111 protein-coding genes (1 of these 111 cut by a window edge) are annotated in these 112519 nt (G+C 72.4%); 54 read left to right on the forward strand and 57 right to left on the reverse strand.

From position 1 onward, the window contains the following. Positions 1-1531 (reverse strand): chaperonin GroEL (gene groL / locus C4U03_RS29040; protein WP_103942439.1); only part of this gene is annotated, 1531 nt, incomplete at its 3' end. A gap of 198 nt (positions 1532-1729) precedes the next feature. Between groL and C4U03_RS29045 the strand changes: the two genes are divergently transcribed. Beyond that, positions 1730-2365: a TetR/AcrR family transcriptional regulator gene (locus tag C4U03_RS29045; RefSeq protein ID WP_103942181.1), complete on the forward strand. Its 636-nt coding sequence runs from the start codon at positions 1730-1732 to the stop codon at positions 2363-2365. 301 nt (positions 2366-2666) lie between these two features. After that, positions 2667-4013 carry a MocR-like pyridoxine biosynthesis transcription factor PdxR gene (gene pdxR, locus C4U03_RS29050; protein ID WP_235018230.1) on the forward strand — a complete coding sequence of 449 codons (1347 nt, stop codon included), beginning with the start codon at positions 2667-2669 and terminating at the stop codon, positions 4011-4013. 292 nt (positions 4014-4305) lie between these two features. On the opposite strand, the gene C4U03_RS29055 is transcribed toward pdxR, so the two are convergent. After that, the gene (locus C4U03_RS29055) at positions 4306-4809 is read right to left on the reverse strand and encodes a cupin domain-containing protein (RefSeq protein WP_103942184.1); all 504 of its coding nucleotides are present in this window, start codon (positions 4807-4809) and stop codon (positions 4306-4308) included. A 363-nt stretch (positions 4810-5172) separates the two neighbouring features. Between C4U03_RS29055 and C4U03_RS29060 the strand changes: the two genes are divergently transcribed. Continuing rightward, the gene (locus C4U03_RS29060) at positions 5173-6063 is read left to right on the forward strand and encodes an alpha/beta fold hydrolase (protein ID WP_103942186.1); all 891 of its coding nucleotides are present in this window, start codon (positions 5173-5175) and stop codon (positions 6061-6063) included. Positions 6064-6307: 244 nt separating this feature from the next. On the opposite strand, the gene C4U03_RS29070 is transcribed toward C4U03_RS29060, so the two are convergent. The 4 genes from C4U03_RS29070 to C4U03_RS29085 all read right to left on the reverse strand — a co-directional run bounded on the left by C4U03_RS29070 (position 6308) and on the right by C4U03_RS29085 (position 10976). Continuing rightward, on the reverse strand, positions 6308-7261 hold the full coding sequence (locus C4U03_RS29070; protein ID WP_103942188.1) for a sigma-70 family RNA polymerase sigma factor: 954 nt from the start codon (positions 7259-7261) through the stop codon (positions 6308-6310). Positions 7262-7278: 17 nt separating this feature from the next. Continuing rightward, complete coding sequence (locus C4U03_RS29075; RefSeq protein WP_103942190.1) at positions 7279-8481, reverse strand: NAD(P)/FAD-dependent oxidoreductase; 1203 nt, start codon at positions 8479-8481, stop codon at positions 7279-7281. A 533-nt stretch (positions 8482-9014) separates the two neighbouring features. Beyond that, positions 9015-10184: a hypothetical protein gene (locus tag C4U03_RS29080; RefSeq protein WP_103942192.1), complete on the reverse strand. Its 1170-nt coding sequence runs from the start codon at positions 10182-10184 to the stop codon at positions 9015-9017. Positions 10185-10280: 96 nt separating this feature from the next. Then, a complete protein-coding gene (locus tag C4U03_RS29085; RefSeq protein ID WP_103942194.1) occupies positions 10281-10976 on the reverse strand; it encodes a TetR/AcrR family transcriptional regulator in 696 nt (231 codons plus the stop codon). Positions 10977-11085: 109 nt separating this feature from the next. Here C4U03_RS29085 and C4U03_RS29090 point away from each other — a divergent pair, with 109 nt between their 5' ends. Further along, on the forward strand, positions 11086-11820 hold the full coding sequence (locus C4U03_RS29090; protein WP_103942196.1) for an SDR family oxidoreductase: 735 nt from the start codon (positions 11086-11088) through the stop codon (positions 11818-11820). Positions 11821-12105: 285 nt separating this feature from the next. Here the strand turns inward: C4U03_RS29090 and C4U03_RS29100 are convergent, their stop codons facing one another. Both C4U03_RS29100 and C4U03_RS29105 read right to left on the reverse strand, forming a co-directional pair. Beyond that, the gene (locus C4U03_RS29100) at positions 12106-12891 is read right to left on the reverse strand and encodes a DUF1963 domain-containing protein (protein WP_200827549.1); all 786 of its coding nucleotides are present in this window, start codon (positions 12889-12891) and stop codon (positions 12106-12108) included. A gap of 243 nt (positions 12892-13134) precedes the next feature. Further along, positions 13135-14337 (reverse strand): hypothetical protein, encoded by a 1203-nt coding sequence (locus tag C4U03_RS29105; RefSeq protein WP_103942198.1) that lies wholly within the window; start codon positions 14335-14337, stop codon positions 13135-13137. A gap of 82 nt (positions 14338-14419) precedes the next feature. Between C4U03_RS29105 and C4U03_RS29110 the strand changes: the two genes are divergently transcribed. Beyond that, positions 14420-15118, forward strand: a complete 699-nt coding sequence (locus tag C4U03_RS29110) for a TetR/AcrR family transcriptional regulator (protein WP_103942200.1) — start codon at positions 14420-14422, stop codon at positions 15116-15118. Positions 15119-15287: 169 nt separating this feature from the next. Then, positions 15288-16022: an SDR family oxidoreductase gene (locus C4U03_RS29115; protein WP_103942202.1), complete on the forward strand. Its 735-nt coding sequence runs from the start codon at positions 15288-15290 to the stop codon at positions 16020-16022. Between the two features lie 68 nt (positions 16023-16090). Here C4U03_RS29115 and C4U03_RS29120 read toward each other — a convergent pair whose 3' ends face one another. After that, the gene (locus C4U03_RS29120; protein ID WP_103942204.1) at positions 16091-17236 is read right to left on the reverse strand and encodes an NDMA-dependent alcohol dehydrogenase; all 1146 of its coding nucleotides are present in this window, start codon (positions 17234-17236) and stop codon (positions 16091-16093) included. 689 nt (positions 17237-17925) lie between these two features. Here C4U03_RS29120 and C4U03_RS29125 point away from each other — a divergent pair. Continuing rightward, entirely contained in the window at positions 17926-18381 is a 456-nt protein-coding gene (locus C4U03_RS29125; RefSeq protein WP_146087566.1) for a DUF6189 family protein, read from the forward strand. A 286-nt stretch (positions 18382-18667) separates the two neighbouring features. Further along, positions 18668-19825, forward strand: coding sequence for a polysaccharide pyruvyl transferase family protein (locus C4U03_RS29130; protein ID WP_235018231.1), 1158 nt, complete (start codon positions 18668-18670; stop codon positions 19823-19825). 124 nt (positions 19826-19949) lie between these two features. Here the strand turns inward: C4U03_RS29130 and C4U03_RS29135 are convergent, their stop codons facing one another. After that, the gene (locus C4U03_RS29135) at positions 19950-20828 is read right to left on the reverse strand and encodes an alpha/beta fold hydrolase (RefSeq protein ID WP_103942209.1); all 879 of its coding nucleotides are present in this window, start codon (positions 20826-20828) and stop codon (positions 19950-19952) included. Between the two features lie 132 nt (positions 20829-20960). On the opposite strand from C4U03_RS29135, the gene C4U03_RS29140 reads away from it, so the two are divergent. Further along, a complete protein-coding gene (locus C4U03_RS29140) occupies positions 20961-22934 on the forward strand; it encodes an AfsR/SARP family transcriptional regulator (RefSeq protein ID WP_103942211.1) in 1974 nt (657 codons plus the stop codon). Between the two features lie 124 nt (positions 22935-23058). Here C4U03_RS29140 and C4U03_RS29145 read toward each other — a convergent pair whose 3' ends face one another. From C4U03_RS29145 to C4U03_RS29170, 6 genes are all read right to left on the reverse strand, one after another. Further along, a complete protein-coding gene (locus tag C4U03_RS29145; protein ID WP_103942213.1) occupies positions 23059-23850 on the reverse strand; it encodes an ABC transporter permease in 792 nt (263 codons plus the stop codon). After that, positions 23847-24803, reverse strand: coding sequence for an ATP-binding cassette domain-containing protein (locus C4U03_RS29150; RefSeq protein WP_103942215.1), 957 nt, complete (start codon positions 24801-24803; stop codon positions 23847-23849). Before C4U03_RS29150 ends, C4U03_RS29145 begins: the two co-directional genes overlap by 4 nt. Positions 24804-24842: 39 nt before the next feature. After that, positions 24843-25694, reverse strand: coding sequence for a DUF4097 family beta strand repeat-containing protein (locus tag C4U03_RS29155; RefSeq protein ID WP_103942217.1), 852 nt, complete (start codon positions 25692-25694; stop codon positions 24843-24845). Positions 25695-25769: 75 nt separating this feature from the next. After that, positions 25770-26315 carry a hypothetical protein gene (locus C4U03_RS29160; RefSeq protein WP_103942219.1) on the reverse strand — a complete coding sequence of 182 codons (546 nt, stop codon included), beginning with the start codon at positions 26313-26315 and terminating at the stop codon, positions 25770-25772. Positions 26316-26511: 196 nt separating this feature from the next. Beyond that, entirely contained in the window at positions 26512-26931 is a 420-nt protein-coding gene (locus C4U03_RS29165) for an arsenate reductase ArsC (protein WP_103942221.1), read from the reverse strand. Next, the gene (locus C4U03_RS29170) at positions 26928-27320 is read right to left on the reverse strand and encodes an ArsR/SmtB family transcription factor (RefSeq protein WP_103942223.1); all 393 of its coding nucleotides are present in this window, start codon (positions 27318-27320) and stop codon (positions 26928-26930) included. Before C4U03_RS29170 ends, C4U03_RS29165 begins: the two co-directional genes overlap by 4 nt. A gap of 83 nt (positions 27321-27403) precedes the next feature. On the opposite strand from C4U03_RS29170, the gene C4U03_RS29175 reads away from it, so the two are divergent. After that, positions 27404-27895: an ArsI/CadI family heavy metal resistance metalloenzyme gene (locus tag C4U03_RS29175; RefSeq protein WP_103942225.1), complete on the forward strand. Its 492-nt coding sequence runs from the start codon at positions 27404-27406 to the stop codon at positions 27893-27895. 197 nt (positions 27896-28092) lie between these two features. Further along, positions 28093-29250, forward strand: coding sequence for an alpha-hydroxy-acid oxidizing protein (locus C4U03_RS29180; protein ID WP_103942226.1), 1158 nt, complete (start codon positions 28093-28095; stop codon positions 29248-29250). Between the two features lie 84 nt (positions 29251-29334). Here the strand turns inward: C4U03_RS29180 and C4U03_RS29185 are convergent, their stop codons facing one another. Then, entirely contained in the window at positions 29335-30882 is a 1548-nt protein-coding gene (locus tag C4U03_RS29185; protein ID WP_103942228.1) for an AMP-binding protein, read from the reverse strand. Positions 30883-31022: 140 nt separating this feature from the next. Here C4U03_RS29185 and C4U03_RS29190 point away from each other — a divergent pair, with 140 nt between their 5' ends. Continuing rightward, positions 31023-32132: a ferritin-like domain-containing protein gene (locus C4U03_RS29190; RefSeq protein WP_103942229.1), complete on the forward strand. Its 1110-nt coding sequence runs from the start codon at positions 31023-31025 to the stop codon at positions 32130-32132. Positions 32133-32300: 168 nt separating this feature from the next. Here the strand turns inward: C4U03_RS29190 and C4U03_RS29195 are convergent, their stop codons facing one another. Beyond that, positions 32301-33314, reverse strand: a complete 1014-nt coding sequence (locus C4U03_RS29195) for a BtrH N-terminal domain-containing protein (protein WP_103942231.1) — start codon at positions 33312-33314, stop codon at positions 32301-32303. 197 nt (positions 33315-33511) lie between these two features. Next, entirely contained in the window at positions 33512-33703 is a 192-nt protein-coding gene (locus C4U03_RS29200) for a hypothetical protein (RefSeq protein ID WP_456119808.1), read from the reverse strand. Between the two features lie 92 nt (positions 33704-33795). Between C4U03_RS29200 and C4U03_RS29205 the strand changes: the two genes are divergently transcribed. Further along, on the forward strand, positions 33796-34872 hold the full coding sequence (locus C4U03_RS29205; protein ID WP_103942235.1) for a tyrosine-type recombinase/integrase: 1077 nt from the start codon (positions 33796-33798) through the stop codon (positions 34870-34872). Positions 34873-35118: 246 nt separating this feature from the next. Beyond that, positions 35119-35403 carry a hypothetical protein gene (locus C4U03_RS29210; RefSeq protein ID WP_103942237.1) on the forward strand — a complete coding sequence of 95 codons (285 nt, stop codon included), beginning with the start codon at positions 35119-35121 and terminating at the stop codon, positions 35401-35403. Between the two features lie 375 nt (positions 35404-35778). Here the strand turns inward: C4U03_RS29210 and C4U03_RS29215 are convergent, their stop codons facing one another. Together C4U03_RS29215 and C4U03_RS29220 are read right to left on the reverse strand one after the other, a co-directional pair. Further along, positions 35779-36672, reverse strand: a complete 894-nt coding sequence (locus C4U03_RS29215; protein ID WP_103942239.1) for an SDR family oxidoreductase — start codon at positions 36670-36672, stop codon at positions 35779-35781. Beyond that, positions 36669-37616: an EamA family transporter gene (locus C4U03_RS29220; protein WP_103942241.1), complete on the reverse strand. Its 948-nt coding sequence runs from the start codon at positions 37614-37616 to the stop codon at positions 36669-36671. The genes C4U03_RS29215 and C4U03_RS29220 overlap by 4 nt, the downstream gene beginning before the upstream one ends. A 95-nt stretch (positions 37617-37711) precedes the next feature. Here C4U03_RS29220 and C4U03_RS29225 point away from each other — a divergent pair, with 95 nt between their 5' ends. Beyond that, on the forward strand, positions 37712-38257 hold the full coding sequence (locus C4U03_RS29225) for a MarR family winged helix-turn-helix transcriptional regulator (RefSeq protein ID WP_103942444.1): 546 nt from the start codon (positions 37712-37714) through the stop codon (positions 38255-38257). A gap of 181 nt (positions 38258-38438) precedes the next feature. Here C4U03_RS29225 and C4U03_RS29230 read toward each other — a convergent pair whose 3' ends face one another. Then, positions 38439-39626 (reverse strand): MFS transporter, encoded by a 1188-nt coding sequence (locus C4U03_RS29230; RefSeq protein ID WP_103942243.1) that lies wholly within the window; start codon positions 39624-39626, stop codon positions 38439-38441. Between the two features lie 54 nt (positions 39627-39680). Here C4U03_RS29230 and C4U03_RS29235 point away from each other — a divergent pair, with 54 nt between their 5' ends. The 4 genes from C4U03_RS29235 (at position 39681) to C4U03_RS29255 (ending at position 44458) form a co-directional block, all read left to right on the forward strand. Beyond that, positions 39681-40427: an AraC family transcriptional regulator gene (locus C4U03_RS29235; RefSeq protein WP_103942446.1), complete on the forward strand. Its 747-nt coding sequence runs from the start codon at positions 39681-39683 to the stop codon at positions 40425-40427. Positions 40428-40955: 528 nt separating this feature from the next. Further along, positions 40956-42167, forward strand: coding sequence for a hypothetical protein (locus C4U03_RS29245; protein WP_103942246.1), 1212 nt, complete (start codon positions 40956-40958; stop codon positions 42165-42167). 84 nt (positions 42168-42251) lie between these two features. Beyond that, complete coding sequence (locus C4U03_RS29250) at positions 42252-43025, forward strand: response regulator transcription factor (RefSeq protein WP_103942248.1); 774 nt, start codon at positions 42252-42254, stop codon at positions 43023-43025. After that, complete coding sequence (locus C4U03_RS29255) at positions 43022-44458, forward strand: HAMP domain-containing sensor histidine kinase (protein ID WP_103942250.1); 1437 nt, start codon at positions 43022-43024, stop codon at positions 44456-44458. Before C4U03_RS29250 ends, C4U03_RS29255 begins: the two co-directional genes overlap by 4 nt. A 159-nt stretch (positions 44459-44617) precedes the next feature. Here C4U03_RS29255 and C4U03_RS29260 read toward each other — a convergent pair whose 3' ends face one another. Beyond that, positions 44618-45412, reverse strand: a complete 795-nt coding sequence (locus C4U03_RS29260) for an SDR family NAD(P)-dependent oxidoreductase (RefSeq protein ID WP_103942252.1) — start codon at positions 45410-45412, stop codon at positions 44618-44620. Positions 45413-45442: 30 nt separating this feature from the next. Here C4U03_RS29260 and C4U03_RS29265 point away from each other — a divergent pair, with 30 nt between their 5' ends. After that, entirely contained in the window at positions 45443-46066 is a 624-nt protein-coding gene (locus C4U03_RS29265) for a TIGR03086 family metal-binding protein (protein WP_146087567.1), read from the forward strand. Here C4U03_RS29265 and C4U03_RS29270 read toward each other — a convergent pair. Together C4U03_RS29270 and C4U03_RS29275 are read right to left on the reverse strand one after the other, a co-directional pair. Next, a complete protein-coding gene (locus C4U03_RS29270; RefSeq protein WP_103942254.1) occupies positions 46057-46338 on the reverse strand; it encodes a hypothetical protein in 282 nt (93 codons plus the stop codon). The genes C4U03_RS29265 and C4U03_RS29270 overlap by 10 nt on opposite strands. Next, the gene (locus tag C4U03_RS29275) at positions 46335-48221 is read right to left on the reverse strand and encodes a hypothetical protein (RefSeq protein WP_200827551.1); all 1887 of its coding nucleotides are present in this window, start codon (positions 48219-48221) and stop codon (positions 46335-46337) included. Before C4U03_RS29275 ends, C4U03_RS29270 begins: the two co-directional genes overlap by 4 nt. Before the next feature lie 156 nt (positions 48222-48377). Here C4U03_RS29275 and C4U03_RS29280 point away from each other — a divergent pair, with 156 nt between their 5' ends. The 4 genes from C4U03_RS29280 to C4U03_RS29295 all read left to right on the forward strand — a co-directional run bounded on the left by C4U03_RS29280 (position 48378) and on the right by C4U03_RS29295 (position 51408). After that, complete coding sequence (locus C4U03_RS29280; protein ID WP_103942256.1) at positions 48378-48812, forward strand: hypothetical protein; 435 nt, start codon at positions 48378-48380, stop codon at positions 48810-48812. Positions 48813-48819: 7 nt separating this feature from the next. Next, positions 48820-50334, forward strand: a complete 1515-nt coding sequence (locus C4U03_RS41340) for a hypothetical protein (RefSeq protein ID WP_200827552.1) — start codon at positions 48820-48822, stop codon at positions 50332-50334. A 70-nt stretch (positions 50335-50404) separates the two neighbouring features. Further along, entirely contained in the window at positions 50405-50809 is a 405-nt protein-coding gene (locus tag C4U03_RS29290; RefSeq protein WP_103942257.1) for a hypothetical protein, read from the forward strand. Positions 50810-50943: 134 nt separating this feature from the next. Next, the gene (locus tag C4U03_RS29295; protein WP_103942259.1) at positions 50944-51408 is read left to right on the forward strand and encodes an SRPBCC family protein; all 465 of its coding nucleotides are present in this window, start codon (positions 50944-50946) and stop codon (positions 51406-51408) included. A 6-nt stretch (positions 51409-51414) separates the two neighbouring features. On the opposite strand, the gene C4U03_RS29300 is transcribed toward C4U03_RS29295, so the two are convergent. Then, positions 51415-52398, reverse strand: coding sequence for a LysR family transcriptional regulator (locus C4U03_RS29300; protein ID WP_103942261.1), 984 nt, complete (start codon positions 52396-52398; stop codon positions 51415-51417). A gap of 84 nt (positions 52399-52482) precedes the next feature. Between C4U03_RS29300 and C4U03_RS29305 the strand changes: the two genes are divergently transcribed. The 5 genes from C4U03_RS29305 (at position 52483) to C4U03_RS29320 (ending at position 56578) form a co-directional block, all read left to right on the forward strand. After that, entirely contained in the window at positions 52483-53553 is a 1071-nt protein-coding gene (locus C4U03_RS29305; protein WP_103942263.1) for an aminotransferase class V-fold PLP-dependent enzyme, read from the forward strand. A gap of 47 nt (positions 53554-53600) precedes the next feature. Next, a complete protein-coding gene (locus C4U03_RS29310; protein ID WP_103942452.1) occupies positions 53601-54383 on the forward strand; it encodes an HAD-IIA family hydrolase in 783 nt (260 codons plus the stop codon). A 326-nt stretch (positions 54384-54709) separates the two neighbouring features. Further along, complete coding sequence (locus C4U03_RS42135; RefSeq protein ID WP_235018232.1) at positions 54710-54907, forward strand: cupin domain-containing protein; 198 nt, start codon at positions 54710-54712, stop codon at positions 54905-54907. 3 nt (positions 54908-54910) lie between these two features. Then, positions 54911-55498 carry a helix-turn-helix transcriptional regulator gene (locus C4U03_RS29315; RefSeq protein ID WP_235018233.1) on the forward strand — a complete coding sequence of 196 codons (588 nt, stop codon included), beginning with the start codon at positions 54911-54913 and terminating at the stop codon, positions 55496-55498. 102 nt (positions 55499-55600) lie between these two features. Then, entirely contained in the window at positions 55601-56578 is a 978-nt protein-coding gene (locus tag C4U03_RS29320; RefSeq protein ID WP_103942265.1) for a sterol desaturase family protein, read from the forward strand. A 53-nt stretch (positions 56579-56631) separates the two neighbouring features. Here C4U03_RS29320 and C4U03_RS29325 read toward each other — a convergent pair whose 3' ends face one another. Then, on the reverse strand, positions 56632-57321 hold the full coding sequence (locus C4U03_RS29325) for an enoyl-CoA hydratase-related protein (RefSeq protein WP_103942267.1): 690 nt from the start codon (positions 57319-57321) through the stop codon (positions 56632-56634). A 53-nt stretch (positions 57322-57374) separates the two neighbouring features. Here C4U03_RS29325 and C4U03_RS29330 point away from each other — a divergent pair, with 53 nt between their 5' ends. Both C4U03_RS29330 and C4U03_RS29335 read left to right on the forward strand, forming a co-directional pair. Next, a complete protein-coding gene (locus tag C4U03_RS29330; RefSeq protein ID WP_103942269.1) occupies positions 57375-57959 on the forward strand; it encodes a TetR/AcrR family transcriptional regulator in 585 nt (194 codons plus the stop codon). Between the two features lie 1049 nt (positions 57960-59008). Next, positions 59009-60064 carry a tyrosine-type recombinase/integrase gene (locus C4U03_RS29335; protein WP_103942271.1) on the forward strand — a complete coding sequence of 352 codons (1056 nt, stop codon included), beginning with the start codon at positions 59009-59011 and terminating at the stop codon, positions 60062-60064. A gap of 244 nt (positions 60065-60308) precedes the next feature. Here C4U03_RS29335 and C4U03_RS29340 read toward each other — a convergent pair whose 3' ends face one another. Continuing rightward, complete coding sequence (locus C4U03_RS29340) at positions 60309-60878, reverse strand: erythromycin esterase family protein (protein WP_407701462.1); 570 nt, start codon at positions 60876-60878, stop codon at positions 60309-60311. A 24-nt stretch (positions 60879-60902) separates the two neighbouring features. On the opposite strand from C4U03_RS29340, the gene C4U03_RS40700 reads away from it, so the two are divergent. Then, entirely contained in the window at positions 60903-61064 is a 162-nt protein-coding gene (locus C4U03_RS40700) for a MerR family transcriptional regulator (RefSeq protein ID WP_160147133.1), read from the forward strand. 239 nt (positions 61065-61303) lie between these two features. Here C4U03_RS40700 and C4U03_RS29345 read toward each other — a convergent pair whose 3' ends face one another. Together C4U03_RS29345 and rsgA are read right to left on the reverse strand one after the other, a co-directional pair. After that, positions 61304-61816 carry a GNAT family N-acetyltransferase gene (locus C4U03_RS29345; RefSeq protein ID WP_103942273.1) on the reverse strand — a complete coding sequence of 171 codons (513 nt, stop codon included), beginning with the start codon at positions 61814-61816 and terminating at the stop codon, positions 61304-61306. 89 nt (positions 61817-61905) lie between these two features. Next, entirely contained in the window at positions 61906-62979 is a 1074-nt protein-coding gene (gene rsgA / locus C4U03_RS29350; RefSeq protein WP_103942275.1) for a ribosome small subunit-dependent GTPase A, read from the reverse strand. Positions 62980-63354: 375 nt separating this feature from the next. On the opposite strand from rsgA, the gene C4U03_RS29355 reads away from it, so the two are divergent. Continuing rightward, the gene (locus tag C4U03_RS29355) at positions 63355-64431 is read left to right on the forward strand and encodes a tyrosine-type recombinase/integrase (protein ID WP_103942277.1); all 1077 of its coding nucleotides are present in this window, start codon (positions 63355-63357) and stop codon (positions 64429-64431) included. Between the two features lie 75 nt (positions 64432-64506). Here the strand turns inward: C4U03_RS29355 and C4U03_RS29360 are convergent, their stop codons facing one another. Next, positions 64507-64908: a DUF1707 SHOCT-like domain-containing protein gene (locus C4U03_RS29360; RefSeq protein ID WP_103942279.1), complete on the reverse strand. Its 402-nt coding sequence runs from the start codon at positions 64906-64908 to the stop codon at positions 64507-64509. A 372-nt stretch (positions 64909-65280) separates the two neighbouring features. Between C4U03_RS29360 and C4U03_RS29365 the strand changes: the two genes are divergently transcribed. Together C4U03_RS29365 and C4U03_RS29370 are read left to right on the forward strand one after the other, a co-directional pair. Next, positions 65281-66051, forward strand: a complete 771-nt coding sequence (locus C4U03_RS29365) for a DedA family protein (RefSeq protein WP_103942454.1) — start codon at positions 65281-65283, stop codon at positions 66049-66051. A gap of 118 nt (positions 66052-66169) precedes the next feature. Then, positions 66170-66856 (forward strand): phosphatase PAP2 family protein, encoded by a 687-nt coding sequence (locus C4U03_RS29370; protein WP_103942281.1) that lies wholly within the window; start codon positions 66170-66172, stop codon positions 66854-66856. A 158-nt stretch (positions 66857-67014) separates the two neighbouring features. Here C4U03_RS29370 and C4U03_RS29375 read toward each other — a convergent pair whose 3' ends face one another. The 4 genes from C4U03_RS29375 to C4U03_RS40705 all read right to left on the reverse strand — a co-directional run bounded on the left by C4U03_RS29375 (position 67015) and on the right by C4U03_RS40705 (position 70976). Then, positions 67015-67686: a response regulator gene (locus C4U03_RS29375; protein ID WP_103942283.1), complete on the reverse strand. Its 672-nt coding sequence runs from the start codon at positions 67684-67686 to the stop codon at positions 67015-67017. Positions 67687-67714: 28 nt separating this feature from the next. After that, positions 67715-69421: a sensor histidine kinase gene (locus C4U03_RS42640; protein ID WP_146087568.1), complete on the reverse strand. Its 1707-nt coding sequence runs from the start codon at positions 69419-69421 to the stop codon at positions 67715-67717. 127 nt (positions 69422-69548) lie between these two features. Further along, on the reverse strand, positions 69549-70190 hold the full coding sequence (locus C4U03_RS29385) for a LysE family translocator (RefSeq protein WP_103942287.1): 642 nt from the start codon (positions 70188-70190) through the stop codon (positions 69549-69551). 66 nt (positions 70191-70256) lie between these two features. Further along, positions 70257-70976 (reverse strand): hypothetical protein, encoded by a 720-nt coding sequence (locus C4U03_RS40705; protein ID WP_160147134.1) that lies wholly within the window; start codon positions 70974-70976, stop codon positions 70257-70259. A gap of 177 nt (positions 70977-71153) precedes the next feature. Here C4U03_RS40705 and C4U03_RS29400 point away from each other — a divergent pair, with 177 nt between their 5' ends. The 7 genes from C4U03_RS29400 (at position 71154) to C4U03_RS29435 (ending at position 77631) form a co-directional block, all read left to right on the forward strand. Further along, positions 71154-72164, forward strand: coding sequence for an AAA family ATPase (locus tag C4U03_RS29400; protein ID WP_103942291.1), 1011 nt, complete (start codon positions 71154-71156; stop codon positions 72162-72164). A gap of 18 nt (positions 72165-72182) precedes the next feature. Then, positions 72183-73193, forward strand: coding sequence for a DUF58 domain-containing protein (locus tag C4U03_RS29405; RefSeq protein WP_103942293.1), 1011 nt, complete (start codon positions 72183-72185; stop codon positions 73191-73193). Then, the gene (locus tag C4U03_RS29410) at positions 73190-74137 is read left to right on the forward strand and encodes a VWA domain-containing protein (protein ID WP_103942295.1); all 948 of its coding nucleotides are present in this window, start codon (positions 73190-73192) and stop codon (positions 74135-74137) included. The genes C4U03_RS29405 and C4U03_RS29410 overlap by 4 nt, the downstream gene beginning before the upstream one ends. 74 nt (positions 74138-74211) lie before the next feature. After that, complete coding sequence (locus C4U03_RS29415; protein ID WP_103942297.1) at positions 74212-74877, forward strand: class I SAM-dependent methyltransferase; 666 nt, start codon at positions 74212-74214, stop codon at positions 74875-74877. Further along, complete coding sequence (locus tag C4U03_RS29420) at positions 74874-75467, forward strand: TrmH family RNA methyltransferase (RefSeq protein ID WP_103942299.1); 594 nt, start codon at positions 74874-74876, stop codon at positions 75465-75467. Before C4U03_RS29415 ends, C4U03_RS29420 begins: the two co-directional genes overlap by 4 nt. Positions 75468-75888: 421 nt before the next feature. After that, positions 75889-76857, forward strand: a complete 969-nt coding sequence (locus C4U03_RS29430) for an alpha/beta hydrolase (protein ID WP_103942301.1) — start codon at positions 75889-75891, stop codon at positions 76855-76857. A gap of 297 nt (positions 76858-77154) precedes the next feature. Continuing rightward, positions 77155-77631, forward strand: coding sequence for a hemerythrin domain-containing protein (locus C4U03_RS29435; protein ID WP_103942302.1), 477 nt, complete (start codon positions 77155-77157; stop codon positions 77629-77631). A gap of 123 nt (positions 77632-77754) precedes the next feature. On the opposite strand, the gene C4U03_RS29440 is transcribed toward C4U03_RS29435, so the two are convergent. Beyond that, positions 77755-78576 carry a class I SAM-dependent methyltransferase gene (locus C4U03_RS29440; protein WP_103942303.1) on the reverse strand — a complete coding sequence of 274 codons (822 nt, stop codon included), beginning with the start codon at positions 78574-78576 and terminating at the stop codon, positions 77755-77757. A 74-nt stretch (positions 78577-78650) separates the two neighbouring features. Here C4U03_RS29440 and C4U03_RS29445 point away from each other — a divergent pair, with 74 nt between their 5' ends. Beyond that, on the forward strand, positions 78651-79250 hold the full coding sequence (locus tag C4U03_RS29445; RefSeq protein ID WP_103942305.1) for a TetR/AcrR family transcriptional regulator: 600 nt from the start codon (positions 78651-78653) through the stop codon (positions 79248-79250). Positions 79251-79399: 149 nt separating this feature from the next. Then, positions 79400-80203 carry a glycerophosphodiester phosphodiesterase family protein gene (locus tag C4U03_RS29450; protein ID WP_103942307.1) on the forward strand — a complete coding sequence of 268 codons (804 nt, stop codon included), beginning with the start codon at positions 79400-79402 and terminating at the stop codon, positions 80201-80203. A gap of 6 nt (positions 80204-80209) precedes the next feature. Here the strand turns inward: C4U03_RS29450 and C4U03_RS29455 are convergent, their stop codons facing one another. Then, on the reverse strand, positions 80210-81244 hold the full coding sequence (locus C4U03_RS29455) for an SDR family oxidoreductase (RefSeq protein WP_103942309.1): 1035 nt from the start codon (positions 81242-81244) through the stop codon (positions 80210-80212). Between the two features lie 3 nt (positions 81245-81247). Next, entirely contained in the window at positions 81248-83074 is a 1827-nt protein-coding gene (locus tag C4U03_RS29460; RefSeq protein ID WP_103942311.1) for a glycoside hydrolase family 15 protein, read from the reverse strand. Positions 83075-83397: 323 nt separating this feature from the next. On the opposite strand from C4U03_RS29460, the gene C4U03_RS29465 reads away from it, so the two are divergent. Both C4U03_RS29465 and C4U03_RS29470 read left to right on the forward strand, forming a co-directional pair. Next, positions 83398-86430 carry an FAD-binding and (Fe-S)-binding domain-containing protein gene (locus C4U03_RS29465; protein ID WP_103942313.1) on the forward strand — a complete coding sequence of 1011 codons (3033 nt, stop codon included), beginning with the start codon at positions 83398-83400 and terminating at the stop codon, positions 86428-86430. A gap of 26 nt (positions 86431-86456) precedes the next feature. After that, positions 86457-87569, forward strand: coding sequence for an enolase C-terminal domain-like protein (locus C4U03_RS29470; RefSeq protein WP_103942315.1), 1113 nt, complete (start codon positions 86457-86459; stop codon positions 87567-87569). A gap of 95 nt (positions 87570-87664) precedes the next feature. Here the strand turns inward: C4U03_RS29470 and C4U03_RS29475 are convergent, their stop codons facing one another. After that, positions 87665-88486, reverse strand: a complete 822-nt coding sequence (locus tag C4U03_RS29475) for a hotdog domain-containing protein (RefSeq protein ID WP_160147135.1) — start codon at positions 88484-88486, stop codon at positions 87665-87667. A gap of 147 nt (positions 88487-88633) precedes the next feature. Between C4U03_RS29475 and C4U03_RS29480 the strand changes: the two genes are divergently transcribed. Next, a complete protein-coding gene (locus tag C4U03_RS29480) occupies positions 88634-89554 on the forward strand; it encodes an NADP-dependent oxidoreductase (protein ID WP_103942319.1) in 921 nt (306 codons plus the stop codon). A gap of 264 nt (positions 89555-89818) precedes the next feature. On the opposite strand, the gene C4U03_RS29485 is transcribed toward C4U03_RS29480, so the two are convergent. Then, positions 89819-91072 (reverse strand): FAD-dependent oxidoreductase, encoded by a 1254-nt coding sequence (locus C4U03_RS29485; protein ID WP_103942320.1) that lies wholly within the window; start codon positions 91070-91072, stop codon positions 89819-89821. A 322-nt stretch (positions 91073-91394) separates the two neighbouring features. After that, positions 91395-91661: a type II toxin-antitoxin system Phd/YefM family antitoxin gene (locus C4U03_RS29490; protein WP_235018234.1), complete on the reverse strand. Its 267-nt coding sequence runs from the start codon at positions 91659-91661 to the stop codon at positions 91395-91397. Positions 91662-91763: 102 nt separating this feature from the next. Between C4U03_RS29490 and C4U03_RS29495 the strand changes: the two genes are divergently transcribed. The 6 genes from C4U03_RS29495 to C4U03_RS29530 all read left to right on the forward strand — a co-directional run bounded on the left by C4U03_RS29495 (position 91764) and on the right by C4U03_RS29530 (position 96102). Next, entirely contained in the window at positions 91764-92405 is a 642-nt protein-coding gene (locus C4U03_RS29495) for a ClpP family protease (RefSeq protein WP_103942324.1), read from the forward strand. After that, positions 92402-93028: an ATP-dependent Clp protease proteolytic subunit gene (locus C4U03_RS29500; protein ID WP_103942326.1), complete on the forward strand. Its 627-nt coding sequence runs from the start codon at positions 92402-92404 to the stop codon at positions 93026-93028. Before C4U03_RS29495 ends, C4U03_RS29500 begins: the two co-directional genes overlap by 4 nt. Before the next feature lie 142 nt (positions 93029-93170). Then, positions 93171-93515, forward strand: coding sequence for an RNA polymerase-binding protein RbpA (locus C4U03_RS29505; protein WP_103942456.1), 345 nt, complete (start codon positions 93171-93173; stop codon positions 93513-93515). A gap of 378 nt (positions 93516-93893) precedes the next feature. Further along, complete coding sequence (locus C4U03_RS29515) at positions 93894-95129, forward strand: epoxide hydrolase family protein (RefSeq protein ID WP_103942328.1); 1236 nt, start codon at positions 93894-93896, stop codon at positions 95127-95129. Positions 95130-95302: 173 nt separating this feature from the next. Beyond that, a complete protein-coding gene (locus C4U03_RS29525; protein ID WP_103942332.1) occupies positions 95303-95653 on the forward strand; it encodes a hypothetical protein in 351 nt (116 codons plus the stop codon). Continuing rightward, positions 95650-96102, forward strand: a complete 453-nt coding sequence (locus tag C4U03_RS29530; protein ID WP_103942334.1) for a MerR family transcriptional regulator — start codon at positions 95650-95652, stop codon at positions 96100-96102. Before C4U03_RS29525 ends, C4U03_RS29530 begins: the two co-directional genes overlap by 4 nt. A 57-nt stretch (positions 96103-96159) precedes the next feature. On the opposite strand, the gene C4U03_RS29535 is transcribed toward C4U03_RS29530, so the two are convergent. After that, positions 96160-97374 (reverse strand): MFS transporter, encoded by a 1215-nt coding sequence (locus tag C4U03_RS29535; RefSeq protein ID WP_103942336.1) that lies wholly within the window; start codon positions 97372-97374, stop codon positions 96160-96162. 58 nt (positions 97375-97432) lie between these two features. Between C4U03_RS29535 and C4U03_RS42645 the strand changes: the two genes are divergently transcribed. Further along, a complete protein-coding gene (locus C4U03_RS42645; RefSeq protein ID WP_103942338.1) occupies positions 97433-98404 on the forward strand; it encodes an ArsR/SmtB family transcription factor in 972 nt (323 codons plus the stop codon). A 6-nt stretch (positions 98405-98410) separates the two neighbouring features. Here the strand turns inward: C4U03_RS42645 and C4U03_RS29545 are convergent, their stop codons facing one another. The 15 genes from C4U03_RS29545 to C4U03_RS29615 form a co-directional block, all read right to left on the reverse strand. Next, positions 98411-98962 (reverse strand): FxsA family protein, encoded by a 552-nt coding sequence (locus C4U03_RS29545; RefSeq protein WP_235018235.1) that lies wholly within the window; start codon positions 98960-98962, stop codon positions 98411-98413. An 81-nt stretch (positions 98963-99043) separates the two neighbouring features. Further along, complete coding sequence (locus C4U03_RS29550) at positions 99044-99790, reverse strand: polyprenol monophosphomannose synthase (protein ID WP_103942342.1); 747 nt, start codon at positions 99788-99790, stop codon at positions 99044-99046. 4 nt (positions 99791-99794) lie between these two features. Further along, positions 99795-101447 carry an apolipoprotein N-acyltransferase gene (lnt, locus tag C4U03_RS29555; RefSeq protein ID WP_103942343.1) on the reverse strand — a complete coding sequence of 551 codons (1653 nt, stop codon included), beginning with the start codon at positions 101445-101447 and terminating at the stop codon, positions 99795-99797. A gap of 64 nt (positions 101448-101511) precedes the next feature. After that, the gene (gene kal / locus C4U03_RS29560; RefSeq protein WP_103942345.1) at positions 101512-101925 is read right to left on the reverse strand and encodes a 3-aminobutyryl-CoA ammonia lyase; all 414 of its coding nucleotides are present in this window, start codon (positions 101923-101925) and stop codon (positions 101512-101514) included. Next, on the reverse strand, positions 101922-102710 hold the full coding sequence (gene kamE, locus C4U03_RS29565) for a lysine 5,6-aminomutase subunit beta (protein WP_103942348.1): 789 nt from the start codon (positions 102708-102710) through the stop codon (positions 101922-101924). Before kamE ends, kal begins: the two co-directional genes overlap by 4 nt. Beyond that, complete coding sequence (gene kamD / locus C4U03_RS29570) at positions 102707-104290, reverse strand: lysine 5,6-aminomutase subunit alpha (RefSeq protein ID WP_103942351.1); 1584 nt, start codon at positions 104288-104290, stop codon at positions 102707-102709. The genes kamE and kamD overlap by 4 nt, the downstream gene beginning before the upstream one ends. 263 nt (positions 104291-104553) lie before the next feature. Beyond that, positions 104554-105255 (reverse strand): TetR/AcrR family transcriptional regulator, encoded by a 702-nt coding sequence (locus C4U03_RS29575; protein ID WP_103942353.1) that lies wholly within the window; start codon positions 105253-105255, stop codon positions 104554-104556. 792 nt (positions 105256-106047) lie between these two features. Then, positions 106048-107544: a class I adenylate-forming enzyme family protein gene (locus C4U03_RS29580; protein WP_103942355.1), complete on the reverse strand. Its 1497-nt coding sequence runs from the start codon at positions 107542-107544 to the stop codon at positions 106048-106050. After that, positions 107544-108500, reverse strand: coding sequence for an alpha/beta hydrolase (locus tag C4U03_RS29585; protein ID WP_200827555.1), 957 nt, complete (start codon positions 108498-108500; stop codon positions 107544-107546). Before C4U03_RS29585 ends, C4U03_RS29580 begins: the two co-directional genes overlap by 1 nt. Further along, positions 108497-109666, reverse strand: a complete 1170-nt coding sequence (locus tag C4U03_RS29590; RefSeq protein WP_327373918.1) for an acyl-CoA dehydrogenase family protein — start codon at positions 109664-109666, stop codon at positions 108497-108499. The genes C4U03_RS29585 and C4U03_RS29590 overlap by 4 nt, the downstream gene beginning before the upstream one ends. Next, positions 109663-110388 carry an enoyl-CoA hydratase-related protein gene (locus C4U03_RS29595; protein ID WP_103942356.1) on the reverse strand — a complete coding sequence of 242 codons (726 nt, stop codon included), beginning with the start codon at positions 110386-110388 and terminating at the stop codon, positions 109663-109665. The genes C4U03_RS29590 and C4U03_RS29595 overlap by 4 nt, the downstream gene beginning before the upstream one ends. Beyond that, entirely contained in the window at positions 110385-111680 is a 1296-nt protein-coding gene (locus C4U03_RS29600; protein WP_103942358.1) for an amidohydrolase family protein, read from the reverse strand. Before C4U03_RS29600 ends, C4U03_RS29595 begins: the two co-directional genes overlap by 4 nt. Before the next feature lie 11 nt (positions 111681-111691). After that, positions 111692-112009, reverse strand: a complete 318-nt coding sequence (locus C4U03_RS29605) for a hypothetical protein (protein ID WP_103942359.1) — start codon at positions 112007-112009, stop codon at positions 111692-111694. Beyond that, positions 111975-112358, reverse strand: a complete 384-nt coding sequence (locus tag C4U03_RS29610) for a hypothetical protein (protein ID WP_103942362.1) — start codon at positions 112356-112358, stop codon at positions 111975-111977. Before C4U03_RS29610 ends, C4U03_RS29605 begins: the two co-directional genes overlap by 35 nt. Beyond that, a protein-coding gene (locus C4U03_RS29615; RefSeq protein WP_103942364.1) for an ABC transporter ATP-binding protein crosses the window boundary here: on the reverse strand, positions 112355-112519 show its 3' end. Its footprint extends 543 nt past the window's final position; the window shows 165 of its 708 coding nt (coding positions 544-708); the start codon falls outside the window, past its right edge; it ends in the stop codon at positions 112355-112357. The genes C4U03_RS29610 and C4U03_RS29615 overlap by 4 nt, the downstream gene beginning before the upstream one ends.

Raw genomic sequence — 112519 nt, forward strand, 5'->3', positions numbered from 1 at the left:
CCGCGATCGAGGAAGCGTTCTGCAGCGCCGAACGGGTCACCTTGGCCGGGTCCAGGATGCCGGTCTCGAACATGTTGACGTACTCGCCGGTGGCCGCGTTCAGCCCCTCGCCGGCGGGAAGGTTACGCACCTTCTCCACCACCACGCCGCCCTCCAGACCGGCGTTGACGGCGATCTGCTTGATCGGCTCCTCCAGCGCCCGCCGCACGATCCCGGCACCGGTGGCCTCGTCCCCGCTCAGCTCCAGCTTGTCGAAGGCCTTGGCCCCGGCCTGCAGCAGCGCCACGCCGCCACCGGGCACGATGCCCTCCTCCACCGCGGCCTTGGCGTTGCGGACGGCGTCCTCGATGCGGTGCTTGCGCTCCTTGAGCTCCACCTCGGTGGCCGCACCGGCCTTGATCACCGCGACCCCACCGGCCAGCTTGGCCAGCCGCTCCTGCAGCTTCTCCCGGTCGTAGTCCGAATCGGTGGCATCGATCTCGGTGCGGATCTGGTTCACCCGCCCGGCGATCTCACCCGCGTCACCGGCACCATCGACGATGGTGGTCTCGTCCTTGGTGACGACGATCTTGCGGGCCTGGCCCAGCATGTCCAGGGTGGTGTTCTCCAGCTTCAGGCCGACCTCCTCGGAGATCACCTGACCACCGGTCAGCGTCGCGATGTCGCCCAGCATCGCCTTACGACGGTCACCGAAGCCGGGGGCCTTGACCGCCACGGAGCGGAAGATCCCGCGGATCTTGTTGACCACCAGGGTGGCCAGCGCCTCGCCCTCGACGTCCTCGGCGATGATCAGCAGCGGCTTGCCGGCCTGCATGACGGCCTCGAGGACCGGCAGCATGTCCTTGTTGGAGGAGACCTTGCCCTGCACGATCAGGATGTAGGGGTCCTCCAGCACCGCCTCCAGCCGCTCGGCGTCGGTGACGAAGTACGGCGACAGATAGCCCTTGTCGAAGCGCATGCCCTCGGTGAGCTCCAGCTCCAGCCCGAAGGTGTTGCTCTCCTCGACCGTGATGACGCCTTCCTTGCCGACCTTGTCCATCGCCTCGGCGATCATCTCACCGATCCGCACATCCCCGGCCGAGATCGAAGCAGTCGAGGCGATCTGCTCCTTGGTCTCCACATCCTTGGCCAGCTTGGACAGCTCCTCGCTGACCCGCTCCACCGCCGCCTCGATACCCCGCTTCAGCGACATCGGGTTCGCCCCGGCGGCCACGTTGCGCAGACCCTCACGCACCAGCGCCTGCGCCAGCACGGTCGCCGTGGTCGTGCCGTCACCGGCCACGTCGTCGGTCTTCTTGGCGACCTCCTTGACCAGCTCGGCCCCGATCTTCTCCCACGGGTCCTCCAGCTCGATCTCCTTAGCGATGGACACACCATCGTTGGTGATCGTGGGAGCCCCCCACTTCTTCTCCAGCACGACATTGCGGCCCTTGGGACCAAGGGTCACCTTGACCGCATCGGCAAGCTGGTTCATCCCGCGCTCCAGACCCCGGCGGGCCTCCTCGTCGAACGCGATCATCCTTGCGGCCATCGTTCCTCCTGCCTGTCCGGCGGTGTGCCGGGACGACGCCCGCGACGGACGGCCTGCCGGCAGGCCTCGCCGTCCCGGCGCACCTCGCGTGTTGGCACTCGCCAGGTGTGAGTGCCAGGTACCGACCCGCACTCTACCCACAATTTGCGCACCACGCATCAAATGCGTGACACGCATCCACGGGATAGGATGCGGAACATGAACGACGGTGAAGCCCCGGACCTGCGGACCCGCCACAAGCAGGCCACCCGGGAGGCGATCGGCGCCGCCGCACTGCGCCTGGCGATCGAGCAGGGTCCCAACGGACTGGCTCTCGTACGGGTGAACGACATCGCCGCGGCCGCCGGAGTGTCGCCCCGCACCTACAACAACTACTTCTCCAGCAGGGAAGAGGCGATCTGCGCCTTCCAGGCCGACCGGGCCCGGCGCCTGGGGGCGGCGCTGCGGTCCAGACCGGCTGAGGAGCCGTTGGATCAGGCCATCACCGCGGCGGTGGTCGGGCACTTCACCACCCCGGAGCCCGACCGAGCCGGCCTACGCATGATCATGTCCACCCCGGAGCTGGAGGGGGAGGCCCTGAAGGCGTTCACCATGGCGGAGGGACCGCTGGCCGAGGCGATCGCCGAACGCACCGGCACCGACCCCGCCCGCGACCTGTTCCCCCAGGTCACCGCCGCCGCCGTCGCCGGCGCCGTCCGGGTGGCGGGCCGGTGCTGGCTCAGCCCCGGCAACACCGACCCGTTCGCGGCCGTGCTCCGCCGCGCGCTCGCCCACGTCCTTCCCGCCACACGTTCCGACGGGCCTCACGAACCGCCGCGAGAGACGCAGGGGTGATGTGGCAGCGGCCCGGAAAGTCACGCCAAGGAGCGCGGGCTAGGTGGGCTTGGCGTGGCGACGTCGAAGCCGATGAGGGTTTTGAACGATGAGGGTTTTGAATACGCGCGGCGCGGAGGCGGCGACATCGATGCGACTGGGGCGGGAGCCTGCTGGGGCGTTGTTCACGGGGCTAGCCTAGGCAGCTCATAGACCGACCAAAGGGGGCCATTAGGTGCCGGATTCTCGGGTCAATTCCGCCCAGGGGGTAGGATTTGACCTGCATCTTGAGCTGTCGCCTACGGGGCCTCGCCGCGCGGCGGTGGCGGCGGCCCTGCGTGCGGCGGTGCGCAGTGGGCGGCTCGCGCCCGGGACCCGGCTGCCGCCGTACCGCTCGCTTGCGGTGGATCTGGGAGTCGCCCGCAACACGGTCGCGGACGCGTACGCCGAACTGGTCGCCGAAGGCTGGCTGACCGCCCGGCAGGGCTCCGGCACCCGGGTCGCCGAGCGTGTCGCGGCCAAGCCGCAGCGTGTGCCCAAGAAGATCCCGGGTCGCGGGGCCACCACTCACAACCTCCGGCAGGGGCAGCCCGACGCGACGTCCTTTCCCCGTGCCGCGTGGGCCGCGGCCGTTCGTCGCGCCGTGACCGCCGCACCGTACGACGCCTTCGCCCCCGGAGACCCCCAGGGGCGCCCCGAACTACGCCGTACGCTTGTTGAATACCTCGCTCGGGCGCGCGGTGTGTCCGCTTCACCAGACCAGATCGTCGTCTGCGCCGGGTTCGCGCATGCGCTGCGGCTCCTGTTCGGCGGCGGCGTGCTATCCGGGCCGCTGGCCGTCGAGCCGTACAGCCTGCCCTTCCACCGCGGCATCCTGGCCGACGCCGGAGTGCGCACGATCCCGCTGGGCCTGGACGCCCAAGGCGCGCGCACCGACCAACTGGCGTCGCACCCTGGCACCTCGTCGCGGCGCGGCGCACACGCCGTTCTGCTCACTCCGGCCCACCAGTTCCCGACCGGCGGCCCGCTACACCCGGCGCGCCGGGCCGTGGCCGTCGACTGGGCGCGCAGCCGGGGTGGGGTGGTGCTGGAGGACGACTACGACGGCGAGTTCCGCTACGACCGTGAACCCGTGGGCGCCGTCCAGGGGCTCGATCCCGACCACGTCGTCTACATCGGCTCGCTCAGCAAGAGCCTGTCCCCGGCGATCCGGCTCGGCTGGATGGTGCTGCCGCCGCACATGGCCGACGCCGTGCTCGCGGCCAAAGGGCTGCGCGAAGCGTGGACGGGCGTCACCGACCAACTCGCGCTCGCGGAGTTCATCGAGTCCGGGCACTATGACAAGCACATCCGCCGCATGCGGCAGCGCTATCGCGCCCGCCGCAACCAGCTCGTCGCGACGCTGGCCGAGCACGCCCCACACATCCCGGTGACCGGCATCGCGGCCGGACTGCACGCGGTCCTGCGCCTGCCACTGGGCACCGAGGCGTCCACCGTCGAGGCGGCCACGTGGATGGGCGTGGCGCTCGACGGCCTCGCGACGTTCCGCCACCCCGACAGCCCCGACCCCCACCGGGACGGTCTGGTCGTCGGATACGCCGCACCTCCCGAACACCGCTACCGATCGGCGCTCGACGCACTGTGCCGGGCTCTGCCACCCCCTCCCTGACGCCCGAGCCGAGCAGCACGCCCGGCGACCTGCTTGGTGCGCTGCCTGCGCAGGCCGAGGGCGGCGCCGAACATCAGGGTGTACCCGGCGCCCTGGCCGACCCCGAGCACGCCGATCCCGGGGACCAGCGCGACGTACGAGCGGCATCAGCGGGTCGGCGCTGCGCCGTTCGACCACGACGAACGCCGCGAGCAGGACGGCGCCCGCGGCGGCGGAGAAGCCGAGGCCGGAGCCGATCTCGGACAGGGTGACGTACACGATGTTGTACAGGACACGCGACCCGGCTGCGGGTTCAGCGCTCGGCGAGCGCCTTCGACCACACGGGGCTGTCGAAGTAGTGGTTGTCGTACTGCTGCGAGCTGTCGCGGATGTCCTGCACGGTGGCTTCGCCTCGGTGGACGCGCTCCAGCAGTCGGTAGTAGTCGAAGCGGTGCAGGCCGGGAGTGAAGACCACCAGCATCTCCGCCTCGCTGCCGGGGGCGGGCGCGAAAGCGTGCGGCACGGTCGGCGGGACGGTCAGGAAGTCGCCCTTGCCCAGGGTCAGGATCTCGTCGTTCACGAGGATGCGCATCGCGCCGTCCAGGACGAGGAACATCTCGGTGGCCTTGGTGTGGAAGTGCGCGGGAGCGCCCGGCGAGCCTTTGCGGAACGTGGCCTTGTTGGCGGTGAGCGCGCCGCCGGTCGCGCCCGCGTCGGCGAGCAACGTGATCAGGCTCGTCGCGCCGTCCTGGAGAGTCTCGGCGTTCTCGGCGCGGACGAGAACGGGGGCGGTCGGCTGGTTCGTGACGGCGGTCATGGATTCTCCCGAATGTACGGCCCGGCTTCTCACCAGGCACTTCCTGCTGACACCCATGAACCTATGGCCAAAAAAGACCCATCAGATAGTTCATTCAACGGCGATATCCATGGGTCAATTTCTCGCTGGACCGGCGGTGTCGCCGAGCGGGGCGTGACGGCCGCCGGGATCACCCTGACCCGGCGTGGAGGGCCCGGAGGTCCTCGGCGCAACGACCACCACAGGCTGACGGCTCACCGCCGGCGCCAGGCGGTGACCGCGGCCTCGGCGCCGACCAGGTCGGCGAACGCGTCCGCCGCAGTGTCGTCATCCGCTGCGTTAACACGTTGCCTCGCCTGGGCGCCGACGGGCAGGGTGTCGACGATGTTGGGAAGCCAGATCGAGTTGCCCGTTGGCGATGGTGTGTTGTCGGGGTTGGACTTCGGCGGCGAAGGGACAACGGGCGTGTTGCTGGTCCACGGCAGCGGCCATAACGCCGCAGTATGGACTGATGTGGCGTCCCGCCTGGTGGATCGCTGTCACCTGGTGGCGGTGGACCTGCGGGGGCACGGGCACAGTGCGCCTGTGTCGAGCACACCTGAGCAGTATTGGCGCGACCTCGCCGACGTCGTGGCGGCCTTGGAGTGGGACCGTCCCGTGCTGGTGGGTCATTCCACCGGTGGGTACGCCGTGACCGCGGCGACCGCCGCCGGCCTCGTGGACGCGGCGGCGTTGTGTGTGGTCGATGGCATGGTGCTCGATGACCGGGACACGGCGGCACTCGCCCAGGCCCCATGGCAGGGCCCGGAGGCGGCCGAACGGCTACGGGAGATGTTCCGCTACGGCTGGCGGGCCGGCGAACAGCAGATGCACGCGTACGTCGAGCAGTGCGTGCGTGAGGCCGGAACCGACTGGCTCAACGCCGGAGCACGCCCGGAGTTGGTGCGCGAGGTCATCCGGCGCACCTTCCTGCGCCGCGCGGATGGGCTCTGGGAACGCCGCCCGACCATCGAGGAGATCGCCACCGTCAGCGCTCCCGACCCGCACGCGGTGATCTATCCGAGCGTGGACGTGTACGCACATGTCAGGTGCCCGATCACGTTCCTGTTGCCCGACCGCGGCTTCTACGCCCAGCGCCGCGACGAGGTGCAGGCCGTGGTCGATGCGGCTCCGGGCCGAGAACTGATCGAGATCGCGGCCAACCACAACGTGCCGATGACACAACCCGCCGACCTGGCCACGGTCATCGGCGAACTGGTACGCCGTCACCCCTGATCGCCGGGGTGATCACCGAATACGACCTGCCCACCCCCTCATCGGAACCCCACGGCATCGCCGCGGGTCCGGACGGTGCCGTGTGGACCGCCCTGGAGGCGGGAGCAGCCGCCCGATTGGCCCTGTGATCCTGTTCGCCGTCCGCACTCGGCTCCGGACTCCTGTCCGTGACCCACGGTGCAAAGTAGCGAGATGATCACGTACTCACCGCTGTGCCAACCGGCCCGTCGTGGTCGGCGTCGGGTCACCACTGGGGGATGAGCGGCGTGTCCGGTTCGTACCGCCGCCAGGCTTCGGCGAGGCGGGCGAGACGGGTGGGGGCGGCGATGCCGCGCACGGTTGCGATCTTGCCGTTGGCGATGTCGAACGTCACGGCGCCAAGGACCTGGTCGCCGAGCACGAAGAGGATGGCGGGAGCGCCGTTGACGAGCGCGTAGTGGATGGCGGGCGTGCCGCCGGCAAACCGCCGTTTCGCGGGGGTGGGTTTGAAACCGGCCCGTACGACGGTGGCGATGCGCTGCGGAGTGTCGTACCGCAGCAGCGTCCCGGCCAGGCCGGCGCCGTCGGAGATCGCGGTCGCATCGTCGGTGAGCAGCGCCACCAGCCGTTCGGTGCGGCCCGAGAAGGCGGCGGCGAAGAATTCCTCGACGATCCTGCGGGCGGATGCCGGGTCGACTTCGCCGCCGCGGCGCCGCGCGGCGGTGATGCGGCGCCGGGCCCGGTGGAGGTGCTGCTGGCTTGCGGACTCGGTGATGTCGAGGATCTCGGCGATCTCGGCGTGGCTGTAGGAGAACGCTTCGCGCAGGAGGTAGACGGCCCGTTCGAGGGGCGACAGGCGCTCCATGAGAGTCAGCACGGCCAGGGAGACCGATTCGCGCTGCTCGAAAGTGTCGGCCGGGCCGAGCATCGGGTCGCCGTCGAGGAGCGGTTCGGGCAGCCAGGCGCCGACGGCGCGTTCGCGGCGGGCCTGTGCCGAGCGGAGCCGGTCGAGGCACAGGTTGGTGACGACCTTGGTCAGCCATGCTTCCGGCACCTTGATCCGCTGCCGGTCGGCGGCCTGCCAGTGCAGGAACGCATCCTGCACGGCGTCTTCGGCGTCGGCGGCGGAGCCCAGCAGCCGGTACGCCAGGGAGGCCAGCCGGTTCCGGCTGGCCTCGAACCGATCGGTGTCGAAGCGATCAGTGGCGGTGCTGTTCACGCGGCCACCCTAGGCGGCTAAGCGGCCGCCTTCACGGCGGACGCGTCCGGCACGGCGGCCAGGCGGCACTTGCGCTTGGGCAGGCCGAAGGTCGGGTGCGAGATGCTCCACAGCGACATCCTGAGGATGCCCGCCTTGACCCGCGCGGCCTTCCGGCCGCCCACGTACTTCGGCTTTGCCTGCGCTTCGCCGTCGACCAGCTGCAGGATCCCGTCCCGCCGCCCGAGGCTGATGTGGTTGCCCGGGTAGGCCAGCTTGGTGTTCGCAATCTTGCGGCCGGTCAGGCGTCCCACGATCGCGTCCGTGGCCTGCAGACCGGTGAAGCCGGCCGAAGCGCAGGACATCGGCAGCGGCAGGCCGTTGTCGCCGATGGCGTAGGCGCTGTCGCCGGCGGCGTAGACGTTCGGGTGCGAGACCGACCGCATGGTGCGATCGACGACGACCTGACCGTTCTCGGTGACCTCCAGCCCGCCGGCGGCGGCAATGGGGCTGACCGTGAACCCGGCCGTCCACACGGTTGCGTCGGATGCCAGGGCGGTGCCGTCGGCGCACAGCACCCGCGTCGCTTCGACGGCTTCGACGCTGGTGTGCTCCAGGACGGTGATGCCCAGCCGGTCGCAGGCCCGGCGCAGGTGGTTGCGGGCTCCGGCGGAGAGCCGGGCGCCCAGCTCGCCGCGGGCGACCAGCGTCACCGACAGTCCGGGCCGGGATTCGGCGATCTCGGTGGCGGTCTCGATGCCGGTCAACCCGTCGCCGACGACCAGCACACTCCCGCCTTCGCCCCGCCCGCCCAGGCTGTCCAGGCGCTCGCGCAGGCGCAGCGCCGAGGGCCGGGCGGCGATGTCGAAGGCGTGCTCGGCCACGCCGGGGACGCCGCGGTCGTCGCCGTGGCTGCCGAGCGCGTAGAGAAGTGTGTCGTAGCCGAGCTCGCCGCCGCCGCCGTCGGCGTCGGCCACGGCGACGACCTGGCGCTCGGGGTCGACGGCGGTGACACGGGCCAGGCGCAGCCGTATCCCCGTGCCCGCGAAGACGTCAGCGAGCTTGGGAGCCTCGATCTCCCGGCCGGCCGCGAGCTGGTGCAGCCGCAGCCGCTCGACGAAGTCCGGCTCAGCGTTGACCACGGTGATCTCGGTGTCCGCCGGGGACAGCCGGCGGGCCAGGTTCCCGGCCACGTAGGCCCCGGCATAGCCGGCGCCGAGGACGACGATGCGGTGCTTCATGTGTCGCTCCTGTCGGTTCGCTTACTCTCGATGAGTTGAGCGGGACGGCGCCCCGATTGCTGACAGGAACCGCATGTGACATGGGTCATAGAGTGGCAGGAGCGCCGCCCGACGAGGGGGACGGCCGGAATGCGGCAGAAAGACACCGCGGGTGTGTGACCGATGCAGGTATCGGGTGTTCGTCTAACGAACGTTAGACGAACGCACGTCGGGCGGACGTGAAGGCCGTCGGTTGTCCGCCGCGTCCGGTTCCGGCGTTCATTTTACCGTTCATCTTTCGGTGTCTTCCGATAGCGTTCGTCTTCCACGCGAACGTCGTTTGATGAACGGAAGGCGGTCCTCGTGGCGCTCATCGGCCTGGTCCGGGTCAGTACCGACAAGTAGAAGACTCAACGGCAGCACGACGCCCTCGATCCGATCTGGCCCGGGACTCCCGAAGCTCCGGCCAGGGGCAAGGTGTAGTCAGCCCAGGTTGGTGAGGGCGGTAACCCGACCGGTGCTCGGTCCGCTGTCGCCACTGGCCGCTCCGTTGCTCAAGCCTCGGGTCCCGATGGAGGCAGCCACCGCAAGATACTCGTCTGTTCCTCGATGTTCTGATGGACGATGCCGTTGTCGATGAAGATCCGCTCGTGACGCTCGGCCCCGGGCAGGTCCAGGAAATCCAGCCATTGGCCAGTCTGAATATCTAGGAAGACCAGCCCGACGATTTGCCGGTCCCAGCCGCCCGCTATTCGTCGCTCCTTTTCGGCTGCCATGGCCAGCAGTCGACCTCGGGTGAACATGGGACCGTTCAAGCCGACGGTCAGGTCATCGGTGCCCAGAGCGCGCAATCTGGTGGCGGACAACGGCCGAGGTTCGCCGTTGTCGGCTCGAAGGAGCCGGTAGCCGCTGGCGAGGCATTGTGCCCCTGCCGCGTGATCACGCCAGCGGATGGCTGACAGGAACTCGTCGGAGTCGAGCACCACCAACTCACCGGACGTCGACAACGCGAGCCCCATCACTCGTTCACCGGGGATGTCGTCCGCGAGCGACGTCTGGCCGGGCACGGCCCCATAGAGCCGCAACCGGCCCTCCACCACCTCGGCGACGGCCAAGACCATGGTGTCGTCGCCGCAGCACGCTGCGAAGGCGACCGCGGTCGATGGCGCTGCCGCGCAGCAGGCCTCCGCCCCCTCTCCCCAGTCCCCGATCAACATCTCACCTGTGGCGCTTTGCAGGGCCGAGACACCATCGACATGCGCGAGCGTCGCCGCATCCAGCAGGTTCAACCGGGCAGGCCCTTCAAGTACGGCTTCCCCGAAGAGCAGATACGAGCCGTCGGCGGTGAACTGGAGCCAGCCAGGCTGCCTCCAGGCAAGGTCCAAGAGCCTTCGCCGGCCTTCTCGCTCCGTGTCGTCCCGGCCAGCCCAGCCATCCGGCAGTCGTTGCACTGTGCCATCGGATTGCCACAACTCGACCGTCAAGTCCTCACCGAGCACGGCGACGCTCTCCCCGCCGGGCCGCACGGCAAGCTGGTGGAACGGCCTGGTCGGCCTACAGGACATCACCGAACCCAACGCGGCATCAGCATCATGGACCGTCACGACTCCGCCCCGCGTGACCGCCATATACCGCCCGCCCGGGTCAACCCCGGCAACCCGCCCCACCACGTGGCCAACTTCGACGATGCGGCCGACACCGGCAGCCATGAGCGAATCCTGCATCGGTTCGTTCTCCCTTCCATGGGATCAGGGGGCCGGGTCCATACGGCCTGGAACTCCTCAAGCAACGGCGAGCGGATCCGCATGGTGCTTTGCCGGTCAGGGGTGTGTGATGCGCTCGAGCCATCGTTGGAGGAGAGCGATTTCGACCGGTTCGAGGGCCTCGGTACCGCCGAGTTGGAGTTGCGCGTGCAGGCGTAGCGCGGCGGTCCGCAGAGGGTCGGTGTTGTGCTGGGTGGGCGTGGTGGTCAGTACGTGCGAGAACACGGCGTCCCGCATGCGGTGGGACAGCGCGGGGTCTTCGAACAGGGCCGGCCTGGCGATGTGGTCCAGGGCGGTCCCGACGTTCGCCGACAGGATCAGCTGAGCGGCGGTTTGCGGCTCCAGCTTCAGCGCGCCTGCCGCCGCGCACCGTGTGAGCGTGGCCACCAGCAGGTCCATCACGCGCTCTCGCGCCGTCGAGTGCGACCACGGCCGCGGAGTGAACATCAGCTGGTAGAGGGCCGGGTTCGCCTGGGCGAACGCCATGTGGCCGTCCCAGCCAGCGTGCAGGTCGGCGACCGGGTCGCCGGTCTGCTCCTGGGCGGCCTTGAGCGCGGTGTAGCGCTCGTACCCGTGGTCGGCGACGGCGTCGAGCAGCCCGCGCTTGTCACCGAACAACCGGTAGAGCACGGGCTGGCTCACACCGACCGCCTCGCAGACCGCGCGCGTCGCGATCTCGTGGTCCGAAGACGACGCCAGCTGCCGCTCCGCCGCCTCGATCATCGCCGCGCGAAGCGGGTCCGTCTCTGCCATGCGATCAATGATACCGCCAGTTGTTATCGACGATACGGACCTGTGCTACCGTCGAAGGCGTAACGCCGATACGGCGAATGGTTATCGACGCTAAGTTCGGGGAGTCCTTATGAGTGATCAGCGTGTGGCCGTCGTCAGCGGCGGCTCTCGCGGGATAGGCAAGGCGATCGCGGTGGCGCTGGCGGCACGCGGCTTCGCGGTCGCGGTGGGGTTCCAGGGGGCGGCCTCCGCCGCGGCGCAGGTGGTGGAGGAGATCACGGCGTCCGGAGGCCGGGCGATCCCGGTCCAGGCCGATGTGGCCGATGAGGGCGCCGTCGCGGAGATGTTCGACGCCGCCGAGAAGTCCTTCGGCGGGGTCGATGTGGTCGTCAACTCGGCGGGACGGCTGGCGCTGTCCCCGATCGCCGACCTCGATCTGGACGAGCTGGACGCCCTGCACCGCACCAACATCCGCGGCGCGTTCGTGATGGCCCGGGAGGCCGCCCGCCGCGTGCGCGACGGGGGCGCGCTGGTCAACCTGTCCACCTCTGTGGTCGGCCTGCAGTTCCCCACCTACGGGGCGTACGCCGCGAGCAAGGGCGCCGTCGAGGCGATGACGCTGGTGCTCGCCCGCGAGCTGCGCGGACGCGACATCACGGTCAACGCCGTCGCGCCCGGCCCGACCGCCACCGAACTGTTCCTGGAGGGCAAGGACGAGGCGGCGATCCAGCGGCTGGCCAAGCAGCCGCCGCTGGAGCGGCTCGGCACCCCCGAGGACATCGCCGAGGTCGTCTCCTTCCTGGCGAGCCCGGCCGGGCATTGGGTCAACGGGCAGGTCGTACGCGCCAACGGCGGCATCATCTGATGGTCGCCGCGCGACAGGTCATCCTCATCACCGGGGCCTCCAGCAGGTTCGGCCGGCTGACGGCCGTGGCCCTGGCACGGGACGGGCACGCCGTCGCCGCCGGCATGAGGCGGACCGCGGACCGCAACGCGCCCGACCCCGGTGACAGAGCAGGCCGCCACCACGGTGATCATGGACCTGCGACGCCTCCGAACCCCCTCCCGCTCGCGCGCCGGAACGGCCTCGGCAGGCGCATAAGCCCGCCAGCAGCTCGCCCGCGCTCGTAGGGGCCGGATGCCTCGGCCGTCAGAAGGCGTCGACGTACACGTACACCCGGTCAAAGCGGAGAGCGGCCAGGTCGGCGCGGCGAATCACCCAGTGGAACAGGCCCGCCTCCAGCTCCTCGCAGTCGTCTTCACCACGCCAGGTGGCCAGCAGCGTCCACTCGTCGCCGTCCGCAACGGGCAGCGGCACTTCGTCCCGGACCACCTCGACCGGGTCCCAGTTGAACAGGACCGGCTCGCCGCCAAGCTGGAAGCGCCAGTGAGGGCGCCAGCCGACCACCTGCGACCAGGCGGACTCCAGCTCGGCCGCCCGCTGCGACTCCTCGTCGTCGTCCTCCTCGCGCCACGGCCACGACCACTGGTAGAAGCAGAAGTCCAACCGCGCCCGGCGGTAGGTGCCCGGACCGTCGTCCGGGTCGACCGGACGCTCTGCCAACGGCGTCCCGGCCGGCATATACCGCACGGCGTCGGCGACCACCGCCCCGCTGCCCGGATCAGGGTCGGCGAAGAACAGCAGCCGGCCCTCGGTGGGCAGCGGCAGATCCGTCGCCCCGGGCGGCAGGGCCGCGCAGTCGACGGCCGCGACGAACGCCGCCGCCGGCGCGGGGGCGCCCTCCGGCAGAGGTGGGTTCCCGCCGGTCAGCGCCATGACCGGGCCGGGGCCGTCCGGTGCGAGGTAGACGGCCGGGCGAGCGGTGCGTATGTACGCCTCCACCTCGGCGGCCGGAATCCCCCGTGCGGCGGCCTCCGCGCGGAAGCGGGCGGCCCTCGCCGCCGGGGTCTCGTCAATGGTTTCCGTGTCGGTCACGGGAGGAGACTATGGCCGTCACCCGGTTCGTAGAGGACCTGATGGCCTCCTCGACACCCGGTGGCAGGTGCCGCGCCGGTGACGCGGCGGGGCCCGGATAGCGTGGTATCCAGGCCCCGCCATCTCGCGCGTGGTGCGCGGGTGCGCCACCGTGCTACTGCCCGTCGTCAACGACGGGCCCCGCCGTCCTCGACTGCCGGCCCGACAGCAGCGCCGCCTCGTCTTGTGCCGTGGGGGGCCGGGTCATGACTTCAAGTCCGAGGGCAGGAGTTGTTCGGTGAGCAGGCGCCGTACCCGGGTGGTGCGGTCGGGGGAGTCGAGCCAGGTGTTCAGCAGCCGCCACCCGTGGTAGTAGCCGAGCGTGTACAGCTCCATGCCAGGCGCCCGCAGTGAGCCTAGGGCCGCTGCGGCCTCGGCGTCGGACATCAGGGCCCAGCGGGACAGGTAGCCGGTGACCTCGTGGTCAGGGCGGCCCTCGGCGGCCAGGAAGCCGGCGTTGGCCCAGGCACCGAACAGCGCGTTGCGGGCCCGGTGGATGGCGGCGAAGTCGCTGCTGTCGGGGGTCATGCCGTGTTCGGCCAGGACGTTGTCGGTCAGCCATGCCTGCGCCTCGTCGCCGGGAAAGGCGATGTCCTGGGCGTGCAGGCCGAGTCCCTCGCTGATGACGAACGACGGCCCGAGCATGAACCGGACCTGCTGGTCGAGCCGGCCCTGCTCCTCCACCAGCACCAGCTCCTTGAGCATGGACTCGGCGATGTGCCCGGGGTGGCCCTCGTGCGTGACCACGTACAGCAGATCGGCCAGGTTGAACGGCAGGTCGCCGTTGATGAAGATTGTTGAGCGCCGTTCGCCCGCGTAGTGCCCGGCCGCCAGGAAGTGCGCGCCGTGCCGCAGCCGGCAGTCCACCACCTCGTCGTCGGGCAGCGGCACCAGGGCGGCGGTACGCCGGCGTGCCTCGGCAACGGCCCGGTCCACCAGGGCCGGCAGCAGGTCCAGCCGTTCCAGCGGCAGCGTGTGGGCCGCCTGCCAGGCCTGCAGCCGCTCGGTCAAAGCGCCGGTCCCGCGGGGCAGCGCCCGGTCCAGGCGGGCGTGCGCCTCCTCGAAGACTTCCTGCGGTAGCCAGTGCGCCTGGATGCCCAGGCACTGATGGGCGTACTCCGGTAGCGGCAGCCGTTCTCCGGCAAGGCGCCGGGCGACCGTGCGCAGAGCCCGGACCTGGGCCCTCAGATAGCGGGCGCGTTCGGGTTCGAAGGGCGGCTCGTCCAGCAGGGCTTCGGCGTCGTCGGCCAGCCGTCCGGGCGCAGCCGGCTCCTCCGCCTTGACTTGCGCGCTCCACTCCTGCGGTCCTCGGTAGATGAGCACCGTTGCGCCTTCGTCCCCGACCAACCGCCGGTTGACGCGCAGCGCCAGCAGCGCATACCCGCGTAGCCACTCCTGGGGCGTCATACGGATCTCTCCTTTCCTCGGAGTGTCCCCAGGGGCGAAGCTAGCCGTACGACAAGCCGTACATCGTACGGAAGGAGGAGGGATGTCCCAGCCGCGACCGCCCGCCGTCTGGTTCACCGAGGAGCGGCCCCGCAAGCCCCGGCTGTCCCGCGAACGGATCGCGCGGGCCGCCGTCGAACTGCTGGACGCCGAAGGGGTGACGGGCTTTTCCATGCGCCGCCTGGCGGCCCGCCTGGGCGCGGGTGTCATGTCGGCCTACGAGTACGTCCGTAGCAAGGAGGAGGTGCTCGACCTGGCCATGGACCAGGTCTTCGCGGAGATCGAACTCGACGACTCCGGCACCGAGCCCTGGCGTGAAACCCTGACCCGGCAGCTGCACCAGAGCCGGCAGATGATGAAACGTCACCCCTGGGCGCCGTCCCTGATGGCGACCCGCCCGCTGTTGGGCCCCAACTTCCTCGCTCGCTCCGAGCTGTTCTATGCCGCACTGGCGCGGGCCGGCCTGCAAGGCCCCCAACTCCTGGCCGCCGTCGGCACCCTGACCTACTACGTCCAGGGGTACACCGCGGCTGAAAACGTCTGGAGCGGTTGGATGCGCGACTCCGCCGAGGAGGCCGAGCTGCGCCGCCAGGTCCAGGACTACCTCCGTGACCAGGCGGCGCTCTACCCCGCTCTGACCCGACACGCCCAGCTCAGCGACGACGACTTCGACGGGCAGTTCCAGCGGGGCCTGGACCTCGTCCTCGACGGAATCCAAGCCCAACTCCACCAACGACCATGAACGCGGCGCCGACGGAACGGATCCGGGAAAGGTTTCCACCTTGTCCGGTACTCCGGACATGTCTCCATCGGCCGTCGGGGTAAGGCTGGAGGCGACCGTGACGGGCCCTGAGGGAAAGACCCGCCGGCCGGGCCTTGCCTCAGGATGACCATGGATCGTGAGGGTGCCCATGCATGCCGACCTGCGGGGGAAGACGGCTTTGGTGACGGGCGCGGCACGTGGCCTGGGCGCGGCGGTGACCCGGCGGCTCGGCGCGGCCGGCGCCGCGGTGTGGGCCGCCGACATACGCGAGGACCGGCTGCGTGACTTATGCCGGGAACTGCGGGACGACGGCGTGCAGGCCCGGCCGCTCGTCCTCGACATCCGCGACGCCGGCCAGGTCGCCGAGGCGATCACGGGTGTGTACAACGGCGCCGGCTCCGTCGATGTGCTGGTCAACAACGCCGCCGTGGACGTGACCAAGCCGATCGAGCACCTGACCGCCCAGGAGGCCGGATGGGTGATCGGCACCAACCTCCTCGGCCCCGTCCATCTGTGCCTGGAGACGTACCGCCGCATGATCAAGCAGGGCGGCGGCCACATCGTCAACATCCTGTCCACGGCGGCCAACCGGACATGGACGGAGGCGGGCCCCTACGCGGCGAGCAAGACCGGCCTGCGCGCCTTCACCCACACCCTGTTTCAGGAGGCGCAGCGCGACTGCCCGGGCATCGGCGTCACCGGCATCATCGCCGGCGGCATGGAGACCCCGTTCATCACCGAGCGGTTCCCCGACGCCGACACCTCCCGGCTGCAGGATCCCGCGATCGTCGCCGACACGGTCCTGTACGTGCTGTCGGTCCCCGCCGGAAGCGTCATCCCCGAGCTCGTCGTCATTCCCCGCAACGAGAGCTCCTGGCCGTAGCCCGAGGACGAGCCGTGGCGGCCGGGGCGGGGCGTCGCCCGTCCCGGTCCGCCGGGCCGGTCCCTAGCTCAGTAGATGATCATGCCGCGGATGTTCTTGCCGTCGCGCATGTCCCGGTAGCCCTGGTTGACCTCGTCGAGGGTGTAGGTGTTGGTGACGAGCTCGTCGAGCTTGAGCCTGCCGTCCTGGTAGAGCCGCAGGAGGCGGGGGATGTCGCGGCGGGGGTTGGCGTTGCCGAAGATGCAGCCCACCAGTTCCTTGCGCATCATCGCCATCTCGAACAGGTTGAGCTTGACGTCCTCCTGGGTCATGGGTGCGACGGCGGTGACGACGCCGCGGCCGCCCTTGGCGATCAGCGACATCATCGGGGCGATGAGGTCGCCGGTGGCCACGCCGGTGGTGAGGATGGCCTTTTCGGCATTGGCACCCCAGGTCAGCTCGCCGACCTTGGCCTGCGCCTCCTCGATCGAGGCGGCGGTGTGGGTGGCGCCGAAGACACCGGCCCGCTCCCGCTTCCAGTCGACCGGGTCGACGGCGACGACGTGCCGGGCACCGGCCATGGCCGCGCCCTGCACGGCGTTCATGCCGATGCCGCCCAGGCCGATCACCACGACGGTCTCGCCCGGCTGGACGGCGGCGGCGTTCACGGCGGCGCCCCACCCGGTGGTGACGCCGCAGCCGACGAGGGCGGCCTTGTCCAGGGGGATCCAGTCGTCGATCTTCACACAGGACGCCTCGTTGACGACGGTGTACGGCGCGAACGTGCCCGTGCAGCAGATGGTCCCCAGGTCCTTGCCGCTCTTGGAGTGGTGCCGCGAGGTGAAGTCGCTGATCTGGCGCCCGGCCAGCAGGAAGGCGCCGAGGTCGCACAGGTGCTGCTGGCCCATGGCACACGACGGGCAGCGGCCGCAGGCCGGCACGAACGACAGGACGACGTGGTCGCCCTCCTGCAGCGTCGTGACGCCGGGGCCGACCTGGACGACCTCGCCCGCGCCCTCGTGCCCGCCGATGAGCGGGAACTGCTCCAGGTTCATCAGCTCCGCGATCTCCTTGGGGATGACCATGTCGCCGGTGACCAGGTGCTCGTCGGAGTGGCACAGGCCCGACGCGGTGAGCTTGATCTTGACCTCACCCGCCTTCGGGTCGTCCAGCTCGATGTCCTCGACGCTCCAGTCGGTGTGGGGCTCCCACAGGATTGCCGCTCGAGTCTGCACTGCTGTCTCCTCGTTCTCGGACCGAAGGGATGGTAGGAACGTTCGGCTCTCGTACTTCAGAACCTGGTGGGGGCGGCCCGGGCTCCGCCTCCTCGCCGTGGCGAGCGGGGTGGGCGGCTCGGCGGCCACCGGTGCGGACGAGCGCGGTCGGTCCGGGCATGTCAGGGTGTACGGGCGGCCGGCGTCACCCAGGCCACGCTCGTGCGGGCATCGCCCATGCCGTTCCTCCTGCCGGACAGGCTCGAACTCCTCTTGCGGGCATTAAACTAGAACCCAATTCGGATATCTACGGGTTGACGAACGTGAACCGGCAGGTCCGCCCGGCGGCGCGGCGCCGCGGGCCCCGATGCCATGTGTCTTCACTCAGGCCGGGCCGGTGCGGGGCGCTGCGAGCTCGCCGAGCACCGAGACGTAGGGGCACGGTTCCCCGGCGTGGAGCTTTGCTGATACCCCTGGCCGGCGTCCGGTGGATCTCGTCGCCTTCGGACCGGTGATGGGGTACGGCCGTCGCCGGGTGACGCCGACCTCGCGTGGGCATCGGTAACCCAACGGGCCCGGTTTCGCAGGCGGCCGGATCGGGCCCTTGCGGTCGATCCGCGCACGGATCGCCCGCGTCCTGCTCCGTGCGTCCTCGCCGGAGCCGGGCGTGGACGGCTCCGGCGCCGAGGGGCATCTCGGAGGGTACGAGGATGGCTGTGTGGAAGGACGCACGATGGCTGGCCCGCCTGGCCGGTGAGCAGCTGAAGGGTCGGCGGCGTTACGACATCGCCGGCACGCCGACGCAGGCCGAGAACCAGGAGCTGGCCGAGGTGATGCGGCGGCTGCCGGAACGCTACGCCGACCGGCTCACCCCGCGCACTCTGCAGGGGATCAGCGGCGCGGCCGCGGCCGGGCAGTGGGAGCAGGCCGTCGACCGGCTGCTGGCCGCCCTGCGCGCGCGTTCGGCGCCGGTCACCGCCGGTGAACGCGACGAACTGCACATGGTGCTGGCGGCGCTGCGGATGCCCGCCGACCGCGTCGACGCCCTCGTCCCTCCCACCGACGCGACGTCCCGGGACGGGCGGCGGAACGAGGATCTCGATCTCACCGCCTCCTGGCGCGCGGACGGCGCCGCCTGGAGGGTGTGGCGGGCACGTGGCCGGTGACCGCGCGCATGCCGACGGGCCGCATCGCCGGCACAAGGCCAGCAAGGCCGGCATGGTCGGCTTCGCCCGCGAGGGGGAGCGCCGGGTCGGCGCTGCCCGCCGCACGGCCGTGCGCCCGGGACACCACCCGCACCAAGCTCATCATCCCTGCCAGGTGCGAGGGCTTGGGGTGTGTTTCGCCAGGTAGGTGACGTTACGGTCCTGGTGGGGCGGGTAGGGCGAGGATCCGTGAAGTGGGACGGGGCCGAGTCGGCGGAGTCATCAGGTGTCGGATATATCGCGGCCGTTGCGCGTCGGGGTGGCCGGCTCTTACGGCGGCCTGAACCTGGGCGATGAGGCCATTCTGATGTGCGTGCTGGCCTGCCTGCGGCAGCTGCGCCCCTCGATCGAGTTCACCGTGTTCAGCCGTAACGCCGAGCACACCCGGCGCATGCACGGCCTCGCCCGGGTGGTCGGCTGGGAGGGGGCCGACCGCCGGCAGGTCCAGCCGTCCCTGCAAGATCTGGATCTGCTGGTGCTGGGCGGGGGAGGGCTGCTCCACGACGGCGCGGCCCGCGGCTTCCTCAGACTGGTGCGGCTGGCGCAGAAAAGCGGGATACCGACGTTCGGGTACGCGCTGGGCGCCGGCCCCCTCACCGAGGCGGAGGACCGGCGTCTGGTCCGCGAGGCGGTGCACGCCCTGAATGACCTGACCGTACGGGACCAGGAGTCCAAGCTGGTCTTGGAGGAGGTCGAGGTCGACCGGGAAATCGACGTGGCGGCCGACCCGGCGCTGCTGCTGACTCCGGAGCCGTTCACCCGCGAGATGCTCGAACGCGAGGGCATCCCCCGGGACGGCCACCTGGTCGCGATGTCGGTGCGCGAACCCGGCCGGGCGGCGCAGAACCTGGACGAGCACAGCTACCACGAACTGCTGGGCGAGGTCGCCGACTTCCTGGTGCACCGCCTGGACGCCAACGTGGTGTTCGTTCCGATGGAACGCGACGACATCTCGCACGCCCACGCGGTGCTGTCGCACATGGTCGCCGCCGACCGCGGCCATGTGCTCAAACGCTTCTACGAGCCCGGGCAGATCGCCGGGCTGATGCGCCATTTCGACCTGGCCGTCGGTATGCGGCTGCATTTCGTGATGCTGGCGGCCTGCGCGGGGGTGCCGGTCATGCCGCTGCCGTACGCCGGGAAGGTGTTCGACTTCGCGCGGATCGTGGGCGCGCCCACCCTGACGGGCGTGGCACGCCGGGAGGCAGGCCCGCTGATCGCCGAGATCGACCGGCTCTGGGACGAACGCGAGCACTGTGCCCGGCTGCTGCGGGACCGGATCGCGCAGCTCAAGCGGCAGGCGGCGGTGAGCTGCCGCAGATGTGGCGAGCTGATCGAGCAGATCGAGGAGTCCAGGGCCGCCCTGCCCGTCAGGGGCGTTCCCGGGACGTCCCTGCCCTCGTGAAGAGGTGATCCACGTCGACGGGGATATCGGCTTCCGCCGGCTGTCCGGCCCGGGCGGGGCCGGACGGCCGGCTTGGAGCCGGTCACCCCTGTCGTGGGCCATTGCTCCCGGCCGCTGCGGGCGTTCAGCGGGTGAGCAGGTCCCGCAGGGCCTTGGCGATGTCGGCGGGGGCCTCTTCGGCCATGAAGTGGCCGCAGGTGACGGTGGCGTGCCGCAGGTCGGACGCCCAGGCGCGCCACAGCGCGGCCGCATCGTAGCCGAGGGCGGCGCCCCAGTCTTGCTGGAGCACGGTGACCGGCATCCGTAGCCGGTTGCCGGCGTCCCGGTCGGCCCGGTCGTGGTCGACGTCGATGCCGGCGGAGGCGCGGTAGTCGGCGACGATCGAGGGCACCGCGGCTCGGCAGGCGTCCAGGTAGGCGGCGCGGACGTCGGCGGGGATCGCCTGCGGGTCGCCGGTCCAGCCGTCGAGGAAGTGACCGAAGAAGGCGTCCGCGCTGGCGGCGATCATCTGCTCCGGCAGGCCGGGCGGCTGGGCCATCAGGTACAGGTGGAAGCCGACGGCGGCGGTGACGCCGTGCATCACCTCCCACATGTCCAGGGTCGGCAGGACGTCCAGGCAAGCCAGATGGGTGATCGCCGCCGGGTGGTCGAGCCCGGCGCGGAAGGCGACCAGGGCGCCGCGGTCGTGCCCGGCCAGCGCGAAGCGCTCGTGCCCCAGGGCGCGGGCCAGGGTGACGACGTCGGCGGCCATGGTGCGCTTGGCGTAGACGGCCGGGCCGGTCTCGGCGGGTTTGTCGCTGGCGCCGTAGCCGCGCAGGTCGGGGCAGATCACGGTGTGATCAGCCGCGAGGTCGGCGGCGACGTGCCGCCACATCAGGTGGGTTTGCGGGAAGCCGTGCAGCAGCACGATCGCAGGGCCCGACCCGGCGACGGCGACGTTCAGGGACACGCCGTCGGCGACGGGAACGCGCCGGTAGTCGAAGCCGGTGATGGCAGGCGCCATGATTCCGCCTTTCCGTTTTCCGTGAATGAGGATCCGTGGACGAGGAGATGCTCTGAGCCTGCCGGGCGTGGATGAGCATCCGATGAGCGCCTATAGCGTGGCCAGGGCGACGCACGGAAAGGACGGTCAGGGGTGCGGGTCGTGTTCGGAGTGCTGGGGCCGGTGGTGGCCTGGGACGGCGCCGGGGACATGATCGCCCTGAAGGGTCCGCGGCACCGCGCGGTGCTGGCCCGGCTGATCGTCGCCCGCCGACGCGTCGTTCCAGTCGCCCGCCTGGTCGAGGACCTATGGCCGGACCCGCCCCCCGACGCGGTGGGCGCGGTGCGCACTTTCGTGGCCGCGCTGCGCCGCGCCCTGGAGCCGCAGCGCCCGCCCCGCGCTCCGGCTCGGCTGCTGGTCACCGAGGGGCCGGGGTACGCGCTGCGCGCCGAACGCGACGCGGTGGACGCCTGGCGTTTCGAGCGGGCGGTGGCCGCCGCCGCGACGCTGCCGCCTGCCGAGGCGCTGGCCCGGCTGGAGGAGGCGCTGGGGTGGTGGCGCGGACCCGCCTACGCCGAATTCGCCGACGAGGACTGGGCTCGCGCGGAGCGCTCCCGCCTGACGGAGCTGCGGCTGCACGCCGTCGAGCGCCGGGCCGAGGTCCGGCTGGCTGTGGGCCTGGCGGCCGAGGCGGTGCCGGATCTGGACGCCCATGTGGCCGAGCATCCCTGGCGCGAGGACGCCTGGCGTCTGCTGGCCCTGGCGCTGTACCGCACCGGCCGCCAGGGTGACGCACTGGCGGTCCTGCGCCGGGCGCGTACGCTCCTGGCCGAGCAGCTGGGAGTGGATCCGGGGCCGCGGCTGCGCCGCCTGCAGGCCGACATCCTCGACCATGCCCGCCATCTCGATCCGGCCTGCGGACCGGCGGGCGCGGACCGGGTGTGGGCGCAGGCGGCCGCCGCCTACGACCGCACCGTGGCCTCCGGCGCCCGGGCGCGGCTGGAGTCGACGGTGGGCCTGCTGCGCAATCTCGCGGTGACCGGAGGCGGCGGGCTGGAGGCGGCCCGCCGGCACCGGGTGGCGGCCGTCACGGCGGCCGAGGAGCTGGGCGATGCGGAGCTGACCGCCCGGGTGATCGGCGCCTACGACGTCCCGGCGATCTGGACCCGGGTCGATGACCGGCGGCAGGCCGCGCAGGTGCTCGCAGCCGCCGAACGCACCCTGGCCGCGCTGCCGCCTGGCGGGCACGAGGCGGCACGGGCGCGGCTGCTGGCCACGATCGCCCTGGAGTCGCGCGGCACCCGTTCGGCGCGCGGGCCGCAGGCCGCCCGGCAGGCCGAGCGGCTCGCCCGCGGCCTGGACGATCCCGCGCTGCTGGCGTTCGCCCTCAACGGGGTGTTCATGCAGACCTTCCAGCGGGCGGGTCTGGCCCCGTGCCGGGACGAGATCGGCGCCGAGTTGGTCGCCCTGTCCACCCGGCACGGCCTGATCACTTATGAGGTGCTTGGGCACCTGGTCCGTCTCCAGGCGCGCAGCGCGCTGGCGGACTTTCCGGGGGCCGACCGGCACGCGGCGGCCGCCGACCGCCTGGCCGAGCGCAACGAGCTGCCGCTGGTAGAGGTGTTCACCCGGTGGTACCGGGCGCTACGGCTGGCGGCGGCCGGGCAGGCGGCGGTGGCCGAGGTGGAGGCGGCCTACCGGGACGCCGCCGCGCGGTTGGAGGGCGCCGGCATGCCCGGCCTGGAGCACGGCCTGCTGCCGCTCGCACTGCTGTGCCTGCGCGTGCAGCGGGCGCAGCCCGTCCAAGTCGACGGGGGCACCGACTGGGGTCCCTTCGAGCCCTGGGCCCGTCCCGTGGTACTGCTGGCCCGGGGCCGTCGCGGCGAGGCGGCGGCGGCGCTGCGGGAGGTCCCCGATCCGCCCCGCGACCTGCTGTTGGAGGCCCTGTGGTGCCTCACCGCCCAAGCGGCCATCGCCCTTGGCGACCGGGAGACGATGGAGCGCGCCCGCACTGAGCTCACCCCTGCGGCGGCGGAGCTGGCCGGGGCGGGCAGCGGCCTGCTCACCGTGGGCCCGGTCTCCAGGCATCTGGACGACCTCGACACCGCCCTCCAGCGTTCGCGATGAGAGAGTCCAGGCGGCCGTGTCCGGGGACGCCGGGAGGCGGACGCCGTGGTGCCATAGGCCGACGTCCGCCAAGGGCTTTCCGTCCGGGTCGCCGCCGGGAGTCGAGGGCGGCCCGGCCGGCGGCTTAGCGTACGAGGTCGCGGTCGAACAGCCGCTTGGCCCACAGGTAACCGGCCAGCGCGATGCCCATGCACCAGGCGATCGCGACGACGGCGCTGTCACCGATCGGGGTGCCGAGCAGCAGTCCCCGCAGCGTCTCGATGACAGGGGTGAAGGGCTGGTACTCGGCGAACCAGCGCAGTGCCTCCGGCATCGACGCGGTGGGGACGAACCCGCTGCCCAGGAACGGCAGCAACAGCAGCGGCATGGGGGTGTTGCTGGCGGTCTCGACGCTCTTGGCCACCAGGCCGAGCGCGACCGACAGCCAGGTGATCGCAAGGACGAACAGGGCGAGCAGGCCGATGGCCGCCAGCCACTCGACGGGTCCGGCGGTGGGCCGGAACCCGAGGGACACGGCGACGCCGACGACGACCGCCATGCTGAGCAGCGTCTGGATCATGCCGCCGGCGACGTGTCCGGTCAGCACCGAGGCCCGGGAGATCGCCATGGTGCGGAACCGGGCGACGATTCCCTCGGTCATGTCCATGGCCACCGACACCGCCGTTGCGGTGGCGGCGCCGGCCACGGTCATCAGGATGATCCCGGGGGTGACGTAGTCGAGGTACTCGGCGCGGCCGCCCGCGGCGCCGCCGAGCCCGGCGCCCAGGGTGCCGCCGAAGACGTAGACGAACAGCAGCAGGAAGACCACCGGCATACCGGCGATCATGAAGGTCATGGACGGGTAGCGCAGCATGTGCCGCAGGTTGCGGCGCAGCATCGTCGCCGAGTCGCGCGCGGCCAGGGTGAGGGCGGTCATCGGACGCTCTCCTTGTCGTCGGGGCGGCCGGTGAGGGCGAGGAAGACGTCGTCGAGGTCGGGGGTGTGGACCGACAGCTCGTCGATCTCGATCGACCGGTCGTCCAGCCGGGTGAGCAGGCCGCGCAGCGACCGGACGCTGCCGTCGCTGGGGACCTGCAGGGTGAGGGCGTCCTCGTCGAGGTAGCCCTCGCCGAGGGCGCGTAGGGCCGATTCGAGTCCGCCTGCGTCGGCGAACCGCAGCCGGATGTGACCGCCGGGGACGAGGCGTTTGAGCTCGTCGGCGGTGCCCTCGGCGATCAGCCTGCCGTGGTCCAGCAGCGCGATCCGGTCGGCGAGCTCGTCGGCCTCCTCTAGGTACTGCGTGGTGAGGAAGACGGTGACCCCGCCGGCGACGAGGTCGCGCACGATCCGCCACACGGTGCGGCGGCTGCGCGGGTCGAGCCCGGTGGTGGGCTCGTCGAGGAAGATGATGCGCGGGTCGCCGACCAGGGTCATCGCCAGGTCGAGCCGGCGCCGCATGCCGCCGGAGTAGGTGGCGGCCGGTTTGCTGGCCGCCTCGGTCAGGTCGAACCGTTCGAGCAGTTCGGCGGTGCGCCGCCGGCCCTGGGCCCGGCCGAGGTGGTGCAGGTCCGCCATCAGGATCAGGTTCTCCTCGCCGGTGAGGAACCTGTCCACCGCCGAGTACTGGCCGGTGACGCCGATCGCCGCCCGCACCGCGTCGGGGTCGCGGGCCGGGTCGTGGCCGGCGACCCGCACTCGCCCGCCGTCGGCGCGGATCAGCGTGGACAGGATCTGCACCATGGTGGTCTTGCCGGCGCCGTTGGGACCGAGCAGCGAGAAGACCGTTCCCTCGGCGACCCGCAGGTCGACGCCGTCGAGCACGACCTTGTCGCCGTAGGACTTGCGCAGCCCGGTCACCGAGATCGCCGGCCCGGACGGGGGGTTGGGCATGTCGTCTCCTCATGTCCTCATGCCGTAAGGCGGAATCACTCACAGGGGCCGGGAGCGGTGGATCACGATGTCGCCGTAGCCGGTGCGGGCGTGCACCTTGACGGTCTCCTCGGCCTGTTCGGGGCCGTCGGCGGCGTCCAGGCCGCTGCGCACGCCGCCGTGGCGGGAGCCGACGTCCAGCCAGGCGGCCGTGCCCTCCCTGACCCCCAGCTCCACCTGTCCGAAGTTGGTCTCCAGCACGACCGAGCCGCGCACCACCTCGCCGATCCGGACGCTGCCGTAGGCGGTCTTGGCGACGACGGTGGCCAGCGCGCGGTCGACGGTGATGTCGCCGTTGGCCGTGTTCAGCCGTACGTCGCCGGTCACCTCGCCGATGGTGATGTCGCCGTTGGAGGTCTTGGCCACCGCGATGCCGTCGACCTCGCCGATCCGGATCTTGCCGGAGGTGGTGGTCACGTTCAGGTGCCCGGCCGAGCGGCCGACCCAGACGTCGCCGGCGCCGGCGCGCAGCTTCAGCCTGCCAGTCTGGTCGAGGCGGACGGAGCCGGCGGCGGTGTGGAAGGTCGATTCGCCGAGGCGGCCCTCGCCGCGGACGTCCGCCGCGGCCCTGGCATCGACGCGCGAGTCGCTGGGCAGCTCGATCGTCACGTCGATCGAGGGGGCGCGGCCCAGCAGGGAGCGGAACTTGTGCTTGGGCGCCCGCACCGACAGTCGGCCGTCGGCGTACTCGACCAGGGTCTGCTCGGCGGCCTGGACGTCGGCGTCCTCGGAGGCGTCGCTGGGACGCACCTCGACGACGGTGTCGGCGCGGTCGCCGGCGCGGATCCAGACGCGACCGGCCAAGATGTCGATGATGGCGGTGATCGGTTCGGGGGTGTCGAACGTTGGCATGGCGATGCCCTCCTGACGGCTCCGGCGGCCATCCCGGCCCGGAGCAGGTGGCGAACGGGGCTGCGGCGGGCTCGGTCAGCGCACCCAGCCGGTGTAGCGCCGTCCGAACTGCCGCCCCTCGCCCTGGGCGGGACGGCGGTCCCGGTCGTCGGGTTCGAGGGCGGCGGACACGGCGCGGACGAGCCAGGCGTTGACCGACAGCCCCATCCGGGCGGCGGCCTCGTCGATGCGCGGCTTGAGCTGCTCGGGCAGGCGCAGCGTGACCCGCGCGGTGCCCCCGCCCTCGTCGGCCTCCGGCAGGGGAGCGGGAGGCGGGGCGCCCGGCCCGCCCTTGGCCGCTCCCGGGCCGCCGCCGGACGCCTCCTCGGCTGGCTCGGCCGGCGGCGGTGTCACGACGAAGTCGGGGTCGCGGCCGCGCAGACGCACCTCGACCGAGCCCGGCGCGAGGTCGCTGGTGATCTCGTCGGCGGCGGCCGACAGCGCCTCCAGTAGGGCGAGCCGGACGGCCGACTCCAGCGGTCCGGTGAGCCGCTCGGCGAGCGCGCGGGCGTCCTCGCCGCCGGCCTCGGCGGCGACCGCCAGCTCACGGCGAAGGTGGTCGACGTACGGCGTGAGATCCATGACATCACTATGACGTCATCATGGCGTCATAGTCAATGCCAAATGAGGCAACCTGACGTCACGCGCGCTGCTTCCCGAGTCCCGAACCTGGCGATCGAGGGAGAGCGGCCGGCGGATGCGTGTTCGTCGAGGCGGAAGGCCGGCCGGGTGCCGGTGTCGAGGTTCGGCTTGGGTGTGGTGCGGCCCGTGCCGGGTGTCAGGACGGGGCGCCGAGGAGTTCGACGAGCAGGGCGCGGACGCGGGCGTCGATCTGGTCGCGGATGGGGCGGACCCGCTCGACCGGCAGGCCGGCGGGGTCGGGCAGCCGCCAGTCCTCGTAGCGTTTGCCGGGGAAGACCTGGCACACGTCGCCGCAGCCCATGGTGATGACCACATCGGCGGCCTCGACGGCTGCGCCGGTCAGCGGCTTGGGGAACTCCCGGGTCAGGTCCAGCCCGAGTTCGTCCATGACGGCCACGACGGCGGGGTTGATCGAGTCGGCGGGGGCCGACCCGGCGGAGCGAACGCGGACGCGCCCGGCGGCGTGATGGTCCAGCAGGGCGGCGGCCATCTGGGAGCGTCCGGCGTTGTGGACGCACACGAACAGCACCTCGGGGATGCCGCCGGTGCCGGTCATGCCGAGGCCGGCACGGCGGTGCGGGGGCCGAGGATCGCCGACAGCCGTTCCAGCATGCCCGGGTTGAGCCGGTAGTAGACCCAGGTGCCGCGCCGCTGGGAGTCGATCAACCCGGCTCGCTTGAGCACCTTCAGGTGGTGGGAGATGGTCGGGGCGGTCAGCTCGAACGCCGCCGTCAGGTCGCACACGCACGCCTCGCCGCCCTCATGGCAGGCGATCAGCGACAGCAGCCGCAGCCGGACCGGATCGGCGATCGCCTTGAACAGCGACGCCAGCTCGGCGGCCTCGGACTCGGTCAGCGGCGCGCACACCAGCGGCGCGCAGCACGCCTGCTCTCCCTCGGCGGAGACCGGAGCGGAGGGCAGGACCGGCGACTCTTGCTTCGACATGCCTCTAATTTGACATCTATCTATACAGAGGCGCAAACTCGGGCCACACTCTGATTCGACAGCTATCTAATCAGGAGGTCGCGATGTCCCGCGTCCAGCTCGCCCTGCGCGTGTCCGACCTGGAAGGCTCGATCGCCTTCTACACTCGGCTGTTCGGCACCGAGCCGGCCAAGGTCCGCCCCGGCTACGCCAACTTCGCCATCACCGAGCCTGCGCTCAAGCTCGTCCTCATCGAGGGCGAGGGTGACGAGCCCACCCGCCTGGACCACCTCGGCGTCGAGGTCGACGACACCGCCCAGGTCACCGCCGCCACCCAGCGGCTCAAGGACGCCGGACTGGCCACCTTCACCGAGAACGACACCTCCTGCTGCTACGCCCTGCAGGACAAGGTCTGGGTCCACGGCCCCGGCGCCGAACCCTGGGAGGTCTACACGGTCAAGGGCGACGCCGACCTCCTCAACAAGGCCGAAGACTCTCCCTGCCGCTGCGGCGTCCCCGCCGAGAGCGCCGACCAGATGCCCGGCGGCGGAACGGGCGAGGAGACGAAGACCACGGCCGGATCGGCCTGTTGCTGACGCCCACCGCCGCCGGGGCGCCTCATCCCACCGGCGTGGCCCACACCGCCGGCAACATCCGACAAGCGCACATGACCTCGCACCTTCAGCCCCAGTGATGTGCTCGGTCGCGTCGGGGCCGCGGGCCGCCGGTCGCGTGGCCCACGGCCTGCCGTGCGATCAGGTTGACGCGCCCTTCGCGGGGTAGCGCGCAAGCCATGGCAACATTTGCCGAATACCAGAACGAGCTGTATGCCCAGGGACTGACCGGACATCAGCCGCAGTACCCCGTCAGGTTCGCGGACCTGGAGGAGAAGGCATCGGCCGCGATGACGCCGAAGGTGTGGGAGTACGTGGCCGGTGGCGCCGGCGACGAGCACACCCAGCGGGCCAACTGCGAGGTGTTCAAGCGCTGGGGCTTGTATCCGCGCATGCTGGTCGCCCCTACCGAACGTGACATGTCGATCGAGTTGTTCGGGGTGAAGCTGCCCTCGCCGGTGTTCATGGCGCCGATCGGGGTGATCGGGGTGTGCGCCCAGGACGGTCACGGCGATCTCGCCTGTGCGCGGGCCTCCGTTCGCACAGGTGTCCCGTTCTTCGAGGGGACGCTGTCGGCGGATCCGCTGGAGGACGTGGCCGCGGTGCTCGGCGACACGCCCGGCTACTTCCAGCTCTACACACCACCGGATCGAGACATGGCCGCGAGCCTGGTGCACCGCGCGGAGGCAGCGGGTTTCCAGGGCATCGCCGTCACCCTCGACACCTGGGTCACCGGCTGGCGGCCTCGGGACCTGCGCGGCTCGAACTACCCCCAGGTGCCCAGCGGCTGCCTGAGCAACTACACCAGCGACCCGGTGTTCCGCAGGAAACTGCAGCCCGGCGAGGACGCCACCGAGGTGGCGGTGCGCACGTTGCCGATCTTCGGTGGACCGTTCAGGTGGGACGACCTGGACTGGCTTCGGCCGCAGACCGAGCTGCCGCTGATGCTCAAGGGCATCTGCCACCCCGACGACGTCCGCCGCGCCAAGGACCACGGCGCGGACGCCATCTACTGCTCCAACCACGGCGGGCGGCAGGCCAACGGAGGACTGACCGCCCTGGAGTGCCTGCCCGACGTGCTCGACGCCGCCGACGGGCTGCCGGTCCTGTTCGACTCGGGGGTGCGCAGCGGCGCCGACATCATCAAGGCGCTGGCGCTGGGCGCCACCGCGGTGGGGATCGGCCGCCCGTACGCCTACGCGCTGGCGGTCGGCGGCGTCGACGGCGTTGTCCACGTGCTGCGCTCGCTGCTGGCCGAAGCGGACCTGATCATGGCGGTCGACGGCTATCCCACCCGCAAGGACCTCACGCCCGAGGCGCTGCGCTTTGTGGGTTGACCGGGTGGGACGACCGGCCCCATGCCCGGCGTCCACGACCCCGGCCGGCGGGCCGGCCATGGCGTCCGGTCGTACGGCCTCAGGTCAGATGGCCCGCTCGTGATCCTTCCAGTAGGGGTCGCGCAGAAGCCGCTTGTAGAGCTTGCCGGTGGGGGTGCGCGGCAGTTCGTCCAGGAAGTCGATCGAGCGGGGTGCCTTGTAGCCGGCCAGCGATGCGCGGCAGTGCGCGATCAGCTCCTCGGCCAGCCGGGGGGAGGGGGTGCTGCCGCTGGTCAGTTCCACGGCCGCCTTGACCGACTCGCCGTACTCCTCGTCCGGCACGCCGAACACCGCCACGTCGGCGACCGCCGGGTGGGTGATCAGCACGCCCTCGATCTCGGCCGGGTAGATGTTGACCCCGCCGCTGATGATCATGTCGATGGCGCGGTCGGCCAGGAACAGGTAGCCGTCGGAGTCGAAGTAGCCGATGTCGCCGGTGGTGAACAGGCCGTCCGGGCGGTGCACGGAGGCGGTCTTGGCCTCGTCGCCCCAGTACTCGACGTCGTCGCCGCTGGTGTAGCGGAACCACAGCCGCCCGTGCTCGCCGGGGGCGGCCGGGGTGCCGTCCTCGCGCAGCACGTGCACCTGTGTGGTCGGCAGCGGGCGGCCGACGCTGCCGGGCCGCTGCAGCCACTCCCGCGCGGTGATGATCGTGTTCACCGACGCCTCGGTGGAGCCGTAGTACTCGTGGACCACCGGGCCGAACCAGTCGATCATCCGCCGTTTGACCTCGGGTGGGCAGGGGGCGGCGCCATGCCAGACCGCGGCCAGGCTGGAGCCGTCGAAGGCGGCGCGCACCCGCTCGGGCAGACGCAGCAGCCGGACGAACTGGGTGGGTACCAAGTGCACGTTGGTGATGGCGTGCTCGTCGATGAGCCGCAGGGTCTCGGCCGCGTCGAACGAGCGGCGCATCACCACCGAGCGGCCGGCGTTCAGCAGCGCGTGGGAGAACAGCCACTGCGCCGAGTGGTAGACCGGGCCGACCAGCAGCGACCGCCCGGCCGGCGGGATGAGCAGTACCTGCGCGAACAGATCCCCGACCATCCTGGCGATCTCCAGGGGCGCGCCCGCGGTCATCAGCTTGCGGGTGACGCCCTTGGGCCGGCCGGTGGTGCCGGAGGTGTAGATCATGGGGACGCCCATGCACTGGTCGCCGGGCTCTGCGTCGGGCCCGCCGGCCAGGAACTCCTCGTAGGGGGTGAAGCCGGGGATGTCACCGCCGACGGCGAAGGCCCGTACCGGTGCGCGCCCGGCGGCCTCGGCGGCGACCGCGGCGAAGTCGGCCTCGGAGAACAGGGCGGACACGCCCGCGTCCGCCAGCACGTAGGCCAGTTCTTCGGCCGTCCAGTGCCAGTTGACCAGGACGTACCGCAGCCCGATGTGCCCGGCGGCGGCCATCAGCTCGAAGTACTCGCGGCGGTTGCCGGAGTGGATGGCGATGGCGTCGCCCGTGGTCAGGCCGAGCCCGCGCAGCGCGCCGGCCAGCCGGTCCACACGGGCGTTCAGCTCACTCCAGGTGGTGACGCCGCGCTCGTCGGTCAGGGCGGCCTGGTCGGGGCGGGCCTCGGCGTGCCCGCGCAGCAGTTCGGCCATCGCGGCCCTCCCGTGGTCTGGGGCGCGAGCCCCGGCCGGCCGGGCCGGCCGTTGACAGGTTCGTCGAAACCGTGTCACGGTACGCGTACGCCACGCAAGACGTACGGTGTACGTTTCAAGGAGCTGCGAGGGAGCGGCCGGTGTCCACTCACGAGCTGTACACGGCCCCCGTGGGCGAGCAGACCTGGGACGTCCCCATGACCGGTGACGCCCGCTTCGCCTGGGAGTACGACGACGGCCGGGACCGGTTGCTGGCCCTGTACCAAAAGGGCAAGGACAAGCAGTGGGACTCGGTCAAGCGCATCGACTGGGACCTGGAGGTCGACCCGCACGACGTGTTCGGGGTGCCCGACCAGTCGCTGGCCATCTACGGCACCCGCTACTGGGACATGATGAGCGAGCGCGAGCGCGCCGAGCTGCGCCGCCACCAGGCGTCCTGGCAGTTCTCCCAGTTCATGCACGGCGAGCAGGGCGCGATGATCACCGGCGCCCGGATCGTGGAGACCGTCCCGGACCTGGACGCCAAGTTCTACTCGGCCACCCAGACCATGGACGAGGCCCGGCATGTGGAGATCTTCTCCCGCTTCCTGCAGGAGAAGGTCGGCCTGGTCTACCCGATCAACCCCAACCTGCAGAACCTGCTGAACGAGACGCTGGGTGACTCCCGCTGGGACATGCCCTACCTGGGCATGCAGGTCCTCATCGAGGGGCTCGCGCTGGCGGCGTTCGGCGTGATCCGCGACATCACCACCAAGCCGCTGCCCAAGCAGATCCTGTCCTACGTCATGCAGGACGAGGCCCGGCACGTGGCCTTCGGCCGGATGGCGCTGCGCGACCACTACAAGCAGCTGTCGGCGGCCGAGCTGCGCGAGCGCGAGGAGTTTGTGATCGAGGGCTGCTACCTGATGCGCGACCGGATCCGGGGCCGGGAGGTGTGGACCAACTTCGGCATCGACCCGCGCGAGGTCGACCAGTTGGTCAACGAGTCCTCCTACGTGCGGATGTTCCAGAGCCTGCTGTTCAGCCGGATCGTGCCGTGCGTGAAGGACATCGGCCTGTGGAGCGAGCGCATCCAGCGTGCCTACGACGACATGGGCGTGCTGGAGATGTCCAAGTCCGACCTGGAGGCGCTGATGCGCAACGACGAGGACCTGGCCGACCGGCTGGACGCCGAGCGCTTCGCCACCGAGGAAGCCGAACGCAAGGCCGAGGTGCACGCCGTCATCGACGAGGCCCGCACGCAGCCGTGACACCCGGATCCGGCGATGGCACCCGAGGACGCCCGCCGGGGTGATGAGGCCAGGCCCGCACGGCGCCGGCGGACGGGCGCCGCGATGACGCCCGTCCAGTGAGGGGGCCGGGGGTGATGACCGGTGCCTTTTTGTGGCCGAGGGCCAAACGAAGGTTTTTGAGGCCTGTCAGAGCTGGAGCGCGTTCGGGGCTTCGCTCTCCAGTCGGATCAGCGCCTGCATGGCCTCGCGCTCTATGCGGGAAAGGTCGCAGAGGATGGCGCCTGCCTGTACGAGGCACTGCGCATCGCCTGACTCACCGGCTTTCGTGATCAGAGCTGCGGTTTCCGTCCACAGGGTGGCGGCCTCGGCGTACAGCCCATGGCCCGTGCGCAGGTGGCTGCTGTCGAGCAGTTGGGCGCATTCGGCGAGGAAGTCGCGGTAGAGGTTGCGGAACAGGGCGCCGCCGGTGCCGGCCTTCTCCATCAAGAGGGCAGCCTGCGGTAGGTCCCGCTGCGGGTCGTCGGTCCGTTGGAGCCATGTGCGTACCAGCCTGCCGGCCTTCTCGATGCCCCGGTGGCCGAGGTTGGCGATGGGCGGGTTGAGGAAGACGTCGGCGCAGGCGGTAATGGCGGGGACGATCCGGCCCTGTGGGGAGGGCGGGTTCCCCGGAACGGTGAGGGTGAAGGACCGGTGCCTGGCGGTCATCGGGCCGCGTGCGGCTCTGGCCTGCGCGAGGCTGGTCAGGCTGGTGGACACCGTTCCGCCTTGCTGGTCGGTGTCCACCAGGTAGGCGTCGTGGTCGTCGTAGCCGTACATGGCGACGACATGACCGCCGAAGTGCACCTTCGAGGTGAAGTAGTCCAGGTAGTAGCTGTCGAGTTGCAGCCCGACGGGGTGGCCGGCGTCGATGGCGGCCGTCACGTTCTCCCATGCCCTGCGGGGGGAGGTGGTCTCTTGGACCAGGAGCTCCAGTCCGAGTCCGGCGGCCAGGTTTCTGGTGAGCTCGAAAGGCTTGACCCGTCCCCCCAGGAAGGGGAAGCCCATGTTCTTGCTGTCCCAGTAGATGAAGGACAGGCCGGAGCCGAGGCCGAAGAGCATGGGCTCGGACAGATCGAGTCCCTGGTGCCGCAGCAGCACCCCCAAAGCCGTCGTCTCGCAGTGCTGCGTACCGCGGGCATCGATGTCTATCACCGTGGTCATGCCATGGCCCGCGCTCGTGGACGGCGGCGAAAAGAGCGCTGTAGACCACGGGCGGCCGGGGGCAGGGCCCGATGGTGAGAAGTCCGTTCTTGCACGCCATCATGGTGGACTCTCCCGCAGTGGGAGAGTCCACCGCTGTGCCCAACCAGCCCGACTGACCACCCGCCCCGAACGGTCAGCGCGTGTGCAGTCGACCATCACCGCCCCGTGGTTCTTGATGCCGCCCGGAGGCGGTCGGCCATGGCGCCGATCCGTTCGACCAACTCCGGCGGGTCATGCACCTCGAACCCGATGTCCATCAGGGCGACCCACACGACAATCTCGTCGAGGTTGTTCGCACCGCACAAAAGGACGCAGGTCTCCGCGTCGACGGGCTCCACCGTGTCCAGCGGTGTCCTGGCCCGGCTGCCGCACCGCCCGGTCGGCGGCCGGGCGGTGCGGCGTCGCGGTGCGCGTGGTGGTGCGCCGGTAGATTGCCGTCATGTCCGAGATCGCCCCGGTCGTCGCCCCGCCGCCGGTGGTCGCCCCGCCCCTGACCATCCCCGCCGTCCCCACCGCGGTCTCGGCGCAGGCGTCGGCCGGTCCGTTCGCCGTCTACATCGGCTCGCTGGGCAGCGCGGGCTCGCGGCGGGCGATGGCAGCGTGCCTGCACCGTATCGCGGCGATGCTGCTGACGGCCCACGGGCGGACACCGGGCCCGGCCCCGGCCGAGACGTTCCCGTGGCCGGCGCTGCGGGCCGAGCACACCGAGGCGATCCGCGCGCTGATCGGGCAGCAGACCGTGCCCGGGCCCGATGGCGCGCCGCAGCCGTGGTCACCGGCCTACCGCAACAAGCACCTGTCGGCGTTGCGGGGGGTGCTGGAGACGGCCTGGCGGCTGGGGCTGATGACCACCGACGAGCACCGACGCGCCGCCGCGGTGCGCAACTTCCGGGGGACGCGGCTGCCGACGGGCCGTAGCGTGCACGCCGAGGAGTTCGCCGCACTGCTGGCGGTGTGCGCCGCCGACCGGTCGGCGGCCGGGCGGCGGGACGCCGCGCTGCTGGCGGTGCTCTACACCACCGGCGCGCGTCGTTCGGAGGTGACGGGGATGCGGCGTGAGCACTACGACCCGGGTGAGCGGTCGCTGCGCATCACCGGCAAGGGCGACAAGGAACGCCTGGAGTATGTCCACGAGGGCGCCGCGCGGCTGCTGGGCGCCTGGCTCGCGCTCGACGAACGGCCGGTGGGGCCGCTGTTCAAGCCGGTGCACCGCTCCGGCAGCATCCAGCACCGGCCGCTGACCGACGCCGCGGTCCGCAACGCGGTGGTCAAGCGGCGCCGCCAGGCCGGGCTGCCCCCGATGACGCCGCACGACTTCCGCCGCACGTTCATCGGGAACCTGTTGGACGCCGGGGTCGACCTGGCCACCGCGCAGCAACTGGTGGGGCACGCCTCCCCGGCCACTACCGCCCGCTATGACCGCCGGCCCGAACGGCGGCGCCGCAGCGCGGTCGACAGGCTGCCCTTTCCTGGGGCGTCCGCCGATCCGGGTCGGCCGGGACAGTTCACCATGTGAACACTGGCGCCTGGAACGCCGGTTTCGCCCGGCGGACAATGGGGCTGCTGGAAAGAGGTCTGGTTTTCCTCATGCGGCCCGGTGGCCCCGCCGTGTCCCCTGCGGACACGGCGGGGCGTTCGATTTCCGGTGGGTGACCGGTACGGGTCTGGTGGCCGTTTGGTGTTCCCATGAGGGTTGCGGGTGATTAGCGATGGCTTGTCAGGGCAGGTCAGCCGCGTAATCCACACACTCGGGGGGAACACGATGATCAAGCTGCTGCGGAAGATGGGCCTCAGCTCCAACATGATGTACGCCGCCGGGGTGGCGTCGATCGGGATCTCCTTCACCAGCTGGCTGACGTCGCTGAAGGTGGAGCACGCCGGCCTGGACCGGGCCGACCGGTGGGGCATCTTCGTCGGCGAGTGGGCCCCCACGTTCTTCGCGTTGGGGGCGGCCCTGCGTCTGGAGGAGCAGTGGGGCGAGGGCGGCAAGGAGGAGGAAGCCCGCAGAATGGGGCAGCCGGCCCGGGAGACGATACCGGTCTCCTGACGGCCGGCCGCCTGCCTGCGCGCCCTTTGCGCAGGCGCCCGCCGCCGCTCCGGTGGCGGGCCGCGGGCGTGTCCCCGCCCGCGCCGCACGCCGGTGGGCGGGCAGGGGAACCAACGGTGGTGCATCGCGGGTGCATCGTGGGTGCATTACGCCGCAGGACGCCAGGGGGAGGGCCGGGCCTGTGCCGCGCCGGTGACGGTGATGCCGTCGGCGGCTGGGCACGGGACCGCCGCCGCCCGGTCCGCGGTGGCGGTGGTCGCGCCGGTGGAGCCTTCGTGGCCGGGCTGCCTGCCCGTACCGGCTCGGCCACGCCCGCTCCAGGACGGGCGCCACCGTACGCGCGGGTCGCCGCCCAGCGGGCGTGTCGAGCCGGGGTCAGCGGAAGTCGGCGGCGTGGTCGCGGGCGAAGTCGGCGGCGTGGTCGCGGGCGAAGTCGGCGATGTCGCGCGGCGGGCGGCCCAGAAGGTCGGCGGCTGTGTCGGTGGTGAAGTCTCCCCAGCCGGAGGCGTACGCCTGTGCGTATTCCTGGAGCATGTCGATGATCCATGGCGGGACGCCGTGGCTGAGCAGTGTCTTGCGTTGGGCGTCGTCGCTGGCCGGTAGGTAGGTGACGGGCCTGCCGAGGGTGAGGCTCAGCTGGTCGGCGGCCTCGTGGAACGTCAGTGAGCGCGGGCCGGTGAGGGTGTAGGTCTGGCCGTGGTGGCGGTCGGGGTCGTCGAGGAGTATGCGGGCGGCGCATTCGGCGATGTCGCGTGCGTCGATCATGGCGATCCGCGCCGAGGCCATGTTCAGGGAGAACGTGCCGGTGGCGGAGATGTCGCCGGCCTCGTTGAGCAGGTTCTGCATGAACCAGTGGGGGCGCAGGATCGTCCAGCGCATGCCGCACCGTTCGGTCTCCCGGTCCGACAGTGCGTGCAGTCTGCCGCTGCGGGTGGGCGCGTGGTGTGCGGCGCCGACGGCGGACAGGCGCACGATGCGTTCGGCGCCGGCCTGGCGTGCGGCCCACACGGCGTTCATGTTGTTCTCCGGGGCGCGTGGGCCGTTGGGGGTGAGCAGCCACACGTCCTGCACGTCCTCGAAGGCGGGTGGCAGCGACCGGGCGTCGTCGAGGTCGCCGGCGAAGACCTCGGCGCCCCGTGCGCGCAGGTCGTCGGCCTGGGAGGTGTCGCGGACCAGAGCGCGAAGGTTCACCTCGGCTCCTGCCAGCGCGTTCATCAGTGCGGTGGAGACGGTTCCGGTGGCTCCGGTGATCAGCACGGTGCGTGTCACGTTCCTTCTCCCTTGGCGGTGGCGGGGATGCGGACCAGGTCGCGCAGGACGTCGGGGGTCAGTTGTGCGGCGGCGATGGCGGTCAGTGCGAGGGCGAACCCGGCGCCCTGCCACGGCGTCAGGGATTCACCCAGGAACAGCCAGCCCAGGATCGTGGCGGCCGAGGGTGAGAGCAGGGAGAGGAACGACACGGCGACCGCGGACATCTTGCCGATGCCGCGGAACCAGATCGGGTAGGAGAGCAGGGCGCCCACGATCGACAGCCACGCGTAGCCGCCGACCGCACGAAGGTCCAGTCCGGGCGGGAGTCCTTCGAGCGCGAGCGCGAGCGGGGCGAGCACGAGACCCCCGGCGGTCAGTTGCCAGCCGGCGATGGCCGTCGCGCCGACGCCCTCGGGGCGTCCCCAGCGTTTGGTCAGGACGATCCCGCTGGCCATCACGCCGGCGCCCGCGATGCCGGCCGCGATGCCCAGCAGGTCGAAGGTGAGTCGGCCGCGCAGGACGATCAGCCCGACGCCCACTACGCCGGCCAGGCCCCAGCCGAGCCGCCAGCGGGTGGGCTTCTCGCCCAGCAGCAGGAACGCCAGGCCGGTGACGAGCAGGGGTTGGACGGCGAAGAGGGTCGCTGCGATGCCGCCGGGCAGCCGGTAGGCGGCGACGAACAGCAGTGCGAAGAACGCGCCGATGTTGAGGGTGCCCAGCAGCAGCGAGCGCCACAGCCATGTGCCGTGCGGCAGCTTGCGCGTGATGGCGATCAGGACCAGCCCTGCCGGCAGCGCGCGGATCACCCCGGACGTCAACGGGTGGCCGGGCGGGAGGAACTCGGTGGTGACCAGGTACGTGGTGCCCCAGCAGACCGGCACGGCCGCGGTCAGCGCGGTCACTCCCAGGGCGCCGCCGGCGGGCGCGGGGGTGGTGAGCGCGGTGCGTGACGCAGTGTTCACGAACTAACCTCTTAACGTTGAAGTTTTTGACGTTGAAGACGGTAGGTCGGGTGGTAGCTTGATGTCAAACAGTTCAACGTTAAGGAGTTTTTGTGGTGCGTGATGCCGTCGACCTCATCGTGGAGCAGTGGGCTCGCGCCCGCCCGGACCTGGACGCGTCCCCCATGAGGGTGCTCGGCCGCCTCTCCCGGGTGACCCGGATCGCCGAACGTGAGCTCAAGGCGCTCTTCCAGGAGTTCGGGCTGGAGAGGGGCGAGTTCGACGTCCTGGCCACCCTCCGGCGCGCCGGCTCGCCCGAGGGCATGACCGCGGGCATGCTGGCCCGCTCCTCGATGGTGACCTCGGGCGCCGTCACCAACCGGCTCGACCGGCTCGTCGCCAAGGGCTACGTCACGCGCGACGTCGACCCCGCCAACCGGCGTACCGTCATCGTCGCCCTCACGCCCGCCGGCCGCGAGCTCATCGACCGCGCCGTCGCCGCCCACCTCGACAACGAACGACGCATCCTCGCCGCGCTCGACCGGCACCAGCAGGACGACCTCGTCGCGATCCTGCGCGCCCTGCTGCTCAGCCTCGGCGACAAGGCGAACGACGAGGCGAGCGGTGAGGTGGGCGACGGGGCGGCCCGCGAGGAGGATTGATACAGGAATGAGCGGTAGCGGGCTTGGTGCCGGCATCGGTTCGATGACGGTCGGCGTCGAGAGGTCTAGGCGGTCTCGTCGGCGTCGGCGAGGGCGCCATCGCCTCGCAGTTCGGGCAGTCGTGGCGCTCGAGCGCGGCGGCGGCCGTTGGGTGGAGTGCGTGGGCCGGATCGATGGGTGGTCAGGCGGGTGAGCGGGCGGGTTCGGTGTCGTCGGTGGGCTGGGGGGCGGCGCGGGGTGGGGTGGGTTCGGGCAGGGTGCGGAAGAACAGCCAGCTGAGGGCGGGCATGAGGATGAGTGCTGTGAGGGCGGTGCGCAGGGTGGTGTGATCGGCGAGGACGCCGATGAGGGGGCTGGCCAGACCGCCGATGCTGACGGTGAGGCCGAGGGTGACGCCGCTGGCGGTGCCGATGCGGGAGGGCAGGTAGTCCTGGCTGAGGGTGACCTGCAGGGAGAAGGGGATGTACAGGCCGGCTGAGGTCGCCGCGATGAACAGGTAGAGGGCGGGGCCGGGGACGAAGACGACGCCGGCGAGGGCGGCGACGGCGGCGAGGTAGGACCAGCGGGAGACGATGACGCGGCCCCACCGGCCTGCGAGGGTGCCGCCGAGGATGGAGCCGAACGCGCCGCCCAGGTAGAGGACGAACAGGGCGGCGGTGCCGGCGGCGCTGCTACCGATGGTCTGCTGGGCGTGTAGGGCGATGAAGGTGCTCAAGCCGACGAAGGCGATGGAGCGGAACACCACGGCCAGCGACAGCTTCACAAAGGAGCCGACGTCGTCCTTGCCGACCGGCATCGCCGCGGCCGCTGCGGTGGCGTTCTTGTGGGCGAGGGCGCGCAGGACGGGAAGGCACAGGACGGCGCCGACGAGGGCGGGCAGCACCAGCAGCGGTGTGCGGTGCAGTCCTCCGGCGGCCATGGCGGCGGCGACCATGAGGGGTGCGAGGGCGAAGCCGAGGTTGCCGCCGGTGGAGAACCAGGCCATGGCGTTGTGGCTGCCTTCGGAGGCCAGCCGGGCGACGCGCGCGGATTCGGGATGGTAGGCGGCCACGCCGATCCCCGACAGCGCCACGAACGCCAGGGTCAGGCCGTAGGAGCCGCTGAGCCCGCTGAAGGCGATGCCCACGCCGCCCAGCAGGGTGCTGACCGGCAGCAGCCACGGCATCGCCCATCGGTCGGTCAGCGCTCCGAACATCGGCTGTACGAACGACGACAACAGCGAGGCGGCCAGCACCATGCCCGAAACGGTGGCGTAGTCGTAGGCGCGCTCGGCGACGAAGAACGGGACGAGGGCGGCGACGGCGCCCTGGTAGACGTCGACGCAGGCGTGCCCGATGGACAGCACGGTGATGGAGGTGTTCCTTCGCACCCGTTCATGGTCGCCAACCTGTGCGTTGTCGCGCTTCCGATAAACTTCCAGATGATGACGGAAATCCGCCACGACCCGGTAGCGCCGACCCGCACCCAGCACCTGCCGTCCGGCGCGATGATCGACGCCCACCGGCACGACGACCACCAGATCATCTACGCCGGCCGCGGCGTCCTGGCAATCACGACCAGCGCGGGCTCGTGGGTCACCCCCGGCACCAACGCGATCTGGGTGCCCGCCGGGACCGTCCACGCCCACCAGGCCCACGGCGACCTCGACCTGCACCTGGTCGGCCTGCCCACCACCGACAACCCCCTCGGCCTCGACGCCCCGACCGTGCTGGGGGTCAGCCCGCTGCTACGCGAGCTGATCATCGCCTACACCCGCAACCCGGACGAAGACGGCGGCGCGGAGCGGGCGCGGATGCGGGCGGTGCTCCTGGACCAGCTGCGTGCCTCTCCCCGGCAGCCCGTGCACCTGCCGACCCCTACCGCGCCGCTGCTGCGCGCGGTGTGCGGGATCCTGCAGGAGAACCCGGCCGATGGCCGCACCCTCGTCGAGCTCGGCCGCCAGGTCGGTGCGAGCGGCCGCACCCTGTCCCGCCTGTTCCGGAACGACCTGGGCATGACGTTCCCTCAATGGCGCACCCAGCTCCGCCTCCAGCACGCCCTGGTCCTGCTCGCCGACAAGCAGCCGGTGACCGCGGTCGCGCACCGGTGCGGCTGGGCCTCGGCCAGCGCCTTCATCGACGCCTTCCGCCGCACCTTCGGCCACACCCCCGGCACCCACCCCGGCCGCTGATCTCAGCCTGGCCATCAAGGAAAGCGGCCTGGCCCCGACAAGCTCCGAATCGGCTCACCGCGCCGGCCTCGTGGAAGGGCCGCAGCCCGGCCGCCGGCAAGCCGCTGCTGGTGATCTTCGGCGAGGAGAACCGGAGATGGCGGTCCTCGTCCGCCGCCGAACACCACGCCGTTCCGGGCGCGAAAGTCGAGCTGCTGCCCGATGTCGGGCACTCGCCCATGCTCGAGGGTCCGCCGCGGACCGCCGCGCTCCTGCCGGCCTTCACCGCGGCCCACGCCGCGCAGGCGGACCGGACGAGACGATGATCCGTATGCGGGGGATCGATGCAGGAAGTGAACGGTAGGGGCTGCTGCCTGCGGTAATGCGGGGCATTACCCGGGACGAGGCAAGCGCCCGGTCCTGTCGGTCCGCAGGCCGGGCGGTGCGATGCCGCATCGCGCCGGTGGCCGGGCGGGCCGCTTGCGGCCGGTTCGATGCGGGCCGGGCGGGGTTATCGTGAAGGCCAGGGCACGGCAAAAGGGCGGGGTAGTGGACGAACGGGTGGTCAAGGCGGAACCGGCTGGCGGCCGGCGGGCGGAGCCGGCGAGTCCCGACGCCTTCGGTGAGATCGCCGGTGAGATGGCCGGTGAGGTCGCCCGGCGTGTGGGCGCGGCGGCCGATCCGGTGCGGCAGGCGGCGCAGCAGGCGGCCTCCGAAGCGGCCACGCAGATCGTGGAACGACTGGCCGGCACGCCCGCGATGCGGGCGGTGGAGCAGGCGGCGCGGGAGGCGGCGGTCAAGGCAGCCACCCGGGCCGCCCGCAAGGCGGCCGACGACGTCCGCGCGGCGGCCGCCGGCCATCCCGTCGCCGGCACCGCGCTGGAGGCGACCTCGGCGGCGGTGACGCTGGCCGGACGGACCGCCGCCCATCCGCTGGCCGCCACGGCGCTGCGGCTGGCGGCGCGGCATCCGCTGTCGCAGGCGGCCGCGGAGGCGGCGCGGGACCTGGCGTCCCGTACGGCCGCCTCCCCGGCGGTGCAGGCGGCCGTACGGCAGGTGACGGACACGGTGCTGGAGCCGGTGCTGGACACGGTCACCGACGTCGCCGTCGACCTCGCCGTCGACGTGGCGCTGGAGGCGGGCCGGGACGTGGTGATGGACGTGCTGGCCGCCACCGCCCGGCGGGCGGCGCGGGACCTGGCCGGCGACCTGGCGGGCCTGGCGCGCGACCGCACCCGCGAGGCGGTGCGGGCCACCGGCGCCGCGCCGCTGGCGGCGGCGGTGGCCGACCTGGCCGCCGGCCTGGCCGTGGACGTGGCCGCCGACCTGACCGGCCGCAGCGGCCCGGAGACGGTCGAGGCGGCCCGTGAGGCCGCCACCGCCGCGGTCGCCTCCACCCGCCACGCCGCGGTGGCGGCGGTCGCCGCCCTGGCCGAGAACCCGATGGCCCGCTCAGCCCAGCAGCTGCTGGTGCACACCGCCGGGCGGGCGATGGCCTCGGCGGTGGAGGCGGTGCTGTGGGAGCTGATCCGCGAGCCGCTCAAGGCGGCGTTGAAGGTCGTGCTGCGCGAGGTGATCTGGGACGCGGCCCGGCAGGTGGTCGCCGACGCCGTGCGGACGGCGCTGACGGCGGGGCGTGAGCCCGGGCCGGGCGGGCCCGCCGGGCCGGTGGTCATCACGATGGTGCCCGAACCCGACCGCGAATCCGGCGGACAGCCCGGCGGCGGGCCGGGCGGGGAATCCGGTGCGGGCGCCCGATGAAAGCCGCATGAGAGGTTGATGAGAATCCGGGGATCCGGCCCCCGCCGGGGATCGGCCATCCTCGGCGCTGGCTAGCGTGGGTGCATGGAGTCCGACAGGGCCGCGGATCGGCCGGCGCGGGTGCTGGTCGTCGACGACGAACCGGCCGTGCGGGAGGCGCTGGTCGGCAGCCTGGAGTTCGAGGGGTACCGGGTCACCGAGGCCGCCGACGGACTGGCCGCGCTGGAGCGGCTGGGGAGCGACCCGCCGGACCTGGTGGTGCTGGACGTGCTGATGCCGCGGATGGACGGGCTGACGGCCTGCCGCCGGCTGCGCGCGCAGGGGTCGATGGTGCCGGTGCTGATGCTGACCGCCCGCGACATGGTGGGCGACCGGGTGAGCGGGCTGGACGCCGGCGCCGACGACTATCTGGTCAAGCCGTTCGAGCTGGACGAGCTGCTGGCACGGGTGCGGGCACTGCTGCGGCGCGGCACGATGACCGCCCAGCTGACCGCCCGGGCCAACCAGACCGCCCAGGCCGCCCAGGCCGTCGAGCTCGCCGCGCCGGGTGAGGTGCTGGCGTTTGAGGACCTGCGGATGAACACCGTGACCCGCGAGGTCGCCCGGGCCGGGACGCCGCTGGAGCTGACCCGCACCGAGTACATGCTGCTGGAGATGTTCCTGCTGCATCCGCGGCAGGTGCTGGCCCGCGAGCAGATCCTGGAGACGGTGTGGGGGTTCGACTTCGAGCCGGCCTCCAACTCCCTGGACGTGTACGTGATGTACCTGCGCCGCAAGACCGAGGCCGGCGGCCGGCCGCGGCTGATCCACACCGTGCGGGGGGTGGGTTACGTGCTGCGGGCGGCGGCCCGGCCATGAGGGGCCGCGGGACGGCCCGCAGGCTGACGCTGCGGTCCCGGCTGGCGTTGCTGACAGCGCTGGCGGTGGCGCTGGCGGTGGCCGGCTGTGCGGTGGCCACCTGGTTCCTGACCCGCGCCGAGCTGTACCGCAGGCTGGACCAGTCGCTGGGCACCGCGCCGCCCAGGGGCGTGGGGTTCCGGCCTCCCCCGGCGCAGCCGGTGCCGCGGCGCGGCTCCCCGATCGAGGAGGCGCTGGCCGACTGCCAGAGCGGGCCGCGGGGGACGGGGGAGACGACGCCGTTCCGGATCACCCTGCAGGCGGTGCTGGCCGACGGCAGGCGCTGCACGGTGCCCGATTCGGCCGTTCTGGTGGTCGAGCCCGTGGACGTGGACGTGGCGGCCGGCCGGGCGGGTGAGGTGTTCCACGACGGCCGGACCGCCGACGGCACGCCGATGCGGATCCACACCCGGGCCGATCCGAGCCGTCCGGGGGTGGCGATCTCGGTGGCCTCGCCGCTGGCGGAGACGGAGAAGAGCCTGAGCAATCTGGCGCTGCTGCTGGCGGCGGTGGCGGCGGTGGGGGTGCTGGGGGCGGCCAGTGCGGGGCTGCTGGTGGCGCGGGCGGGGCTGCGCCCGGTGGACCGGCTGACGCGGGCGGTGGAGCACGTGGCCCGTACCCAGGACCTGGACGTGCGGATCCCGGTCGAGGGGGCCGACGAGATCGCCCGGCTCAGCCGTTCGTTCAACATGATGAACGCCGCGCTGGCCGGGTCCCGCGATCGCCAGCAGCAGCTGATCGCCGACGCCGGGCACGAGCTGCGCACGCCGCTGACGAGCCTGCGCACCAACATCGACCTGCTGATGCGTTCGGAGGAGACCGGCCGGCGGCTGCCCCCCGACACCCGGCGGCGGCTGCTGGCGTCGGTGCGGGCGCAGATGCGGGAGCTGACCGACCTGGTGGGGGACCTGCTGGAGCTGTCGCGCCCGGCCCGGCCGGAGCCCTCCGGTGAGACGGTGGCGCTGCACGAGGTCCTCGCCCGCGCGCTGCGGCGGGCCCGGCTGCGCGGGCCGGGGCTGCAGCTGGTGGAGTCGGTGGAGCCGTGGTTCGTGCACGGCGACGCCGGGTCGCTGGAGCGGGCGGTGGTGAACCTGCTGGACAACGCGGTGAAGTTCTCTCCTGCGGGCGGCACGGTGCGGGTGCGGCTGGGCGGCGGGGAGCTGACGGTGCACGATGAGGGGCCGGGTATCGCCCCGCAGGATCTGCCGCACGTGTTCGACCGGTTCTGGCGCTCGCCGTCGGCGCGCAGCCTGCCCGGGTCGGGGCTGGGCCTGTCGATCGTGGCGCGGGTCGTGGCCGAAAGCGGCGGCCGGGTGCGGCTGGAGCCGGCTCCCGGGGGCGGCACGGTGGCCCGGATGTTCCTGCCGGGCGCCCCGGTGCCGCCGGCACGGTGACGGCCCGGCCGCCCGGGGACGGTGACTTTCTCATCCGGCGTTCACGTCCGGCTCAGCGGCCTCCTGGGCTGGTCTTCGAACGTGACCGGCATGAGTCATCTTGCCTTTGGTCCGGTTCCTGATCCGGTTTCGCGCAAACAACCGGCCTGGCGACTTCCCTCAGTGGGCGGCGAAGCCGCCGTCGACGAACAGGGCGTGCCCGGTGACGGCGGCGGCGGCCGGTGAGGCCAGGAACACCGCCGCGCCGGCGAAGTCCTCGGGCAGCCCGTTGCGGCCGGTCAGGGTGCGGGCGGCCATCGCGGCGACGCGGGCGGGGTCGGCGGCGGCCTCGGCGGTCAGCGGGGTGAGGACGAAGCCGGGGACCAGGGTGTTGCAGCACACCCCGTGCGGCGACCATGCCTCGGCCTGGGAGCGGGTCAGGGCGGCCAGGCCGCCTTTGGAGGCGCCGTAGGCGCCGCTGTTGCCGAAGGCACGGAAGGCCTGCTGGGAGGCGACGTTGATGATGCGGCCCCAGCCGCGTTCGGCCATGCCGGGGCCGAACCTTTGCCCGAGCAGGAAGGGGGCGCGCAGGTTGAGGTCCATGGTGGCCTCCCACTGGGCGTCGTCGAGGTCGGGCAGCGGCGGGCGCAGGTTGATCCCGGCGCAGTTGACCAGGATGTCGGGTTCCCCGAACGGCGCGGCGGCCTGTTCGGCGGCCGCGCGTACCCGCGCGGCGGTGGACAGGTCGGCGGCGACGTGCTCGGCCTGACAGCCGTGGCCGCGCAGCGCGGCGACGGCGTCGGCGAGCCGCTGCGGGTCGCGGGCGATGATCACGACGCGGGCGCCGGCGCGGGCCAGGGCCTCGGCGACGGCCCGCCCGATGCCGGAGCTGCCGCCGGTCACCACGGCGACGCGGCCGTCGAGGGAGAACAGTTCGGCGAGGTAGGACGGTACCGATCCGGGTAGCGGGGTCATGTCCGAGAGCTTAGGCGGGACGGGACTTCCATGATCGGTGAAATGGGGGCCATGGCCCGCGCGGTGCGCAGGGACACGGTGCTGCACTCCTTCGAGCGGGTGCAGGGTGAGGTGGAGGCGCGGCTGGCGGCGGTGCCTCCACCGATGATGGGGCGGCCGACGCATCTGCCGGGCTGGGACGTGCGGCGGCTGGCGGCCCATCTGGTCTGGGTGGATCTGCGGTACGCGGCGATGGCCGACCACCGTGACCCGCCGCCGCGGGAGACCGAATCCGCCGGTGATGGCATCGGTGGGGACGCGGCGGCGTTGCGGCGGGCGGGGGAGCGGGCGCGGCTGGCGTTCGCCCGGCCGGGGATGCTGGAGGAGTGGTTCGCGGCGCCGTGGTGCGGGGAGCAGGGGGGATGTGAGCCGGGGTACGTGCTGGTGCAGCACGTGGTGATCGAGTTGCTGACGCACGGGTGGGATCTGGCGCGGGCGACCGGGCAGCCCACCGATCTGGCGCCGGAGCAGGCCAGGCAGGCGCTGGAGGTCGTGCACGCCTGGTACGGGGATCCGGTGGCGCGCGGCGGCGCGGGGTTCGCGCCGCCGCGGCCGGTGCCGGAGGGGGCCGGTCAGGCCGACCGGCTGGCGGCCTATCTGGGCCGTCAGATCTGACCGTCTGCGCCGTCCGTCCCCCGGTCCCCGCTCCGAAGGCCGCCGTCGTGGTCGTCGCCATGTTCGTCGTCGTGGTCGCCGTGGTCGCCGTGGTCGTCGTGGCGGCGGTCGCGCCAGATGACCACGGCGATGACGGCCACGACGACGAAGGTCGGCACGAAGAAGGGGACGGCGCTGATCAGCGGATGGGCGGCCAGCACACCGCCGTTCATGTCACCGGTCACGTCACCAGTCACCATGTCGATCACCTCGCCGGCCCTGCCGCTGCTCACGTGGCCGCCTGCTGTTGGCGCCGGGCGCTGGGCCGCGGCGTCGCGGCGGGTGCGGAGGCGGGGGAGGTGGGGCTGCGGCGGGACACGCGGGACACGCCCCAGCCCAGGGAGATCATCAGGGCGAGGGTGCAGGCCAGTACGACCGAGGAGGCGGCCAGCCACACCCAGCCGGGTACGTCGTCGTTGAGTTCGCGCTGCAGGATGCCGCGTTCGGACTGCAGGGGCCGGGTGAGGTGTTCGGGGGCGGGGACGGCGTGGGCGCCGATGGCGGGGTCGGCGGGCAGGTAGAGGGGGACGGCGGCCAGCGCGCGGCCGTCGTGCAGGCGGATCATGGTCTTCCACTGGCCGTGCAGGGGCATGGGCGCGGTGGTGCGGTAGGTGCCCGGTCCGGTGCGTTCGAGCCGGTGGACGTGCAGGTCGCCGCCCTGCCAGCCGGTGATGGTCAGCCAGGCTGGTTCGTCGGCGGCGTCGGCGGGGGTCATGGTGATGCGGGCGTGGGCGGTGCGGCCGGGCCCGGTGGTGGCGTCGGTCAGGGCGACGGTGGCCTGGACGCCCGTGGGCACGGTGATGATCAGGCCGTTGGCGACGGCGGCGGCGACCGCGACCAGGGCGGCGGCGAACAGGGTGCGGGCGACGGCGGGGCGGGGCAGGCGACCTTGTAGGCCCTGGGCCAGCAGGGCTCCGGCCAGTCCGCCGGCGACACCGCCGGTGACGGCCATGAGGGTGCCCTCGACCGCGATGTCGCCGGTCCACGGGACGCGGTAGGCGAACTGCGTCCAGGCGTATTCGGCGGCGAACCCGGCGGTGCCGATCAGCAGCCCGCCGACGGCGCCCAGCAGTAGGGGGCGGCGGGCCAGGGCGAGCGCGGCCAGTTCCACGCAGATCGCCTCGGCCAGGTAGAGGGGGACGGCGGCCCACAGTTCACCGATGACGGGCCCGACCAGCACGGCCACGCCCCCGCGAACGATCATGTAGAACAGCACCGCGCCGACCGCGGCCAGCCGGCCCGCCCACAGCCGGACGGCGACCAGCGCGCACCCGGCGGCCAGGGCGATGAGCAGCGGCTGGTGCACCAGGCGGAACTGGGAGACGCCGAAGTCGTACTCGGCCTGGAAGACCGACAGGCCGATGAGCAGCCCGCCGCCGGTCATGACGCGCCGCACGTACCGCACGGCCGGTGTTGCCTGCGGGCCGCCGCCGGCGTCGGCGGCCAGCCGTCCCTCGCGTTCGAGGACCATCATGGCTACCAGTGATAGGCCGGCGCCGCCGATGAGCATCAGGTGGGTGGGCCCCCACAGGGTGACGTCCTGGCCGAAGATGCGGTGCCATACGTCGTCGAGGGGGAAGCCCAGCAGCGCGTAGAAGCCGGCCCCGGCCAGCAGCACGCCGCCGGTGGGGGCGTACCAGTGGCGGGTGATGCGGATCGCCGCGGGGCCGGGCCGTTCTCCCTTGGGCAGCACCATCGCCAGCACCCCGGCGGTGAAGATGCCGAACAGGCCGATGAGGATGGGGTAGTGGGCGAGGTTGGCCAGCGGCCCCTCGTCACGGCCCTGGGTGATGTGCAGGGAGATGTCCCAGTACATGCCCAGCAGGGCGGTCAGCAGCGACCAGAACGCCACCAGCGTCGGCAGCGCCGCCCAGCCGGGCATGCCCCGGGCAGGGCCGCGTTCGGCGGCCCGGGCCAGGGACGCCAGCGCGCCGATGCGCCCGGTGCGGTGCCCGAAGCCCAGCACCAGCAGCGCCGCGGTCAGGGCGGCGGCGCCGCCGGTGGCGATGGCGATCTGGTCGAGCGCGGCCCCGCCCGCGGGCTTTTCGGGCTGGGCGAGTTGGGCGAGCAGGTGCTGCGCCTGGTGCGCCCGGGGTGCGGTCCATGCGTCCCACACGGCGTGTCTCCCTTGTGCCAACCTGTGGCCGACCTGGTGCCGGCCCGCTGCCGGCCTCGTGCCGGCCGGGTGTGTACCCCGCAACGGAGTATGTCATTCTTCAATGTGTCATCGTCCAGTGTCACGTTGTGTGGTGTCAGGCACGAAGGGAACCGGATGCGCGCACACTCCACCGCCCTGCCCGCGGCCGTCTTGACGGTGCTGGCGGCCCTGACCTCCGGATGCGGCGAGCCGGCGACCGACGGGCCCACCGCCTCCACCGCCCCCACGAGCCCGGCGAACCCGGCCGGCTCGGCGGGTCCGGCAGGCTCGGTGACGGCCGCCGGACAGGTCGTCCCGGTCACCGTGACCGTCACCAAGGGCCGGGCCACCGGCACCGGCGGTCGGGTGAAGGTGCCGCGCGGCGCCCGCGTGCGCATCACCGTCACCAGCGACGCCGCCGACGAGTTCCACCTGCACGGCTATGACCGGTCGCTGCGGCTGGAGCCGGGCAGGCCCGGCGTCGTGGAGCTGACCGCCGACGTGCCAGGGGTGTTCGAGGTCGAGCTGCACGAGGCCGGCACCCGCCTGTTCGAGCTGCAGGTCGGCTGAGGCGCGCATGGACACGCTGCTGGCGCACGGCCTGGGCGGCCGCTCGGATCTGCCGCTGAACGGGACCGCCGCGATCGTGGGCGGCGGCGTGGCGGTGCTGGCCTCGTTCCTGGCGCTGACGGTGGCCTGGCGGCGGCCGCGGCTGCGTCCCGACGGCGGCCGCCTCCTGCCCGCCGCCCTGGCCGGGGCCCTGGGTTCGCCGGCGCTGACGGTGGCGGGACGCGCGGCGGCGCTGGCGGCGGCGGCCGGCGTGGTCGCCGTGGCGCTGGCCGGGCCGCCCGGTGAGGACGAGAACCTGGCGCCGTGGGCGCTGTACGTGACGTTCTGGGTGGGCCTGGTGCCGGTCAGCGTGCTGGCCGGGCCGGTGTGGCGGCGCGTCAACCCGCTGCGCACCCTGCACGCCGCGCTGTGCCGCCTGCTGCGCACCGACCCGGCGGGCCGCCGCCCGCCCGTGCGGGCCGGGTACTGGCCGGCCGCCGCCTGGCTGACCGGGTTCGTATGGCTGGAATTGGTGGCGCCCCACCGCGCCAACCCCCGCCTGGTCGGCGCCCTGATCTGCGGTTATGCCGCCATCAACGTGGCGGCGGCCCTGCGGTACGGAAGCGGGTGGTTCGCGCGCGGCGACGGTTTCGAGGTGTACTCCACGCTGCTGGCCCGCCTGTGCCCGCTCGGCCGCCGCCCGGACGGGCGGCTGGTGGTGCGCACTCCGCTGGCGGGCCTGGCGGGCGTACGGCCCGAGCCGGGGCTGACCGCGGTCGCCTGCGTGCTCATCGGGTCGACCGCCTTCGACGGGATCACCCGCACCACCTACTGGCGCGACACGGTGGACCCCTCCAGCGTGGTGGCCGGGACAGTAGGGCTGGCCACCGCGATCGCCGTCGTGGCCGTCGTGTACCTGGCCGCGATGTGGGCCTGCGCCGCCCTGACCGCGTCGCCCGCCGTCGCGTCCGCCGTACCGGCCGGACGGGAGGGCGCCGTACCGGCCGATACGCCGGCCGCCGCAGCGGCCCTTGCGCCGGTCGGCCCGGCAGGGGAGACCGGCGCCTCGTCCGGCACACCGGCCAGGCGGGCCGCCGGCAGGCCGGACGCCGGCGCACCAGAGAGTGCCTCAGCGGGCGTGCCGGAGAGCGTGTCGAGTAGGCGCCGGGCCGCGGCGCTGGCGGGCCGGTTTGCGCCGACGCTGCTGCCGATCGCGCTCGGCTACACCGTCGCGCACTACTTCTCGTTCCTGCTGCTGGAGGGCCAGATGACGGTGATCTTGGCCAGTGACCCGTTCGGCGCCGGGTGGGACCTGCTGGGCACGGCCGGACACCGCATCGACTACGACCTGGCCGGCCCGGCGCTGGTCGCCCAGGTCCAGGTGAACGCGATCGTGCTCGGGCACATCGCCGCGACCATCGCCTCCCACGACCTGGCGCTGCGCGTGTGCCCGCCGGGCCGCGCGGTGCGCGGGCAACTGCCGGTGGCGGTGGTCATGGTGGCGCTGACCTGCGCCGGCCTGTTCGCCCTGCTGAGCGGCTGAGACCGCATCCGGCACCCCCCACCGTCAAGAAGACTTGACGTCAAGGTGCCCTGACGTCAGAGTGGGCTGCATGCACACACCCGACACGCTCGAGAAGCTGCACACCCTGCGCACCGCCGTCGCCCGCCACGACGAGCTGGCCACCCGCCACGCCCTGGCCTGCGACGAGCCGGACGCCCCGGCGGCGCTGACCCGCCAGCAGGCCCTGGAACTGCTGGCGCTGGGGGAGGTCATCGCCCGCAAGGCCGCCTACGGCAGGCAACTGGTGGTGCGCTCGGCCCGCGCCGCCGGGGCCTCCTGGTCACAGATCGGCGCCGCACTGGGCTCCAGCAAGCAGGCGGCCTGGGAGGCCCACCACCGCTGGATCGACGAGCAGGCCCGCCGCGACCTGGGCGACGCCCACCTGGGCCTGACCCCCGAGGAGGAGGCCGCCGCCCGCGCCCTGGCCGGCCCGCCCGACCCCGCCGGGGACTGAACGGCGCAGGGCCCGGCGCATCCGCGCACGCACCCGAACGCCCGGGCGCGGCACCCGGCACACTGCGCGCCGGGTGTTTAGCCGCGCTTTGCCCGGGGAGGGTCGTCGGCCCCGATGGAAAGGAGAGAAATCCCATGAGCACCATCGAGCAGTCGATCGACGTCGAGGTCCCCGTCCGCACCGCCTACGACCAGTGGACGCAGTTCGAGGAGTTCCCCCGCTTCATGGAGGGCGTGGAACGCATCGACCAGGTCAGCGACACCCGCACCCACTGGCATACCAAGATCGGCGGCGTCACCCGCGAGTTCGACGCCGAGATCACCGAGCAGCGCCCGGACGAGCGGGTCGCCTGGACGTCCCTGGAACAGCCCCGTCAGGCCGGTGTGGTGACCTTCCACCGGCTGGCCCCCGGCCGTACCCGGGTCATGCTCCAGATGGAGTTCGCCCCCGAGGGCATGGCCGAGAAGGCCGCCGACGCCCTCAACATCGTCGAGCGCCGCGTCAAGGGCGACCTGCGCAACTTCAAGAAGTTCATCGAGGCGCGCGGCACTGAGACCGGCGCCTGGCGCGGTGAGGTCGGCCAGAACCCGACCATCTGACCCCGTTCACGCGCCGGCCGCCGCCGCGGGACCCACGTCCAGGGCCCGCGGGGCGGCCGGGCCCGTTCCCCCCGCCACCTGCTGCGCCACATCCGGCAGGGCCGCCGCGGCCGCCACCAGCTCATCCAGCAGCGCGGCCACCGCCGGCGGACGCGGCCCGTCCGGCACCAGCGCGGTGATGTGCCGCCGCCCCAGCTCCGCCGCCGCCAGCACCGCCACCCCCGGCTCACGGTGCAGCGTGAACGCCAGCGCCGGCAGCGCCGTCACCGCCAGCCCCCGCCCCACCAGCCGCTGCACCGCGATGTGGTCGTCGGTGGCGAACGCGATCTTCGGTTCGAACCCCGCCGCCCGGCACGCGCGCACCAGATGCCCTCGGCACCGCTGGCACCCCGACGCCCACGTCTGCCCGGCCAGGTCCGCCAGCCGTACCCCGGCGGCACCGCTGGGGCGGTGACCGGCGGGCACGGCCAGCCGCACCGGGTCGGTCAGCAACGGCACCCGGCGCAGCCCGGCCGCACCGCCCTCACCCTCGCCCTCGGTGTAGGAGAACACCACCGCCAGATCCACCTCACCGGCCCGCAGCGCCGCCAGCGCACCGGGCGGCTCCTCCTCCCGCAGCGACACCGTCACCTGCGGGGCGCGGGCCCGCAACGCCACCAGCGCGTCCGGCAGCAGCCCCGCAGCCGCCGTCGGGAACACCGCCACCCGCACCCGGCCCGCCCGCAGCCCCGCAATCGCCGCGATCTGCTCCTCGGCGTCGGCCAGCCGCGCCAGTACCGCCTCCACGTGCTCGACCAGGACCCGGCCCGCCTCGGTCAGCCGCACCCCCCGCCCGTGCCGGACCACCAGCGGCGTGCCGACCTCGCCCTCCAGCCGCGCGATGTGATGCGACACCGCCGGCTGCGTGTACGACAACGCCTGCGCCGCGGCGGTCATCGACCCCAGCCGCGCCACCTCCCGCAGAATCCGGGCCCGATGCAGATCCAACACCCCGTCAAGATATCAACGCCGCTGATGCCACACCCAGAAAATAAGACTTTGCCTAATACCTGCAGGCGGGACCATGATCGGACCATGCCCGCAATCTCCCTGGCCGCCGCGCAGGCCGAGTTCACCGCCGACGTCGCCTACCTCAACACCGCCACCTACGGACTGCCCCCACGCCGCGCCCACGCCGCGGTGCTGGCCGCCGAACACGACCGCGCCGCCGGCCGCATGACGGCCGCCGCCGCCGACCAGGACGTGGCCCGCTCCCGCGCCGCCTTCGCCCGCCTCCTCGACCTGACCCCCGACCGGATCGCGGTCGGCGCCCAGGCCTCCTACTTCGTCGGCCTGGCCGCCGCCTCCCTGCCCGACGGCGCCACCGTCCTGGTCGCCGACGGCGACTTCACCTCGGTGCTGTTCCCCTTCCTGGCCCGCCCCGCCCTGACCGTCCGCTCCGTCCCCCTGCAGCACATCGCCGACGCCGTCGACCCCACCGTGGACCTGGTCGCGGTCTCGGCCGTGCAGTCCGGCGACGGCCGCATCGCCCCCATGGACGACCTCATCACCGCCGCCCACGCCTGCGGCGCCCGCGTCCTGCTGGACATCACCCAGGCCGCCGGTTGGCTCCCACTGCCCGCCGACCGCGCCGACCTGCTGGTCTGCTCCGGCTACAAATGGCTGCTGGGCCCGCGCGGCACCTGCTTCCTGGCCGGCACCCCCGAGGCCCTGGCCACCCTGCCTCCCGTCGGCGCCGGCTGGTACGCCGGCGCCGACGTGTGGAACTCCCTGTACGGCACCCCCCTGCGCCTGGCCGACGACGCCCGCCGCCTGGACCTGTCCCCGGCCTGGCAGTGCTGGACCGGGCAGGCCCCCGCCCTGGAACTGCTCGCCGACGTCGGCGTCGAGGCCATCCACCACCACAACCTGGCCATGGCCAACCGGTTCCGCGCCGGCCTCGGCCTGCCCCCCGGCACCTCGGCCATCGTGTCCCTGCCGGTGCCCGACGGCACCGCCGAAGCCCTCGCCGAACGCGGCGTCGTCGCCGCCGTGCGCGCCGGCCGGCTGCGCTGCTCCTTCCACCTGTCGACCACCCCCGAGGACGTCGACCGCGCCCTGGACGTCCTCACCGGGCACCTGTCCAGGTCACCGGCCGCCCTGTGACCGGCCGACACGACCACCAAGAGATCATCACCTGCGACAATGGCCCCATGAGCAAGCACAAGCCCATCGAGTGCTGGCTGTCGGACATGGACGGCGTCCTGGTCCACGAAGGCCTGCCCGTCCCCGGCGCCGCCGAGTTCATCAGCCGGCTGTCGGCCTCGGGCAAACGTTTCCTGGTCCTGACCAACAACTCCATCTACACCCCCCGCGACCTGGCCGCCCGCCTGGCCGCCGCCGGCCTGCAGGTCCCGGCGTCGGCCATCTGGACCTCGGCGCTGGCCACCGCCCAGTTCCTGGCCGACCAGCGGCCCGGCGGCTCGGCGTACGTCATCGGCGAGGCCGGCCTCACCACCGCCCTGCACGAGGTCGGCTACGTCCTGACCGACCTGAACCCCGACTACGTCGTGCTGGGGGAGACCCGCACCTACAGCTTCTCCCAGATCACCAAGGCCATCCGGCTGATCGAAAACGGCGTCCGCTTCATCGCCACCAACCCCGACCCGGTCGGCCCCTCCCACGAGGGCTCCCTACCGGCCTGCGGCGCCGTCGCCGCCATGATCAGCAAGGCCACCGGCGTCGAACCCTACTTCGTCGGCAAGCCCAACCCGCTGATGATGCGCAGCGCCCTCAACGCCGTCGAAGGGCACAGCGAGAGCACCGCCATGATCGGCGACCGCATGGACACCGACGTCGTCGCCGGGATGGAGGCCGGCCTGCAGACCATCCTGGTGCTGTCCGGCGTCACCCGCGCCGAGCAGATCGACCGCTTCCCCTACCGCCCCTCCCGCGTGGTGCCCTCCATCGCCGACGTCCTCGACATGATCGACTGACCCGCCCACCCCGCGGCCCCACCTCGAACGGCCGCAGTGCATGGCCGGTTCCCGAAGGGCCGCTACGAGCTGCTTGATCAAACGGTGAATCCGGCGCTGTAGGGGGACGGCCGGACGTTCAAGGACCACGGGGCAGACTCGCCGACGTCTTCGCCGTTATTCGCCGTTATTCGTCGTTACCGGCGCCGCACCACCCGTTGGCTGCCCCTCCGCCTGACGGCCGTCGTCGGCACGCCGAACGGCACGGCCTGCCGAGAAAAGGAGACGCGACCATGGCACACGCGCCGGATCAGTCGCCACGCCATCGGTCGCTTTGGGCGGGAGCGGTGGAGTTGCGGCCCGGGCGGCTGACGTTCGCCGGTGAGCTGGGGGCGGCTCACCGGCACGCGCACGCGGCCGCGCAACTGCTGCTCGTCACGGCGGGCCAAGTGATGCTCACCGACGGGCACGGCCGGACGGCCCAGGCGCGGGCGGCGCTGATCCCGGCGGGGGTACCGCATGCCCTGCACGCACGCGACGCCTAGGGGATGACGGTGTACATCGACTCCGCCGGCCGCGCGGGGCGTGCACTGTCGGCCCGGGTGCAGCCCGAACGCGACAACGTGGGCGCGTGGACCGAGGCCGCCCGGCCCGCCCTGGCCGTGGTGGAGGAGGCCACGCCCGATCTGCAGATCGCCGAGCGCGCGGTGGCGACGCTGACGGGTGGTGCGGTGGCGGGCGATGCAGCGGCGGATGGTGCGTGGTCGGGCGGGCGTGGGCCCGGGGGGCGGGGCGATGCGCTGGACCGTGCCGTTACGCTTTTGCCGCAGCTGACCGGCGGACCCATCCGACTGCCCGAGGTCGCCGCGGCCGTGAGCCTATCGCCCAGCCGACTGCGTCACCTGTTCAGCGAACGACTCGGCCTGCCGTTCACCGCCTACGTCCGCTGGGTCCGCCTGCGGGCCACGATGCACACCGTCCGCGAGGGTGGAACGCTCACCCAGGCCGCGCACGCCGCCGGGTTCACCGACAGCGCCCACCTGACCCGGGTGTGCCGCGCCATGTTCGGTATCACCCCCACCCAGGCCGCCCGCGCCGCCGGATGGCACCCACCCCGACACCGGCACCCCCGATAGCACCACCGGCCCCGCCCCGGCCCTCAACTGCCCCCCCCAGCCGGCCGGGTCCAGCCGATGCGTACAAGGCCCGGTGCCCTGGCCCCGGCCAGGCTAGGCCTCATGAGCACGACAACGATCACCACCGGTCCGCTGCCCGCGCGGGCGGTGCGGACGGCGGTGCGCTACGGGTACGTCCCGGCGATGCTGCTGGGCGTCAACGGCGCCGCCATTGCGCTGACCACCGCCGGGGCCACCCACGGGGCCGGGAAGGTGTGGCTGCTGGTGCTGCTGGCCGCCGCCATCGCCGCCTCGTTCGCCGCCGAGCACCTGCTGCCCTACGAAAGCGATTGGAACCGGCCACTGGGCGACGGCCGCCGCGACGCCGCACACACCCTGGTCAATGAGACCCTGATCCTGGGCAGCCTCGCCGCCATCCCCGCCCTGGCCGCCGCGGTGACCGTGGCCGATACCTGGCCGCACCACTGGCCGCTGTGGGCGCAGGTACTGGCGGCGATCCTGGCCGCCGACGCCGGAATCACCCTGGTGCACTACGCCAGCCACAAGATCGGCATGCTGTGGCGCTTCCACGCCGTGCACCACTCGGTGAAGCGCTTCTACGGCCTCAACGGGCTGATGAAACACCCCTTGCACCAGACCATCGAGATGACCGCCGGAATCACCCCGCTGCTGGCGGTCGGCCTGCCCGTCGACGTGGCCTCCGCGCTGGCCTTGGCGGTGGCGGCGCAACTGCTGCTGCAGCACTCCAACGCCGACTACCGCATCGGCCCGGCCAAGCACGTGCTGGCGCTCAACGAGGGCCACCGCTTCCACCACCTCAAATGGGCCGGGATCGGGGACGTCAACTTCGGCCTGTTCACCCTCATCTGGGACCACGCCCTGCGCACCTACTCCTACGACGGCGCCCGCCGCTTCACCTCCGACGACCTGGGCATGGCCGCCAAACCTCACTACCCGGTGCGCTACCTGGCCCAGCTGGCCGAACCCTTCAAGACCTCCGGCGCCTGCACCACCAGCCCGGCCACAGGCACCGCCGGCACTGCCGCCCTGGAAGGCGCACGATCTCGCGCAGCCCAGTAGACAGTGTCTGCTCCTGCCGGTAGCGCCTTGTGCCGCCAGGACCGGGAGGATTCTCAAAGCCGCAGGGCCAGACGGGCCTCGTTTCGGGCCGCCTCGTCCTCCGGCAGGGCCCACTGGTCCAGGACGGAGCGGCGGGCGGTGTTCAGCGCTTCGAGCGGTAGACGGGCCACAGCCTCGGCCAGCGTCAGGGCCTGTTCCAGGGCCTGGCCAGGGTCGACCAGCTGGGTGATGAGCCCGTAGGCGAGGGCCTGGTCGGCGGAAACGCGGCGGGCGGTCAACAGGATGTCCAGAGCCCTGCCCTGGCCGACGAGGCGGGGGAGACGTACGGTGCCCGCGTCCAGGCACGGCAGGCCATGGGCCAGGTTGAGGGCGCCGAACTCGGCGGTCGTAGAGGCGACGCGCAGATCGGCCCACAAAGCGAGCTCGAAGCCGCCGCCGAAACAGTAGCCCTCGATCGCCGCGATCACCGGCTTGGCCGCAGGCGTGCGGGTGACCCGCATGGGCGGCGGACCGTCCACGGTGGGGATGGGGAAGTCACCCGCGGCCATCGCCTTGAGGTCATTGCCGGCGCAGAAGGTGCCGCCCGCGCCGGCCAGAACGATGACGCGGACCTGGTCATCGCGTTCGGCGGTATGGGCGGCCTCAGCGAGGGCCTGGGCCATGGGGCCGTCGACGGCGTTGCGCCGGTCGGGACGGTCGAGGGTGATCACTTGGATGGGGCCACGGAGTCCGGTACGGATCATGCCGCGGATACTAGATAGATCGATCTAGCGAAAGCAAGGGCTAGGCTGCCGGGATGGGTTCTGACACGCGGGCGCGGCTACTGGAGACGGCAGCGCAGTTGTTCCGGGAACAGGGATACGCGGCGACCGGGCTGAAACAGATCACGGCCGGAGCAGGGGCGCCGTGGGGGTCGCTCTACCACTTCTTCCCCGGCGGGAAAGAACAGCTCGGCATCGAGACGATCAACCATGCGGGCGCACGCTACCTGCGGTTGTTCGACCTGGTGTACGAGCGGACCGAGGCGAACGCGGACGAGGCCGTCCGGGACATCTTCCAACTGAGCGCCGAGGCCCTGGAGAAGTCCGGGTGGGCCGACGGGTGCCCGATCGCCACCGTCGCACTGGAGGCGGCCAGCACCAGCGAACCGCTGCGGCACGCATGCGCGGAGGTGTTCGCCGGCTGGCGGGCCGCCACGGCACGCCGGTTCGCGGCCGAGGGCATCGAGCCGGCCGAGGACCTGGCGATCTACGTGCTGGCCGCGTTCGAGGGAGCCCTCATCCTGAGCCGTACCAGCCACGACACCAGGCCGTTGCGGGTGACCGCCGACATCGTGGCCCACACGATCCGCCGGCGGCGCCTGAAAGGCGGCATCCCCTGACCCCGTACACCCCACGTGCCGACGAGACAACCAGGCTGCCCCTTAAGGATCACAGCCCCCTCCAGCTAGACCACCGCCAACCCTCCGGAGATGGAGGAACAGCCTCACAGCAGACCACTGTTCAACGCCTCGGCCGTACCAAGGCACAGAACCGGACAGCCCGAGACGGTCCGCCGAACCACGGCCCCGGCCGGATCCGCGAACACCACATCCGCCGGCGTCAAGGTGGAGAACCGGATCAGCTCGTCCCGCCCGAGGTCCGGGGAACGACCGCAGCCACTCCAGCTGATCATCGGAGAGCAGCCAAGCCGCCACCCACCCTCGCGATCCTGCCCTTGCATAAACGGCACGAACCGTGGCACCCCGATCACCGACCGTCCCGAAAATCCGTATCGGCGCAGGTCAGGGATATCCGTTGTTGTCCCATCCCGTACTACCGACACCCCCGGTGGGGGAGAGGTGCCGGCAGATCGTTGGTCCGTCCAGGCGGGGGAGCGGGGAGCCGGAAACTCCTCGACGCAGGGGTCACCGAGGAGCACCGCAACTCCAGGCAGAGCCGGAACGGGCGCCCAGGGCGCCTTGGTGATGCGCCACCTCGTCGGGGTCGCGCAAAGCCTGGAGCGGGTCTCGGGAATGCCATGCGGCAGGCCACCGAATACGACGGGGACGGGGTGGACGTCCCTCACCGGATCCCAAGGCCGGCTCCAGATCCACCCGGCCGGCCTCCACGATCAGCGGCGGCGGATCAGAGACGTCCTTGAACGCCACCCGGCAAGCCATGCGGCCGGCCCCGGACGGCCGTGCGATCGGGCGAACCGGGGCGAGTGATCGTCGGCGGGCACCCGCCGCTCGCATCCTGATCGAGGACGTGTGACCCTCGCTGTTGCCGAACGTCGGGCCGCCCTGGACCGGCGGCACGCCGGCGGTCACCGGAACGTAGCGGCCAGAGCGCGGCGGCTGCGCCGAGTCCCGCCCGCCACGCCGGGCGGCCGAGGGGAGGGAACCCTGTATCCAGGATAATATGTATTATCCTGGATACGGAGGTGGGTGTGGCCGAAGAGACCCTGCTGGAGCTGAGCGAACGCTGGCTGGACCACAAACGCGCGTCCGGACGCGGCATGTCCCACAACACCGAGGCCGCCTACCGCGCCGACCTGCAAGCCTGGGGCCGCGCACTGGCCGACCACCACGCGGTCACCGTGCCCGACGACCGGCACCCGCTCCAAATGCTGCATACCGCGCACCTGACCGGCCGGGCGCTGACCGCCGCCGCGGCGTCCTTCTTCCGCAACAGCAAGTCCGCGGCCACCCGCAGCCGCAGGATCTCCGCCGTCCGCGGCTGGTGCGCCTGGCTGGTGCGCAACGGCCACCTGCCCGCCGACCCGGCGGCCGACCTGGAGACCCCCCGACTGCCCCGCAGGCTCCCGGTCGCGCTGACCGACGACCAGCTCGGCCGGATCGTACGCGCCGCCTCCACGCCCAATGAGCACGGCCGCGGCCAGTGGATCCTGCTGGACCGCGCCCTCATCGCCCTGTTCGCCGGCGCCGGGCCGCGCACCTCGGAGGTGGTCGGCCTGCGTGTGCACGACGTCGTCCGCGACGACGGCGGCGTCCTGCTGCGGCTGCGCGGCAAGGGCGGCGCGCACCGCAACGTCCCGATCGACGAGGCCGCGGCCGAGCCGGTCGAGGACTACCTGGCCGACCGGCGGGCGCGCCTGGGCGACTTCGGGCCCGGCGACCCGCTGCTGGTCACCCTGACCGGCCGGGCGATCACCACCGGGATGATCGAGTACCGAGTGGACCAGTGGTTCCGGCGTGCGGGCGTTCGGCGGCCCGAGGGCGAGCTTGCGCACGTGTTCCGGCACACCTACGCGGTGGGCGTGCTGCACAACGGGGCGTCGCTGAACGAGCTGCAGGCCGCGCTCGGTCATCAGAACCTGGCCACCACCAGCATCTACACCAAGGTCGCCGCGGACGGGCTGCGGGACCTGGCGGCGACGGCGCCGGTGCTCAAGCACCTGCGCGCCACCCGCCCGCAGGTGCCCGCCACCGACGCCACCGATGGCGATGACACCACCGGGGCGCCGCCGCCCGCCCCCTCCTGACCTTCCGGCCAGGCTCTGCTCCCCCCGGCCTCGCTTCACCCCAGAACAGGGATAGATGCGACTTTCCGTCCTATACCGGACAGAAGCTGGATTCTGTCTGGTATGAGATGGGAGCGCCGATCTGGTCATCCTCGTCTGTGGCTGTGGGCTTGTCAGCTGAGGGCCCAGGTGCGCCCGTACGTGGATGAAGTGCTCACCCATATCGACGACCTGCGCCAACAGACGTGAACCCGCCCGGCTCTCGTCAGGGGCCGCCGCGGACTGACCCTCGGGAGTGCGCGGGCCGGACACCGTCGCGGCCTGGGCGGTCAGATTCGGCTCCAGACGGCTGCTCATGTCCAGCTCGAACCGGCCGTAGGAGTTCACGTGCGTCCAGAACAGTCTGCGGGACGTCCTTGACGAACACGATGCCGTCGCTGTCGGCCAGGTGGGCCGGGTCCAGCGGGGAGTAGCCGTAGTAGGGGGACACGCGGGGGGCGGGCCGCGCGTTGCCGAAGGTGGTGACCAGCCGGCGGGAATCGACGACGTAGTGGTCCTCCGGGAGCACGTACAGGAGCCCTTCGACGGTGTCCGGAGGCGGGGTGTCCACTCCCTGGTGCCGGATCGTGCCGAGGGCCGTGGCCAGGAAGGCGTACTCCTCCCCCAGGCGGGTGCTCACGATCGCGCCGGCGCTCCACCACTCCAGTGGCAGGCCGCCCATCCGCATCGTGCTCTTGTGTCGCTGGAGGTGGGCGTTGTGGGCGTGGACCAACGTCGGGCCCCGCTCGGCGATGGCGAAGAGGTTGTCGGCCATCATCGAATCCCGCTGACCCACCAGCTCAGGCGGGGTGGTTACCTGTTGGAGCAGATCGCCCCGCTGATCGCCCAGGTGCGGGCGGCCGGTGGGCTGGAGCCGCTGGAGGGCGCCCTTCGCGACTGGCGGGGCCGGCTGTCCGCCCGCGGGCGGACGATGCTGACCGGAGCCGCAGAATTGGAGGCCTACCTCCGCGAACGCGGATGAGGCTTCGGCCGTCTGCCGAAGAGGGGCCTACGCGAGCACGCCCGTTTAGGGCTTACGAACACGTTTCATGCCGGCGCCCTTCATCTCTGAACCGTTCCCTTGGGTGTCGGTGTGCGGTCGCTGGGAGCCGGTGTTCTCCAGGTCCCGGGTCGAGGGAGAGTTCGCGGGTTGCATGGTCGAGGGTGCCTGCCGGCGACGGACGACCGATCGCCGGCAGGCACCTTGATGACGTGCCGAGGTCAGAGTCCGAACGCCTTCGGGTAGTGGATCGTGCCGGCCGGCACGGGCCGTGTGGGGTCGAAGGCGAGCGCCATCATGTACTTGTCCTCGACGTCGAAGGGCGGCCGGATGGCGTGATCGGAGGCCGGGGTGAAGCCGAAACGCGGGTAGTACTCGGCGTGGCCCAGCACGAGCACGAGGTTCTCACCTTGCTCGCGGGCGGCGCGTAGGACGGCGCGGATCGCGGCGGAGCCGGCGCCTTGCCGCTGGTGCTCGGGCCTGACGGCGCACGGGCCCAGGGTGAGCGCCGGAGCGTCATCAACGTGGCAACGCGTGAGCAGGGCGAAGCCGGCGATGCCGCCGCCGGGCGCCTCGGCGATCTGGGACAGGCCGGGGATCCACGCCTGCGGGTCGGCCCGCAGCGCCTCGACCAGGTCGGCCTCGTGCGGGGTGGGGAAGGCGGCGAGGTTGACCTCGCGGATCTGGGCGAGGTCGGCGGCGGTCTCGGGGCGGGTGGTCCAGGAGACGGTCATGGCAGGGTTGGGGTCCGTTTCTGTGCTCGTCTGCGGGCGCGGGCGTACGCCTGTGGCGTGGCGGGGATGTCCGGGGGGCCTGTGGCCGGTCATGACTTCCGGTTTCTGAACTTGTAGGTCGCGCGCAGTTGGCTGGTGATGGCCTTCTGCCGGTTGCTGCGCTCGGCGCGCAGCCGCGCGTCCTTGCGTGAGGCCGCCCAGGCGTTCTCGCGTTGCAGTTTGCGATAGCTGTTGAGGCGGCGTTCGGTCAGCTCTCCCGCCTCGATGGCGGCCAGTACCGCGCAGCCGGGCTCGGTGTGGTGGGCGCAGTCACCGAAGCGGCAGTCCCGGGCGAGGTCTTCGATCTCGGCGAAGACGTGTTCCAGGCCGTCGGTGGTGTCGTAGAGGCCTATGCCGCGCAGGCCGGGCGTGTCTATGAGGACGCCGCCGCCGGGAAGGGGCACCAGCTCGCGGCGGACGGTGGTGTGACGCCCCTTGCCGTCCTGTGCCCGTACCTCGCTGGTGGCCAGGAGTTCGTCGCCGAGCAGCGCGTTGCCGAGGCTGGACTTGCCCGCGCCCGAGGAGCCGAGCAGGACCGTGGTGCTGCCGCTCAGCAGCGCGGTCAGTACGTCGAGGTTCTGACCGGTGGTCACGCTGGTGACTAGGACGTCCACGCCGGGTGCCAGCGCGGCCGCCTCGGCGTGCGCGGCGGCCGGGTCGGGGGCCAGGTCCGCCTTGGTGAGCACGATCAGCGGCCTGGCGCCGCTGTCCCAGGCCAGGGCCAGCAGCCGCTCCAGCCGGGCCGCGTCCAGCGCAACGGCCAGGGAGACGACGACGGCGACGATGTCGATGTTGGCGGCGAGCACCTGCCCGTGGGAGGAGCGGGAGGCCGACGAGCGCACGATGGCGCTGCTTCGCGGTAGCAGGGCGACCAGTTCCGGGTCGGGGCCTGGGCGCAGCGCGGCCCAGTCGCCGGTGCACGGCGCCTGGAGCGGATCGGGCGAGTACGCCGCCGCGATCCGGGCTCGCGTCGGCCCGGACTCGGTGACCGCGTCGCACAGGCCGCGGTTCACCCGTACGATCCGGGCCGGCATCAGGCCGGCCTTGTGGTGTTCTGTGAAGGCGTGGTCGAGTGCTGCGGTCCATCCGTAGCGGGACAGGCCGGAGTCGAAGAGGTTCGACAAGGTGAGGCACCTTTGGTGAAGGGGCCCCGACGAGACGCAGACGCCGCTCCGCCTTAGCAGCCGGACGGGCTTACGGCAGAGAAGAAGTGGGTCAGACCGGGGCCCGGGACGTGAGGATGGTCAGGGTCGTCCGGGCGCTGCTCACGGCAGCGGCCTTCACCGCGGTCATCAAACCTCACCTCCCTTTCCTCCGAGAATCCAAGACCAGCAGATCGGGAGCCTAGCACTTTCGGTGGAAGGCAGCGATCGCTTTTTTGCCGGCCTCGGTCGCGGGTTCGGACGGCGGAGCGGAGGGGCGGCCGGGTGCGTGCGGCGGCCGCCTGTGGTGGCCGGGGTGTCGGGGTTTGTCGGTGGGGGCCGTTAGGGTTCCGGTGCATGCGGCCCGCCAAGATCGAACCCGTCTCCGTACAGGAAGCCGTCGACCGTTATGTGGAGATGGTGCGGGCCAAGACGTTGACCGGGCAGTTCTCCCCCGCCACCGCCGAGGTGTACTGCCGTGACGTGGGCACCTTCGCGGAGCTGGCGGGACCGGGCCGGGTACTGGACGAGCTGGACGGCGCCGATGTGGACGCGGTGCTGCTGGCGTTCGCGCGCCGCGCCGACGGCCGCCGCCGCGACGGGCAGGCCCTGGATGAGCGGGGCCGGGAGGGGCGGCGGGTGGGTGAGGCGGTGCAGAGCGCGGCCTCGCAGGCCAGGTTCCGCCGGTCGGTGTCGGTGTTCTTCCGTTATGCGGTGACGGCGGGGTGGGTGCAGCTGGACCCGATGCAGGCGGTGACGGTGTCGGCCAGGCAGCGGGGCGGGCTGCGCGCTGAGCGGCGGGCGCTGACGGTGGAACAGGCCGGTGGGCTGGTGGGCGCAGCGCAGCGGCTGGCCGACGACGGCGGCGGGCACGGCCAGGGCAGGCGGCGCGACCAGCGGACCGAGTTGCGGGACGCGCTGGTGGTGCTGCTGCTGGCGACGATGGGGCCGCGGGTGTCGGAGCTGACACGGGCCAATGTGGAGGACTTCTTCGTCAACGACGGTGACCGGTACTGGCGGATCTTCGGCAAGGGCGGGCGGACGCGGGACGTGCCGCTCCCCCGTCCGGTCGCGCGGGTGCTGGAGGCGTATGTGGAGCGGGGCCGCCCGGTGCTGGACCGGGGGATGGAGCCGAAGGCGTTGCTGCTGTCGTGGCGGGGCCGACGGCTGGCGCGCGGTGATGTGCAGGCGGTGATCGACCGGGTGCTGGCGCGGGTGGAGCCGTCACGGCGGCGGCAGGTGACGCCGCACGGGCTGCGGCATACGACGGCGACGCACCTGCTGGCGGCGGCGACGGACATGGACGCGGTACGGCGGGTGCTGGGGCATGCGGATCTGTCGACGCTGGGCCGTTACCGCGATGAGCTTCCCGGGGAGTTGGAGGCGGCGATGCGGATCCATCCGCTGTTGCGCGGCGGTCCCGGTGAGGGGTGATGAGGCGGGGCGGGCCGCCGGTGCCTTGACGGGCTCGGTGGCGGGTCCGGTACGGAGGGGGCCTGGAGCGGCGGGTCAGTCGCGGTCTTGTGGCCAGATGAGGTAGGTCAGCAGGATCGCGGCCCAGATGCCCAGGGGCACGGCGGGCCAGTAGGAGGCCCACTGGTGGTCTTTGAGGGACTGCGCGGCCCAGATGAGGTTCATCACGAGCGCGCCGCCGAGCCAGTACTGGACTTCCTTCAGCCATGCGCGGCGGTCGTCCTGCCGGTGGGCGGGGTCTGTGGTGGTCTGCCCTCCGGTGGCCGCCGAGGGTGAGGGCGGCAGGTCGGCGGTGAGGGCGGCGAGCTGGCCGAAGGTGGTGGCGGTGGCGGCGCGGGTGAGGCGGCTGTCGTGTTCGGCCGGGTCGAGGCGTCCTTCGGCCAAAGCGTCGCCGAGGGCCTGGATGGTGGCGTCGCGGTCGGCGTCACCGGCGCGCATCCAGGGCTCCTGCGATGTTCGCCGTGATGGTTGAGGGTGTGCTCGGGGAGCGTTCATACCGGTCTCCTTCCTGTGTTCAGCCTGGCCCTGTGCGGGGGTGTTTTCATCCTCCGCGGCGATGAGCGGGCCGTACATCGTCGGCAGGACGCCTGTGGACGGCCCGCCGCCCGGGCCCGGGTCCCCAAAGGCAGCTCCGCGTAGTCGTGGGGTCGGTCATCCGGGCGGATGAGCGGTCACCCCACCGAAAGTGGGGGGTGGAGGGTGCCGTGGGTGGGATGTGGGGGCGCGGCGGGATTTCTAGGTTCGGGGAGGTGTGCCGGGCCGGGTCGTGGGGCCGGTCGTGTCGAGGGTTCGGGTAGGCGGGTGGGGCAGATGATCGATCAGGTGCTAGAGGGGCTGCGGGGGGCGGTGACCTCGCCGTGGTTTTACGCGGCGTTGTTGGCGTTCGCGTGCGTGGACGCGTTCTTTCCCGCGGTGCCGAGCGAGAGCCTGGTGATCATGGCGGGGGTGTACGCGGCCTCGGGAGAGCCGAATCTGGTGGGGGTGGTGGCGTGCGCGGCGGCGGGCGCGTTCGTCGGTGACCACGTGGCGTTCTGGATGGGGCGGTCGTCGCGGGGACGGGTGAGCCGGTGGCGGCGGCGGACGCGGCGGGGCCGGGCCCTGGAGCGGGCGGAGCGGACGCTGCGGCGGCGCGGCGGGCTGGTCCTGGTGGTGGCGCGGTACGTGCCGGGCGGGCGGACCGCGGTGACGGTGACGATGGGCGCGGTGGGGTATCCGGCGCGGCTGTTCGTGGTGTTCGCGGCCGTGGCGGCGGTGAGCTGGGCCTGGTACGCGGCGCTGGCGGGCTATGTGGGGGGCCGGGCGTTCGAGGAGGACCCGGTCCGTGGGCTGCTGGTCGGGTTCGGGCTGGCGGTGGGGATCACGGCGGGCGTGGAGTCGGCCCGATTCGCGTGGTCACGGCGGGCGGGCCGGGCCGGGCGGGGTGCTCGGCGTGGTGCCACTCCCTTGCCGGCCGGTACGGCGAGGGACGGGGCGGACGCGGCCGGGGGCGTGGGGTGTGCGGGGACGCTGAGGTCCCGCCCGGCTTCCACCCGTTCCATACGGTCCTGTCCCCGGTTCGGTGACCTGCGACCAAGATCGTGATTATTCGGCACATTACGGTGAACCACGTGTGAACTCTGCGTGTCTGATGGAGCATCTGTAGGTGTACGCGGCCTTCACACGGGTGTGGGGGTCTTGGGGTGAAAAGTCGAGGGAGAGCATGCAGGCGCCGGATTTCAGCGCGGAGTGGTATCGCAGCATCACCGAGTTCGCGCATGGCACTCCCCCGTGGGTGCACACGGTCGCCGAGGTCGGCACGGACGCCGGGCTGCTGCTGTTTGCGGCGCTGTTCGTGGCCGGCTGGTGGCGGGCGCGCGCCCGTGACGCGCGGACGATGGCACTGGCGCTGGTGTGCCCGCTGGTGACGGTGGCCGCCTACCTGGTCAGCGAGGTGTCCAAGAGCCTGATCGAGGAGGAGCGGCCGTGCCGGGCCGTGGCCGGGGCGATGAACATCGCCGAGTGCCCGGCGGTGGGCGACTGGTCCTTCCCCAGCAACCACGCCACGATCGCGGCGGCGTCGGCGATGGCGCTGGCGGTGGCGTGGCGGACGGTGGCGCCGCTGGTGCTGCCGCTGGCGGCGGTGATGGCGTTCTCGCGGGTGTTCGTGGGCGTGCACTACCCGCACGATGTGGCGGCCGGGTTCCTGCTCGGCTCGCTGGTAGCGGCGGGGCTGGCGCTGGCGGTGGCCGCACCGGCGGCGCTGGCGGTCAGGCGGCTGCGGGACCTGCCGGTGACGGCCCCGCTGCTGACGGCGGCCGTCCTCCCCGCGCAGACCGTGCCGGGCCCTGCGACACCGCAGGACCCGGCGGCGGTGACGGGCGCCAACCGCGACGGCGTGGGGGTGTAACCCGGCCGTGTGATCACCGCTGACGGCGGCGCCGCCGGCGACACGACGGGTACGGGCGGCCCGGTTCCCCTGGCAGGGACCGGGCCGCCCGTCTTTGTCCCCGGCGACCGTCCCCGGCGGCGATCACAGCCGGCCCACCCGGGGTGGTGAAGAGACGGTCAGAGGCCGGGAACGTCGGTGACGAGCCCGGCCTCGTGAGCCAGAACCGCCGCCTGGACACGGTTGCGGACGTCCAGGCGGGTCAGGATCGCGCTGACGTAGGCCTTGACGGTGCCTTCGACGATGTGCAGCCGGCCGGCGATCTCGGCGTTGGACATCCCGGCGCCCAGCAGCGCCAGCACCTGCCGTTCACGGGTGGTGAGAGCATCGGTGCGGCGGCGGGCGGCGGCCCCGCGCGCCATGCGGTCCCCGCCGCCGAGATGAGCGATCACGCGGTGGGCGACCCGCGGTGACAGATAGGCGGCGCCCGCGGCAACGGCATGCACACCGGCCAACAGCTCACGCGGGTCACCAGACTTGAGCAGGAACCCCGCCGCGCCCTCGCTCAAGGCACGGGCGATGTAATCGTCCTCCCCGAACGTGGTCAGCATGATCACGGCAGTGGCCGGGGCGGTACGGCGGATCTCGGCGGCGGCCGCCAGACCGTCCAAGCGGGGCATGCGGATGTCCACCAAGGCGACGTCGGGCCGATACCGGTGGGCGGCCTCGATCGCCTGGTGGCCGTCGGCGGCCTCAGCAACGACCTCCAAAGCGGGGTCGGTGGCCACGATGGCACGGACCCCGGCGCGGATCATCGCCTCGTCGTCGGCCAGCAGCACCCGGATGCTCAACAGCGTTCCCTTTCACCTGTGGGGACGGTCAGGAGTTCGCGGCGGCGTCACCGGACACAGCGGCGGCGAAGACGTCCTTGGCGACCAGCCGGCCGCCGGCGAAGCACAGCCGGTACACCTGCCCGACGCCCAGCGGGTTGGCATCAGGCCGGTAGTGCTCGCAGGTGCTGCCGGGCGGAGCGGGCGGCCCCGTGGACGGCGACCCGCCCCACCACTGCCGGGCCGGCAGGACATCGGCGATCTCGGCGCGGGTCTGCCCGACCGTCAGCCCGGCGAACGCCGCCGGCGGCAGCACCGAGTTGACGGTGGCGTGCACGTAGTAGCCGGCCATGACCGCCGCCAGGGCGGCCAGGAGAATCAGGTCACGGCGCAGCAGACGGCGGCGCCGCGCCAGCTGCGAGGCCGTGCCACCGGACCGCTCCCCCACACCGGTGCCCACCGGCACGTCCGGGCGGGCGGTGCAGGCGGCCAGGCGGGGAAGACGCGCGCTGACCTGGAAACCGTCACCAGCGGTGGGACCGGTGCGCAGGGTGCCGCCCGCCAGGCGGACACGTTCCCGCAACCCCGTCAACCCGAGCCCGCCGCCGGTGCGGACCGGTGGCGCACCGTCCGGCGGCGCGGCGTTGGTGACGCTCACCACGGTGTGGCCGGGCGAGCGGGCCAGCCGTACGCTCACCGCGGCGCCCGGCGCGTGCTTGGCGGCGTTGGTGAGGGCCTCCTGCACCACCCGGTAGGCGGCCCGCTCGGCCATATCGACCCTCATGCCGGTCATCGGCGCCGCCCGCCCCTGCTGCCCGGACGAGGCATCACCAGCGCACCCCTGAGTACCATCCTCAAAGCCGTCCTCAAGGCCGCCATCGTGCAGGACGACGGCCATACCCGAGGAGGCGGCCCGTTCCACCAGCGCGGCGATGTCACCGCCGGCCGGTTCCAGCGGCGCCGGCTCGGCATCCTCGCGCAGCATCCCGATGATCTCCGCGAGCCGCTCGGTGGCCACGGCCGCCGAGACGCGCAACTCGGCGGCCGCGGCCCGATGCCGCTCCTCCAAGTCGGCGGCCAGCTCCAGCGCCCCGGCGCGCAACGCGATGAGGCCGAGCTCGTGACCCAGTCCATCGTGCATGTCCTGAGCGATACGGGAACGTTCACGCAGCCGCTCTCGCTCGGCGATGATCTGCTGCTCGCGTTCCAACTGCTCGGCACGCTGCCACCCGGCCCGCACCAGCTCGATGTACTGCCGCCAGGCCCGCCCGGCCAGCCACGGCAGCACCCCCAGCAGCACCAGCCACACCGTCAGCGGAAACCAGACCGTCACCGGCGTCCCCTGGGCCGTGTTGACCAGCACGCCGCCCACGCAGATGAGGGTGTAGGCCCACACCACCGAACGGGTACCCGGCGAATACCGGCCCATCCGGTAGCTGACCACCGGCAACGCGAACACGAAGTTCCCACCGGCCAGCAGCAACGCGAACGCCGCCACCAGCGCCGGCAGCGGCCACCGGATCGCCGCCAGCACAACGGCCAGCACCCCCAGCCCCGCCAACTGCACGGCCGCCGCCGCGGCCCCCTCCGGCAGACCCGCCAGCACCGGCACAGCCAGCACCGCCCACAGCGCGGCACCACGCAGCACAGCACGCCGCCGCCCCCACCACAACGCCCGCCAGGCCCGCTCACCGGCAGGGCCGTCGCCGTGACGCCCCTCCCGCAGACCGGCCGAGGGCGGACCAGTCCCCTTCATCCCGCCGACGCTACAAGGCCCCCGAACCGGCCCAACACTGCCGAAAGTCAACCCTGCCCACGACCGCAGGCCACAAGACCAGGCGCCCAGACCGTTCCCGGCGGCAGACGACGCCCGAAGGCGACGGTCAGCGGGACTCGGCCGCCAGCCGAACCCCCAACCCCACCAGCACCACACCCGACACCTGCTCCAGCCGCCGCCGCACCGCCGGCCGTCCCATCAGCCTGCGCGCCGACCCCACCAGCCACACCACGCACAAATACCACAACACGTCGATCGCCACCCACAGCAGCGACAACACCAACAACATCCCCAGCACCGGAGCCCCCTCCGGCACGAACTGCGGCAGGAACGACACCGCGAACACCCCCGCCTTGGGATTGGCCGCCGCCGTCACCAGCCCCAACCGGAAACTCCGCCCCAACGACCCGCGCCCCGCATCCCCGGCGTCCTCCACCACCGCGCCACCGCCATCACCGCCACGCCGCCGCGCCTGCCACAACGCCCGAGCCCCGAACCACACCAGCACCCCGGCGCCCGCCAGCCGCAACACCTCATAAGCCACCTGAGAGGCCACCAGCAGCGCCGACAACCCCAACGCCGCCGCCACCCCCCACGCCAGCACCCCCGCCTCATTGCCCAGCATCGCCGCCGCACCCGCACGCCGCCCCGACAACATCGACTGCCGCATGATCACCACAGTGCTCGGCCCCGGCGCCATCGAGATCAACAACGCCGCGCCGCAAAAGGCCACCAGAGTCTCCACCATCGCCCCATCGTGGCCACCCCGCCCCACACCCGCAATCACTTACCACCGACGGAGCATTGTGGCGCTCTACAGGTCCCCGCCCTCATCACCCGGACCACCGGGCCGCCCCGGCGACGGCGAACCCGACGTCGGCGACGGAGACGGCGACAACGAAGAACTCGGCGACGTCGACGGCGACGGACTCACCGGCCGCGACGACGACGGCGAATCAGACGGCGGATCCGGCGGCGGCGCGCTCACCTGCGGCTGACAGGCGAACAACACCAACATCAGCAACGCCAGCACCGCCAGCATCACCGCCAACGCCAGCACCGCCGCCGCCAACCGCCGCTCCGGCCCCGGCCGCACCACCGGCTCCCCCACCGGCCCCGCCGCCACCGGCACCGCCGGCCCTCCCCCACCCGACCAGTACGGCGCGAAACCCGGCCCACGCCGCCGAACCACCGGCCGCACCCCACCGGTCAACGCCACCGGCTCAAGAAACCGCTCGGCCCCCGCACGCCGCACCCCACCGGCCGCACCCGGCTCGTACAACACCGCCACCCACGGCGCCGGCCCCTCCGGCTGCGCCGCCACCACCGGCGCCGCACCATCACCCACCGGCCGCCCCGCCCCCGCGGCCGCCTCCAAGATCGCCGCCCGGAACCGGTCCCGCGCCGCCGGATCATCGGCCGCACCCCGCCGCAGCACCGCCACCGTCGCCTGCCGGCCCCGCTCGTCCTCCCCCAGAAACACAATCCCCGCCGGCGTCTCCGCCAGCCGCGCCGACAACCGGAACGGCCCCAACCGCGTGGGATCCCCGGACGGCAACGGCCTCGACATGCCGCCACACTAACAACCCCCACCCGGCCCCCCGCCCCGCCGGACACGCCGACACGGCCCAAACCGCGTCCAGGCGGGTACAAGAGATCACATAGGGTCGACTACGCGACCGCCCGCACGACGACATCGAGGTCCAGCCCCATGACCGTGGCAGCCCACGACATCGACCAGGCCGCCGCGCTGCTCCAGCGCACCGTCGCCGAGATCAAGAAAGTCATCGTCGGCCAGGAGCACATGGTCGAACGCATGATCGTCGCCCTGCTTGCCAAAGGCCACTGCCTGCTGGAAGGCGTCCCCGGAGTCGCCAAGACCCTCGCCGTCGGCACCCTCGCCCAAGTCGTCGGCGGCACCTTCGCCCGCCTGCAGTTCACCCCCGACCTCGTCCCCTCCGACATCGTCGGCACCCGCATCTACCACCCCTCCACCGAACAGTTCGACGTCGAACTCGGCCCCGTCTTCGTCAACTTCGTCCTCGCCGACGAGATCAACCGCGCCCCCGCCAAAGTCCAGTCCGCCCTGCTGGAGGTCATGGCCGAACGCCAAGTCTCCCTAGCCGGCAAAACCTTCCCCCTGCCCAAACCCTTCCTGGTCATCGCCACCCAGAACCCCATCGAGTCCGAAGGCGTCTACCCCCTGCCCGAAGCCCAGCGCGACCGCTTCCTGATGAAGGTCAACGTCCGCTACCCCGGCGCCCACGACGAACTGCAGATCCTGCAACGCATGAGCGTCGACCCCCCCGCCGCCACCCAGATCCTCGACCCCGCCCAACTGACCGCCCTGCAACACGCCGCCGCCCAGGTCTCGGTCCACGAACTGGTCGCCGACTACATCGTCCGCCTCGTCATGGCCACCCGCGAACCCGCCCACTACCGCCTGCCCGACCTGCGCCCCGTCATCGACATCGGCGCCAGCCCCCGCGCCACCCTCGGCCTGGTCGCCGCCGCCCGCGCCCTGGCCCTGCTGCACGGCCGCGACTTCGTCCTGCCCGACGACGTCCGCGCCGTCGCCCCCGACATCATGGCCCACCGCATCGTGCTCACCTTCGACGCCCTCGCCGACGGCATCGACACCGGCGAGGTCATCGACCAGATCCTGGCCGCCGTCCCACCACCACGCGTCGTGTGGAACCACGACCAGGCCGCCCGCGCCTGACCCGGACCCGGACCCGCCATGCACACCCCGCACACCCCGCCCGGGCCACGCCGCAGCGCGAAACTCTCCCGTCTGGCCCCCGAACGCACCCTGCGCCGCCTGGAACTGGCCGTCACCCGCCGCCTGGACGGCCTCCTGCACGGCGAACACCTCGGCCTACTGCCCGGACCCGGCACCGAACTCGCCGAAGCCCGCCTCTACCAGCCCGGCGAAGACGACGTCCGCCACATGGACTGGGCCGTCACCGCCCGCACCACCTCCCCCCACGTCCGCGACCTCATCGCCGACCACGAACTGGAAACCTGGGCCCTGGTCGACCTGACCCCCAGCATGGACTACGGCACCGCCGCCCTACCCAAACGCGATCTGGCCGTCGCCGCCCTGGCCGCCGTCGGCTTCCTGACCGTCCGCCTCGGCGACCGCACCGGCGCCTACCTCATGCACCCCGACGGCCTACGCCGCTGGCCCGCCCGCACCGGCAAAGCCGCCATGTACGCCCTCCTGCAGGACATCCTGGACGCCCCCCTGCAACCCACCCCCCACACCAACACCCCACGACCCGACCTCGCCGACGGCATCGCCTCCCTAGCCCGCGGCCAGACCCGCCGCGGCCTGCGCGTCGTCATCGCCGACTTCCTCGACCTGCCCCCCACACCCACCGCCCCACCCCCCTGGGAACGCCCCCTGCGCCGCCTGGCCACCCGCCACCAGGTCCTGGCCATCGAGATCATCGACCCCCGCGAACTCGACCTGCCCCACGTCGGCCTGGTCCACATGGCCGACCCCGAAACCGGCGCCGTCCACGAGATCGCCCTCAACCGCAAGGTCGCCGCCGCCTACGCCGAAGCCGCCGCCGCCCACCGCGCCGCCAACCACGCCGCGCTGCGCCGCTGCGGCGTCCACCACCTGCAACTGCGCACCGACCGCGACTGGATCGCCGACATCGCCCGCTTCGCGCTCCGCCAGCGCCGCGTCGCCGGACGCGGCGCCCCCGCCGGACGCACCACCGCCACGGGGGCACGCCCATGACCTTCCTGTCCCCCGGCCGCCTGTGGCTCCTGGCGATCATCCCGCTGCTGGCCGCCGTCTACGTGCTGCTGCAACTGCGCCGCCGCCGCTACGTCGTCCGCTTCACCAACCTGGCCCTGCTGCAGCAGGTCGCCCCCCGCAACCCCGGCTGGCGCCGCCACATCGCCGCCGGCCTGTTCCTGATCATGCTCACCCTGATGTGCATCGGCTTCGCCCGGCCCGCCACCGGCGTCAAGGTCCCCCGCGACCGCGCCACCGTCATGGTCGCCATCGACGTGTCGCTGTCCATGATGGCCAAGGACGTCGCCCCCAACCGCTTCGAGGCCGCCAAGGCCGCCGCCAAGAAGTTCATCGGCGACCTGCCCGCCCGCTTCAACGTCGGCGTCGTCGCCTTCGCCGGCGGCGCCAACGTCGTGGCCGCCCCCACCGGGGACCGCGCGGCCGCCATCGCCAGCATCGACACCCTCGTGCTGGCCAAACGCACCGCCATCGGCGAAGCGGTGCTCACCTGTCTGCAGTCCATCCGCTCCTTTGACGCCCAGGCCGGCCAGGACCCCCCGCCCGCCCACATCGTGCTGTTGTCCGACGGGGACAACACCACCGGACGATCGGTCCCCGAGGCCATCGACGCCGCCCGCGCCGTACGTGTACCCGTCTCCACCATCGCCTTCGGCACCCCCTACGGCACCGTCGAGATCGACGGCGAGACCACCCCCGTCGAGGTCAACAAGCTCACCCTCTCCGGCCTGGCCCAGGGCACTGACGGCAAGGCTTATGAGGCCGCCGACAACGACCAGCTGTCCCAGGTGTACGCCAACATCGGCACCTCCCTGGGCTGGCGCATCGAACACCGCGACATCGCCGCCCGCTTCACCGGCATCGCCCTGCTGTTCGCCCTCGCCGCCGCCGGCGCCTCCCTCGCCTGGTTCTCCCGCCTGCCCTGAGACGCCGCCACCGGCCGATTCCATGATCGGCCGGTGGCGCGAGGACCGCCCCGGCGCTGATACGGTCACCGGACGTGGGGGAGCACTACTTCGCCGAGCGGCCCGAAACCGCCAGCCGACGCGGCACCGTCGATCTCGTCCTGCCGGACCTGCACTTGCGGCTGGCCACGGACCGGGGCATGTTCTCCCCGGACCGCATCGACCCCGGCACCCGCATCCTCCTGGAGACCGTCCCCCCTCCCCCGCCCGACGGCGACCTGCTCGACCTCGGCTGCGGCTACGGCCCCATCGCCCTCACCATGGCGACCCGGGCCCCCCGGGCGAGGGTTTATGGCGTTGATGTGAACATCCGAGCTTTGGAACTGGGGCAGGTTAATGCACAAGCCGCAGGCCTTGACAATGTAAGGTTCATCCGGCCGGGGGAGATCGACCCCGACGTCCGCTTCGCCGCCCTGTGGTCCAACCCGCCGATCCGCATCGGCAAGGCCGCCCTCCACGACCTGCTGACCACCTGGCTGGACCGCCTGTCCCCCGGCGCCACCGCCCACCTCGTCGTCCAAAAGCACCTCGGCTCCGACAGCCTGCACCGCTGGCTCGACCAGCACGACTGGCCCACCGAACGCATCGCCTCCCGCTCGGCCTACCGCGTCCTGGCCGTCACCGCCCGCCCGCCCCGGGACCCCGCCGGCCCCGACGACGGCGGCCTGCCGGGACGTCCCCACCGCGAGGAGACCCCATGACCGCGCGCCACGCGCCCCACCAGCCCGAACGGCGCCGCCAGATGCGGCCCACCGACGTCAAGCGCCTCAACCGCGACTGGCGCCGCCGCACCGAAGGCCGCCTGGCCCTCCTGGTCGAATCGGTCACCCAACCGTTCAACACCGGCTCCATCCTTCGCTCGGCCGCCGCCTTCGGCGTCGAGCACCTGTGGCTGGCCGGCAACGCCACCCTCCCCACCCACCGCAACGTCGGCAAGACCGCCCTCGGCACCGAACGCCTGGTCCCCTGGTCCCAGGCCGGCACCCCCGCCGACGCCGTCGCCGCCGCCCACGCCGAGGGCTTCCGCGTCGTGGCCCTCGAACTCACCCACGACGCCGCCCCCCTGCACCAGGCCCCCCTCGACGGCGACATCTGCCTGGCCGTCGGCGGCGAGGACCACGGCTGCTCCCCCGCCCTGCTGGCCGCCGCCGACGCCGTCGCCTACATCCCCCAGATCGGCCGTGTCGGTTCCCTCAACGTCGCCGTCGCCACCGCCATCGCCCTCGCCGAGATCCGCCGCCGCGAATGGGCCCCGCAACCCGGCCCACACGACCACCACCCGAACAACTGACACCCCTCCCCCGGCGAACCGACGCCCCCGGCATCCCACAGGACAGGGGGTCGACCAGCATCGCAACGATGCGCAGCGCCCCTTGGGAGACAGCACCGAAGGCGATCCCGGCCAGGGCCGCGCCGCCGTAGACGGCGAGCAGGCCGGCTCCGTGCAGGCCAGTCAGCGGCGGGGACGACGGCGAGGGTTCCGCCGGTGGCGGCGGTGCGCGCAGGGAGCTCAGGGCGCCGGCGTGCGGGTGAGCTGTCTCCGCAGGGAGCGTGACCGCAATCGCCTGGGCTGCGGACAGGACCGCCAGTACGAGGTACACGGTGACCGGGGGCGGGTGCGAAACGGACGAGGAGGGTAGAGGCCAGGACGCCGGCGGCCATGCCCACCGCCGGTGCGATCGATCGCAACACATCCCTTCGAGGAGTCCGTCATGTCCGATTACACGCCGGCAGCCCCGGTTCTGGAGACCGCCGCGCAGGAGTTCGTCGAGGCGACCGCGAACCCGCCTTACCTGTTCGACCTGGGCCCGGTGGAGGGCCGCAAGGCCGTCGAGGAGGTGCAATCGGGCGAGATCGCCAAGCCGCAGATCGACGAGGAATGGGTCACGATCCAAGGCGGTCCCACCGGCAACGTGCGGGCCCGCATCGTCCGCCCGGCCGGCGCCACCGGCACCCTCCCCGTCATCATCTACATCCACGGCGCCGGCTGGGTGTTCGGCAACGCCCACACCCACGACCGCCTGGTCCGCGAGCTCGCCGTCGGCGTGAACGCCGCCGTCGTCTTCCCCGAGTACGACCTGTCGCCCGAAGCCCGCTACCCGATCGCGATCGAGCAGAACTACGCGGTCGCCCGCTGGGTCGTCGGCGAAGGCGCGAACAACAACCTGGACGCCACCCGCATCGCCGTCGCGGGCGACTCCGTCGGCGGCAACATGAGCGCAGCCCTGACTCTGATGGCCAAGGAACGCGGCGACGTGCCGCTGGTGCAGCAGGTGCTGTTCTACCCGGTCACCGACGCCAGCTTCGACACCGACTCCTACCACCAGTTCGCCGAAGGCTACTTCCTGCGCCGCGACGGCATGCAGTGGTTCTGGGACCAGTACACCACCGACGAGACCGAGCGCGCCCACATCACCGCCTCCCCGCTGCGCGCCACCACCGAGCAGCTCACCGGGCTGCCCCCGGCTCTCGTCATCACCGCCGAGGCCGACGTCCTGCGCGACGAAGGCGAGGCCTACGCCAACAAGCTCCGCACCGCCGGCGTCCCGGTCACCGCCATCCGATACCAGGGCATCATCCACGACTTCGTCATGCTCAACACCCTGCGCGGCACCCACGCCGCCCAAGCCGCCATCACCCAGGCCATCACCACCCTGCGCACCGCGCTCGGCACGATCTGACCCCACGGCACGACGACGCCCGGCGGCCCACCGCTCCCCCCACCGTCGGGCTGCCATCTCCACTACCGGACGACCGGAGACACTGCACGCTCCACACCGCCTCCCCTTCAACCACCGGGCTGTACCGGCAACCACCGGAAAGCCACGGCGCGCCTGGAGCCTGAGCGCCCGGTGGTCGTTCCTGGCTCGTGATCGCTATGCTGTGGGCAGCGTCGCGTGCCGGTGGCGGACCGCGTCAGGCATGGAGGCGCCGGACCTGGAAGGTGGTCATGATGACCCTTTCCCTGTTCCTCACTCGTGAGTGAGGGCGACCAGAGCAGGCTCATCGCCTGGAACCGTGAACTGGCGGCCGCGCACCAGCGGCTGCGGCAGGCGTTGCGACTCGCAAGACAAGCGCTCGATGCCGGGCATGCCGAGGATGCCACCTCGGCGGGCGCCGACCTGTTGCTGTACTGCCACGGGTTCTGCGCTGCCCTCAGCGGCCACCATGTCAGCGAGGACGCCGCGCTGTTCCCCGAACTGGCCGCGCGCCACCCCGCGCTGCGTCCCACGATCGCCAAGCTGGAGCAGGACCACCAGATGATCGCCTCGCTGCTCGCGCAATTCCAGCAGGCGCTCACCTCGAACGCCCCGCCGGACACCCTGGCCTCCCATCTGGACGGACTTGCGGCGATCATGGAATCCCACTTCCGCTACGAGGAGCGTCAACTCCTCGACATCTTGTCGACGCTGGAACTTCACGCGGACCCCCGCACCGTCCTCGGCCCCCTGTGAGCCCTCAGCCCACGGCCCGCAACCCCACCGGGGCACCTCACCGGGGCCGACGGGCTGCCGGCCGTCCTCGTCGCGGCGCGGCGGAAGCCAGAGCGCGAGCGCGCCGGCAACCGCCAGCACGGGTCAGGTGGCACCGGTCCGTGTCGCGGTGACTACGACGGTGGTGTAGCGCATCGTGAAGCCGCCCCCGAACGCGTCGATCGCGGCCCCGATGCCCGTCAGCACCTCCTCCCGCTGTGCGGGCAGGAGCTGGGAGTAGAGGGCGGAGGTGGGGATCTGGTCCAGCCACTCATCCCGGGTGTAGGGCCGCTCCCAGTCAAATAGCCACTGCTCCGGGTCGCCGAACGCCCCCGTCCCCCGTATCCCGTCGGCGGCTCTGGCGCACAGCGCCGGGTATCCGTCCGAGCCGCTCGCCCCTTGAGCGCCGAGCAAGTCGGGCATCATCCGGCGGTAGACCTCGAAGGAGGCCGCAGCCACCTCGGGCGGCGCTTGGGCGGCGTTCCAGAACACCGCCAGCCGGCCACCGGGCCGCAGTACCCGGGCCGCCTTCGCCGCGCCCGTGACCGGGTCCACCCAGTGCCAGGTCTGCCCGGAGACGATCGCGTCGAAGGTCCGGCCGGCGGGGTCCCAGGTCTCGAACGCCGCCACCTCGACCTGGTGCCCGCGCCGTCGCGCCCACTCGGCCATCCGCGCGTCGACCTCGACCCCGAGCACCCGGCAGCCGGCCGCCTGGAACTGCCGGGCCGCTATGCCCGTGCCGATGCCGACGTCGACGACGTCGGGTCCGGGACTAGCGGCGGCGATCGCCTCCACCATGGCCTCGGGATAGCGGGGCCGGGTCCGGTCGTAGCGTTCGGGGTCCGAGCCGAACGACTCCGCCAGTTGCCGGGCCTGATGAGGTTCGCGTTCGGGGAGAGGCATGCGCTCGGGAGGAGTAGTGGGCATTCGCCCACTATGAGTGGGCACGCGCCCACTCGTCAACCGGGTAAGGTCCTGCCGAGGGAAGGAGGGCGGACACGGTGCCGACGGGGACAGCTCTCCGCGACGCGCGCCGGCAACTGTTCGACGCCGCCGAGCGCATCCTGCTCCGGAATGGCCCCAGCGCGCTGACCAGCCGGGCGGTCACCGACGAGGCGGGCTGCGCCAAGGGCGTCCTGCACCGGCACTTCGCCGACTTCGACGCTTTCCTCGCCGAGTTCGTGCTCGACCGCATCGACCGCATGGACGCCCAGGCCGCCGCCCTGCGGGAGGCCGCCGGGACCGGCACCGTCGCCGGAAACCTCACCGACGCGCTGAGGGCCCTGTTCGGCTCGGTCGCCGTGGCGATCGTCGCCCTCGTCACCTTCCGCGACGAGCTGCGCGCCCGGCTGCGCCGGACCTGGCCGGCCGGCGTTCCGGTGCTGACCGAGGCCTGCACCATGATCGCCTCCTACCTCACCGCGGAACGGGAACTGGGCCGCATCGCGGCCGACGCCGACGTCGACACGCTCGCGGCCATGCTGATCGGGGCCGGACACCTGCTGTTCGCCGACCGGAAAGGCGCCCCGCCGCAGGCGGAAGCCGTCCACAAGATGGTGACCACGGTCATCGCCGGCGTCACGCGAGAACCGTCGCCGTGAACGGCTCCCCCGGCTGATTTATGTTCGTGGGCTGAGCGGCTTTGTTGTTGATCGTGGCTGGCGCCCCAGGCCTCCGCCTTGACAAAGTAAGGTCGGGATCGGCAGGCCCTGAATCGCGTCCCGGTGCCAGAGTCGCCATACTCGCTTGGGTGCCGCCCACGTACGCCTTTCTCGATCACCCGGGGCCGATCCCGTTCGCCCACCGCGGCGGTGCCCGGCACGGCCTGGAGAACTCCATGCCCGCCTTCCAGCGCGCGATCGACCTCGGCTACCGCTACCTGGAGACCGACGTGCACGCCACCGCCGACGGCGTCCTGGTGGCCTTCCACGACCGCACCCTCGACCGGGTCACCGACCGGCGCGGCGCCATCGCCCGCCTCCCCTACGCCCAGGTCGCCAAAGCCCGCATCGCCGGCGTCGAGCCCATCCCCCTGCTGGAGGACATCCTCGGCAGCTGGCCCGACGCCCGCGTCAACATCGACATCAAGGAGGCCCCCGCCATCGCGCCGCTGGCGGCCGCCCTGCACCGCACGCGCGCCTGGCAGCGGGTGTGCATCACCTCCTTCTCCACCCGCCGGCTGGCCGCCCTGCGCGCCCGCCTGCCGCTGTTCACCGACCAGGACGTGTGCACCGCGCTCGGCCCGCGCGGGGTGATGGCGCTGCGCGCCCGCTCGGCCGGCGGCCCCGCCGCCAAGCTGGTCCGCCTGGCCTCCACCGGCGTCGCCTGCGCCCAGGTCCCCTACGGCCTGGGCCGCGTCCCCTTCGTCACCGAGGCCTTCATCGCCCAAGCCCACGAACTCGGCCTCAAGGTGCACGCCTGGACCGTCAACGACCGCGCCGAGATGGAACGCCTGCTGGACCTGGGGGTTGACGGCGTCATGACCGACGACCTCCTCACCCTCCGGGACGTGCTGACCGCACGGGGCCAGTGGTACCCCGCTCCCCCGCCCTGACCGGGCTCAGCGGTGCCCTGCATGCAGCAGGCCGGCCGCCGCGCCGGCCGCGGCACCGCCCGCCAGACCCGCCAGGCCCAGGGCCCGCCGGTGCCGGGACAGCCACTGCTGAGGGCTGCGGCCGTGGGCCCGCTCGTCGAAGGACCCGTGGACGCCGAAGTCCCTGCCATCATCGTCGTCGGCGGCCTCCCAGAGGTTGGCGGGAGCGTGGGGGTCGCGTGGCCGGTCGGTCTGCTGCGAGGCGTAGCCGGTCAGGGCCAGGTAGCGGTCGAGCAGCCCGGGAACGACGCGGTTGGCCAGCAGGGTGCCGACGGTGCTGGCCCCCACCCAGTACTCGCGGCGCCGGGGGTGGGCGGCGGCGTACGTCAGCGCCCGCGCGGCGACCTCCGGCTGGTAGATCGGCGGAACCGGCTGGGGGTGTCGGGGAAGGCGCGACAGCACCCAGTCGAACTGGGGGGTGTTGACCGCCGGCATGTGCACCATCGTCATCCGGACCCCGGTGCCCTGGTGCAGCATCTCGCAGCGCAGCGACTCGTAGAACCCCTGGATGGCGTGCTTGGCCCCGCAGTAGGCCGACTGCAGCGGGATGCCCCGCTTGGCCAGCGCCGACCCGGTCTGCACGATGACGCCGCGGTCGCGCGGCATCATGCGCTCCAGCGCGGCCCTGGTGCCGTGCACGAACCCCAGATAGGTGACCTCGGTGGTGCGCCGGAACTCGTCGGGGACGATGTCGAGGAACTCGGCGAAGACCGAGCTGAACGCCGCGTTCACCCACACGTCGATCGGGCCGAGTTCGTGCTCCACCCGATCGGCCGCCCGCTCCACCTGCGCGTAGTCGGCCATGTCGCAGCTGATCGGCAGGGCGTTGCCCGGCCCGCACGCCTTCTCCGCCTCCCGGGCGGCGGCCTGCAGCCCCTTACGGCCGCGGGCCAGCAACGCCACCTTCGCGCCCCGCTCGGCGAACCGCAGGGCCGTGGCGCGGCCGATGCCGGCACTGGCGCCGGTGACGACCACGACCTGCCCGGTGAAGTCCTCCGCCATGGCTCATCCCTCCTCCGCTCGTCCCTCCCGGTACGGCCTGGCCCTGGCGCGCTGGTGGGTCGGGCCGCCGCGGTGTTCCAGGTTGAAGGCCGTGTTGACCAGTGACAGGTGCGACAGCGCCTGCGGGAAGTTGCCCAGCAGCCGCCGCTCCCGGGGGTCGTACTCCTCGCTGAGCAGGCCCACGTCGTTGGCCAGGCCCAGCAGCCGCTCCAGCAGCCGCCGGCCCCGCTCGTCGTCGCCCCGCAGGATGTGACAGTCGGCCAGCCAGAACGTGCAGGCCAGGAAGGCGCCCTCGCCCGGCGGCAGCCCGTCGACGCTCTGGGATCCGCCGCTGGCGTACCGCTGGACGAGCCCGTCGCGGCACAGTCCGCGCTCGATGGCCGCCACCGTGCCCCGTACCCGCCGGTCATCGGCGGGCAGGAAGCCGACGGCCGGGATGAGCAGCAGTGACGCGTCCAGGGTGCCCGAGCCGTAGTACTGGGTGAAGGCGCCCAGGCCGGTGTCGTAGCCGCGCTCGCAGACCTCCTCGAAGATGTCCTGCCGCAGCCGTTTCCAGTCCTCGACCGGCCCGTCCATCCCGAACTCCTCCACCGTCCGCACGGCCCGGTCGGCGGCGGTCCAGGCCATGACCTTGGAGTGGGTGAAGTCGCGGCGGGGGCCGCGCATCTCCCAGATGCCGTTGTCGGGATCCCGCCAGTGCCCCTCCAGGAAGTCCAGCAGCGCGCACTGCACGTCCCAGGCGTTTGCGGCGGGCGGCAGGCCGCACACGCGGGCCTGGTGTATGGCGTCCATCAGCTCGCCGTACACGTCCAGCTGGAACTGCCCGCTGGCCCGGTTGCCGATGCGGACGGGGCGGGAGCCGGCGAATCCGGGCAGGTCCAGCTCGATCTCGGTGAGGCGGCGCTCGCCCTCCACGCCGTACATCATCTGCATGTGCTGGGGCCATCCCGCCACCGCCCGCACCAGCCACTCCCGCCACGCGGCGGCCTCCTGCTCGTACCCGGCGTTCAGCAGCGCCAGCAGGGTGAAGGTGGCGTCGCGGATCCAGCAGTAGCGGTAGTCCCAGTTGCGCATCCCGCCCAGCTTCTCGGGCAGGGAGGTGGTGGCGGCGGCGACCGTCCCGCCGCTGGGCGCGTACGTCAGCGCCTTCAACGTGATCAGTGAGCGGATCACCTGTGCCCGGTAGCGGCCTGTGTAGTCGCAGCGGCCGCTCCACTGCCGCCACCAGTCGGTGGCCCGTGAGATCGCCGTGGCGACGTCGACGGGATCGGAGGGGGGCTGTCGGGGCGGCGTCCACTCCAGCCGGAAGCCCACGCGCTGCCCCTCGCGCACCTCGAAGTCCGTGCGGATCACGTCGTCGTCGACGGTGAGCGGCACGTCGGCGTCCACGAACAGGTTGTCCGGCCCGGCCAGGGCGCTGGCCCGCCGGCCGTCCGTCCGCAGCCACGGGGGGACGCGCCCGTAGTCCAGTCGCAGGATCACCTCGCCGCGCATCCGCACCCGGCCCCGCACGCCTTCCACCAGCCGCATCACGTCGGGACGCCGGTCGCGGACCGGCATCGCGTCGACCACCCGCACCATGCCGTCGCCGGTGGTGAACTCGGTCTCCAGCACCAGCGCGCCGTCGCGGTAGCGGCGGTCGCACGTGCGGTGGCCGCCTGCCGGGGCCAGCAGCCACCGGCCGTTGCGGTGATCGCCCAGCAGGGCCGCGAAGCAGGCGTCGGAGTCGAACCGCGGCAGGCACAGCCAGTCGATCGAGCCGTCCCGGCCCACCAGCGCCATCGTCTGGGTGTCCCCGATGGCCGCGTAGTCCTCGATCCGCGGGGTCATCGCCCGGTCCTCGTCTTCACCCCCATGGCCCCTCGCCTGCCCAGCGCGGGCGACCCTATGCATCGGGCCGGCCCGCTTCGAGGCTCGCCCGACATGCATGGCCCCCGCCCGAGGGGGCACCAGATGACCTGGGGGAACATCACCGCACAACGCCTGGTCGCGTATCCGGTCCCGGAGGAGCCGCCGGTTCCCCGGGCCGGGCGCCGACGGGCCCCGCGGGGTCGCCGAGGTGCTCCCGCGGCCCGCCTCCCCCAGCGGCTCGACCGCCATCGACCGTTCGGTCACCGCATCGGCAATCGATCAAGTGAGACGGGGGACACCACATGGGAATCGTCCAGCTTCCGCCGCCCGTCGTCCCACGGGCCCGGCCCCGGCTGGACCCGCGCGCGCTGGAACGCGACCTGCGCGCCCGGGTGTCCGGCGAGGTCCGCTTTGACACCGGCAGCCGCGCGGCCTACTCCACCGACGCCTCCAACTACCGGCAGGTGCCGATCGGGGTGGTGGTGCCGCACACCGTCGAGGCCGCCGTCGAGGCCGTGGCGGTGTGCCGCGAGCACGGCGCCCCGCTGCTGTCGCGCGGCGGCGGCACCAGCCTGGCCGGCCAGTGCTGCAACACCGCCGTGGTCATCGACTGGAGCAAGTACTGCCACCGGCTGCTGTCGGTCGACCCCGGGCGGCGGCTGTGCACGGTCGAGCCCGGCATCGTGCTGGACGACCTGAACCGGCGGCTGGCCCCCCACCGGCTGCAGTACGGGCCCAGACCGTCCACCCACCGCAACTGCACGCTCGGCGGGATGATCGGCAACAACTCGTGCGGGTCCACCGCCCAGGCGTACGGCAAGGTCGTCGACAACGTGCGCCGCCTGGAGGTGCTCACCTACGACGGACTGCACCTGTGGGTCGGCCCGACCGGGGACGGCGAGCTCGCCGAGCTGACCGCCCGCTCGGACCGCACCGGCGAGATCTACCGGTCGCTGGCATGGCTGCGCGACCACTACGCCGACGAGATCCGCGCCCGTTTCCCCGACATCCCCCGCCGGGTCTCGGGCTACAACCTGGACTCGCTGCTGCCCGAGCACGGCTTCGACGTGGCGGGGCTGCTGGTCGGGTCGGAGTCGACGCTGGTGACGGTGCTGCGCGCCGAGCTGGAGCTGGTGCCGGTGCCCGCGCACATGTCGATGGTCGTGCTGGGCTTTCCCGACATCGCCACCGCGGCCGACCACGTGCCGGCCATCGTCCGGCACGAGCCGCACGCCCTGGAGGGCCTGGACCGCAAACTGCTGGAGTTCGAACGGGTCAAGCACCTCAACCCCGCCGCCCTGCGGATGCTGCCGGACGGCACCGCCTACCTGATGGCGCAGTTCGCCGGCCGGGACGCCGAGGAGTCCCACGGCAAGGCCCATACCCTGACCGTGGAGGTCCCGGACGCCACGGGCTCGGCGATCTACGACGACACCGCGCACGAGACGCTGCTGTGGCACGTCCGCGAGTCCGGGCTGGGCGCCACCGCGCACGTGCCGCACCACCCCGACACCTGGGAGGGCTGGGAGGACTCGGCGGTGCCGCCGCAGCGGCTCGGCGACTACCTGCGCGACCTGCGGGCCCTGATGAAGCGGTTCGGGTATGGGGAGCCCTCGCTGTACGGGCACTTCGGGCAGGGCTGCGTGCACACCCGCATCCCGTTCGACCTGTCCTCGGCCGAGGGGATCCGCACGATGCGCGAGTTCGCCGAGCACGCCGCCGACATCGTCGTCGGCTACGGCGGGTCGCTGTCGGGCGAGCACGGCGACGGCCAATCACGGGCGGAGCTGCTGGGGAAGATGTTCGGCCCCGAGATCATGGAGGCGTTCGGGCAACTGAAGGCCGTGTTCGACCCCGCCGACCAGATGAACCCGGGCAAGATCGTCCACCCCTACCGGCTGGACGAGAACCTACGGCTGGGGGCCATGTACCAGCCGTGGCGACCGGAGACCGCCTTCGCCTACCCGCACGACCAGGGCCGGTTCGACAAGGCCGCCGCCCGCTGCGTGGGCGTGGGCAAGTGCCGGTCGCTGGAGGGCGGGGTGATGTGCCCCAGCTACCGCGCCACCCGCGAGGAGGAGCACTGCACCCGGGGACGGGCCCGCCTGCTGTTCGAGATGGTCCGCAACGACTCGCCCGTCGAGGACGGCTGGCGTTCCACTGCGGTCCTGGACGCCCTCGACCTGTGCCTGGCCTGCAAGGGCTGCAAGACCGACTGCCCGGTCAACGTCGACATGGCCACCTACAAGGCCGAGTTCCTCCATCACCACTACGCCGGCCGGCCACGTCCCCGCCCGCACTACTCGATGGGGTGGCTGCCGGTCTGGGCCGCCCTCGCCGGGCGGGTGCCCCGCCTGGTCAACACGCTGGCCCGGATGCCGCTGCTGGAGCGGGCCATAAAAGCGGCCGGCGGCATCGCGCCCGAACGACAGTTGCCGCTGTTCGCCCCACAGCCGTTCACCGAATGGTGGCGGGCGCGGGGGCCGCGCGGCCCCGGGGAGCGCGGCGAGGTCGTCGTGTGGCCCGACACGTTCACCAACTACTTCCATCCCGAGATCGGGCGGGCCGCCGTCGAGGTGCTGGAGGCCGCCGGGTTCCGCGTCAAGGTCCCCGGCCGGGCGGTGTGCTGCGGCCTGACCTGGATCTCCACCGGCCAGCTCGACATGGCCCGCCGTGCCCTGCGCCGCACCCTGGACGTCCTGCGCGAGGACCTGCGGCAGGGCACCCCGGTGGTCGGGCTGGAGCCCAGCTGCACGGCGGTGTTCCGCGCCGACGCCCAGGAGATGTGGCCGCAGGACCCGGACGTGCGGCGGCTGGGCGAGCAGACCCGCACCCTGGCCGAGCTGCTCACCGAGCGCGCCCCCGACTGGTGGCCGCCCAGCGTGGACGCCGACGCCGTCGTGCAGCGGCACTGCCACCAGTACGCCGTCATGGGCTTCGACGCCGAACGGCGGCTGATGGAGCGGGCGGGGCTGCGCGCGGACGTGCTGGACGCCGGCTGCTGCGGGCTGGCGGGCAACTTCGGCTTCGAGCGCGGCCACTACCGGATCTCGCAGGACATCGCCGAACTCGGCCTGCTGCCGGCGGTCCGCACCGCCGGCCCCGACACCGTGATCATGGCCGACGGGTTCAGCTGCCGTACCCAGATCGAGCAGTCCAACACCGGCCGCGTGCCCGTCCACCTGGCCGAAGTGCTGGCCGCGGGCCTGTACGGGACCACGCCCAAAGCGCAGCGCACCCAGCCTCCCGGCACCGCCGCCCGCGTCGCGGTCATCGCGGCGGCGGCCGCCGCCGCGGGCGTGGCACTGGCCGGGGTGCGCGCACGCCGATCATGAACCGCGGTCGGGAGAGGGGCGGGGCCATGGCGGGCGCCCGGGCCATACCGCTGGAATCGATCAAAGTGTCGGCCTACCGGGTGCCGACGGCGGAGCCGGAATCCGACGCGACGCTGGAGTGGGACGCCACGACCATCGTCGTGGTCCAGATGACCGCCGCCGGGCATACCGGGCTCGGCTACACCTACGGACCGGCCGCCGTGGCCGCCCTCGTCCACCGGGAACTGCGGGACGTCCTGTCGGGGGCCGACGCCAGCAACGTGACGGCCCTGTGGGCGGCCATGACGCGGGCGCTGCGCAACGCCGGCCGTCCCGGGATCGGCGCGATGGCGATCTCCGCCGTGGACATCGCGCTGTGGGACCTCAAGGCCCGCATCCTGGATGTTCCGCTGGTGGTGGCACTGGACGCCTGCCACCGGGCCGTGCCCATCTACGGCAGCGGCGGCTTCACCTCCTACACCGACCGGCAACTGGCCGACCAACTGTCCGGCTGGGCCGAACAGGGCATCGGCCGGGTCAAGATGAAGATCGGCCGGGACCCGGCGGCCGACCGCGCCCGGGTCACGGCGGCCCGCAGCGCCATCGGCGACGACATCGAGCTCATGGTGGACGCCAACGGCGGCTACCGGCGCAAACAGGCCCTCGCCTGGGCCCGGTGGTTCGGCGGGATGGGCGTCACCTGGCTGGAGGAGCCCGTCAGCTCCGACGATCTGGCCGGGCTGCGCCTGCTGCGCGACACCGGCCCGCCGGGCATGGACATCGCAGCCGGCGAGTACGGCGACGCGCTGCCCTACTTCCGCCGCATGCTCGAGGCCGGAGCGGTCGACTGCCTGCAGGCCGACGTCACCCGCTGCGGCGGCATCACCGGCTTCCTGCGGGCCGGTGCCCTGTGCGACGCGCACGGCCTGGACCTGTCGGCCCACTGCGCGCCCCAGGCGGCCCTGCACGCCTGCACGGCCGTCTGGCACCTGCGCCACCTGGAGTACTTCCACGACCACGTACGCATCGAGCGGATGCTGTTCGACGGAGTCCGTGAGCCCACCGCCACCGGAACGCTGGAGCCGGACCTGACCCGGCCGGGGCTGGGCCTGGAACTGAAGGAGGCCGACGCCGAGCCCTATCTGGAAACGGCACGGTAGGCCCTGCTCACGAGCCCGGCCGCCCAGGCCGGGGCATGGGACCGCAGGGCCTGACGTCCAGGCCCACCGAACGACGCGCGGCCCGGCGGCCCCGGCTATCCGGTCGGTGGGGAGTGCAGCACGGCCCTCAGGGGCTCGGGGAGCGGCACAGAGCCTTTTCCCTTCCCCACGGCCACGTAGGCGGTCTGTCCCGTCACGATGACCGTCTCCCGCCGGTGGACCGTGAACGACATCGTCAGCGAGGTGCGGCCGACCCTGACGGGCCGCACGCGGACCGTCAGCCGATCGTCCAGCCGGGCGGGAGCGCCGTGGTCGCAGCCGCTGGATACCACGACGAGATCGGTCCCGGCCTCGCGTAGCCGCGCGTAGCCGCCCGCATGCTCGTCGAGCCACCCCACGAAGGCGTCCTCGAAGAACTCGTAGTAGCGACTCGCGTGCACCATGCCCTGGGCGTCGCAGTGGCGGGGCCGTACCCGCAGCGGCGCCTCATGGGCCGGACCGGCCGCCCGGTCGGCCCAGATGGCGTCGAACTCCTCGACGTCGAAGGGCAGCAGCCGGCACGCGGCGATCCGTCCGTGGCGCACCTGGTAGAGGGCAAGGGCCGGCCAGGTGAACTCCTGCCCGTCGATGACGGCGTGGCCGTCGGTGACGGCCGCGATCCGGTCACCGTCTCCGACGAGGACCTGCCGGCCCGCCAGCCGGAAGGACCGGCCGGCCAGCTCACGCCGCCGCGCGAAATAGCCCAGCACCGCGTCGATGCCGCGGTGGTCGCCGGAGACGGCGCTACGGCCCGGAACGTGCCAGACGACGTCCTCGGCCAGCACCTCGCGCAGCGCCGCCGCATCACCTCCCTGGTAGAACGCGTTCTGCGCCTGATGGAGGCGATCCAGCAACTGCCATGCCTCGTCCTGCCGCACAGGCTCTCCTTTCGGGGTTCCCCCAAGGCCGGGCCGCGGATCCGTCCGCGTCTCCCGTGGGATCATCCGTCGCCCGCGACCGGATGTTTCCTCCGGGCGGCCGGCATCGACGTGGGATGGGCCGCCGCCTGGGTAATGGCAGCCGTTATGAAGGCGATCACGTTGGAGCAGTACGGAGATCCGGAGGAGTTGCGGCTGGTGGAACGGCCACAGCCGAAGGTCGCACCCGGGGAGGTGCTCATCCGGGTGCGCGCCGCCGGGGTCAACCCGGTGGACTGGAAGCTCGCGGCGGGCCGGCTGGACTCGATCATGGAGGTCCGGTGGCCGCTGATCCCGGGGTGGGACGTGGCCGGAGTCGTCGAGGCGGTCGGGCTCGACACCGAGGAGTTCGCCGTGGGCGACGAGGTGATCGGGTACGCGCGCAAGGACATGGTCCAGCTCGGGACGTACGCGGAGTTCGTCTCCGCGAGCGTGCGGATGCTGGCGCGCAGGCCCGCCGCGCTGAGCTGGGAACAGGCGGCGGGGCTGCCGCTGGCCGGGCTGACCGCGCTGCAGACGCTCGACCGGGTCCGGGCGGGTGCGGGGGACACGGTGCTGGTGCATGCGGCGGCGGGCGGCGTGGGCTCACTGGCCGTGCAGATCGCGGTCGCGCGCGGAGCCCGGGTGATCGGGACCGCCGGCGAACGCAACCACGCCTTCCTGCGGGAGCTGGGGGCCGAGCCGGTGACCTACGGGGACGGGCTCGCCGACCGGATCAGGAAGGCCGCCCCGGCGGGGGTCGACGCGGTGGTGGACTTCGCCGGCGGCACGGCGGACGTCTCACGGCAGGTCGTCAGGCAGGCCGACCGGGTGGCGTCCATCGTCGACCCGGACGTGACCGGCCAGGGCGGCCATTACGTGTGGGTACGGCCCGACGCGGCCGGGCTGGCCGAGCTGGCCGGCCTCGCCGACGCCGGGCGGCTGAGCGTGCACGTCGACCGGGTCCTGCCCCTGGCGGAGGCGGCCGAGGCCTGGCGGCTCAACCAGGCCGGCCACACCCGAGGCAAGATCGTTCTCTCGGTCGGCTGACACGGGGCCGACCGGCCTCCGGCCATGCCGCACCGCCCTGCCGCCAAGCCCTGACCGTCAGACAATAAGTGATTTGCCGGTCACAGGGAGTGTAGGTGGATGGGGTGGGTAGGAGGAGAATGCCGCGCCAGCCAGAGCCTTGAGCACTGGAGGGATACCGAGAGGGCGGCCGCCGGTGAGCACGTCGACGGGCGGCCGCCCTTCCGCTGCGGGGCCTCCCCCGGCGCTCTCCCCGGGAGGGGGCAGGGTCGGCGGCCGGTCCGTTCAGGCGGGTCGGGCGGGTCGGGCGGGTCTGTGGGGAGCGCGGCGGGCGAAGGCGGGGGCGTGCTCGGGACGGACGCCGACTCCGACGATGTAGGCGGGCACCGCCGAGAGCCAGGGGAAACGCCTGGTGAGGGCCAGCAGGAACGGGGGCGGGGTGGCGCTCCTGCCCGCCAGGATCGGGCCGATCACCTGACGGTGCAGCACGCGCTGTAGGGCTTGGGTCGCCACGGTGGGCAGCAGCCGGCGGCGCCGGACGGCGGCCAGGTCCCGGTCGGTGACGCGGTGTTCGCGCAGCGGCCCGGCCAGCAGGGTCGCGGCGGCCACGGCGTCCTGGACGGCCAGGTTGATGCCCACGCCGCCCACCGGGGACATGGCGTGCGCGGCGTCGCCGATGCACAGCAGTCCTGGGGCGTGCCAGCGGCGCAGCCGGTTCACCCGAACGTCCAGATGCTTGACCTCGTCCATGGACGTCAACGCCCCGACGGAGCACGCCAGCTCGGGGATCACCTCGACGATGTCGCGGCGGAACGCCTCGATGCCCCGCGCGCGCAGTCGGGTGTCGGTGCCCTTGCGGGCCAGGTAGGCGATCTGCAGGTAGCCCTGGCGCGGGATCGTGACGAACATTCTGCCCGGCTTGCTGCGGGGCAGGAAGGCGGACGGCGCGCCGGCCCCGGTGGGGATCTTGAACCACCAGGCGTCGAAGCTCACCGGGGACTCCCGGGCCGCCAGGCCGGCCTGGCGGCGGGCCACGGACCAGCGGCCGTCGCAGGCCACCGTCAGCTCGGCACGCAGCTCACCGGGCCCGTCCGGCCCCCGGTAGCGCACGCCGGCGACCCGGCCGGACTCCCACAGCAGCCCTGTGGCCTCGGTGCTCATCCGCAGGGTGAAGGTCGGCTCGGCCCGGGCGGCCTCGGCGAGCAGGTTCAGCAGGTCCCACTGCGGCACCATGGCGATGTAGGGGTGGGCCAGGCGCAGGCGGCGGAAGTCGGCCAAGGTCACCGACTCTCCCCGGCCCAGCGGGAAGGTCACCTGCCGGATCCTGCTGTGGGGCAGGGCGGCGAACCCCTCGTACAGGCCCAGTTCCTCCAGCAGCTCCAGGGTGGACGGGTGCACGGTGTCTCCGCGGAAGTCGCGCAGGAAGTCGGCGTGCTTCTCCAGCACGGTGACCTCCACGCCGGCCCGCGCCAGCAGCAGCCCCAGCACCATACCGGCGGGGCCACCACCGATGATCGCGCATGTTGTCGCCTCGCTCACCGGACCTCCTCACCGACATGTGGAGGTGTGCCCACCCGCAGGCCAGCTCTATCGCAATGACAGAGGGGCCGCAGCGAGCCGTACTGTCATGGCCGCCCGCCGATCCCCCGACCGGCACTCGGCCCGCGACGCGGAACGCGCCGCCATCCGTTCCGAAGATCCCGTCCACCCCATCGCCGACCGTCCCGGCTGGTGCCTGGCTCGGGACGCTGACGCGCAGTACAGGGAGCGAGGGGCAGGTCAAAAGGAGGTCGGCCGGTTCTCACCCGGCCACCGTGGCCCTGGGCACGGCTCCGTCGCGGCGTCTACGTCCCCGCTTCGGTCAGCGTCTGAAGCCCGAGGGGCGGTACTCGGCCGCGATGCGCATCGGGGCGCTCTGCTGCGGCTGGTGGGCCACGGCCTCCTGCGACACCACCGGCTCGGTCTGGGTGAGATCGATCCGGCCTTCTCGCAACCGCTGCAGCAGTTCCAGGTCCTCCGGCGAGACGATGGCGGCCACGACCCGGCCGTGCCGGGTCAGCACGACGTGCTCACCGCCGTAGGCGACCCTGTTCACCAGGTCCGCCAGGACCTGCCGAGCCTTCGTCACCGGGATCCTCACATCATTCATCGTATAGCGAACATCGCAGGTCTCCCCTAGCCGACAAAATCTTCAAAATGTACGTTCTATCTAAAACGACTAGGAGGCTTCATGTTGCCGAGACAGCTGGGAGACCCGCACGAGCGGCCGCAGACGTACGCGCCGCGGACGTACGCCAGGGTGGTGGAGGCGACGCAGCCGGTACAGGAGCACGTGTTCCAGCGGCTGCTGGCGCAGCGGATCGTGATGATCGGGTCGGAGATCGACGACGAACTGGCCAACCGGGTGTGCGCACAGTTGCTGCTGCTGGCCGCCCAGGACGCCGAGCGGGACATCACGGTGTACATCAACAGCCCCGGCGGGGTCGTCGACGCCGGGATGGCGATCTACGACATCATGCAGTACCTGCCCAACGACGTCGCCACCGTCGCGCTGGGCATGGCCGCGTCCATGGGGCAGACGCTGCTGTGCGCCGGGGCACCCGGCAAGCGGTACGCGCTGCGGCACGCCCGGGTGATGATGCACCAGCCGCACGGCGGCATCGGCGGCACCGCCTCCGACATCCGGATCCAGGCCGAGCAGTCGCTGTACCTCAAGCGGATCCTGGCCGAGCGGACCGCCTTCCACACCGGCCGGCCGCTGGAGCAGATCGAGGCCGACTCCGACCGCGACCGCTGGTTCACCGCCGAGCAGGCACGCGAGTACGGCTTCGTCGACCACGTCATCGACACCACCGACCGGGTCGGCTCATGACCGGCGGCCACCGCGGCGAGGCCCGCTACATCGTGCCCTCGTTCGTCGAGCGGACCACGTACGGGATCAAGGAGATGAACCCGTACAACAAGCTGTTCGAGGACCGCATCGTCTTCCTGGGCACCCCGATCGACGACACCGCCGCCAACGACGTGATGTCCCAGCTGCTGTCGCTGGAGGGCATGGACCCCGACCGGCCCATCGCCCTGTACATCAACTCCCCCGGCGGCTCGCTGACCGCGATGATGGCGATCTACGACACGATGCAGTACATCCGCCCTGAGGTGGAGACCACCTGCATCGGGCAGGCCGCCTCGGCCGCGGCGATCCTGCTGGCCGCCGGCGCCCCCGGGCGGCGGGCGGCGCTGGCCAACTCCCGGATCCTGCTGCACCAGCCGGCCACCGAGGGCGGCCGCGGCAGCGCCGGGGACCTGGAGATCCAGGCCCGCGAGATCCTGCGGATGCGCACGGTGATGGAGGAGATCATCGCCCGGCACACCGGGCAGGATCCGGCGCAGGTGAGCCGCGACGTCGAACGGGACCGGTTCTTCACCGCCGCGCAGGCCCGCGAGTACGGGCTGGTGGACGAGGTGCTGACCAGCCGGCGGCGGCCAGGCGGCTGACCTGGCGAATGCGATGATCTTACGGCCGGGGCCCGGAAACCGGGTAAACCGCAGGGTTGGACCGGCCCGGGGGCGGGAATCTTGTGACGGTATCCAGCGTTGGTCGACATAAGACCGCAAGCCGTCTGGGAGGCACGTGACGATGGCCGAGCGCGCACTTCGCGGCACCCGACTCGGAGCGACCAGCTACGAGAACGATCGCAACACCGATCTGGCCCCACGGCAAGAAGTGGACTACAACTGCTCCAAGGGCCACCGGTTCACCGTGACGCTCGCCGCTGAGGCCGAGGTGCCGATGACCTGGGAATGCCGTAACTGCGGTGCGACAGCGCTGCGGGTGGACGGGGAGCTGCCCCAGCCCAAGCAGGGCAAGGCGCCCCGTACCCACTGGGACATGCTCATGGAGCGGCGCACGATCGAGGACCTGGAGGAGGTCCTCGCCGAGCGTCTGGCGATCCTGCGGGCGCAACGCAAGAAGACCGCATAACGATCACCGACCGGCTCATCGGGCCCGTACCGCTACCGCGGTGCGGGCCCGACGCCGTTCGAGGACGAGGTTGCCGCCGGGCCGGGCATGATGCCGGCAGCGGGCCCTCACACCCGGCCGTGTGCGCAAGGACGGCGGCGGCCGGCTCCTCGTGCATCTCGGGCGGCAGGATGTGCCCCATGCCCGCTACGATCATCAGCCGCGCCCCCGGGACCTGCCCGGCGATGATCGCGCCGTGGCCCGACTTGACCAGTTCGACCCGCACCACGGCGGGCACTGGCCGCATCGCTGCCCGCACTCCCCGCAATGGCCCGGCTCGCCGTCCAACCACCCAACAGGCCGACGACACTGCTTCCCCTACGCAGAAGGAACCACGCCATGAGCGCCCCACATGCCTTCCCCCTGGAGCCCACCCCGATCCATGTGCCCGGCGAAGTCCTCGACGACCTGCGCGCCCGTCTCACATTGACCCGTCCGCCGCTGGACGAGGGGAACGAGGACTGGTCCTACGGCGTCCCCGACAGCTATCTCCGTGAGCTGGTCGCCTACTGGCGGGACGGCTACGACTGGCGCAAGGCCGAGGCCGCCATCAACGCCTACGAGCACTACCAGGTGAGCGTCGCCGGTGTCCCAGTGCACTTCATGCGCAAGCCCGGCCGCGGGCCTCGCCCGATCCCGTTGATCCTCACCCACGGCTGGCCATGGACGTTCTGGCACTGGTCCAAGGTGATCGACCCGCTCGCCGACCCGGCCGCGTTCGGCGGTGACCCCGCCGACGCCTTCGATGTCATCGTGCCGTCTCTGCCCGGCTTCGGTTTCCCCGGCCCGCTCACTGGCTTTCCGGACGTCAACTTCTGGAAGGTCTCCGACCTCTGGCACACCCTGATGACCGAGACTCTGGGGTATGAGAAGTATGCCGCCGGGGGCTGCGACATCGGCGGGATCGTCTCCAGCCAGCTCGGCCACAAGTACGCCGACGAGCTGTACGGCATCCACATCGGCTCCGGGCTGCCGCTCGACTTCTTCACCGGGCCCCGCGCCTGGGACTTCGCCCGGAACCGGCCCCTCACCGACAACCAGCCCGCCGACGTCCGCGCCCGCATCATCGAGCTGGACCACCGCTCGGCGTGCCACCTCGCCGTGCACATGCTCGACGGCGCCACCCTGGCTCACGGGCTGAGCGACTCACCCGCCGGGCTGCTCGCCTGGCTGCTGGAGCGCTGGAACGCCTGGAGCGACAACGGCGGCGACGTCGAGTCCGTCTTCACCAAGGACGACCTGCTCACCCACACCATGATCTACTGGGTGAACAACTCCATCGCCACGTCGATGCGCTACTACGCCAACGCCAACCGCTACCCCTGGGCCCCCGCCCACGACCGCACCCCGGTCGTGCAGGCCCCGGTCGGCCTCACCTTCGTCACCTACGAGAACCCGCCCGACATCCACACCGCCGGCGAGCGCGTCCAGGCGTTCAAGTCCGGCCCGCAGGGCGACTGGTTCAACCACGTCAACGTCAACGCCCACGACCACGGCGGCCACTTCATCCCCTGGGAGAACCCCGACGCCTGGGTGAGCGACCTGCGCCGCACCTTCCACGGCCGCAGGCCCTGAACGACTCCGCGGGCTCGTCCGGCACCGCACCGTCCCCGCGCACGGCGAGCAACACCGCGAGCAACACCGCGATCCGTTCCGTCCCCAGCCTCCTGGCGGCGAACAGCAGCGCGTCGGCCAAGGCCCGGTCGGGAGTTGCATCCGGTACCGGGGTACAGGCCTACCGTCCAGGTATGACCGATCAGAAGATCACACTGGACTCTGCCTGGGTGCCTTCGTCCTGCACCCTGCCGACTGAGCAGCAGCCGCTGCGGGTGGCGGAATTCGACGCGTTCTTCGCCGAGGCGGTGCGCACCCTCGAACGCCCAGCCCCGACGCGGCTGCGGCTCGGGCTGGACGCCGGCCCGGCCGTTGCCGCCCGGGCCGCCGAGTTGACGGCCCGGGAGAACGGCTGCTGTTCGTTCTTCACCTTCACCCTCACCATCACTGGGGACGGCATGGCGTTGGAGGTGGAGGTTCCCGCCGGGCGGGTCGTGGTCCTGGACGCGCTGCAGGCGCGCGCCGCCGGGGTCGGGCGGGTATGAGCGGCGCCTACGAGGGGTTGCGCTCCGGCCAGGTCGCCAAGGCGGCCGGGGTGAACCCGCAGACCCTGCGGTACTACGAACGGCGCGGTCTGATCGCCGAGCCGGAACGCAGCCTGGGCGGGCACCGCCTGTATCCGGCCGAGACCGTGACGGTACTGCGGGTGATCAAGACCGCGCAACGGCTCGGATTCACCCTGGAGGAGGTGGCCGATCTGCTGGAGACCTCCCGGCACCGGCATGGCCACACCGATCACGGTCTGCGGGAACGTGCTTGGGTCAAGCTGATCGAGGTCGAGGAGCGCATCGCCGACCTGAAGGTCATCCGGGACACGTTGCGGGAGGCGATCGACGCCGGCTGCGATGACCTGATCACCTGCGTCGGACAGCCGCACTGCCCACTGCCGTTCACCGAACTCGCCCGTCGCGACCGCCAGGAGCCTTCCCCCTGAACCCGTCGAAGACCGGTACCGGGCTCGGCGCGCCGGCCGAGGCCGCGGCCGCCCACATCATGTACGCGCCCCGTACCCGATCCGCCGGGCCGGGACGTCGGGGGCGCCGGTGTCGGGGGCAGTGCGCAGGCCGGGTTCCAGCGCCAGGGTGACCGTGATGGAGGCGGCCGCCATGACGGCCATCCCCGTGGTGGGCGAGGTGAGCTGGGCGATGGTGCCGGCAAGCGCGGCGCCGACCCCTTGCAGGGTGAGCACGCCGGAGGACTGCAGCCCGAGGGCCTGGCCGCTCATCTCCGTGGGGGTGATGGCCATGAGGCGTTCGGTCAGCAGCAGGCTGGCCGAGTAGCCGACCGAGGCGAGCGCGACGACGGCCGCCGCGGCGGGCAGCGGCGGATGCAGCAGGAAGATCAGGTACGGGGCGGCCAGCAGCAGCCGCAGCGGGCCGCCGATCCGGTCTCGCCATTGCGGCGGGACGAGACGGCCGACGGCGGTGTCGCCGACGAGCATCCCGAACGCCGCGGCGGCGAACAGCAGTCCGGCGTGCTCGGGGGCGTAGGGGACGTAGAGCGACTCGCAGCCGACGATCAGCCCGTTGGGCACCCACAGGGCCAGGTAGATGCGGCGACGCGGCCCGGAGGACCACAGCCGCCCGTTGGTCCGCCAGGTCTGGCGGACCGAGGGCCGTCCGGTGGCGCGCGGTGGGCGGGCGGACAGGCCGAGCCGTGCGACGGCCGCGGCGAGGAGGTGGAGGGCGGCGGCAGTGAGCAGGGCGCCGCGCGGGGACAGGGCGGTCATGAGCATGCCGCCGACGGCGAACCCGAGGATCTGCTGAACGCCGACGGACATGTTGAACACGGAGCGGCCGAGCAGGTAGCCGTCTTCGGGGAGGATCTCGTTGAGCAGCCCGAAGCGGACCGCGCCGCCCAGGGAGGCGGCCAGCCCCTGGACCATGACGATCAGTGACAGCGCCCACGGCGGCAGGCCCGGTATGGCCAGGGCGGCGGTGCCGAGGCCGAAGACCAGCGCCAGCCCGGTCGTCGTGGCGCGCGGCGGCATCCGGTCGGCCGCCGACAGCAGCGCCATCGCCCCGAGCACCTGGGCGAAGGAAGGGCCGAACATGCTCAGCGCCGACAGCAACGGTGAGCCGGTGGCGGCGTAGACGAGGGTGCCCAGAGCCAGTCCGCTCACCGTCGTGGCGGCGACCTGCAGGGAGGCGGTGGTGAACAGGGGCGTGAACTCCGGCGTCCGGAACAGTTCCCGGTAAGTGCGCATGGCGGGAGTCTCGGCGCCCCTGCGGCGGAGCCGTTATCGTTTCGCGGGGAGGCGAAACGTGGGCTGGTGGCAAGTCAACGCCGACACTCTGGCGGAGAGCCGGTTCGTGATCTCCGCTCTGGCCGAGGCCATCGCGAGCCTGAAGAGCCTGGACCGGGGGACGGCCGCGCATCCGGGTGAGCACGTCTGGCTCGACGCGCATCTGCCCGCCTACCGGGAGCGGCTGGCCGGTGATCCGGTCACGGCGCTGCTGGTGCGGGTCGGGCTGGGCGGCAGGTGGAACGCCGACTTCCTGACGCCCACGCCGGCGGGTGAGGGCGAGCAGTCGTTCGAGGAGGAGTTGACGCGGATACGCCGGACGTCGGCGGAGGCCGCCCAGGCGGACCTGGCCGTGTCGGTGGGCGGTCCGCTGCCGGCTGAGCTGCGCCGGCCCGATCTGCCGGAGCGTGCCGCGGGGGTGCTGGAGTGGGTGTGGCGGCGGGCGGTGCTGCCCGAATGGCCGCGGCGGCGGCGGATCCTCGAGGCCGACGTGGTCGCGCGGACGGGGCGGCTGAGCAGCGGCGGCTGGGCCGCCGCGATGGGCGACATGCGGCCGGGGATGCGCTGGCTCGGCGGGGGCCGGCTGCAGATCAACACCTATGACTACCCGCCCCGAGAGATCGGCGAGGCCCGGCTGATGTTCGTCCCGGTCACCGCACGGCGGGGCTGGGTCTCCTGGGACGACGGGCGGCGGTACGCGGTGGTGTACCCGTGTTCGGGGACGCTCGCCGGGCCGGACGGGGCGGTGGTCCCCGAGGCGCTGGGCAGGTTGCTGGGTCCGGGGCGGGCCGGCGTCCTGGTGCTGCTGGACACGCCCAAGAGCACGACGCAGCTGGTGGCGTTGACCGGGCAGGGGCTGGGTTCGGTGGGCCGTCACCTCAAGGTGTTGCTGGAGGCGGGGCTGGTGCGGCGGCGGCGTGCCGGGCGGTCGGTGCTGTACTCCCGTACGCGGGCCGGTCAGGTGCTGGTGGAGGCCCCGGCGCGCCGGTGAGCGGGGTCAGCCGGTGCGGTCGTCGTGGATGACCTCGCCCTGGATGACGGGACCGTCGGCGGGGCGCCGCCCGGTCGCCGGGCCGGGGCGGGGCGGGAAGCCCAGGTGCGGGGGGAGGTCGGCTCCGGGACCGAACATCCCGTCCAGTCCCTGGGCAGCCAGGCGCTGCTCGGCGGCGCGGATCCGGCGGGCGGCGTAGGCGGCCAGCAGCCGCCGCACCGGCGGCCGGGTGAACGGCAGCACGAACGCCAGGCCCAGCACGTCGGTGACGAAGCCGGGGATCAACAGGAGCATCCCGCCCGCCAGCAGCAGCCCGGCATCGGCCGGCTCCCGCTCGGGCGTCGCGCCGCCGGCGAAGGCCCCGCTCAGGGCGCGCCAGGCGCGGCGGCCCTCGCGGCGCACCAGCCAGGCCCCCAGCAGGCTCCCGGCCAGCAGCAGCACGGCCGTCTGCCAGCCGCCGAGCACCGCGCTCACCTGGATGGCCACGAAGATCTCCAGGACGGGCAGCAGCAGGAACGCCAGGAACATCAGCAGCGGGAGCATGGCACCAAGCTTCACGATGGGAACGGGACTCCATCCGGACAACGCCGCGCCACCGCGGATCGTTCCGCCCCGACGAGGGCGGGTCACGAGGGCGGGTCAGGTGTTCCTGCGGACCTGGCCGATCCTGGCCCGCACACCCCAGCTGGTGATCTTCCACATCGCCTCGGCCATGATGTCGCGGCTCATCTTGCTGGTGCCGTGCTCGCGTTCGACGAAGGTGATCGGGACCTCGACGACCCGCAGGCCCGCGCGGACGGTGCGCAGCGCCAGGTCGATCTGGAAGCAGTAGCCGCGCGAGTCGACCCCGGCCAGGTCGATCTTGCGCAGGGCGGCGGCCCGGTAGGCGCGGTAGCCGCCGGTCGCGTCATGCAGGGGGGCGCCGACCATCAGGCGGGTGTAGATGTTGGCGCCGCGCGAGAGCGCCTCGCGCGAGCGCGGCCAGTTGACGACCCGTCCGCCGGGGACCCAGCGGGCGCCGATCACCAGGTCGGCGTCCACCAGCGCCTCCAGCAGGGCGGGCAGTTCCTCGGGCTGGTGGGAGCCGTCGGCGTCCATCTCCACCAGCACGTCGTAGCCGCGTTCCAGCGCCCAGCGAAACCCGGCGATGTAGGCCGCCCCCAGCCCCTGCTTGCCGGTGCGGTGCAGGACCTGGATCCGCTCGTCGTCCGCCGCCAGCCGGTCGGCCAGCTCACCGGTGCCGTCCGGGCTGGCGTCGTCGACCACCAGGACGTCGGCGGCAGGCACCGCGGCGCGCAGCCGTCCCACGACAGCCTGCAGGTTGTCCCGCTCGTTGTAGGTCGGGATGATCACCAGCACCCGGCCGAGACCGTGCGGGATCTGCATGGCGTCACGCTCCTTCGGTGGTGCGGGAGCCGGCGCGCACCGCCGCGACGGCGGCGGCCAGGCCCAGCAGCGCCAGCGCCCCCTCGGGCAGGGCGCCGAGCCGGTCGGCCAGGGTGGGGGCGGTCCGGGCGGGCACGGCGGCCACCTGGATATCGGGGACGAACTCGGCCGAGCGGTCGAGCATGCGCCCGTCGGGGGCGACGATCGCGCTGATGCCGCTGGTGGCCGCCACCAGCACACTGCGGCCGTGCTCGACGGCGCGCAGCCGCGACATGGCGACCTGCTGGGGCGGCAGGCTGGTACGGCCGTAGGTGGCGTTGTTGGTCTGCACGACCAGCAGTTCGGCCTCGGCGACGTCGCGGACCAGACCGTCGTAGGCGACCTCGAAGCAGATCACGTCGCCGATGCGGGCCGGGCCCAGTTGCAGCAGCCCCTTCCGCTCCCCCTTGGCGAAGTCGCGGGGGATCCGCTCGAACCGGGTGATCAGCTTGGTGAGCACCTCACGGAACGGCAGGTACTCCCCGAACGGCACCGGATGCCGCTTGACATAGTGGTCGCCGGGGCCGGTGCGCGGGTCCCACACGATGCCGCGGTTCTCCACATGCTCGCCGTCGGCGGCGTCGATGACCGCGCCGACCAGCACCGGCACCCCGATGTCCTTGACCGCCGCGTCGATCAGGGCGCGCGCCTGCGGGTCGGTGTAGGGGTCCAGGTCGCTGGAGTTCTCCGGCCAGACCACCAGTTCGGGGCGGGCGACCCTGCCCTCGCGAACCTGGGCGGCCAGTTCGTGGGTGCGCTGAACGTGGTTGTCCAGGACGGCGCGGCGCTGGCTGTTGAAATCCAGCCCGAGCCGTGGCACGTTCCCCTGGATCACGGCGACGGTGACCGCGCGCCCGTCGGTGGGCAGCGGTATCAGCGGCCCGGCCGCTCCGACGGCCAGCACCCCGGCCAGGGCCAGGGCCGGTGCCCGCAGGCCCCGGGCCCGGCCGGCGCCGGGCAGCCGGCGGGCCAGGAGGGCCGGCAGGGGCGCGCGCAGCACGGCGTAGGCCAGCAGCCCCCCGGCCAGGGCGGTCAGGAACGTGACCAGGGGGGCGCCGCCGACCGCGGCGTACGGGGCGAGCGGGCTGTCGGTCTGGCTGAACACCAGCCGCGCCCACGGGAAACCGCCGAACGGGGCCCGGCCGCGCACGAACTCCTGCGCCACCCACAGCGCCGCCGTCCACACCGGCCAACCGGGCAGCCGGGCGGCCAGCGCGATGCCCGCCCCCATCGGCGCGAAGTAGGCGGCCTGCACCAGGCTGAGCAGCACCCACCCGTCCGGGCCGATCTTGACGATCCCCGACAGGGCCGGCAGGAAGAACGCCGCCCCGGCCCAGAACGCCGTCCAGGCCGCCGCGCGCGGACCCAGCCCGTGCAGGGCCAGGGTGAGCAGCGCGACACCGACGGGCGCCAGCGGCCACACGTCCAGCGGCGGGAACGCCGGCCACATCACCAGGCCGCCGGCGACGGCGGCGAGCGTGCGCGCCCAGCCCGCCCGGCCACCGGTGCGCAGCCGGGCCCACCGGCCCGTCGGCCGGGCGGCTCGTCGCCGCCGCTCGGGCGGGGCGGGGGGCGCGGGGTCGGCGGGCTGCCGTTCCGGCACGGTGTCGTGAGCCACGTCGCTCCTCGGTGAAAGGGCTGCTGGCCGGAACGCTATCGTCCCCCGGAGACTGCCACGAACTTCACATCGGGACCGCCCCGGTGGCCGGCGGCGGCACCACCACGGTCCCGACGGCGGTGACGGCCACGATGGGCTCGGCCAGCACGCGGGCGGCCGAGGCGCCGCGGGCGGGGTCGGCCCGGCACACCACCCGCGCCGCGAACTCCAGCCTACGGCTGCGGCGGCCGACGGCGACGACGGTGGCGGACGCCTCCAGCACGTCACCGGCCCGCACCGGCGCCCGGAACTGCACGTCGTCGTAGGAGGCGAACAGGCCCTCGTCGCCGTCGGCGCGGATGCACACCTCGGTGGCCACGTCCCCGAACAGGCCGAGGACGTAGGCGCCGTCGACGAGGTCGCCGCCGTAGTGGGCGTGCGCGTACGGCACGTACCGGCGGTGGGTGACGGTCAGCCCGACCCGCGGGTCCTCGCTCATCGCCCCTCCCCCGCACCGGCGGCCGGGAGCAGGGCGTGCACCAGGTAGGAGGCCACCTCGGCGGGGGTGGTGCCCCTGCCGAAGATCTTGTCGACGCCCAGGTCGGCGGCGGTGACGGTGTCGAAGCGGGGGCCTCCGGCCACCAGCAGCGGCCGGCCCCGCCCCGGCCCGGCCGCGTCCGGGTAGGCGGCGGCGAACGCTGCCGCCATCCGGCGGGTGTTGTCCAGATGGGCGTTGCGCTGGGTCACCACCTGGGACACCAGGACGGCGTCGGCGCCCTCGGCTCGGGCGCGTGCCAGCAGTTCCTCCACCGCCACCTGGGCGCCCATGTTGACCACCTGGATCTCCCGGTAGTACTCCAGGCCCTTCTCCCCCGCGAACCCCTTGACGTTGAGGATGGCGTCGATGCCGACGGTGTGCGCGTCGGTGCCGATGCAGGCGCCGACCACCACCAGCCGCCGGCCCAGCGCGGCGCGGACGGCCAGGTTGATCTCGGCGGCGGTCAGCAACGGGTAGGCGCGGCCCGGCGGCTCGGGGATCCGCGCGTAGTCGATCAGGTGCCGGACACGGCCGTAGACGATGAAGAAGGTGAAGTCGGGCCCCATCGGCTTGGCGTGCACGACGCTGGCGGGCTCCAGGCCCATCGCGGCGGCCAGGTGCAGCGCGGCGGCCTGCGCCCGCAGGCCGTGCGGGACCGGCAGCGTGAACGACACCTGCACCATGCCGTCGCCGGTGGTGTCGCCGTAGGGGCGGATGATCTGCGTCGAGGCGCTGTCGGCGGTCATGCGGGCACCTCCGCGTCGTGGTGGGCCGACGGCCGTCCGTCCAAAAGCTCGATGGCCGGGTTGTAGTAGCCGTCGGCGCGTTCGGCGACCCCGTCCAGGCCCCTGCCACCGTCGGGGGGACGGCAGGTGACGCCGAAGGTGCCGTCCGCGATCGCGTGCAGCAGCCCGTCGTCGCAGATGCGCTCCAGCAGCTCCACCGACTCGGCCAGCACCCGCCGGGCGCGCTGGGCGATGAAGCCGTCGGGGCGGGGCGCGAAGTCCTCGGCCAGCCGCCCGGCGGCGGCGCGGACGTAGCGGACGTTCTCCAGCGCCAGGTCGCGGTCGGCCAGCCAGGGGGTGTGGATGCCCTCGGTCATCATCCCGATCAGGATGATCGACTGGCCGGTCATCATCCCCGCCAGGTTGAAGAAGGCGTCCAGCAGATAGCCGGCGAAGACGTTGCCGCCCATGTGGCGGGTGGGCGGCATGTACTTCAGCGGCGCGTGCGGGAACAGCTCCCGCACCAGCTGGGCGTGGGCCAGCTCCAGCCGGAAGGAGTCCGGCAGCGCCGGGTCGATCTCGAAGGCGTGGCCCAGGCCCAGCTGCGCGTCGGCCAGGCCCGCCTCGTGCGCGAACCGCTCGTTGAGCAGCTGGCTGACGATCACGGTGTGCGCGGCCTCGACGGCGTCGGCGGTGGTCAGGTAGTTGTCCTCGCCGGTGTTGATCACGATGCCGGCGCGGGCGTGGATCTGCCGGGAGAAGCGCTGGTCGATGAAGGTGCGGCGAGGGTTGATGTCGCGGAACACGATGCCGTACATGCAGTCGTTGAGCATCATGTCCAGGCGTTCCAGGCCCGCCAGCGTGGCGATCTCGGGCATGCACAGCCCGGAGGCGTAGTTGGTGAGCCGCACGTAACGGCCCAGCTCGGCCGACACCTCGTCCAGGGCGGCCCGCATCAGCCGGAAGTTCTCCTGGGTGGCGTAGGTGCCGGCGTAGCCCTCCCGGGTGGCGCCCTCGGGCACGTAGTCCAGCAGCGACTGCCCGGTGGAGCGGATGACGGCGACCACGTCGGCGCCCTCCCGGGCGGCGGCCTGCGCCTGCGGGATGTCCTCGTGGATGTCGCCGGTCGCCACGATCAAGTAGATCCAGGGATGCGGCGGGTCGCCGACCTCGCGCAGCAGCCGGTCGCGCTCGGCGCGGCGCGCGTCGATGCGGGCCAGGCCGGCCTCGGCCGCCCGCCCGGCCGCCCGCCGGGCCGCCGCGGCGTCGGCCCCCTCCGGCAGCCGGAAGACGACCCGGCCGGCGGCGGCCGCCTCGGCCAGCTCGCGCAGTCCCCCGTGGGGGCCGGTCAGCAGCGCGTCCCAGACCGGCAGGGCGACGCCGTGCTCGATGCCGACCTGGGCGCGGACCGCCTCGGCCAGGTGGTTGACCCACGGCATGCCGCCGGGGTCGGCGCCGGACAGGCCGGCCAGCCGCAGCAGCGCCCGTTCCACCGACATGGTGGTGTGGGTACGGGCCATCTCGATGATCGGTTCGGCGGCGCGGGCGGCCAGCCGCCGTGCGCGCGCCGCCGTGGCCGGGTCCAGGCCGAGCTTGCTCACCGGCGGCTCCCCTCGTGTCACAGGTCACATCCCCTGTGAAGAATCCTCCGCTATCAGGCGCTCAGCCCGCAAGATTCTCCGCCCGTACGGGGATTTTCCGGAAACCTCTACATCGCTCGGGGCTTGCCCGCTTTCCAGTGGGCCTCGATGCGGTTCTTGCCGGGTCGCATGGAGGGGATGACGACTCAGCCCGGCACCTTTACATTGTAGATTTTTAATCGCCGGACGGTCCGTCGCCGGCCGGCGGGGGGAACGGGGCCGGGTCAGCCCAGGGTGAAGGTCTCGCGGATGAAGTTCAGGAAGTCCTCGGCGTCGATCCCCTCGGGCTCGTCGCTGATCACCGGGTCCATCAGGGTGAAGCTGTCGATGAGCGCGCTGCACAGCCGCGCCAGGGCGTGCGGGTCGCCGGGACGCAGCGTGCCCTCGTGCTGCCCCTCCGCGATGACCCCCGCCAGCAGCCCGACGATCTCGTGGTAGAACTCCCGGTAGACCGCCGGGACGTCACCGGTGCCCCGCCCGCCGATCTTGGTCATCTGGGCGTGCAGTTGGCCCCAGGCGGGGTACTTGCGCCGGTGCTCGATCTGCGCCCGCACCATCGCGACCAGCCGGTCGGCGGCGGACATCTCCTCGGCCGCGAGCCGGCCCATCTCCTCCCGCTGCCAGGCCCCGCGGCGCATCAGGACCGCCAGATAGAGGTCCTCTTTGTTGTCGAAGAAGGTGTAGATCGAGGCGACCGAGAACTCGCACATCTCGGCCACGTCCTTCAGGCTCGTCTCGTAGTAGCCGCGCTTGGCGAACAGCTCCTCGGCGGTCTGCAGCAGCTGCTCCCTGCCCAGCTCGATCCGCTGCCGGCGGCGTATCTCACGGGGACCGGGCCGCCTCGCACCGGCCGACCCGCCCGCGGGCCCGGCGCCGGCGCGGCCACCGGAGCCCTCGCCGCTGATGACGTCAGTGGCCTCTTTCATCGCACGCCCTCCCGGTCGCGTCCCACGCACCCATCCTCACATGATCACCCGCCGTGCCCGCGGCGGGTGATCATGCGTCACGCCCGCCTGACACCGGTCGTCCGGGCATCGGCCCCCACGACGGTGGACGTCCCGCTCCGTCCGGATCTCCCGGTCCGGCCGTCACGGTGACGCGGGGCTCCCCCGGCGGTACGGGCGTCTGGCGGTGAAGCGGTCACGGCCGGTCGCTCGGCCGGTCGGCGGAGGGGCGCCGCAACGGGCCCCCGCCGGTGGCCGACGGATCCGGTCCGCCGATGCGAGCGGCCGCGGCGCACGAAGCGATCGCCGCTCAACGCAGAACGCCGGTCCCGGTCCTTGCGGATCCGGTTCCCATGACCGCAGGATCTTCGCATAACCGGCCGGAGGGCCGGCCCCGCCCTAGGTCATCGTCATTCATGGACGCACTCTGCCCGCGCTTGGCCCGAGTTCACAGGACTCGAACGGTCGTTCAAACGGCTGAAACGCGGGTCAGTCTACGCCACCAGGCGTTCCGGCCCGTCCAGCGTCACGATGACCTCCGGGCCGGTGTCACACAGGTGTCACCAGGAACGAGGCCGGTGACGGACGGCCGGATGAGGCGATGGAGCCCGTTCCCGGGCACGGCCGGGCGCCTGTTCCGGCGCACCGGCCGGCCGCCCGCCGCGACCACGGGCCCGGCCGGCGCGCGGTGCGGACGCCGAACGGCCCGGCCGCCGAAGGGCGGCCGGGCCGGTGTCGATGATCAGCAGGACCCGCGGTGCACGGCTCAGCCGGTCACCGCGTGTCCGCCCCGTCCCGGACGATCTCCACGAGCTCGCGGCGCAGGATCTTGCCCGTGGGTGTGGTCGGCAGCTCGTCCAGGAGCACGATGTCATCGGGCGTCTTCGAGCCGCGCAGCCGCTCGCGCACCCACTCCCGCAGCTCGGCCGGGTCGGCCCGCCGTCCGGGCCGCGGGACGACGAACGCCGCGATGCGCTGGCCCCACTCCAGGTCGGGCACGCCGGCCACGGCGCACTCCAGGACCGTTTCGTGCCGGGCGAGCACGTCCTCGATCTCGGCGGGGGCGATGTTCTCGCCGCCGCGGATGATCGTGTCGTCGGCCCGCCCCTGCACGAACAGGAAGCCGTCCTCGTCGAGATGACCGCGGTCGCGGGTGGGGAACCAGCCGTCCTCGCGGACCAGGCTGCCCGCCTCGACGTACTCCCCCGCCACCTGTGCCCCGCGCACGACGATGTCGCCGACCTGACCCGGAGCGCAGGGCCTGCCCTCCGGGTCGTGGACCTCGATCTGCACCGCCGGCAGCGCCCGGCCGACCGAGCCCAGCCGCGCCCGGACGGCGGGGTCGGGGCTGGCCGCCGCCTCCCGGTGCTCCTCGGGCCCCAGCACCGCGATCGACGAGGCGGTCTCGGTGAGGCCGTAGGCGTTGACGAAGCCCGTGTGCGGGAACAGCCGCAGCGCCTCCTCGATGACCTCCCCGGAGATCTTCGCGCCGCCGTAGGACAGCGACCGCAGGTGCGCGGGCGCCCGCCGGCCGCGGGCCTTCAGCTCGGCGACGATCCGCACCAGCATGGTCGGCACGACCATCGCGTGCGTGACGCCCTCGCGCTCGACGGTGTCGAGCCACCCGGCGGCGGTGAAGTGGTCGAGGTAGACGACCCGCCGGCCGGAGTAGAGGTTGGACAGCGCGTTGGCGACCGCCGCGATGTGGTACGGGGGGACGCTGACCAGGGTGGCGTCGGTCTCGTCGGCGGAGGCGAACTCGACCGAGCCGAACAGGTAGGAGACCAGGTGCTGATGCCGCAGCACCGCGCTCTTGGGCGCCGCGGTGGTGCCGCTGGTCATCAGCAGCACGGCGATCGATTCGGCGTCGATGTCGTACGCCGAGCGCGGCGCCGGCCCGGCGGCGGGCAGCCGCAGGAACTCCTCGATGCCGACCGTACCGGCCCCGGGCACCCGCTCCGGGGTGTCGGTGACGACCAGCGGCGCCCGCTGCCGGCTCATCACCTCGTCGAGCTGCTCGGCGCTGAGCCGGTAGTTCAGCGGCAGGAACGGGACGCCGGCCAGCGTGGCGGCCAGCAGCGCCACCGGGAACACCGGGCCGTTCCCGCCGAGGTAGACCAGCCGGTCCGCGCCCGCCGAGGCGACGAACCCGGCCCCCGCCACGGCCCTGGCGCGCAGCCCGGCCCCGGTCAGGCCGCCGGAGCGGCCGCCGAGCAGGACACGGTCGGTCATCCCGTCGGCGACCATGTCGAGGATCATGGCCAGATTCATCACAGCGCTCCTTGTCGATGCGAGGGAAGGGGGGCCGCTTCACGGGCCAGGGCGCATTCCTCGACGAACGACAGCACCTTCAGGTGGTACGCCCTGGCCGACAGCCCGACGCTCAGGTTGTGCCCGCTGTTCACCTGCTCGTGGACGACGACCCGGGGGGACGTGGTGAACAGGGCCGCGACCTCGGCCAGCCCTACCGGGCCGCACCGCCACACCGTCTCGTGGTCGCCGAGGCTGTAGTGCACCGGGACGCGTATCCGGGCCGCGAGGTCGGGGAGGGTCTGCCGCCAGTGCTCCACCTCGACCCCCTCGTATCCGGGGGTGGCGGAGGAGATGCCGGCGACGTCGGCCGGGTAGAGATGGCGCGGCCCCCAGATGAGGTCGCGCAGCCCGCCGCCCGCCGCCCCGGGGGCGCCGGCGGTCGCCGGCCGCCGGCGCCCCCGTCCCTCCAGGCCGTCCAGCAGGTCCTGGTGCCGTGCCAGCAGGATTTCGTCCGCGCGGGGCTGGCGGTGCAGGCCGGTGCCGGCGATCTCCAGGCCCAGCAGGTCGGCGCCGCGTTCGTCGGCGGCCATCCGGACGGCCAGCGCGCAGCCGACCGAATGCGCCATCACGAAGACGCCCGCGCCCCGGGGACGCGCCTCCAGCAGCCGGTCCACCGCCCCGTAGGCGAGATCGACCCGCCGCCGCGGGTCGGTGAGCCGGTCGGCGTAGGCCTCGGAACCGCCGTATCCGGGCCGGTCCAGGGCGATGACGGTGAATCCGAGCGCCGCGCCGGTCCGTAGCAGCGACAGCCGTGGCCGGTTCGGCGCGTCGTAGTACACCGACGTCGTCGCGCCCCCGTGCAGGGCGACGACGACCGCCCGTGGCCGCGGCACCTCCCCCACCAGCGCCGACATCGGGACGCCGCCGACGTCCACGACGCGGTGACCGGGCCGGGGCTCCGTCGGGACGGTCACCAGCCCAGCCGCCCCTTGCCCGACACCAGCGACCGGGCGATGACCAGGCGCTGGACGTCGTTGGTCCCCTCGCCGATGGCCATCAGCGGGGCGTCCCGGTACAGCCGCTCGACGACGAACTCCGCCGAGTAGCCGTAGCCGCCGTGGATGCGCATCGACTCCAGCGCGCACTTGATGGCGACCTCGGAGGCGTACATCTTGGCCATGCCCGCCTCCATGTCCACCCGGCCGCCGGTGGCCTGGGATCTGGACGCCGCCCAGTAGGTCAGCAGCCGGGCGGCCTGGATCTCGGTGGCCATGTCGGCGAGCTTGAGCTGGATGGCCTGGAAGTCGGAGATGGGGCGGCCGAACGCCTCCCGTTCCCGCGAGTAGCCCAGCGCCGCGTCGTAGGCCGCCTGCGCGACGCCGACCGCGCGGGCGGCGATGTTGATCCGGCCGATCTCCAGCCCGCCGAGGATCTGCTGCATGCCGCGGCCCTCCTCGCCGCCCAGCAGGTTCTCCACCGGCACCCGCACCTGGTCCAGAACGAGTTCGCTGCTCTCCGGCCCCTTGTAGCCGAGCTTGGGCAGGTCGCGGGTGACCTTGAAGCCCGGTGAGGCGGTCTCCACCAGCAGCACCGACAAGGCCCGGGGAGAGCGCTCGCCGCCCGTCTTCACCAGGACGGGCAGCACGCCGGCGACCCGCGCGTTGGTGATCCAGGTCTTGGCGCCCGTCACCACGTAGTGGTCGCCGTCCCGCACCGCCGTCGTCGCGATGCCCTGCAGGTCGGTGCCGGCGCCCGGCTCGGTCAGGCAGATCCCCGACCGCATCTCGCCGGTCGCCATCCGGGGCAGGTAGCGCTCCTTCTGCTCGGCCGTGCCGTTGCGGGCCACCAGCCAGCAGGCGACCGAGTGCGGGCCGAACAGCCCGGCCGCGCCCAGCCAGGCACGGGCGATCTCCTCGAAGGCCAGCGCGTAGGAGACCCGGTCGGCGGCGAGCCCGCCGTACTCCTCGGGGACGTTGAGGCCGAACAGGCCGAGTTCCCGCAGCCGCTCGACGATCTCCGCCGGGTACCGTCCGGTCCGCTCCCACTCGGAGGCGACCGGCATGATCTCCTTGTCGGCGAAGTCCCGCAGCGTCTGCCGGAACAGGCGCTGCTCGTCGTTCAGCGCGAAGTCCACGGTCACCTTCCCGTCCATAGTGGCGGCCGGCGTTCGGCGAACGCGCGGGCGCCCTCCTTGGCGTCGGCGCTGCCGAACACCGCCTCGACCTCGTCGGGGGTGCACCAGCGGCGCTCGCGCATCAGCTTCTTGGTCATCGCCACGCCCAGCGGGCCGTTCGCCGCGATCCGCCCGGCCAGCTCCAGCGCCTCGGGCAGCACCCGCTCGGCCGGGACGACCCGGTTCACCAGGCCGAACTCGTAGGCGCGCGTGGCGGTGACCGGGTCGCCGGTCAGTCCCATCTCCAGCGCCACGGCCGTGGGCACCCGGCGCGACAGCAGCGTCCCGCCGCCGCCGGCGAACAGGCCGCGCTTGACCTCGGTCATCCCGAGCCGGGCGCCCTCGGCGGCGATGACCAGGTCGCAGGCCAGCAGCAGCTCGAAGCCCCCAGCCAGAGCGGAGCCGTTCAGCGCCGCCACCACCGGGGTGGCGATGCCCCGGTGGTAGAACCACAGCAGCTTCTTGTAGTCGGCTCCGCACGCGAACGCCTTCAGGTCGAGCCCGGCGCAGAAGACCGTACCCGCCCCGGTGAGGACGACCGCGCGGACCTCGGGGTCGGCGTCGGCGGACCGCAGCACCACCGTCAGCTCGTCCATGAGCGCCGGATCGAGGGCGTTGCGCGCCTCGGGCCGGTTCATGGTCATCACGAGCACGTTGCCGACCCGTTCGGTCAGCACGAGATCGCTCATCGGGCGGCTTCCACCGCCCGCTTGGCCCGCTCCCGGTAGCCGGCCAGTTTCTCGGAGGGGTCGATGATGCGCTTGCTGCGGGACTGGATGGACACGTCGTGGTCGGCGGACGCGGCCCGCAGGGCTCCGACGGTGGCCTGCTCGCGCGGAACGTGGGCGAACGGGTCGAAGGAGTACCAGCGCATGGCGTTCTCGTGGGTCATCTTGTCGATGTCGGAGTCGGGAACGTCGTGGCGCACCAGCACCTCGTGCAGTTCCTCGGGGGCGCCGGGCCACATCGAGTCGCTGTGCGGGTAGTCGGCCTCCCAGCAGATGTTGTCGATGCCGATGTCGTGGCGCAGCTTCACGCCGAGCGGGTCGCTGATGAAGCAGGTCAGGAAGTGCTCGCGGAACACCTCGCTGGGCAGCTTCCCGCCGAAGTCCTGCAGCGTCCAGGTGGCGTGCATCTCGAACGTGCGGTCCACCCGCTCCAGGAAGTAGGGGATCCAGCCGGTGCCGCCCTCGGACAGGGCGATGCGGATGTCGGGGAACTCCTTGATCACCCGTGACCACAGCAGGTCGGCGGCGGCCGAGACGATGTTCATCGGCTGCAGGGTGATCATCACGTCCGGCGGCGAGTCCACCGCCGGGACCGCCAGCCGGCCCGAGGAGCCGATGTGCACGTTCAGCACGGTGCCGGTGTCGCACAGCGCCCGCCACACCGGGTCCCAGTGCTCGCTGTGGAAGCTCGGGTAGCCCATGGCGGCCGGGTTCTCGCTGAAGGTCAGCGAGTGGCAGCCCTTGGCGGCCACCCGGCGGATCTCGGCCGCGCACGCCTCCGGGTCCCAGATCACCGGCAGCGCCATCGGGATGAACCGGCCCGGGTAGGCGCCGCACCACTCGTCGATGTGCCAGTCGTTGTAGGCCCGTACCAGGGACAGCGAGAAGTCGTGGTCCTCGGTGGCGAACAGCCGGGCGGCGAAGCCGGGGAACGACGGGAAGTTCATCGACGCCAGGATGCCGCCGGCGTTCATGTCCTTGACGCGCTCGTGCACGTCGTAACAGCCGGGGCGGATCTCGTCCAGGCCCTGCGGTTCGAGGCCGTACTCCTCCTTGGGGCGCCCGGCCACCGCGTTCAGCGCGGCGTTGGGGATCACCGTCTCCCGGAACTGCCATACGTCGGTGCCGTCGTCGCGGTGCACCAGGCGCGGCGCCTCGGCCTTGTAGCGTTCCGGCAGGTGGTTCACGAACATGTCGGGCGGTTCGATGATGTGGTCGTCGACGCTGATGAGGATCATGTCGTCGCGGTTCATGGCGGTTCCCTTCAGTCGGAGGCGGGCAGCGGCTTGGCCGCCTTGAGGGTCATCGGGACGCCGTCGCAGCTCAGCTCGCCCGCGCCCGAGGAGATGCACAGCAGTTCCAGCGTCCCGGCGGCGTTGACGTAGCGCTTGCCGATCAGCGTGGCGGCGTCGGCCGCGCTGGACTGCGACGGCTGCGCGGAGGCCGCGGGGACCATGGGGCTGCCCCCGCAGGCGAGCTGCGGCCGCTCGCCGTCGGGCGCGCGGACGACCACCACCCGCGTGGTACACACGGTGCTGGCGAGCTGGTCACCGGGACGCAGTGTCGTTGCCGTTGAGTTCATGGCGGATGTCCCTTTCGAGCAGACGGTCGGCGAGCTGGGTGAGGTCATAGGACTGGCGGGCCATCCAGAACCGCAGGAAGCCGGTCAGCGAGTAGCGCAGGAAGAGCGCCGATCCCACGACGGCCGCGGACACCCCGCCCAGGGCGAGCGCGAGGGCGTCCCGCTGGACGAGCGGGTCGCGGGTGCCGTGCGACATGAAGTAGGCCGATGCCCCGAGCACCAGACCGGCCGCCATCAGCGCCACGCCCAGGCGCAGCCACAGCGCGGCCCGCCCGGCGGCTGGGTCGGGGATCTTCAGTTCCGCCAGTTCGCGGACGAAGCGGTCCGCGCGCGTCTCGGTCGAGGTCATGTGGAACTCCCCAGGTAGAGGGCGGACAGTTCGGTGCGCAGCCCGTCGTCGGGGCGGCCGTGGCGTTCGATGCGGCCGCGGACCATCACGGCGGCGTGGTCGGCGATGTCCAGGACGGCCGCCGCGAACTGCTCGACGACCAGCACCGCCACGCCCTGCCG

It is taken from the genome of Thermomonospora echinospora, assembly GCF_900108175.1.
Lineage (GTDB): Bacteria > Actinomycetota > Actinomycetes > Streptosporangiales > Streptosporangiaceae > Thermomonospora > Thermomonospora echinospora.

Coding starts and splice junctions, on each gene's coding strand:
- C4U03_RS29045 (WP_103942181.1), top strand. CDS start 1,730: ATGAACGACGGTGAAGCCCCGGACCTGCGGACCCGCCACAAGCAGGCC.
- C4U03_RS29055 (WP_103942184.1), bottom strand. CDS start 4,809: ATGACCGCCGTCACGAACCAGCCGACCGCCCCCGTTCTCGTCCGCGCC.
- C4U03_RS29060 (WP_103942186.1), top strand. CDS start 5,173: ATGTTGGGAAGCCAGATCGAGTTGCCCGTTGGCGATGGTGTGTTGTCG.
- C4U03_RS29075 (WP_103942190.1), bottom strand. CDS start 8,481: ATGAAGCACCGCATCGTCGTCCTCGGCGCCGGCTATGCCGGGGCCTAC.
- C4U03_RS29080 (WP_103942192.1), bottom strand. CDS start 10,184: ATGCAGGATTCGCTCATGGCTGCCGGTGTCGGCCGCATCGTCGAAGTT.
- C4U03_RS29085 (WP_103942194.1), bottom strand. CDS start 10,976: ATGGCAGAGACGGACCCGCTTCGCGCGGCGATGATCGAGGCGGCGGAG.
- C4U03_RS29090 (WP_103942196.1), top strand. CDS start 11,086: ATGAGTGATCAGCGTGTGGCCGTCGTCAGCGGCGGCTCTCGCGGGATA.
- C4U03_RS29105 (WP_103942198.1), bottom strand. CDS start 14,337: ATGACGCCCCAGGAGTGGCTACGCGGGTATGCGCTGCTGGCGCTGCGC.
- C4U03_RS29110 (WP_103942200.1), top strand. CDS start 14,420: ATGTCCCAGCCGCGACCGCCCGCCGTCTGGTTCACCGAGGAGCGGCCC.
- C4U03_RS29115 (WP_103942202.1), top strand. CDS start 15,288: ATGCATGCCGACCTGCGGGGGAAGACGGCTTTGGTGACGGGCGCGGCA.
- C4U03_RS29125 (WP_146087566.1), top strand. CDS start 17,926: ATGGCTGTGTGGAAGGACGCACGATGGCTGGCCCGCCTGGCCGGTGAG.
- C4U03_RS29135 (WP_103942209.1), bottom strand. CDS start 20,828: ATGGCGCCTGCCATCACCGGCTTCGACTACCGGCGCGTTCCCGTCGCC.
- C4U03_RS29145 (WP_103942213.1), bottom strand. CDS start 23,850: ATGACCGCCCTCACCCTGGCCGCGCGCGACTCGGCGACGATGCTGCGC.
- C4U03_RS29150 (WP_103942215.1), bottom strand. CDS start 24,803: ATGCCCAACCCCCCGTCCGGGCCGGCGATCTCGGTGACCGGGCTGCGC.
- C4U03_RS29155 (WP_103942217.1), bottom strand. CDS start 25,694: ATGCCAACGTTCGACACCCCCGAACCGATCACCGCCATCATCGACATC.
- C4U03_RS29160 (WP_103942219.1), bottom strand. CDS start 26,315: ATGGATCTCACGCCGTACGTCGACCACCTTCGCCGTGAGCTGGCGGTC.
- C4U03_RS29165 (WP_103942221.1), bottom strand. CDS start 26,931: ATGACCGGCACCGGCGGCATCCCCGAGGTGCTGTTCGTGTGCGTCCAC.
- C4U03_RS29170 (WP_103942223.1), bottom strand. CDS start 27,320: ATGTCGAAGCAAGAGTCGCCGGTCCTGCCCTCCGCTCCGGTCTCCGCC.
- C4U03_RS29175 (WP_103942225.1), top strand. CDS start 27,404: ATGTCCCGCGTCCAGCTCGCCCTGCGCGTGTCCGACCTGGAAGGCTCG.
- C4U03_RS29180 (WP_103942226.1), top strand. CDS start 28,093: ATGGCAACATTTGCCGAATACCAGAACGAGCTGTATGCCCAGGGACTG.
- C4U03_RS29185 (WP_103942228.1), bottom strand. CDS start 30,882: ATGGCCGAACTGCTGCGCGGGCACGCCGAGGCCCGCCCCGACCAGGCC.
- C4U03_RS29195 (WP_103942231.1), bottom strand. CDS start 33,314: ATGACCACGGTGATAGACATCGATGCCCGCGGTACGCAGCACTGCGAG.
- C4U03_RS29205 (WP_103942235.1), top strand. CDS start 33,796: ATGTCCGAGATCGCCCCGGTCGTCGCCCCGCCGCCGGTGGTCGCCCCG.
- C4U03_RS29210 (WP_103942237.1), top strand. CDS start 35,119: ATGATCAAGCTGCTGCGGAAGATGGGCCTCAGCTCCAACATGATGTAC.
- C4U03_RS29235 (WP_103942446.1), top strand. CDS start 39,681: ATGACGGAAATCCGCCACGACCCGGTAGCGCCGACCCGCACCCAGCAC.
- C4U03_RS29250 (WP_103942248.1), top strand. CDS start 42,252: ATGGAGTCCGACAGGGCCGCGGATCGGCCGGCGCGGGTGCTGGTCGTC.
- C4U03_RS29255 (WP_103942250.1), top strand. CDS start 43,022: ATGAGGGGCCGCGGGACGGCCCGCAGGCTGACGCTGCGGTCCCGGCTG.
- C4U03_RS29260 (WP_103942252.1), bottom strand. CDS start 45,412: ATGACCCCGCTACCCGGATCGGTACCGTCCTACCTCGCCGAACTGTTC.
- C4U03_RS29265 (WP_146087567.1), top strand. CDS start 45,443: ATGATCGGTGAAATGGGGGCCATGGCCCGCGCGGTGCGCAGGGACACG.
- C4U03_RS29280 (WP_103942256.1), top strand. CDS start 48,378: ATGCGCGCACACTCCACCGCCCTGCCCGCGGCCGTCTTGACGGTGCTG.
- C4U03_RS41340 (WP_200827552.1), top strand. CDS start 48,820: ATGGACACGCTGCTGGCGCACGGCCTGGGCGGCCGCTCGGATCTGCCG.
- C4U03_RS29290 (WP_103942257.1), top strand. CDS start 50,405: ATGCACACACCCGACACGCTCGAGAAGCTGCACACCCTGCGCACCGCC.
- C4U03_RS29295 (WP_103942259.1), top strand. CDS start 50,944: ATGAGCACCATCGAGCAGTCGATCGACGTCGAGGTCCCCGTCCGCACC.
- C4U03_RS29305 (WP_103942263.1), top strand. CDS start 52,483: ATGCCCGCAATCTCCCTGGCCGCCGCGCAGGCCGAGTTCACCGCCGAC.
- C4U03_RS29310 (WP_103942452.1), top strand. CDS start 53,601: ATGAGCAAGCACAAGCCCATCGAGTGCTGGCTGTCGGACATGGACGGC.
- C4U03_RS29315 (WP_235018233.1), top strand. CDS start 54,911: ATGACGGTGTACATCGACTCCGCCGGCCGCGCGGGGCGTGCACTGTCG.
- C4U03_RS29320 (WP_103942265.1), top strand. CDS start 55,601: ATGAGCACGACAACGATCACCACCGGTCCGCTGCCCGCGCGGGCGGTG.
- C4U03_RS29325 (WP_103942267.1), bottom strand. CDS start 57,321: ATGATCCGTACCGGACTCCGTGGCCCCATCCAAGTGATCACCCTCGAC.
- C4U03_RS29330 (WP_103942269.1), top strand. CDS start 57,375: ATGGGTTCTGACACGCGGGCGCGGCTACTGGAGACGGCAGCGCAGTTG.
- C4U03_RS29345 (WP_103942273.1), bottom strand. CDS start 61,816: ATGACCGTCTCCTGGACCACCCGCCCCGAGACCGCCGCCGACCTCGCC.
- C4U03_RS29355 (WP_103942277.1), top strand. CDS start 63,355: ATGCGGCCCGCCAAGATCGAACCCGTCTCCGTACAGGAAGCCGTCGAC.
- C4U03_RS29360 (WP_103942279.1), bottom strand. CDS start 64,908: ATGCGCGCCGGTGACGCCGACCGCGACGCCACCATCCAGGCCCTCGGC.
- C4U03_RS29365 (WP_103942454.1), top strand. CDS start 65,281: ATGATCGATCAGGTGCTAGAGGGGCTGCGGGGGGCGGTGACCTCGCCG.
- C4U03_RS29370 (WP_103942281.1), top strand. CDS start 66,170: ATGCAGGCGCCGGATTTCAGCGCGGAGTGGTATCGCAGCATCACCGAG.
- C4U03_RS42640 (WP_146087568.1), bottom strand. CDS start 69,421: ATGAAGGGGACTGGTCCGCCCTCGGCCGGTCTGCGGGAGGGGCGTCAC.
- C4U03_RS29385 (WP_103942287.1), bottom strand. CDS start 70,190: ATGGTGGAGACTCTGGTGGCCTTTTGCGGCGCGGCGTTGTTGATCTCG.
- C4U03_RS29400 (WP_103942291.1), top strand. CDS start 71,154: ATGACCGTGGCAGCCCACGACATCGACCAGGCCGCCGCGCTGCTCCAG.
- C4U03_RS29405 (WP_103942293.1), top strand. CDS start 72,183: ATGCACACCCCGCACACCCCGCCCGGGCCACGCCGCAGCGCGAAACTC.
- C4U03_RS29410 (WP_103942295.1), top strand. CDS start 73,190: ATGACCTTCCTGTCCCCCGGCCGCCTGTGGCTCCTGGCGATCATCCCG.
- C4U03_RS29420 (WP_103942299.1), top strand. CDS start 74,874: ATGACCGCGCGCCACGCGCCCCACCAGCCCGAACGGCGCCGCCAGATG.
- C4U03_RS29430 (WP_103942301.1), top strand. CDS start 75,889: ATGTCCGATTACACGCCGGCAGCCCCGGTTCTGGAGACCGCCGCGCAG.
- C4U03_RS29440 (WP_103942303.1), bottom strand. CDS start 78,576: ATGCCCACTACTCCTCCCGAGCGCATGCCTCTCCCCGAACGCGAACCT.
- C4U03_RS29455 (WP_103942309.1), bottom strand. CDS start 81,244: ATGGCGGAGGACTTCACCGGGCAGGTCGTGGTCGTCACCGGCGCCAGT.
- C4U03_RS29460 (WP_103942311.1), bottom strand. CDS start 83,074: ATGACCCCGCGGATCGAGGACTACGCGGCCATCGGGGACACCCAGACG.
- C4U03_RS29465 (WP_103942313.1), top strand. CDS start 83,398: ATGGGAATCGTCCAGCTTCCGCCGCCCGTCGTCCCACGGGCCCGGCCC.
- C4U03_RS29470 (WP_103942315.1), top strand. CDS start 86,457: ATGGCGGGCGCCCGGGCCATACCGCTGGAATCGATCAAAGTGTCGGCC.
- C4U03_RS29480 (WP_103942319.1), top strand. CDS start 88,634: ATGAAGGCGATCACGTTGGAGCAGTACGGAGATCCGGAGGAGTTGCGG.
- C4U03_RS29495 (WP_103942324.1), top strand. CDS start 91,764: ATGTTGCCGAGACAGCTGGGAGACCCGCACGAGCGGCCGCAGACGTAC.
- C4U03_RS29500 (WP_103942326.1), top strand. CDS start 92,402: ATGACCGGCGGCCACCGCGGCGAGGCCCGCTACATCGTGCCCTCGTTC.
- C4U03_RS29505 (WP_103942456.1), top strand. CDS start 93,171: ATGGCCGAGCGCGCACTTCGCGGCACCCGACTCGGAGCGACCAGCTAC.
- C4U03_RS29515 (WP_103942328.1), top strand. CDS start 93,894: ATGAGCGCCCCACATGCCTTCCCCCTGGAGCCCACCCCGATCCATGTG.
- C4U03_RS29525 (WP_103942332.1), top strand. CDS start 95,303: ATGACCGATCAGAAGATCACACTGGACTCTGCCTGGGTGCCTTCGTCC.
- C4U03_RS29530 (WP_103942334.1), top strand. CDS start 95,650: ATGAGCGGCGCCTACGAGGGGTTGCGCTCCGGCCAGGTCGCCAAGGCG.
- C4U03_RS29535 (WP_103942336.1), bottom strand. CDS start 97,374: ATGCGCACTTACCGGGAACTGTTCCGGACGCCGGAGTTCACGCCCCTG.
- C4U03_RS29550 (WP_103942342.1), bottom strand. CDS start 99,790: ATGCAGATCCCGCACGGTCTCGGCCGGGTGCTGGTGATCATCCCGACC.
- kal (WP_103942345.1), bottom strand. CDS start 101,925: ATGAGCGAGGACCCGCGGGTCGGGCTGACCGTCACCCACCGCCGGTAC.
- kamE (WP_103942348.1), bottom strand. CDS start 102,710: ATGACCGCCGACAGCGCCTCGACGCAGATCATCCGCCCCTACGGCGAC.
- C4U03_RS29575 (WP_103942353.1), bottom strand. CDS start 105,255: ATGAAAGAGGCCACTGACGTCATCAGCGGCGAGGGCTCCGGTGGCCGC.
- C4U03_RS29580 (WP_103942355.1), bottom strand. CDS start 107,544: ATGAATCTGGCCATGATCCTCGACATGGTCGCCGACGGGATGACCGAC.
- C4U03_RS29595 (WP_103942356.1), bottom strand. CDS start 110,388: ATGAGCGATCTCGTGCTGACCGAACGGGTCGGCAACGTGCTCGTGATG.
- C4U03_RS29600 (WP_103942358.1), bottom strand. CDS start 111,680: ATGAACCGCGACGACATGATCCTCATCAGCGTCGACGACCACATCATC.
- C4U03_RS29605 (WP_103942359.1), bottom strand. CDS start 112,009: ATGAACTCAACGGCAACGACACTGCGTCCCGGTGACCAGCTCGCCAGC.
- C4U03_RS29610 (WP_103942362.1), bottom strand. CDS start 112,358: ATGACCTCGACCGAGACGCGCGCGGACCGCTTCGTCCGCGAACTGGCG.